Source organism: Streptomyces sp. MRC013, from assembly GCF_023614235.1.
Lineage (GTDB): Bacteria > Actinomycetota > Actinomycetes > Streptomycetales > Streptomycetaceae > Streptomyces.
Genome location: NZ_CP094264.1, coordinates 399,282 through 511,644 on the forward strand (window position 1 = coordinate 399,282; position 112,363 = coordinate 511,644).

Here is a 112,363-nt window from a genome sequence, read left to right on the forward strand (position 1 = left end):
AGTACGGCAGCCACGACAAGACCTTCGAGATCGCGGCGCCGGGCACGGTCCGCGTGGTGGACCGGGCCGGCCGGGCCGTCCTGGAGCAGCCGGTGAACCGCGGCGACATCTTCCGGATGTGCCAGACGAAGGACGCTCCGATCAGGAACTGGGTGAAGCTGGCCGTCACCCGCGCCCGCGCCACCGGCGCCCCGGCCGTCTTCTGGCTGGACGAGGGCCGCGCCCACGACGCGCGGCTCGTCGAGAAGGTCAGGACGTACCTGTCGGAGCACGACACCGAGGGCCTCCGCATCGAGATCATGCCGCCGGTGGAGGCGACCAGGTTCTCCCTGGAGCGCATCCGCCGCGGTGAGGACACCATCTCCGTCACCGGCAACGTGCTGCGCGACTACCTGACCGACCTGTTCCCGATCCTGGAGCTCGGCACGAGCGCCAAGATGCTGTCGGTCGTCCCGCTGATGAACGGCGGCGGCCTGTTCGAGACGGGTGCCGGCGGCTCCGCCCCGAAGCACGTCCAGCAGCTGGTCAAGGAGAACTACCTGCGCTGGGACAGCCTGGGCGAGTTCCTCGCGCTGGCCGTCAGCTTCGAGCACCTCTCGCAGGTCACGGGCAACGCCCGCGCCAAGGTCCTGGCCGACACCCTGGACCGCGCCACCGCGACCTTCCTCGACGAGGACAAGTCCCCGACCCGCCGCGTCGGCGGCATCGACAACCGCGGCAGCCACTTCTACCTCGCCCTGTACTGGGCGCAGGAGCTGGCGCGGCAGACCGAGGACACCGTGCTCGCGGAGGCGTTCGCACCGCTCGCGAAGACCCTCACCGAGCAGGAGGGCGCGATCGTCGAGGAGCTGATCGCGGTGCAGGGCCGGCCGGCCGACATCGGCGGCTACTACCGGCCGGACCCGGAGAAGGCGTCGGCGGTCATGCGCCCGTCGCAGACCTTCAACCGGGCCCTGGCGTCCCTGGGCTGACCCCGTACGCCCGCGAAGGCCGTGCCGGACGGTGTCCGGCACGGCCTTCGCCGTACCCGGGCGCGCTTCGGCACGGCTCTTGGGGAACGATCGTTCTTGACCGATCGTTCCTCTACTGTTTACGCTCCTCCCATGGGCCGACCGAGAACATTCGACGAGGCCGAGGTGGTCGGAGCGGCGGCGGACCTGTTCGCCCGCCGGGCCTACGACGGCGTATCCGTCGACGACCTGGTGGCCCACCTCGGCGTGCACCGCAACAGCCTGTACAAGGTGTTCGGCAGCAAACGCGGGCTGTACCTGGCCGCGTTCCGGTGGTACCTGGAGCACCGGGTGCGGCCGCTGCTGGGCCGGGTGCGAGAGGCCGCCGACCCGGCCGGGGCGCTGAGGGACCTGGCCGGGTCGCCCGACCGGGGGCGGACCTGGATCTGCTGCTGCTGGCCATGGCCGAGCGCGCCCCGGCGGACCCCGAGGTGGCCGTCGAGGTCGCCCGGGCCCTGGGTGACCTCGACGCGGCCGTCGCCCCCGGTCCGTGCGCCGCGGCGTCCCCCGGCGGGGCCGCACCGGCCGCCGTGCACGTGCCGACCGACGCGACCGCGGCGGCCCTCGGCCTGCGCCTGCGGCTGCGGGCCGCGGCCGGGCCCGCGGCCGCAGGCGCCGACCCCATCCACCCGCCCCGAGGCTGAGGAGCTCCCGTGGCACGCATCCGCATCGCCGGCGACACCCTGGTCGTGGAGATCGAGGGAACGGACAGGCTCTGGGCGCTGAAGAGCCGCCTGGAGATCCCCCTGGAGAACGTACGCGGCGCCACCGCCGACCCCGGCGCGGCCAGGGAGCCCAAGGGGTTCCGGGCGCCCGGCACGCACCTGCCCGGCGTGATCACCGCCGGAACGTTCCACCTCGACGGCGAGCGCGTCTTCTGGGACGTGCGCGACGGCTCCAAGGCCGTCGTCGTCGAGCTTCGCGACGAGCGCTACGCCCGGCTCGTCGTCGAGGTCGAGGACCCGCGGGCCACCGTGGCCCTCGTGGAGGGGGCCCTCGCCCCCTCGGCCGGTTAGGCGCCCGTGCGTGGGGCCCGGGCCGGTCCGGCGGTGGCGGCGGGACGCCGGGCCGTGGCGGTCCGGCGCCCCGCGCCCGTGACGGCCGGGCCGATCGCGGTGGGCCCGGGTCCGGGGCCCCGCCCTGCGGACCTCAGTGGCCGCGTTCGATCCAGGCCGGGAGGTCGGGCTTCTCGGTGCCGATGGTCGTGTCCCCGCCGTGGCCCGTGAGGACCTTCGTCCCGGGCGGCAGGACCAGCAGGCGCTCCCGGATCGAGCGGATGATGGTCGGGAAGTCGGAGTAGGACCGGCCGGTCGCGCCGGGGCCTCCCGCGAAGAGGGTGTCGCCGGTGAACACGGTGTCCAGCTCCGGGGCGTACAGGCAGACGGCCCCGGGGGTGTGGCCGGGCGTGTGCAGCACCCGCAGCTCCAGACCGGCGACGGTGATGCGCTGGCCGTCCGCGAGGTCTCCGGAGGGGGCGCTTCCGGGGTGGGTCTGCTCCCACAGCGGCCGGTCGTCGGGGTGGACGAGTACGGGCGCGCCGGTCGCCCGGGCCAGGGCGGGGGCCGCGTTGACGTGGTCGTTGTGGCCGTGGGTGCAGACGACGGCCTTCACCGTGCGGTCGCCGACCGCGGCGGCGACCGCGTCGGCGTCGTGGGCGGCGTCGATGACGACGACCTCACGGGCGTCCCCGACGATCCAGACGTTGTTGTCGACCTCCCAGGTGCCTCCGTCGAGGCTGAAGGTACCGGAGGTGACGACGCGTTCGATGCGTACGCCGGCGTTCACAGGACCACCACCGAACGCAGGACGTCGCCCTTCTGCATGCGGACGAAGGCGTCCTCGACCTCGTCGAGGGCGACGGTCTCGGAGACGAAGGCGTCCAGGTCCAGGCGGCCCTGGAGGTGGAGGTCGACGAGCATGGGGAAGTCCCGGGACGGCAGGCAGTCGCCGTACCAGGAGGACTTCAGCGCCCCGCCCCGGCCGAAGACGTCCAGGAGGGGGAGTTCGATCTTCATCTCGGGCGTCGGCACGCCGACCAGGACGACCGTGCCGGCCAGGTCCCGGGCGTAGAACGCCTGCCGGTAGGTCTCCGGGCGGCCGACCGCCTCGATGACGACGTCGGCGCCGAAGCCGCCGGTCAGGTCGCGGACCGCCTCGACCGGGTCGGTCCGCCGGGCGTCGACGGTGTGGGTGGCGCCCAGGCGGCGGGCGGTCTCCAGCTTCCGGGGGTCGAGGTCGACGGCGATGATCCTCGCCGCCCCGGCGAGCCGGGAGCCGAGCACGGCCGCGCCGCCCACGCCGCCGCACCCGATGACGGCGACCGTGTCGCCGCGGCCGACGCCGCCGGTGTTGATCGCCGCGCCGATGCCGGCCATCACCCCGCAGCCCAGCAGTCCGGCCGCGGCGGGCGAGACGGCCGGATCGACCTTGGTGCACTGCCCGGCCGCGACCAGGGTCTTCTCGGCGAAGGCCCCGATCCCGAGGGCGGGCGACAGCTCGGTGCCGTCGAGGAGGGTCATCCTCTGGCGGGCGTTGTGCGTGTCGAAGCAGTACTGCGGGCGTCCGCGGCGGCAGGCGCGGCACCGGCCGCACACGGCACGCCAGTTGAGGACGACGAAGTCACCGGGCGCGACGTCCGTCACGCCGGGGCCGACCGACTCGACGACGCCGGCCGCCTCGTGCCCGAGGAGGAAGGGGAAGTCGTCGTTGATGCCGCCCTCGCGGTAGTGCAGGTCGGTGTGGCACACGCCGCACGTCTGCACCGCGACCACCGCCTCCCCCGGCCCGGGGTCGGGTACGGCGATCGTCTCGACGCGCACCGGCTCGCCCTTCGCATGGGCGACGACGCCACGTACGTGTTGGGGCATGGGGAGGAACCTTTCCGTTGGCCGTGAGAAGGAGCTGGACGGTGTGTCTCCGGGCGCCGCACCCTCCTTCGCGGCGCCGAGCGGCGGCGGCCGGTCCGCCGCTGCGCCCCGGCTCGGCCCCGGGTCCGGTGTGCCGCGCCCGCCCCGCGGAACCGGCGCGCGGCCTCCGGGCGGCGGCCCGCTGGAGCGGCACCCTCCGGTTCCGGCACGGCCGCCCGGGGCGATCCGGTGCCCGTGCGCGTCCCGTCGATCACCGTACAGAGGGTACTGCCGCCCCGGCCCCTCCTGCGGGACCGGGGCGGCGGGCGCGACCGGCGTCCGGCCGGGCGTCAGGTGCCGGCGCCGTGCCAGGGCGCGTCGGGGCGGGTGGGGCGGGCGCGGGCGGCGGTCCGGAGCGCGTACACCGGCCCGTCGCCGGGGACGGGGCCCAGGTAGTGGTGGCCGGTCATGTGGCACCAGGCCGGCAGGTCGAGCGGGGCGGCGGGATCGGTGGCGATCACGTGGACGACGGTGCCCGGGGCGGCGCCCTCGATGGCCGCGCGGAGGCGGAGCAGGAGGGTGACGCAGAGGAGGCCGGTCCCGTCGACGGTGATACCGGGGACGGGGATTCCGGAAGCAGAGGTTCCGGAAGCGGGGACGTCGGGGACGGGAGCGTCGGATGCGGGGTCCACGGGGCTCCTCATCGGCGGCGGGCGGTGGCGGCGGCGACGGGCAGCAGGAGGAGGGAGAGGACTCCGCAGGCGAGGGCGAGGACGGGGTAGCCGGTGGCGGCGACCACGACGCCGGAGGCCATGCCCCCGGTGGCGCCGGCGATGGCGACGGCCACGTCGACCGTGCCCTGGGTCCTGGCGCGGGTCGCGATCGGGACGGTGTCGGTGATGATCGCGGTACCGGTCACGAGGCCGAAGTTCCAGCCGAGGCCGAGCAGGGCCAGGGCGAGGGCGAGGAGGGCGACGGAGTCGCCGGGCGCGGTGGCGGCGAGGACGCCGGCGGCCAGGAGGGTGACGCCGGAGGCGGCGGCGATCCTCGTGCGGCCGTAGTGGTCGACGAGCCAGCCGGTGAGGGGCGAGGGCAGGTACATGGCGCCGATGTGGATGGCGATGACGAGACCGGAGGCCGCGGTGCCGTGACCGTGGTCGTGCATGTGGACCGGGGTCATCGTCATGATCGCGACCATGACGAGCTGGGTGAGGACCATGACGAGCGCGCCGAGGGCGACGCCGCGGCCCTCCTGCGCGGACGTGGCGGGCTCTCCCCCGGCGGGGCCCGCCTCCCGCCCGGTGTCGGCGACGGCGCGGGCCAGGAGGAGGGGGTCGGGCCGCAGCCAGAGGGCGAGGACGAGCGCGGCGAGGACGTAGGCCGCGCCGGAGAGGAGGAAGGGGCCGGCGAGGTGGGGGACGGCGAGGGTCTCGGCGAACGCGCCGGCGGGAGCGGTGAGGTTGGGACCGGCGACGCCTCCGAGGGTGGTGGCGACCAGGACGGTGGAGACGGCGCGGGCGCGGTGGCCGGGGGCGGCGAGATCGGCGCCGGCGTAGCGGGCCTGAAGGTTGGTGGCGGTGCCCGCGCCGTAGACGAACAGGGCGGTGAAGAGCAGGGCGGGACTGTCCAGGACGGCGGCGGCGATGACGCCGGCGCTGCCGATCGCGCCCGTGAGGTATCCGGCGGTGAGGCCGGGACGGCGCCCGCGGGTCTGGGAGACACGGCCCACGATGACGGCGGCGAGGGCGGACCCGGCGGTGAGCAGGGCGCTGGGCAGGCCGGCGAGGCCGGTGGAGCCGAGCATGTCCTGGGCGAGGAGGGCGCCCACCGTGACCCCGGCGGCGAGTCCGGCGCCGCTGAGGATCTGGGAGGCCACCAGGACGCGCAGGACGCGGCGCTGTGCCGGGGCGGTGTCGGGTGTGGCGGCGGGAGGGACCTGGGTGGCGCTCGTCATGTCTCTTTCCGGGGCGTGCGGTGGGGCGGGAAGGCGGGCGGTGGTGCAGGGCGGGCCGGGTGGCCCCGGCGTCCGCGGCCTCCCCGCACCGGAGCGGTGGGCCGCGCTGCGGTGGCCGCCGCCCGGTGCGGGGAGGTCGCCGAGCTCCGGGACGGGCCGGACGGTTCGCGGCGCGGTGGGAGGCGCGGGCGCCGCGGTGCCGGGCCGGGCGGTGGTGTCCCCGGTCCGGACGTACGGCGGGGGGGCCGGGGACCGGGTGAGCCGCCGCGCACCGGCGTCCGCCGCCCCGCCCCTCCGGCCGCGGCGGGCACGGCCGGAGGGGCCGCGGCGAGGCCGCCCGGGCGGAGCGGTCCGCGGTCCGGAGGGTGCGGGGACGGCCCGGAGGGGGACCGGGACGGTTCTTCGCGGCCGGAAGCCGGTCAGGGCGGCGGCCCGGACGCGGGCGACCCCGGGGGGACGGCCCCGGACACCGGCGGCCCCGCAGGCGGGGCCTCGGGCACCGGCGCGGGGCGGCCGCCCCGCGGGGCGCCGAGGAAGCCGGACGGCGCCGGGGCCGCCGCCGTGCGCCGCGGGTACGCGGGCGTGGTGGTGCCCCGGGCGGGCCCGAGCCGGTCGCCGGCCGGCCCCGGCTGCGGCGGGAGTCCGTCCCTCGGGCCGTTCACGGCCGTCCCGCGGCGTCGACGGGCAGCTCCGACAGGCGCCACTCCAGCATGCCGTCGCTGAGGCGGATCGCCCGCCGCCCCCGGTCGGCGAGCAGCCGTACGGCGTCATGGGCGAGTCCGCAGTACTCGCCGCGGCAGTAGACGACGATCTCGGTGCCCCCGGGCAGCTCGTCGATCCGGTCGGCCAACTCGCCGACCGGGATCGAGACGGCACCCGGGATGTGCCCGGCCCGGTACTCCTCCACCGGCCGCACGTCGAGCACCACGACGTCGCCGGCGCCGATCCGGTCCAGCAGCTCGTCGCGGGTGACCTCGGCGGCTCCGTCCCTGCCGAGGTAGGCGTCCCGGGCCGCGGGGACGGCCGTCTGGTGGCGGTCGGCGACCTTGCGCAGGAGGGCGAAGAGCCGGGCCACGTCGTCCCCGGCGAGCCGGTAGTGGATGCGTACGCCCTCGCGGCGGGTCGCGACGAACCCGGCCTGCTTGAGCGTCTGCAGGTGCGCCGAGGCCGTCGTCAGGTTCAGCCCGGCCGCCCTGGCCAGCGCCTCCACGGTGCGCTCGCCCTGGGCCAGCAGGTCCAGCAGCTCCAGGCGTTTTCCGCTGGCCAGCGCCTTGCCGCTGGCTGCGAACGCGTCGTAGAGCTGTGCCTTGGCCCCGGGGGCGGGGGGCTCCGCCATGAATTCCTCCATGAATCCATGGAGGATTGTAGAGGAGATCCGCCGCCGTGGTCACACCCCCTTCCCGGAAGGGCGGGCCGCCGCCCCGGCGGGCGCCCCGCCCTTCCGGGAACCGCCGTCGGAGGTCCCCGCCGCGGGACCGGGCGGGCACCGCCCCGCGTGTCGCACCCCCGTACCGGGGCACTCGGCCCGCATGGGTACGCACCGTCCGCCCCTCCCCGCCCTCGCCCCCGCCGACGTGCGCGGACCGGCGCGGGAGGCCCCGCCCCACGGTGGGCCGGCCCTCCCGGAGGGCGGTCCGGCCCGGAGCGTCCCGGGCCCGTCCACCCGCCCGGGGGCGCGTCCGCCCGCGGGCACCGTCCCCTCGGGTGCGCCGCCGTTTGCCTCCGCCCGCGAGGGGCACCGGTCGGGGGCATCCCCAGAGCCACGGCCCCTACGAAGGAGGCACCCGGTGAAGTACGTCAAGTCCGCCCTCGCGGTGGCGGTCATCGGCATGGGGGCCGTCGCGGCCCGCCGGACCCGGTCGCGGACGGCTGCCGGCGACGCCGCCTCCCGGTGGCTGACCGTCACGATCAACCGCGCGCCGACGGACGTCATGCCCGGCGGCGCCCTGCCCGAGCCCCTGGACCGGATGGCCGAACGGCTGGAGGCCCGTGTGCGGCCCGCCCCCGGGGACCGGGGCACGGAGCTCGCGGTACGCCTGAGGGACGCCCCTTCCGACGCGGAGACGTCCCTTCCCGGACGCCTGGCGGGCCGGGACCCCCGCCAGGAGGTGCGGACCGCCCTGCGGGAGGCCAAGGCGCTCCTGGAGGCGGAGGAGGTCATGCTGCCGGACGCTCCCCCCACCACGAGGGACACCCCGGTCGGCAAGGTCATCGACATGGTCGCCCGCCGGTCGGGCGGGGAAGGAGTGCTGTGAAGGCACTGTGCTGGCAAGGCGTGAACAGGCTGTCGGTCGAGCAGGTGCCGGACCCGGAGCTGCGCAACGACCAGGACGTCATCGTCCGGCTCGTCGCCGGCACGACGTGCGGGTCCGACCTGCACCTGATCGGCGGCTACATCCCCGCGATGCGGGCCGGTGACGTCATCGGCCACGAGTTCCTCGGCGAGGTCGTGGAGACCGGGCGCGCGGTACGGCGCCACAAGGTCGGCGACCGGGTCGTGGTCGCCTCCTTCGTCGGCTGCGGACGCTGCTGGTACTGCGTCAACGACCTGTGGTCCCTGTGCGACAATACCAACACCAACCCCGGCATCGGCCAAGCCCTGTTCGGTTACGAGTCCGGCGGCATCTTCGGCTACTCGCACGCCATGGGCGGCCTGCGCGGCAGCCACGCCGAGTACGTCCGCGTCCCCTTCGCCGACTACGGGGCCTTCCCGGTCCCCGACGGGGTCGACGACGTCAGCGCCCTGTTCGCCTCGGACTCCGTGCCTACCGGCTGGATGGGCGCCGACCTCGGCGGCGTCAAGCCGGGCGACGTCGTCGCGGTGTGGGGCTGCGGAGCCGTCGGCCAGATGGCGGCACGGGCCGCGGTCCTGCTGGGCGCCGAACGGGTGATCTGCATCGACCGCCTCCCGGAGCGGCTGGCCATGACCGAGCGCCACGTCGGCTGCGAGACGCTGGACTACACCACCGACGACGTGGCCGCGGAGCTGCGCGAGCGGACCGGCGGCCGCGGACCGGACGTGTGCATCGAAGCGGTCGGGATGGAGGCCCACAGCCACGGGCCGATGCACCTGTACGACCAGGTCAAGCAGCAGATGCGCCTTCAGACCGACCGGCCGACCGCCGTCCGCGAGGCCGTCCACGCCTGCCGCAAGGGCGGCAGCGTGTTCGTCCTCGGCGTGTTCGCGGGGGTAGTGGACAAGTTCCCCCTGGGCGCGGTCGTCAACAAGGGCCTCACCCTGCGCGCCGCACAGCAGCACGGGCAGCGGTACATCCCGATGCTCCTCGACCGCATGGCCGGGGAGAGATCACCACCGCGCACCTGGCCACCCACGTCATGCCCCTCGACCGGGCCGTGGAGGGCTACGACATGTTCAAGGAGAAGACCGACGGCTGCGTCCGCGCCGTCTTCACCGGTCCGGGCCACACCGGCTGACCGGCTGACCGGCTGACCGGCTGACCGCGGAGCCGTGCCCCCGGACCCCCGGGCCGCGGGGCACCTGCCGTCCCGGCTTCCGGGGCCCTGGGCGGAGGCGGATGGGCTGCTGACGGACGGCCGGAAGCCGTCGCCGCCGGCCCTCCCGGTGGCGGGTGGGGGCCGTTTCGGAGCACGAGCCCCTTCCACCCGGTCACCGATCGGGTGACGGTGCCGTGAGACGCCGCAGGTCAGCGGCCTGAAACTGTCCCACGAGCAGCCAAGTTGGAAAGACTCGCTCCGAAGCGGCCCCCGCCCGCTTCCGGTTCGCCCGTGCCCTGCGGACGGCGGCCCGGACGTCCGCCCGCCCGGAAGCGCGTCCGGGCCGCCGGCAGCGGTACCTGCCGCCCGCCCGGAAGCGGTGGCGGCGTTCCGCGCCTCGCGGCGCGCCACCCCGCGGCCCGGGCGACGTCCCTGCGCCGAACCACCGGATCACCGGATCACCGACCCGGCGGACCACCGAACCGGTAAACCGGCGAACCGCGCATTCGCGATGCGGCACGCCGGTTCGCCGGAATCCCCGGCCCTTACCGCGGCGCGGCGTTTCACCGGCGGTTCTCCGCGTTCACCCTTCACCCGGCATTCACCCGACACGGGCCGTGGCCCATTCGGGCCACGGAGCTTGCGGGGGGTGGACCACGGTGTGAGAGTGGCGCTCGGATTCATCCGGGCAGTGCGGTTCCCGCAGAGCGCGACGCGAACATCCCTGCCGTTCGAGCAGAAGCACGGGAGAGTGATCAGGATGGCCCAGGAGGAACGCGACCTCAACATCGAAGCCGACCTCGACGCTGCCACCATGTCGCAGCTCCAGGACGTCAAGAACATGGTCCTGCGCGAAATCGCCCTCCGCGTCAAGGGCAAGGAGAACGACGACATGGACCCCCGCTACGACTCCCACAGCAGTTACCACGCGAAGAACGGGGCACCCCAGCAGTAGCCGCCGGCCTCCTCCCCCCCCGCCGCGCCCCCGCGAAGAAACCGCTCGCCATCCGAAAGGCCCGGGAAAAGAATGGCCGCAACCGGGGTAACCGGCCCCTGCGTGAATCTCGTCGTGTTCAAAGTGGTGCAGCGCTGCAACCTGGACTGTTCGTACTGCTACGTCTACAACCGCGGCGACGACTCCTGGCGCACCCGCCCCACCTATGTGAGCGAGAAGGTGGTGAGGGCTCTCGGCCGGCGGATCGCCGAGCACTGCGGGAGGCACGCCCTCAAGGGCTTCACGGTCGAACTGCACGGCGGCGAACCGCTGCTGCTGGGCAAGGACCGGATGCGGCGCGTGCTCGACACCCTGAGGTCCGAGTGCGCGTCCGTCAGCCTGCACTTCGCCATGCAGACCAACGGCCTGCTCCTGGACGAGGAGTGGCTGGACCTGTTCGGCGACTACGGGGTCTCGTTCGGGATCAGCCTCGACGGACCGCCCGAGATCGCCGACCGGTACCGGACCAAGCGGGGCGGCGGCGGCTCGACGCGGGAGCTGCTCCGAACGATCGCCGGGCTGCGGAAGACGCGGGGGGCCGTGTTCGACGAACTCTTCGGCGGCTGCCTGGCCGTGATCGACCCGTCCTGCGACGGGGCCGGTCTCGTGGACTGGTTCGTCGAGAACGGATTCGGCACGTTCGACTTCCTCCTCCCCGACGGGAACCGGGCCAATCCGCCGCACGGCTGGACGGGAAGCAGCGCCCCCTACCGTCGGTTCCTGATCGAGGCGTTCGACCGGTGGTACACCCTGGGTGACCGGGCGCCGCGGATCCGCACGTTCGAGCAGATGATGATGGGGCGCATGGGGCGGAAGGTGCGCCTCGACGCCCTGGGGGAGATCTGCGGTACCTGTGCGTCGTCGAGTCGGACGGCTCGATCGGCGTGAACGACGTGGCCCGGATCTGCGGCGGGGAGTACTCGCAGGACATCCTCAACATCTTCGACCACCCCCTCGACCGGCACGTCGTGCAGTACCGGATCGAAGAGGTCCAGCGCCCTGCGGGCGACTGCCTGGCCTGCCCGCAGTTCCCGAGCTGCGGCGGCGGTCACCTGCCCCACCGGTTCGACGGGGAAGGCTTCGACAATCCGTCGCTGTACTGCGAAGCCCTCTTCGGCCTCTCGGAGCGGATCCACCGGGTCCTGCTCGAGGACCTTCCGCCCGAGGTCTGGCGCAAGCGCTCGACCGTCCCGGCCGCCACCCGCACCATGGAGACACAGGATGCCGTCAGACAGTGACTGGGCGAAGCACTTCAGCCTGCCCCGGGACGGTTTCGACAGCAGCTGGCTGGACGCCGTCGTCGTCACCCAGGGACAGGCCATGGCGTCCATGCTCGTCCGGGACCACGGAGTGGACCTGGCCGCCGCCAGCAAGGGGCTGGTCGACTTCATCGAGCTCTGGACCACGGCCCCCGAAACGTTCGAGAACCTCTGGGGTCCCTGCCTCGGCCAGTTGCAGAGCGTTCGGGAACTGGGACGGCCGAGCCCCGTCGAGGCCGCCGTCCAGTTGGCCACGCGGCTCACCGAGGTGGGACGGCCGGGCTCCTGGGCCGCGGACCTGCCCTCCGCACCCCTCCGGCTGGGCCCCTGGCTCATGGAGGCGGTGCGCGTGGAGGTGTCCGGGGACGAACGCCGGGTGCTCGTGCGGACCCCGGACGGGGCGGTGGGGTCCGCGTGGTGGGACCCGGCGTCCGGCGGATGGGACGCTCGGGGGGCGCAGCGGCTCACCGCGGTCGGGATCGGCCGCGACGTCCTGCTGCTTCCCGAGCACGGGATCCCGTACGGGGACGGCGGGGACGTCTTCGGCGGTGTGCGGCCTCTGGCGTCCGTCGGCCCTCCGGTCGTCGAGTCGATCGACGAGGCGTTCGGGATCCTGGCGGCTTCCTCCCCGGAATACCTGGAATGGGTGGAACGGGTTCTGCGGCACCTCGTCGTCTGCGCGCCCAAGCCGGGGTTCCGCGTCGTCAGCGGAAGCAACCTGCACGCACCGGGCACGGTCCACCTGTGCCACCCGCTGACGCCGACGGAGATCGCCGAGGTACTGGTGCACGAGTGCGCCCACCAGTACTTCTACATCCTCGCGCGGGTGGGGCCCGTCGACGACGGAAGTGACGGGAGGCTGTACTGGTCGCCGCCCGTCCGGAAGGAACGGCCGCTGTCCCGCGTGCTCATGGCCTACCACGCCCTGGCGAACGTCCGCCTGTTCTACGAAGCGGTCCGGGTGGGCGGCGGCCCCGGGGAGGCGTACGTCGAGGAGAACCGGCCCGCCCTGACGGAGGCGATCCGCCTGCTGGACGAGCCCCTGCGCGGCAACCGGGCGCTCACGCCCCTGGGGAGGGCCCTGTACGAACCGCTGGCGGAGCGGCTGGCCCTGCTCGGCGGCTGAGTCCCCCGCCCCGGGCGCGGACGGCGGGGGTCCGCCGCGCGGGCCTCCCGGCCCGTGCCTGTTCCGGGCGGAAGGGGTTCAGTGCTCGCAGAGGGAGAATTCCCGTTCGTAGAGCTGCTCGTTGTGCTCGTCGACGGAGAATGTGCGTTCCTGCATCAGCTGTTCGCGGTATTCCCCGGCCTGCTCAAGCGTCATGGTCGAGGTGTCGGACCACGGCTGCTGCGGTGGCACGTCGGACGTCGAGACGATCCTCTCCACCGGGTCGACCAGGAAGAACGCGAGGATCTTGCGGTGCCCCGGTCGGGTGGGGTCCACGAGGCGGAACGAGCCGACGCGGTGCTGCAGGATGTTCGGGAACGCCGGGCAGCGGCCCGCCGGGGTCGCCGTCGACCCCAGCACCTGGTTCAGCGCGTCCTCGTTCTCCAGACCGTGGACTTCGCGCAGGCCGGTGTCGTCGTTCTGTTCGTAGTACGGGTCGCCGAGCGCCGCCCGGAAACCCGGCCGGCTTTCGGTGATGTCCTCGCTGTCCCGGTAGTGGACGCCGGTCGAGACGATGCGCTCGTCCAGCATCCCCTCGACGTGCCAGGAACCGCCGGGGTACTCGGGCTTGTCCGGGGTGAGGTGGACGGCGGTGAGTTTGACGATCACCTGGAGACGGCGGCCTCGAAGGTCGACCCGGGCTGATTCGCCGGGCAACTCGGGCGGGGTGGATTCCGGGGCGTCCGGGACGGTCGGGCGGCGGTTCTCCCACCAGTCGTCCCGGGCCTCCTCCCAGGCCCGGAGGGCCTTCGAGTAGGCCGCGGCATCACCGTAGGAGGACTTGTCCGGGTACTCCGGCTCCGAGTCGTACCACTCGAAGGGATCGGCCTCGATCCGCAGGGGCCGCGGGTGGCGCAGATCGGTGAGCACGTTCTCCAGCAGCGGGAGCATGCGCGCGAACAGGTCCGGCAGGATGGAGGCCAGTTCGCGATGGGTCTCGGGGTGGACGTTGTTGACGTACGAGCGGAAGGCGACACCGCCGTCGTCACTGACGTCGACGTCCGTGGGCAGCCACTGGAACCTCTCCGAGAACTCGTACGTCGAGTAGTGGTTCGTCGGGTTCCGCCAGGCCCGCTCGGGCTCGCCGCTCACCCCTCTCACCAGGCAGAACAGTGAGGGATGAACCAGATCCAGTACCTGGCCGCCGGATCCGGGGCGCCAGTCCCGCTCCGCTTCGGGGACCTGTTCCAGGACCCGGACCGCCTCGCGCAGCCGGGACCCGAGCTCGTCGTCGACCAGCGTGTCCGACTGCCCCACCCCGTCGACGGCGGACACCTCGATGCCGGTCCGCCCGTCCCGCAGGGCCGCGTGGTGCGCGAGTTCGGCGAGCACGTGACGGACCTGCGCTTCGGTGAGGCCCTGGGCGACCGCTTCCTGCGCCCACCCGGCGGCGATGTCGGCGTCGTTCGTCTCGTCGAACCACCCCGGCTTCGCCCGGATGTGCGCGCTGCACCGCATCATCTGAAGTTCCCGCAGCGTTCGGGGCGTTGCGAAGGGCAGGGAACGGGAAGCGTGGAAAAGCAGCGGGAAAGCGGACAGGCCGGTCGATTCCCGTGGTCCCTACGGTCGGTGTGCGGTGGCGGGAAGAACAGCCCGGCGGACCGACATCGCAGCCGTGGCCCCTGCCCGCCGGTACGGCGTCGCGGGGGCCGGCGGGCGGGAGCGCTCCCACGCGGTGCGGTGGTCCCACTCCCCCGTGACGGCGGACCTGTCCGTCCGCGCCCGTGTCCGGCGGGGCCGTTCCCTCCCGGACGGCGGGGTGCGGCGGGAAGCCCCGGACGCCGTCGCGCCCGGGGAGCCTTCGGGGGCCGGCCGTTCTCCGCGAAGGACCGGAGCTCGATCCCGTCGGCGGGCGGCCACCCGGCGAACCGGGCGTGCCGGACCGCGACGGCGCCCCCGAGGGGCTGTTCGACGAGCGGAGGGCCGGAGCCCTCCGGCTCCGCGAGCCGCCGGTGTCCGCGGCCGTCTCACCCCGGACACACGGAAGACCGCCCTCCCGTGAAGGGGAGAACGGCCTCCGACCTGCGTTTCCGCACAGTCGGGACGACAGGATTTGAACCTGCGACCCCTTGACCCCCAGTCAAGTGCGCTACCAAGCTGCGCCACGTCCCGTTGCCCGTCTGACCTGGGATTTCCCCCGGCCCGTCGTGCACGAGAACAATACCGCACTCCAGGTGGTGATCACTAACCGCTTCGACGGGTCGTACGTCGGGGCTCCGGTCGGGGGCTCCATGGGGGCGTGCGTCGCGAAGCCGCGTACGCCGCTTGCGCCGCAGGTGCATCCGGGCGCCGCCCCGACGCTCGGGCACCGGTCGCCCGAGCGGTCGCCGCCGGCACCGAACGACGCGTTCCAGCCCACCTCCGGCCGGTCTCGCCGGCCGGGGAACCGGCCCGGCGGCCGCGCGGTGCTCCGGTCGGGCGGGGGCCGACCTGTGCCGTCGGCATACGGCGGAGGGGAGGCGCGAGGAGGACGCCACCCCCGGGCCGCCCGCACGGCCCGGTGCGCTGCACAGTTCCCGCCGCCCGTCAACGCACCTTGTTTCGGACAAAGTCCACAACCGTGTTGAACCACCTCCCGGAGATCAACACGATGAGGTGTCTGCCTGCTCGGGACGGGTCCACCGCCGACGCACCCCATGGTCGAACACCCACGCGAGCAGGCGTTTCGCAGAGGAGGGCTCGCATGGACGACTGCTTCGCCGGTCGGCCGCACCATCAACTCAGGCAGCAGGTGAGGGACTTCGCGGAGACCGAGGTGAGACCGCGGATTCCCGCCATGGAGACGGCCCGCTCCGTGCACCACGAACTGTCCCGGCTCATCGCCCGCCAGGGCTGGCTGGGCGCGACGATCGGCACGGACCTGGGCGGCATGGGCGTCGGTCACCTCGGCAAGACCATCATCATCGAGGAGCTGTCCCGCGTCAGCGCGGCGATGGGCGCCATAGTGCAGGCGTCCCAGCTGGGCGTCGCGAAGATCCTGCACTTCGGGAGCGACGAGCAGAAGAAGACCTGGCTGCCGCCGATAGCCGCCGGTACCTGCCTCCCCACGATCGCGGTGACCGAGCCGGAGTCCGGCGGGCACGTGCTCGGCATGGCGGCCACCGCCGTGCGCGACGGAGACGACTACGTCCTCAACGGCCGCAAGGTGTTCGTCGGCAACAGCCACGTCGGCGACCTGCACGGCGTCGTCGTCCGCACCGGTCCCGGCCCCGGGGGCTCACGGCGTTCCTGGTGGAGGCCGACCGGCCCGGTTTCCGGGTCGGCGACGAGAGGCCGACGATGGGCCTGCACGGCTTCGGCTTCGGCGAGCTGTTCTTCGACGACTGCCGCGTCCCCGCCGCCAACCGGCTGGGCGGGGAGGGCGACGGCCTGGCCGTCGCGTACTCCTCCAGCGTGCTGTACGGGCGGGCGAACCTGGCCGCGGTCTCCCTCGGCCTGCACCAGGCGATCCTGGAGGAGACGACCCGCTTCTGCGAGGAGCGCCACCGGTACGGCGAGCCGCTGCACGCGCTGCCGTCGGTGAGGCTGAAGCTGGGCCGGCTGCAGTCGCGGCTGATGACGGCCCGGCTCGCCGCGTACCACGCCGTGCACCTGCTGGACCGGGGCATGCCCTGCGACCCGGAGCTGATGAACGCGAAGCTGGTCAACGTCGAGTGGGTCCTGGACTCGGCGCGCAGCGCGATGGAGATCCACGCGGCGGCCGGGCTGTTCACCGACCGGCCGATCGAGCGCTACCTGCGGGACGCCCACCACCTGTTCGCCCCGGCCGGGACCTCGGACGTCCAGTTGCTGCGGCTCGCCGAGGTGGCGCTCGGCACGGCGCGGGGCCAGTGGTCGGAGCGGCTCGCGGACGCCGTGCGGATGGAGCCGGTCCCCTGACCGCCCCGGCCCGGTCCGGGGCGGTCGGGGCCGCCCCGGACCGGGCCGGGGCGCGGTGTCCCCGGGGGCCGTACGCGCCCCCGGGGTACCGCGCGGGGCGTGTCAGAGACCGCCGTCCTCGCGGCGGTGGATCTGCTCCACCAGCTCCGCCGCGAGGGACTTGATGGTCTCCAGGCCGGCCCTCCCCCACGGCCGGGGTTCGGTGTCCACGACGCAGACCGTGCCCAGGGTCGTGCCCGTGCGGTCGATGAGCGGCGCGCCGAGGTACGAGCGGATGCCGATCTCGTCGACGACCGGGTTCCCGGCGAACCTCGGGTAGTCGCAGACGTCCTCCAGCACCAGGGCCTTGCGGCGGACCACCACGTGCGGGCAGTAGCCGTGGTCGCGGGCCATGTAGCGGCCGACCGCCCCGGAGGCGGCGAGGTCCGCGCCGGGGCGGGTGCCGGAGTGGGTGCCCGTCGGGGTGTGCAGTCCGGCGAAGAACTGCCGGTTCTCGTCGATGAAGTTGACCATCGAGTAGGGCGCTCCGGTCACCTCGGCGAGGCGGTCGGCGAACGCGTCGAACGCGGGCTCCGGGTGCTCCCCCAGACCCAGTTGGCGGAGCCGCAGCACACGGGCGGGTGCCTCCTGGTCGACGGGGGTGAGCAGGAGGTGGCCGGTCGGGTCGTAGGTCATGCGGGCGCTCCGTAGCTCGGCGCCGGTGCCGGCGCCGGATCTGTGGCCAGCAGGTGCTGGACCAGGGTGACAAGGGTCTGCATCCCGGAGTCGGTGATCCGGGCGTCGCACAGCACGACCGGCACCTCCGGCCTGAGCCCGACGGCGGCGCGCACCTCTTCGGGGTCGTAGCGGTGGGCGCCGTCGAACTCGTTGACCGCGACGACGAAGCGGATGCCGCGCCGCTCGAAGAAGTCCACGGCCGAGAACGACTCCTGCAGGCGGCGCGTGTCGGCGAGGACCACCGCGCCGAGGGTCCCCTCGGACAGCTCGTCCCACAGGAACCAGAAGCGCTCCTGGCCGGGGGTGCCGAACAGGTACAGGACGTGCCGGGAGTCGAGGGTGATGCGGCCGAAGTCCATCGCGACGGTCGTGGTGGTCTTGCGTTCGACGCCGTCCAGGTGGTCGGTGGCGGCGCTCACCTGGGTGAGCACCTCCTCCGTGCTCAGCGGTTCGATCTCGCTCACCGCGCCGACGAACGTCGTCTTGCCCACGCCGAAGCCGCCCGCGACGAGGACCTTCAAGGCGGTCGGGAAGACGGGCTCGGCCGCGGTCCGGCGTTCAGAGCCTTCGTCGTAGGCCATCGAGCACTGCCTCCAGCAGGGAGCGGTCGGTGGTGTCGCCGCGCGGGCGGGGCTGGCGCGTGGTCAGCGCCCCGCAGTCCACGAGGTCCGAGAGGAGCACCTTGGTGACGGCCGCGGGCAGGCGCAGGTGCGCGGCGACCTCCGCGACCGACGTCGGCCCGTCGCACAGGCCGAGGGCCGTGGTGTGCTCGGGCCCCAGCGGCGCCGGCGGCGCGGCCCCGGTGGCCATGACGAGCGACAGCAGGTCGAGTGCGGCCGTGGGCCGGGTGCGGCCGCCGCTCACCGTGTACGGGCGGATGAGGCGGCCGGCCGCGTCGTCGAGCCACGGCCCGTCCTGTCGGAACGGCACGGCTCAGAGCCCCGGGGCGCCGGGGGTGGCGGCCGCGTGCCGGGCCGGTGTGACCAGGTAGGGCCGGACGCTCTTGACCAGCATCACCATCTCGTACCCGAGGACCGCGGCGTCCGCCTCCCGGCCCGCCACCACGGCGAGGCAGGTGCCGGATCCGGCGGTGGACACGAACAGCAGGGTGCTGTCGAGCTCGACGACGACCTGGCGGACCTCGTCGCCGCCGCCGAAACGGGCTCCGGCGCTGCGGCCGAGCGAGTGGAGGCCGGAGGCCAGGGCCGCCATGTGGTCGGCACTGTCCGGGTCGAGGCCGTGCACCGACTTCACCAGGCCGTCCGAGGAGAGCAGAACCGCGCTGCGGGTGTGGGGCACCCGCTGGACCAGGCCGCAGAGCAGCCAGTCGAGATCGGGGACGTGGCCGTTCGGCGCATCGCTCGCCATGGTGCATCTACTCCTTGTGGGCTTCGTCGTGTCGCTGCGGTTCGGCGGGGCCGACGGGCGGGACGGGGGAGGCGGCGGCGCGGCCTCGGCGAGGCCGATGCCGCGCTGGAACGCCGCCATCAGCCCCGGGTCGTGCAGGGGGCGGTCGTCGTGGCGGCGCCCGGAGGGCTCGTCGCGCAGCTGCGGGGCGAGGTGCTCCTGGGCGCGCCGCTTGGGCAGCCGGGGGCGTACGTCCCGGTCGGGTCCCGGGTCCTCGGCGGGGGGCCGGGGCGCGGGGGGCGCGGGGACGCGCGGGGGGCGGGGGGCGGGGCCGACCGGTTCCGGCGGCGGGCGGTCGGTGGGGGCCGACCGGGTCGGCGCCGGTCCGGGGTGGGGTGAGGCCACGGGGTACGACAGGTCGGCGCCGCTCCGCGGGTACGGCCGGTCGGGGTGTTCGCCGTGTGCCGGGGGGGCGTGTGCCCCTGCCCGCCCCGGGGCGGGGGGCCGCGTGCCGCGGTCGGCGCGGCGGGGGGACACGGGCGTCGGCCGCGGCGGGGGGCCGGTCGTGGGCCGGGTACGGTGCCGGGGCGGCCGGCACGGCACCGGTCGGTACGGCACCGGCCGCGCCGCCGGACGCGTCGGGCCGCGGCCGGCCGGGCTGGTGCGCGGCGGCCGGGTCGGTGCCGAGGAGCTCCTGCGGGATGACCAGGACGGCCTGCACACCGCCGTAGATGTTGGACTGGAGGCGTACGGCGATGCCGTGCCGGCGGGCCAGGGCGGAAACGACGTACAGGCCGATCCGGCCGTCCTGGAGCAGGTGCGCCACGTTGACCTGGTCGGGGTCGCAGAGCAGCGCGTTCATCTTCTCCTGCTCGGCGGGCGGCATGCCCAGGCCCCGGTCCTCGACCTCGACGGCGAGCCCGGCCGTGACGTACTGGGCGCGGAGCAGGACGGTGGTGTGCGGGGCGGAGAACAGCGTGGCGTTCTCGACGAGTTCGGCGAGGAGGTGGATGACGTCGGCGACGGCGTGGCCGCGCAGGGTGCCGTCGATGGGCGGGATCAGCTTGACGCGGGGGTACTGCTCGACCTCGGCGATGGAGGAGCGCAGGACCTCGGTCATGGTGACCGGGTTGGACCACTGGCGCCGCGAGACGGCGCCGCCGAGGACGGCGAGGTTCTCGGCGTGGCGGCGGACGCGGGTCGCGAGGTGGTCGACGTGGAAGAGGCCCTTGAGCAGTTCGGGATCCTCGACCGCGTTCTCCAGCTCGTCAAGGAGCTGGATCTCGCGGTGGACCAGGGACTGCAGACGCCGGGCGAGGTTGACGAACACCTCGACCTTCTGTTCGTGGCCGACGCTGCTGGAGAGTCGGGACGCCTGGACGGCGGTCGCGACGGCGGCGTCGTGGGCGCGGCCGAGCTCGTGGGCGAGCAGGTCGAAGTCGTCGCCCCCCGGGACGGGCGGAGGGGGCTGCGGGACCGGCGGCCGCTCGCCGCGGCGCAACCGCTCGACGACGCCGTGCAGTTCGTCCTGGCGGCGCGCGGTGGCGCGGCGCAGGGCGTTGCAGCGGTCCAGTACGGACCGGGCGGCGCGGTCGGCGCCGAGCACCGCCGCGGTCACGGCCGCCGCGGCGAGGGCGGCGGCGCAGCCCAGAACCGTCCAGAGCGCGGCGGTCGGCCGGGCCCCGGTGGAGTGCAGGGTGAACAGGACCGCGACGGTGCCGCCGAGTACGGCCGCGGCGGCGGGCGGCACGCAGGCGCGCAGGAGCCGCGGACGTATGCGGGCTTCCGGGGGAAGCGGCGTGGGGTGCGGACCGCCCTGGTGCGGCAGGGGGCGGGCGCCCGGTCGGCCGTGCCGTCCGCCGCCGTCACGGCGGCCGGGCCGCGCGAGGGGTGCGCGAAGTGGAGACATCAGTGTCCTTGGTACGTGGGTCCCAGGGAATCGGCGTATTCCGGCACCAAACGGGTGGGTGACATCGGTTGGAGGGGGGTGGGCCGCTCGCCCGATCAGCTCACCGTTGATGGCCGGGCACACACAGTAGTCGCCAACCGTTCACGTACGGTGGGCTGTTGTCAAACTTGCCCGGAGAGCATCCCGCTCTGGTATGAGGGGTCGCACGGGCGCCCGATACCGAGGGGCCCGTTCCGGACGCCCCACCGCCGGCTCCCGACGGCGGTCGCTCCGAGGGCCCCGCACCCCCGGAGCGGAGCCGCGGCGCGGGCCGCGCGCCACCCGGGAGGCGAGCCGGACGGGTGGCCGCCCCGGGGCTTCGCCGCCGGTCACGGCGGTTCCGGGAGGGGGCCGGCCCCCTCCCCCTCGGGCGGGCGGTACGCCGGCGGGGGCCGCGCGGGGACGGGGTGGCGGGCACCGTCCGGGATACTGTCGCGCGCAGGGAGCGGAGGACGGGCGGGTGACACGATGAGGGTGCGGCTGGGCGCGGCCGAGCGGCGCGAGGAGCTGCTGCGGGCGACCGTCGCCCAGATCGAGGCGAGGGGCATGGCGGCGGTGCGGGTCGCGGACGTGGCGGCGGCGCTGGGGGTGAGCGGGGCGCTGGTCCTGTACCACTTCTCCACGAAGGAGCGGCTGGTCGCGGCGGCGTTCGCCTACGCGGCGGAGGGGGACCTGGCGGAGTTGAACCGCATCCTGGGCCGGCGGGCCCCGGCCGCGCGGCGGCTGCGGGCGGCCGTGCGCTGGTACCTGCCGAGCGGGCAGATGCAGGGGTGGCGGCTGTGGACCGAGTGCTGGGCGGCCGCTCCCCGGGAGCGCCCGCTGCGGGAGGTGGCGACGCGGCTCGACCGGCAGTGGAGGACCGCGCTGGCGGAGGTGTTCGCGCAGGGCGCCGCGGCGGGCGAGTTCCCGTGCCCGGACCCGCAGGGCGCGGCGGGGCGGTTGGCCGCGCTCCTGGACGGGCTGGGCGTGCGGAGGATGGTGTACCCGGGGGCGATGAGCCGCAGGACGATGCTGCGCTGGGCGGACGAAGCCCTGGAGCGGGAGCTGGACGGGGGCGGGTAGGGCGGGTCCGCGCGCGTCCGGGGCGCTGCACGGGCGGTCCGGTCCCGGCCGTGCCGGGGGAACCGCTGCAGCCGCGGCGGGTCGGGGCGCCGGGCGGAGAGCCGGTCGGACGGCCCGATCACGGCGCCCCCTCCGCAGCCGCGTCGCCCGTCCCGGCGGCGCGTCGTCCACCGCGCGCCGCCGCCCGCGCGACCGTGGGGAGGGTCCGCCGGGGCGTGGTCTCCGCGACCGCGCCGCCGCCCGGCACCCCGGGGTGCCGGGCGGCGTACGTGTGCGTGCGTCAGATGCTGACGCCGTGGCCGCGGAGGTAGGCCAGCGGGTCGACGTCCGAGCCGTAGGAGGGGCTGGTGCGGATCTCGAAGTGCAGGTGCGGGCCGGTCGAGTTGCCGGTGGAGCCGGACAGGCCGATCTGCTGGCCGCCGCCGACGGTCTGGCCGGCGGAGACGGAGAGGGAGGACAGGTGGGCGTACTGCGAGTAGTTGCCGTCCTCGTGCTTGATGACGACCTCGTTGCCGTACGCGCCGCTCCAGCCGGCGGAGACGACGGTGCCCGGGCCGACGGCCTTGACGGTGCTGCCCGAGGAGGCGGCGAAGTCGACACCGGTGTGGTAGCCGGAGGACCACATGGCGCCGGAGGCGCGGTAGGGGGTGGTGACGCCGGCGGAGACCGGGGCGGTGAAACCGGACCCGTTCTGCGCGGGGGCCTCGGGCTGGGCCGGGGCCTGCGGCTCGGGCTTCGCCTCGGGCTTCGTCTCGGCGGGCGTCCGGGTCTGGCCGGCGGACCGGGAGGCGCGCTCGCCGCGGGCCTCGTCGGCCTTCACGGCGCCCTTGGCGCCCTTGGCGCCGAGGGTGAGCCTCATGCCCGGGTGGATGAGCGCCGGGTCGTCGCCGATGACCTCGCGGTTGTCGGCGTACAGCTTCTTCCAGCCGCCCCTGACGTTCTTGTCGTGGGCGATCTTCGCCAGGTAGTCGCCGGCGACGACGGTGTGGACGCGCGGCGCGGGCTTGGCGGTCTCGGCGACGGCCGCCTGCGCGGGGGCGGCCGGCGCCGCGGCGGGAGCGGCGGCGTGCGCGCCGGTCGCGCCGAGGAGCGGGAGGGCGATGGCGGCGCCACCCGTTCCGGCGGCGACGAAACCGCGCGTGAGCGGGCTGGTCTTGGTGCGGCGGTGCTTGCCCTTGGCGGACATGGCGAATTCCTCTCCGGCGCCTGCGAGGTGAGCTGTCGGGTTCGGGCTGGAGATGCCCGGTCGCGCGGGTGGCGCGACTTCACCCCGAGCCGTCCGGGAATTCCCGTTCGGCGGACTACCTGGTTCCCCCGCTCCTGCCACACGTGGATGGGTGCGAATTCCGGGGCGGCGGCAGGATTCGGCGATCCGCCCGGCTGGAACGGGACCGTAAACGAGTGGGGACGACGGGAACAAGGGGATGGTTGCCCCCTTGCATTCACGCCGGGGAATTCCCCGGAGAATTCCGGTCACCCTCCGTGGATTGCGGATCATGGGTTCCCGTGTGGTGCAGGGCTTTTGAGCGGCGGCGACGGACACGATCCGTCACTTTTATGACGCTCCTCACGCGACGATCCCCATCTCCCCTTCTTTCGGGATGTGTTATGGCACATCACGCCAATACGGACAGAAGCCCTGTTAAGCCTCTTCAGGTGGCCAGTCGCCCGGCGGGGCGGGCGAGGAGGGGCGCCGCATCGAACCCACCCCCACAGCCCCTGCCGGAAGAGGGTGATCCGGGCAGATGCCGACGAATGGCTCCGGCCTTCGCGCGCATCGACGCACCGGCGCCGAGCGCCCGCGACGCGTCGGGACGCCTCGCCCGGGGAGGCCGTGTCGTATCGTCGGACCGCCACCTCGTCGGCGGCCGTCGCCGACCCCGGACACGGAGGAGCTCCCGTGACGCAGCAGTTGCCGCCCTTCCCGTCGACCGCCGAGCCGGAGCTGACGGGGGTCCGCAACTTCCGTGACGTGGGTGGGCTCCCGACCGTGGACGGGCTCCGCGTGCGGCCCGGGAAGCTGTTCCGCAGCGGGCACCTCGCCCACGCCACCGGAGAGGACGCGGCGTTCCTGGCCTCGCTCGGCCTGCACACCGTCTTCGACTTCCGCAACGCCGCCGACCAGGCGCTGGAAGGCCCGGACGTGGAGCTCCCCGGTGTGCGGAACGTCAACATCCCGCTGAGCGACCCGGCCGACGGCGCCGAGTTCTGGACGATGGTCCGCAACGGCGACCTGGACCAGCTGCGGGACCTCCTCGGCGACGGCAGGGCGGCGGCGCGGATGCGGGCCGCGTACCGCTCCATCGTCACCGGGCGCACCGCCGAGCACAGCCGGGTGCTGCACGCCCTCGCCGAGGACAACATGCCCGCGCTGATGCACTGCGCGGCGGGCAAGGACCGCGCGGGGCTGTCCGTGGCGGTGGTGCTGATGGCGGTCGGCGTGGAACGCGGGGCCATCGAGGCGGACTACCTGAAGTCGAACGACCCGCACCGCCGGTACCGGGTCCGCCGCGCCGACCCGTCGCCCGACGGGACGTCCCCGCAGGTGATGGAGTTGCTCGCCCCGCTGTTCGACGCGCGCGCCGAGTACCTGCACACGGCGTACGCGGCGATCGAGGAGACCTGGGGCTCCACCGAGCGGTACCTCTCCGACGGGCTCGGCTTGAGCGGCCCGACCCGCGACCGGCTGCGCGAGCGCCTGCTCGACGGCTGAGCCCGCGGGACGGACCGGGCGGGGCTACCGGTTCTGGCCGCCCAGCATGAACAGCAGGTAGAGGAAGGCCGCGAAGAGGTGGCCCGCGACCAGGTAGGCGAACAGCCGTATCACGAGGTTGCGGTTGATCCACCGCTCCTGGGTGCTGGGGATGGGGTTCGGGTTCTCCGGCTCGGGCATGGTGTACCTCTCGGTCGTCTCAGTGTCGCTGGGCGGTGACGTCGCCGAGGCAGAGGTCGGCGGCGGGGCTCTGCACGAGGGTGTGGACGAACAGCAGCTCGGCCCCGCCGCGGGTGGCCGCGGCGATCCGGTGCGGGGTGAGCGAGTCGAAGTGGGCGCTGTCACCGGGGTCGAGGACGTGCACGGCGTCGCCGAGCGCCAGCCGCACGCGCCCGGCGAGCACGTACAGCCACTCCTCGCCCGGGTGGACCCGGACCACGTCGCGCAGCCCGGTGTACGGGACCTCGACGCGCAGCGCCTGCATGGCCCGGTTGGCCGCGCCCGCCTGGTAGTACGTCCAGCCGCCGGCCTCCACGGGTTCGGCCCGGCCGGCGCGGACGACCGGGTCCGCGGCGGGGGCCGCCTCGCCGAGCAGCTCGGACACCGTCGTACCGTAGGTGCGGGCGAGCCCGAGCAGCATCGGCAGCGAGGGCTGGCGCCGACCGGTCTCCAGACGGGACAGGTGTGCCGGGGAGAGCCCGGCGCGCCGGGCGGCCGCCTCCAGGGTCAGGCCCCTGCGGCGGCGCAGGGCGCGCAACCGGGGCGCGACGTCCGGCACGCCTTCGGCCGGCTCCCCTTCGAGGGTCGTCATGGGACCATTGCGCCAGCGATTTTCCTCTGAGGCAAATCTCTTGCCCCGGAGGCAAGAATCAGCGGTTGAGGACGGCCTGCCTGACCAGGGTGCGGCCGAAGTCCCAGACCAGTCCACCGCCGCTGTGCGCCTCGTCCATCACGGCGGTGAACGCGGTGACGAACCGGTCGACGTCCTCCTCTCCGATGATCAGCGGCGGGATCAGTTTGATCACTTCGAGGCGGTCGCCGGAGACCTGGGTGAGGATCCGGTGCCGCTGCAGCAGCGGCACGACGACCATCTGTGCGAAGAGCCCCTTGCGGGCCGACTGGAGCATCGTCCAGCGGCCCCGCAGGGCCAGCGACGAAGGCCGGCCGAACTCGATCCCGATCATCAGGCCGCGCCCGCGCACCTCCCGGAGCATCTCGTACCGGTCGACGAGCTCCGCGAGCCGGGACTTCAGCAGGGCGCCGGTGCGCCGGGCGTTCCCGACGAGGTCCTCGTCGTCCAGGACGGCGAGGACGGCCAGGCCCGCGGCCATGGCCTGGGCGTTGGACCCGAAGCTCGCCGAGTGGACGACGACGCGGTCCATCGACGAGTAGACCTTCCGGAAGATCCAGTCCCTGCCGAGGGTGGCGCTGACCGGCACGTACCCGCCGGACAGGGCCTTGGCGACGCAGACCAGGTCGGGCTCGACGCCCTCCTCGTGCTGATAGGCGTAGAAGTCGCCGGTGCGGCCGAGGCCGGTCTGCACCTCGTCGGCGATGAGCAGGGCGCCCCGCCGGTGCAGCAGGTCCTGGGCCGCGCGCAGGAAGCCGGGCGGGGCCGCGTGGACGCCCTTGCCCTGGACGGGCTCCACGATCAGCGCGGCCACGTCGCCGCGCCCCAGCTCCCGCTCCAGGGCGTCGAGGTCGCCCAGCCCGACCGCGGTGTCGGGGAGCAGCGGGGCGAAGCCGTCGCGGAAGCAGTCCTCGCCGTTGACGGAGAGCGCCCCGGTGGTGAGCCCGTGGAAGGCGTGGGCGCAGTACAGGACGCGCGGGCGGCCGGTGGCGCGGCGGGCGAACTTCAGGGCGGTCTCCACCGCCTCGGCGCCGCTGTTGCCGAAGTGGACCCGGTCCAGGTGGGGCGAGTGGGCCAGCAGCCGCTCGGCGAGGAGGCCGGGCAGCGGGGCGCAGTCGAACCGGGTGAGGTCGGGCAGGGAGAGGTCGAGGACGTCGTGGAGGGCACGGCGCACCACGGGGTGGTGGCGGCCCAGGCCCATGACGCCGAAGCCGGCCAGCATGTCGAGGTAGTCGTTGCCCTCGGCGTCCCAGAAGTGGGCGCCCTCGGCACGTTCGTACATCTTGTCGAAGCCGATGGTGTGCAACATGCGGGGCAGCTGGTGGTTGAGGTGCCGGGCGTGCAGCCCGTACCGCTCGGACGCGCGGTCCGCGAGCAGCGCGCCGAGGTCGAAACCGGTGCTCATGTGCGGCTCCTCAGGCCTGTCGGGCGGAGAGGGCCTCCCGGGCGGCGCGCAGGGATTCGCGCAGGGAGCCCATGGTGGCGAGGACGGCGGTCGGCTCGTACCCGCAGTGCGCCATGCAGTTGGCGCAGCGCGGGTCCCTGCCGCGGCCGTACGCGTCCCAGTCGGTCTCTTCGACGAGCTCGCGGTAGGTCGGGACGTACCCGTCGCCCATCAGGTAGCAGGGGCGCTGCCAGCCGAAGAGGGAGTAGTTGGGGATGGCCCAGGCGGTGCAGGGGAAGTCGACCCTGCCCTCCAGGAAGTCGAGGAACAGCGGCGAGTGGTTGAGGCGCCAGCGGCGCCGGTTGCCGCCGGCGAAGGCCTTCCTGAAGAGTTCCCGGGTCTGCTCGACGCCGAGGAAGTGCTCCTGGTCGGGCGCCTTCTCGTAGGCGTACGCGGGCGAGATCATCATCTGGTCGACGCGGAGGTCGTCGTTGAGGAAGTCGAGGACCTCGACGACGGTCTGCGGGGTGTCGGTGTTGAAGAAGGTGGAGTTGGTGGTGACGCGGAACCCGCGGCGCTTCGCCTCCCTGACCGCGGCGACGGCCTCGTCGAACACGCCCTCCTTGGCGACGGACTCGTCGTGGCGCTCCCGCAGCCCGTCGATGTGGACGGCGAAGGCGAAGTAGCGCGACGGGGCGAAGTCGTCCATCCTGCGCCGGAGCAGCAGCGCGTTGGTGCAGAGGAAGACGTACTTGCGGCGGGCGACGAGCTGGCGCACGATGTCGCCGATCTGCGGGTGCATCAGCGGTTCCCCACCGGCGATGGAGACCATGGGCGCCCCGGACTCCAGGACCGCTCCGACCGCCTGGGCGACGGGCATGCGCTGCTTCAGGACTCCGGCGGGGTGCTGGATCTTCCCGCAGCCCTCGCACTTCAGGTTGCAGGCGTAGAGCGGTTCGAGTTCGACGATGAGGGGGAACTTCTCGCGCTTGCGGAGCCTCTGTCCGAGCAGATATGTCCCGACCCGGACGGTCTGGCGGAGCGGCATGGCCATCTGGCTCACCTCCTGGGGGGCGGCAGGGAACGGTGCCATTCCTGGAACGCGGGGAGGACGGCACGGAGAACACGGAAGGCTGATATTCCACCGTGTACCGTCCCGATCCGGACCAGTTCGTGCTCCGGGGCGTCCACGACCACCCGGACGGCGGCAACCGGCCGGGGCCCGGCCGCCAGCGCGGTGTGCAGAGTGGCGGCGGACTCCATGTCCACCGCCAGTGCGCCCGTGGCGCGCAGGGCCGTCCGCTCCCGGCCGCGTACGACGTGGTCGGATCCGGCCAGCGGCCCCGTGTGGACCGTCCGTCCCGGCAGCGCCCGTGCCAGGGCGGCCACGAGCGCCTCGGGGGCCGTGCAGGGGGTGGCGCCGTGCGGGCCGCGCGTCTCGTCGGCGACGACCAGGTCGCCGGGGCGCATCCCGGGGGCGAGCCCGGCGCAGAAGCCGGAGGCGACGACGGCGGCGGTGCGCAGCGGCCCTTCCCGCAGGGCGCCGGCCACCGCGCGGCGGGCGCGCCCGGGCCCCATGCCGGTGCGCAGCAGGACCGCCCGGCCCCGCGCGCCGCCCGCCGCGCGGCCGCCGCGCAGGGCGAGGTGCTCGATGCCGAGCGCGCAGGCGACCAGCAGCGGCGGCGGTGGAAGGGGTGCTCCCGCCGCGGGGGGCCGGGGGGCCGGAGCGCCCGGCCGGGGCCGGGGGCCACTCAGCGCCCCTCGCCGACGGCGGGTCCCCCGCGGACGTACCGGCCGAGCGCGGTGAGCGGGAAGACCTGCCGGTACAGGTGGTAGTTGATGGAGAAGTCCCAGGGGAAGCCGGTGCCGGTGAAGTACGGCTCGTCCCAGGAGCCGTCCTCCCGCTGCGTACGGGCCAGCCAGGCCACGCCGCGCCCCACGGCGGCGGAGTCCCGCTCCCCCGCCGCGAGCAGCGCCAGCAGCGCCCAGGCGGTCTGGGAGGCCGTGGATGCGCCGCGGCCGATCCACCCCTCGTCCCGGTACGAGCGGAGGTCCTCGCCCCAGCCCCCGTCGTCGTTCTGCACCGACTCCAGCCAGGCGACGGCCCGCCGGATCGCCGGGTGCGCGGCGGGCAGCCCCGCGGCGGTGAGGGCGGGCACGACGGAGCCCGTGCCGTAGACGTGGTTGACGCCCCAGCGGCCGAACCAGGAGCCCCGGGGGTCCTGTTCGGCGAGGAGCCAGGCGACGCCCCGGCGGGTGCGCGGGTCGTGGGCGCGGCCCTCGTGGGCGAGCATCTCCACCACGTGGGCGGTGACGTCGGCGGAGGGCGGGTCGATGACTTCGCCGAAGTCACAGAACGGCAGCCGGTTGGGCAGGCGGCTGGTGTTGTCCGCGTCGAACGCGGCCCAGGCGCCGTCGCGGCACTGCATGCCGAGGGTCCAGCGGACGCCGCGCTCGACCGCCGCGTCGACCCGGGCCGGGTCCGGGTGACGCACCCGGCGCAGGGCGAGGACGACCTCGGCGGTGTCGTCGATGTCGGGGTAGGTGTCGTTGTGGAACTCGAACGCCCAGCCGCCTGGCGGCAGGCCGGGCCGGCGCACGGCCCAGTCGCCGGGCCGCACCACCTGCTCGGCGAGGAGCCAGTCGGCGGCCCTGACGAGGGCGGGGTGGTCGGGCGGGAGCCCGGCGTCGGCGAGGGCGACGGTGGCGAGGCAGGTGTCCCAGACGGGTGACTGGCACGCCTCGACCATGCGGGCGCCGTCGTCGCGCCGGACCGTGAACCGGTCCAGCGAGTCGAGTCCGGCGCGCATCACGGGATGCCCGAGGTCGTAGCCGAGGAGGTGGAGGGCGATCAGCGAGTAGACGGCCGGGGGCTGGATGCCGCCCCAGCAGCCGTCGTTCTCCTGCCGCTCGACGATCCACCGGCCGGCGGCGTTCATCGCGGCCCGGCGCAGGGCGCGCGGCGCGATCCGGCGGTAGCGGCGCAGCGCCCCGTCGAGCCGCTGGAACAGCCCGTCCCAGGTGTTGGCCGGGGCGAGGGGCCGCGGCGGGCTGGGGCGGCGCGGGTCGGTGTGCAGTTCGTCCAGCGCGAAGGGTGCGGGGCGGACGGGGCGCTTGGCGGAGACGACGGTGAGCGGCACGATCGTCTGCCGGGCCCACTGCCCGAAGGCGTAGACGTTCAGCGGGAACCAGGGCGGCAGGTAGATCATCTCGGGCGGGAGCTCCGGCAGGTCCTCCCACCTCCACCAGCCGAACAGCGCCAGCCAGATCCGGGTGAAGACGCGGCTCGCCGCGATGCCGCCGTGTCCGCGGACCCAGGCGGCGGCGCGGGCCATGTGCGGGGCGTCGGGCGCGTCCCCGGCGAGGCGCAGGGCGACGTACGCCTCGATGGTGGCCGAGAGGTCGCCGGGACCGCCGTGGAAGGTGGCCCAGGTGCCGTCCTCGCGCTGTTCGCCCCGGACGAAGAGGGCGGCGGCCTCGGTGGTGGCCTCGTCGCGGATGCCGAGGAACTGGCGCAGGAGCAGGTCCTCGGCGTCCATGGTGACGTTGGTCTCCAGGTCCCCCTTCCACCAGCCCTCGGCGTCCTGCCGGCCGAGGAGGTGGTCGACGGAGCGGCGCATCGCGGTCTCCGCGGCGGTGCCCAGGTCCGTCCCGGCGGCGGTGGTGGCGGCCGTGCGGTGGACCCCGGCGGTCGTGGCCGTCGCGGGGCCCGCGCCCCCGTCGGTCGTCGCTGTCATGGCTTCCCCTTCGTGCAGTGGACGTGCTGCTGCGGGTCTGCCGTCGGCCGGTGCCGTGCGCCACGCGCACGGCACCGGCCGCCGACCGCGACGTCATATGTGCCGGATCGGCCTCCTCGGCCCGGGGAGGGGGCGGCCCCGGGCGCGCTGCCGGCCGCGGTCATCGCTTCCGTACGACGACGAAGTGGGCGAGCGCGGTGAACCGGTCCCGGACCCGGCCCGGCATGTCGACGCCGTCCAGCGCCCCGAGGGCGACGGCGTACTGCCGGCGGGCCTCCTCGGCGGTCCACTCGCGGCCGCCGGCCTTCTCGATGAGGGCGGCGCGGGCGGCGAACTCCTTCTCGGAGAACGCGTCGAGGTCCTGGGACTTGGCGTCGGCGGCGAGCAGTTCGCCGAGGCGCTCGGAGGCCGGCCCGCCGGCGGCGAGCGCGGCGACGACCGGGAGCGACTTCTTGCGCTGGCGCAGGTCGCTCCAGGTCCGCTTGCCGGTCGACTCCGGGTCGCCCCAGATGCCGAGCAGGTCGTCGACGGCCTGGAAGGCGAGGCCGAGGTGGTGGCCGTACGCCTCCAGGGCGTCGGCGGTGCGGTCGTCGGCGCCGCCGAGGACGGCGCCGATGGAGGCCGAGCAGGCCAGCAGGGCGCCGGTCTTGTTGCCCTCCATCTCCAGGCACTCCTCGACGGTGACCCGCTCGCGGTGCTCGTAGGAGATGTCCTGCGCCTGGCCGTCGATCAGCTTGCGGGTGGCGGCGGTCAGCCGGCGGGTGGCGCGGCCGGCCTCGACGGTGCCGAGCTCCAGCAGCACCTCGCCCGCGAGGGCGAACAGCGCGTCGCCGACGAGGATCGCCTGGGCGGGCCCGTGCACCTTCCACACCGTGTCGCGGTGGCGGCGCTGCTCGTCCCCGTCCATCAGGTCGTCGTGCAGCAGCGAGAAGTTGTGGACGAGCTCCACGGCGACGGCGCCGGGGACGCCGGTCTCCGGCGGGGCGCCGGCCGCCTCGGCGGACAGCAGCGCGAGGGCCGGCCGGACGGCCTTGCCTCCGTCCCCCTCGGCGGGCCGCCCCAGGGCGTCGATCCAGCCGAAGTGGTAGGCGGCGACGGTGTCCATGGGCTTCGCGAGCCGGTCCACGGCCGCGCGCAGCACGGGGGTGGCCAGGGTCCGTCCGCGGTCCAGCAGCGCGGCGACCTCCGCTGCGTCGACGGCGGGGCTCGCCGGGGGCACTGTCGGCACGGTCTCTCCTCTTTTTCCTGTACTCGGTCTCATGCCGCCTCCCCGAGCGGGTGCACGTGGGGACGGCCGAGGACCGAGAGAGCGGCGGCCGCGGCGGTGAGGCCGCTGCGTACCGCTCCTTCCATGGTGGCGGGCCAGCCGGTGGCGGTCCACGAGCCCGCAAGATACAGGCCCGGCAGGCGAGTTCGGGCGCCGGGGCGGAGCCGGCCGACGCCCGGCGCGGGGGCGAACGTCGCCGTCCGCTCGCGGGTCACGAAGAAGTCCTCGACACGGGCGTGCCGGGCGGGCGGCAGCAGCCGCTCCAGCTCCGGCAGGTAGCGGGCGCGCAGGTCGGCCACCGGGGTGTCGATCTCGTCCTCGGCGGCCGACTGGGAGACGGCCAGGTACTGGCCGCCGCCGCGGAGGCCGGAGGCCTCCGTCCGGTCGAAGACCCACTGGACGGGTGACCCGATCGCGGCGAAGAACGGGCGCCGCAGGACCGGGCGGTCGTACAGCACGTGGACGTTGAGGATCGGCGCGGTGCCGATCCTCAGGAGGTCGCCGGGGGCGTCGAGGGCGCCGGGCGGGAGGAGGCCGTGGGCCTCGCGCTGCGGTACGGCGAGGACGACGAGGTCCGCCTCCAGGGAGTCCCCGGGCACGTCGACGGTCCAGCCGCCGCCGGCGGGGGCGACGGCGGCGGCCTTGGTGCGGACGGCGATCCGCACGCCGCGGGCTTCGAGGGCCCGGCGGGCGAGGGTGTCGTGGAGGTGGCCGAGGGGGACGCGGGCCCAGCCGATGTCGGCGGCGCCCGGGGCGGAGAGGAGGCCGGTCCTGAACACCGTCGCGGCGAGGGCGAGGGAGGAGCGCGCGGCGGGGGCGTTGAGGGTGGCGACGCCGACGAGGTCCCACAGGGCCTCCACGGCGCGGCGCGACTGGCCGTGGCGGGCGAGCCAGCCGGCGAAGTCGGTCGCGTCGAGGGCGGGGTCGGCGGGGTCGAGGGACTTCAGGGCGAGGGCGGCCCGGCCGGCGGCCAGCCGTTCGGCGGGCGACAGGTGGGGGTAGGCGGCGAGGCTCGCCGCCAGGTGCAGGGGCACGGGCAGGGCGGCGCGGCGCAGCCGGCCCAGGCGGGCGCCGCGCGGGCCGCCGGCGTCCAGGACGGGCACGTCGAGGCGGTCCTGGACGGGTGCGAGGTGCGATCCGCCGACGCGGTCGAGGAACCAGCGGTACGCGGTGCAGCAGCGCAGGTACACGTGCTGGCCGTTGTCGACGGCGAGGTCGCCGCGGCGGAACGAGAACGCCAGTCCGCCGAGGCGGGGGCGGCCCTCCAGGAGGGTGACCCGCAGCCCCGCGTCGGCGAGGCGCAGGGCGGCGGTGGTCCCGGCGACGCCCCCGCCCACGACGACGGCGTGGCGGCCGCTCATCCGCGGCCCCCCGGGTGTCCTCGGTGCGTCGGGCGCGGGTTCACGGGCGGGTCCTCCCGGTGCGGCGGGCGGCCGTGCGGGCGTCGAGGCCGGACAGGCCGCGCACGGCGACGTACGCCTTCTCCCGGCCCGGCAGCGAGACCCGGCCGCGCAGTACGGCCCCGGGGTCCCGCTCGATGCGGTCGAGGAGGCGGCGGTAGATCCCGGCCATGGCGGCGACGCAGGCGCCGCTGCGCCGGTCCAGCATGGGCAGCAGCCGGTACCCCTCCGCGAACAGGGCGCGGGCGCGCCGCACCTCGTGGCGGACGAGGCCGGGGAAGTCGGCGCCGGGGGGCGGTGTGGCGGTGTGGAAGCCTCCGGAGCAGCCGAACTTCGCGAGGTCCTCCGCGGGGAGGTAGCTGCGGCCGTTGGCGGCGTCCTCGCGCAGGTCCCTCAGGATGTTGGTGAGCTGGAGGGCCAACCCCAGCGTGTCCGCGTACTCCGGGGCGCGCGCGGCGTCGCGTGCGCCCGGTGTCGTGCCGAACACGCCGAGGGAGAGGCGCCCGATGGCGCCGGCGACGCAGCGGCAGTAGACCCGCAGGTCGTCCCAGGTCTCGTAGGTCCGGCCGCGCACGTCCATCAGGACGCCGTCGATCAGCTCGTCGAGGCCCTCCAGGGGAAGGGGGAAGCGGCGGGCCGCGTCGGCGAGGGCGACGGCCACCGGGTCGGTGTCGTCCTCCGCGACGGCGCCCCGCCTGACCCGGTCCAGGACGTCGCGGGCGGCTTCGAGGCGGCGGCGCTTGGCCCCGGGGTCGAGGGAGCCGTCGCCGATGTCGTCGACGCGCCGCGAGAAGGCGTACAGGGCCGACATGGCCCGCCGCTTCCCGGTCGGCAGCAGGCGGATGCCGTACGCGAAGTTCCGGGCCTGGCCCGCGGTGACGGTCTCGCAGTAGCCGTAGGCGGCCCGGACGGGCGGGGGTGCCTCCGTCGTCGTGTCCACGGTCCCGGTCACCCCTCTCCGCGCGCTGCTCGCCACACCGCTCCCGCACGGCGGAGCAGGCGGTGCCGGGGGGCTCTGGGCGGCCCGGGGAGCACGTCGTACCGGACGGCCCTGATCGCGTCGAGCGCGGCGTGGCCCCCGGCGACGAAACCGGCGAGGAGGAGGCGGAGCCGGCCGCGGACGCTTCCGACGAGCGGGGCTCCCTCCTCCAGCAGGGCGCGGGCGCGCTCCGCCTCGTACGCGACGAGGGCCCGCACCGAGGCGTTGGCCGTGGGGCCGGCCAGGTCGGCCTCGGTGACGTGGAAGCGGGCCATGTCGTCGGCGGGCAGGTAGACGCGGTCGCGGCGGAGGTCCTCGGCCACGTCCTGGAGGTGCTCGACGATCTGCAGGGCGGTGCAGACCGCGTCGGAGCGGCGGATCCGCTCGGGGGTGGCGGTGCCGCTGATCCCCAGGACGAGGCGGCCGACGGGGTTGGCGGACAGCTCGCAGTAGGCGAGGAGGTCGTCGTACGACGGGTAGCGGCGGACGCGCTGGTCCCTGCGGTTGGCCTCGACCAGCGCCAGGAACGGCCCGGGGTCGAGCGCGTGGCGGCGCACGGTGGTCCGCAGGGGGGCGAGCAGCGGGTGGCGGGGGCCGCCGGCCGCGTCGTCGAAGACGCGCAGCAGGTCGGCCTCCAGGGCGTCGAGCAGGGCCTCCGGCCCGTCGTCGGGGCGGGCGCCGAGGAGGCGGGCGTCGGCGCCGCCGGGGGCGAGGTCGCCGTCGCCGGCGTCGTCGACGAGGCGGGCGAAGCCGTAGACGGCCATCAGGTCGGCGCGGCAGGCGCGCGGCAGGAAGAACGGGGCCACGGGGAAGTTCTCGTCCGCGGCCTTGTCGAGGGTCGTGCGTGCGGGGGCACCGGGGCTCATCCGTCGGGCACCCGTCACCGGCGGCGGCCCGGCACGGGGACGGCGGGCCCCTCGGCCGGCCGGGGATTCTCCGTCATTGCCGTCACGTCTCCCGTTCTACACTGCGAACCCGATACATCCCATTCCGGACACGCCGCCGGTCTTCGGACCGTTACCGCACATGGCGTGAAACGAACCGGTACAGCTTACGCCGTTCGACGCGGGTGATCGATTCGGCTCGCGGTGCGCACCCACGACGCGGGCCCGGTCCGGACGATCCGGCCGGGCCCCGGCGGCGTGACGTGCGTTTTCCGGTCGAGTCCGGCTAGCGGCCGGTCTCCTTCTCGTAGGCCCGGAGGACCTCGTCGGTCGGCCCGTCCATCAGGAGTTCGCCCTTTTCCAGCCATAGGACGCGGTCGCAGGTGTCGCGGATCGACTTGTTGCTGTGGCTGACGAGGAAGACCGTCCCGGCCTCCTTGCGCAGTTCGCGGATGCGTTCCTCGGAGCGGATCTGGAACTTGCGGTCGCCGGTGGCCAGCGCCTCGTCGATCATGAGGACGTCGTGGTTCTTGGCGGCGGCGATGGCGAAGCGGAGCCGGGCGCCCATGCCGGAGGAGTAGGTCCGCATGGGCAGGGTGATGAAGTCGCCCTTCTCGTTGATGCCGGAGAAGTCGACGATGTCCTGGTAGCGCTCCTTGATCTCCTCCCTGGACATGCCCATGGCGAGGCCGCCGAGGATGACGTTGCGCTCGCCGGTCAGGTCGCCCATGAGCGCGGCGTTGACGCCCAGGAGCGAGGGCTGGCCGTCGGTGTAGACCTTGCCCCTCTCGGTGGGCAGCAGGCCTGCGATGGCGCGGAGCAGGGTGGACTTGCCGGAGCCGTTGGTGCCGATCAGGCCGATGGCCTCGCCCCGGTACGCGACGAAGGAGACGCCGCGCACGGCGTGCACCTTGCGCACGCCGCGGCTCTCCCCCTGTCGCGGCGGAGGATCCGGCTGAGCGCCGCCGTGGCGCTGCCCCTGCCGGCGGCGCCGCCGCCGTTGACCCGGTACACGACGTGCACGTCGTCGGCGATGACGGTGGGGATGCGCGCCCCGGCGGGGTGGGCGCCTTCGATGTCGTCAGCCACGGCCGTACCGCTCCTCAGCCTTCCAGAAGAACACGAACCCGGAGACGCCGACGACGACCGCCCACAGCACCGCGGCCGCCCAGACGTGGTCGGGCAGGTTGTCGGAGGTGTAGCCCTCGATCAGCGCGAAGCGGACGAGGTCCATGTAGATCGCCGCGGGGTTGTACATCAGGATCTCGGCGATCCACGCCGGCTTGTCCCGGAGCATGATCGGGATGGAGAACATCACGCCCGACGCGTACATCCACGTCCGCATGACGAACGGCATCAGCTGCGCGAGGTCCGGGGTCTTGCTGCCGAGCCGCGCCATGACCAGCGCGAGGCCGGTGTTGAACGTGAACTGCAGCGCCAGCGCGGGCACGATCAGCAGCCAGGCGGGCGACGGGTAGCTGCCGAACAGCGCCGCGATGACGAACAGCACCAGCATCGAGTACAGCAGCTGCTGCAGCTGCTGCAGGGCCAGCGAGATGGGGAGCGAGGCGCGCGGGAAGTGCAGCGCCCGCACCAGGCCCAGGTTGCCGGAGATCGACTTCACGCCGGACATGACGGAGGTCTGCGTGAACATGAACACGAAGACGCCCGTCACCAGGAACGGGACGTAGACCTTCTTCTCCATGCCCTTGCCGGCCTCCAGGATCAGGCCGAAGATCGCGAAGTACACCGCGGCGTTCAGCAGCGGCGTGGCGACCTGCCACAGCTGGCCGAGCCTGGCCTGGCTGTACTGGGCCGTGAGCTTCGCCCGGGAGAAGGTCAGGATGAAGTGGCGCCGTCCCCACAGCTGCCGTACGTACTCCGCCAGGCCCGGGCGGGCGCCGCTCACCGACAGGCCGTACCTGGCGGCCAGCTCCGCCGGCGTCAGGCCGTCGTCGGGCGAGGGCGGGACACTCACGGCGACCGGCCGGTCGTGGGTTGTCTCACTCACAGGTCGAAACTTTCGTGTTCACGGTGCGGGGGCGGGAGGGGTGCGGCGGGTGGTGTCGGCGGAGGGCGGCGGCCCTTCCCGTGCACCGGTCGCGCCGGTTCCGAGCTTGTCAGATGACGGGCGGGCGGCCCAGCCGGGTGAGGCGCCACACCGTGCGCCACCTCATGGGCCGCCGGGGCCCGCAGGGCGTCGTCCAGCCCTCCCTGAAGCCTCCGAACCACGCCTTCAGCGCGGCCCCCGACGGGCGCCTCAGGAGGGTGAGCAGCAACCACACCCCGACGTACACGGGGACCAGCGGCGCGGGCAGGTTGCGGCGCGCCAGCCACACCCGGTTCCGCGCGACCATGCGGTGGTACACGGCGTGCCGGGACGGGGCCGTCGTGGGGTGGTGGAGCACCATGTCGGACCGGTACTCGATCGTCCAGCCGGCGTCCAGGGCGCGCCAGGCCAGGTCGGTCTCCTCGTGCGCGTAGAAGAACTCGCCGGGCAGCGGGCCGACCTGCTCGACGACCTTGGTGCGCACCGCGCTCGCGCCGCCGAGGAACGTCGTGACGCGGGAGGACCTCATCGGGTCGGAGGCGCGCAGCCGGGGCACGTGCCGCCGCTGCGTGACCCCGGTCTCCGGGTCGGCGATGCGGAAGCTGAGGATGCCCAGCCGCGGGTCGGCGGCGAACGCCCGCCGGACCAGCTCCGCGGTGTTCCTCTCGGGCAGCAGCCCGTCGTCGTCGAGGAAGAGCAGCACGTCGACGTCGGAGCCGTCGGGCCCGAACGCCTCGATGCCGACGTTGCGGCCGCCGGGGATGCCCAGGTTCTCGGGCACCTCGACGGTGCGGACCCAGCCGGGGACCCCGCGGACGGGGGCGCCGTTGCCGACGACGACGACCTCGACCGGCTCGCCCTCCTGGCGGGCGACGGACTCGATCAGGGCGTTCAGGTCGTCGGGGCGGTCGCCCATGGTGATGATGACGGCACCGAGCTTCACGCGGTCACCTCAGCCTGCTCGACGCGAGGACGGACACCAGGTGCAGCAGCGTCTGCAGCAGCGCGATGCCGGCGAGGACGGCGACGCCGAGGCGGCTGAGGAACAGGTCGCCCCTGACCGCGTCCCCGACCGCCAGGACCACGATGAGCAGCGACGCCTCGATGCCGAGGACGAGCCGGTGGAACCTGAGCGCCGCGGCGGCCCGGCGGGCCAGCGCCATCCCGGACGAGCGCGGCTCTGCCGCGGCGTCCTTCACCGGCGGCAGGCCGCCCTGGTGCCGGGCGACGCCGACGAGGTCGGTCTCCGCCTTGATCAGGATCGCGCCGAGGGCGGCCAGGGTGCCGAGGAAGGCCCACAGCCAGTCGATCCGGCCGCCGCCCCACGGGTCGGCGGCGCGCAGGCCGAAGCCGACCAGGACCGCCGCGTCGCACAGGTAGGCGCCGACCCGGTCGAGGTACACCCCGGAGAGCGAGAACTGCTTCTTCCAGCGGGCCACCTCGCCGTCGACGCAGTCGAGCAGCAGGTACAGCTGGACCATCAGCGCGCCCAGGAGCGCCCCGGGGACGCCCGGGACGAGGAGGGCCGGGGCTGCGAGGACGCCCGCGAGGGTCATCGCGTACGTCAGCTGGTTCGGGGTGACCCGGGTGGTGACCAGGTACCGGGTGACGCGCAGCGAGATCTCGCGCATGTAGAGGCGGCCGCCCCAGTGCTCTCCGCTGCGGCGGTCCTTGACCCCGGCCGGGTGGACGACCGGGCGGAGTTCAGCTACGGATGGTCTTGGCATAGTCGGCGTACGCGTCCCTGATCTGGTCGGTGGACAGGTCGAGGTGCTCCAGGATCGTGAAGCGCCCGGGGCGGGTCTGCGGCGCGTACGCCACGGTCGCGGCGAACTCGTCCGGGGTGAACCCGATCTCCTCGGGCAGCACCGGCAGCCCGTGCCGGCGCAGGACCTCGGCGAAGAGGCCGGCGTCGTCGCGGGCGCCGCGCAGGTGCATCGCGAAGGCGGCGCCGAGCCCGCACTGCTCGCCGTGGGAGGCGCGGCGGGTCGGGTGCAGCAGGTCGAAGGCGTGGCTGATCTCGTGGCAGGCGCCCGACGCGGGCCGGCTGTCCCCGCTGACCGACATGGCGACGCCGGTCAGGACCAGTGCCTCGGCCAGCACGATGAGGAACTCGTCGTCGCCGACGCCGCCGGGGTGGCGGAGCACGGACTCCCCGGCGGTGCGGGCCATGGCCGCGGCGAGGCCGTCGACGCTCTCGCCGGTGATCCGGTGGGAGAGCTGCCAGTCGGCGATGGCGGAGAGGTTGGAGATCGCCTCGCCGATGCCGGAGCGCACGTACCGCACCGGGGCGTCCCGGATCACGTCGAGGTCGACGACCATGGCGATGGGCGAGGGCACGCCGTAGGAGCCGCGGCCGTTGTCGTTGTCGAGGGTGGCGATCGGCGAGCAGATGCCGTCGTGGGAGAGGTTCGTCGCGACGGCGACCATGGGCAGGCCGACGCGGGCCGCGGCGTACTTCGTCACGTCGATGATCTTGCCGCCGCCGACGCCGACGACCGCGTCGTACCGCTTGCCGCGGATGGCGTCGGCGAGGCGGACGGCGGAGTCGATGGTGCCGTCCTCGACCGTGTACCAGCGGGCGTCGGGCAGCAGCGGCTCCAGCTTCCCCCGCAGGGCGCGGCCGGAGCCGTCGCTGACGGCCATCGCGAGCTTGCCGGAGGCGGAGACCCGCTGGTCGGCGAGGATGCCGGCCAGGTCGTCCATCGCCCCGCGGCTGATGTCGACGACGACCGGCGAGGGGATGAGCCGGGTCAGTACAGGCACGCGATCTCACGGCCCTTCGCCAGGTCGTCGTGGTTGTCGATCTCCACCCAGCGGACGTCTCCGACGGGGGCCACGTCGATCCGGAAGCCGCGGTGGACGAGCTCCTGGTAGCCGTCCTCGTAGTACAGGTCGGGGTCGCGCTCGAAGGTGGTCCTCAGGGCGTCGGCGAGGTCGCCGGCGGCCTCCGGCTCGATGAGGGTGACGCCGATGTACTCGCCGGTGGCGGCGGCCGGGTCCATGAGCTTGGTGATGCGGCGGACGCCGAGGCCGTCCTCGGCGACGACCTTCATCTCCTCGTCGGCGAGGGGCTTCACCGTGTCGAGGGCGAGGATGATCCGCCGGTCGCCGCCGCGGGCCGCCAGGAGGGTCTGCTCGACGGAGACGGGGTGGACGGTGTCGCCGTTGGCGAGGATCGCGCCCTCCCGCAGCGCGTCGCGGGCGCACCACAGGGAGTAGGCGTTGTTCCACTCCTCGGCCTTGTCGTTGTCGATCAGGGTGAGCTTCACCCCGTACGCGGCCTCCAGGGCGGCCCTGCGCTCGTACACGGCCTCCTTGCGGTAGCCGACGACGATCGCGGCCTCGGTGAGGCCGACCTCGGCGAAGTTGGCGAGGGTGAGGTCGAGGACGGTCTTGTCCCCGTCGACCGGCACGAGGGCCTTCGGAAGCGTGTCGGTGTGGGGACGCAGACGCCGTCCGGCACCGGCTGCGAGTACGAGGCCGATCATGCGGGTTCTCCTTCGTCGTGTACGGCGGGTGCTCCGGAGGACACCCAGAAGCGGATGGACTCCGCGAGCCCCACCAGCGCCACGGCGCCGGCGAGGGCGGCGAGCGCCAGGGCGAAGCCGTCTCCGCCGCCGGTCGCCAGGAGGGCGGCGAGGACGGCCACCAGCAGGGTGCGCCCCTCGTGGCCGCCGAGCGCCCGCACCAGCCGGGCGGGCGGCGCGCCGGCGTTGCCGCGGATGCGGTACACCGTGTCGTAGTGATGGTAGGCGACGGCCGCGACCAGCCCGAAAGCCGCCGGAAGGACGCCGGGGGCGCCGGCGCGGGCGGCGAGGACGAGGACGGTGGCGTACTCGGCGGCGCGCAGCACGGGCGGTACGAGCCAGTCGAGGGCCCCCTTCAGGGGGCGGGCCACCGCGGCGCCGGAGGCCACGGCGTACAGGACGGCCGCCAGGACGACGAGGGGGCCGCCGAGCGGGGCGGTGCAGGCGGCGGCCAGCAGCACGGCGGCGCCGGCGAGGGCGTAGGGGGTGCGGCCGCCGAGCGGACGGGCCGCGGGGCTCAGCGCCTTCGCGGCGGCCTCCGCGAGGGCTCCGCTGTCGGCGAGGTCCGCGAGGGCCCGGGCGGCGCGGTCGGTGCGGCTCGCCCTGCGGGTGAGGGAGCGCAGGACGCGTCCGGCGGTGGTGTAGCAGGCGGCGAAGGCGCAGCCGGCGAGCAGGGCGTAGAAGACGACGCGCGGGGTGGCGACGGCGGTGAGGACCGCGATCATGGCCCAGCGCTCGCCGATCGGGAGGACGATCATGCGCCGCGCCCAGACCGTCCAGCCGACGCCGTCGAGCCGGTCGGAGAGGGCGGCGGTGGGGCTGGTGTTGCCCACGGCGTCGTGGTTGGCCTCGTTGAAGGAGAAGTCCACGACGTGCCGGCAGGTCTGGAGGACCATCGCGCCGAGGGCGAGCGCCCACACGTCGTCGCCGCCGCGGGCGGCGCCGAGGGCGAGGCCCGCGTAGTACGCGTACTCCTTGGCCCGGTCGAAGGTGGCGTCGAGCCAGGCGCCGAGCGTCGAGTACTGCAGGGAGTAGCGGGCGAGCTGCCCGTCCGTGCAGTCCAGGACGAAGGAGACCAGCAGCAGCAGCCCGGCCGCGACGAAGCCGCCGCGGGTGCCGGTGGCCGCGCAGCCGGCCGCGGCCAGCGCGGTGACCAGCGAGGCGGTGGTGACCTGGTTCGGGGTGAGGCCCCGGTGGGCGCACCAGCGGGCGATGTGGCGCGAGTAGGGGCTGATGAAGAAGGTGGTGAAGAACCCGTCGCGGGACTTCACGGCGGAGCGCAGGCGCACCGCCTCCTCGTCCACGGCCGCGACGGCGTCGCGGGTCTCCTTGCGGGTCTGCGGGCCGACCGGTACGGCGGCGACCAGTGATCCGAAATCGGGCCGGTGGACGGCGACGCCGTCGGCCTCCAGCGCGGCGGCGAGCGCGTCGGGGAGCGTCGCGGGCCTGCCGTCGGGCCCGGGGGCGCCGGCGGGCAGGGCCGCGAGGGCGCGGGCCAGGGACGGGCGGGCCTCCGGCCGGGCGGTGAGCGCGCCCGGGGCCGCGCCCGCGGCGAAGCGGGGGTCGGTCAGGGCCAGCCGCAGGGCGTGCCGGTGGCCGACGAAGCGCGGGTCGACGACGGCGACGCGCTCACCGGCCGGTACGGCGGCGAGCAGCGCGGCGGTCTCCCGCGGGTCCGCGGCGGTGCGGACCTCGAAGCCCAGCGACCGCAGATCGCCCTCGAGCGGCGATCCGGGGACCGGAGGACCGGTGAGGATGGCGGTCGACAGACGAACTCACTCCTTGGAGCTGACAGCTGCTGGGGCGCGGCGGCTCGGCCCGGTCGCGGGCGGCGGCACGTCGGCAGAGGCTATCGGATGGACGGAAGGCGCAGCTCACCGAGGTTTCCCCGTGGGGCGGCGCCCGGCCCGACGGGCGGGGCCATCATCGTCGATCACCGGCTCGGCCCACAAACCCCGGGTCCGGGCCGCCCCGGGCGGTGGTGGGCCGGGAGGTTCCGCGCGGGGCGGCCCCAGGGCCGTCGCGGCTTCGGAGAAGTACAGGTCAGAGGGGATGACAACGGTCTTCAGCGTCGGCTTGCCCCTACCCCCCGCCCGTAGTTGACTGCCGCCCGGAAGGCAGTCACTGACCTGATCGGGAGGCGACCTCATGGGGGCTGGGCACCACCACGGGCACACGCACGGAGGGCCGCCGACCGGTACGGCCGGCGCCGCGCACCGGTGGCGACTGCGGGTCGCCCTCGCCATCACGGTCTGCGTGATGGTCGTGGAGATCGTCGGCGGCGTCCTCGCCGACTCGCTCGCCCTGATCGCGGACGCGACGCACATGGCGACCGACGCGGTCGGCCTGGGCATGGCGCTGCTCGCCATCCACATGGCGAACCGCCCGGCCACCGCGAACCGCACGTACGGCTACGCCCGCGCCGAGATCCTGGCGGCGCTGGCGAACTGCCTGCTGCTCCTGGGGGCCGGCGGGTACGTCCTGCTCGAGGCGGTCCAGCGGTTCGTCACACCGGCGGACACGAGGGGCGGGCTCACCGTCGTCTTCGCCCTGGTCGGCCTGGCCGCGAACGCGGTGTCCCTGTCGCTGCTGGTGCGCGGGCAGCAGGACAGCCTCAACGTGCGCGGCGCCTACCTGGAGGTCATGGCGGACGCGCTGGGGTCGGTGACGGTGCTGGTGGCCGCCGGGGTGATCATGACCACGGGGTGGCAGGCGGCGGACCCGATCGCGTCGCTGGTGATCGCCGTGATGATCGTCCCGCGGACGGTGAAGCTGCTCCGGGAGACGCTGGACGTGCTGCTGGAGTCGGCGCCGAAGGACGTGGACATGACACAGGTGCGGGCGCACCTGCTGGCGCTGCCGGGGGTGGAGGACGTCCACGACCTGCACGCCTGGACGATCACCTCGGGGATGCCGGTACTGTCCGCGCACGTGGTCGTGGAGGGGAGCGTGCTCGACGGCGGGGGCCAGGAGAAGATGCTGCACGACCTCCGGGAATGCCTGGTGGGCCACTTCGACGTGGAGCACTGCACCTTCCAGCTGGAGCCGAGCGGATACGCGGTGCACGAAGCGGGCCTGTGCCACTGATCCACCCGGCTGTTAGGCTGCGGCCGGGAGACACCCGCACCGGACGAGGAGAGGAGGCGGGGGCCATGACCGCGCTAGTGGGCGCCGCCTTCGGCGGCCGCCAGGCCCGTGTCCACTCCGCTTCCCGGGTGTCCGGCTGACACGACAGGCCGGGGCCCTCTCCTCCAAGGGGTTTCCACGTTGTCCCACGACTCCGCCCAGTCCCTCCCCCCTCCCCGGTCCGCTGGCCGACCCGTCCCGAGACGGACGCCGACCGCCCCCGCGTGTACGCGGTGAACGCCGCGGCCTTCGAGACCTCCGCCGAGGCCGACCTCGTCGACGCGCTGCGCACCGATCCCGGCGCCTGGCTGCCGGGCCTGTCGTACGTCGCCGAGGCGCCGGACGGCACGGTCGCGGCGTACGCGCTGATCACCCGCTGCCGTGTCGGGGACGCCCCGGCCGCGGCGCTGGCCCCGGTGGCGGTCGCCCCGCCGTACCAGCGGCGGGGCGCCGGCCAGGCCGTCGTAAGGGCGGTCCTGGACGCCGCACGGCTCGCCGGCGAGCCGCTGGTGCTGGTGCTCGGCCACCCCGGGTACTACCCCCGCTTCGGTTTCGTCCCGGCCTCGCGGTACGGGATCCGGGCGTCCTTCGACGTGCCGGACGAGGCGATGATGGCGCTCCGGCTGGACGCCGGGGGCGAGCCGCCCTCGGGCACGATCGCCTACCCGCCCGCCTTCGGCGTCTGAGCAGCCGCCCCCGCGTCCGGCCGGCCGGACGCGGGGGCGCTACACCGGCGGACGGTTTTCGTACGGCAGACTGGAGATCGCCCACAGGGCCGAAAACCGATGCGAAGGATGGCTATGCCGACCACACCCGCCACCGCGGCGAACAGTTCGCCGAGCGGAGCCGCTCCGCCGATCATGCTGGAGCTGGTCGACGAGGACGGCGGCACCATCGGCACCGCCGAGAAGCTCTCGGCGCACCAGGCACCCGGCCGGCTGCACCGGGCCTTCTCGGTGTTCCTCTTCGACGGGGAGGGGCGGCTGCTGCTGCAGCGCCGGGCGCTCGGCAAGTACCACTCGCCGGGTGTCTGGTCGAACACCTGCTGCGGGCATCCGTACCCCGGGGAGGCGCCGTTCGCGGCGGCCGCGCGGCGGGTGTCCGAGGAGCTGGGCGTGTCGCCCTCGCTGATGGCCGAGGCGGGGACCGTCCGCTACAACCACCCGGACCCGGCGTCGGGCCTGGTGGAGCAGGAGTACAACCACCTCTTCGTGGGGAGGGTGCGGGACGCGCCGCGGCCGGACCCCCGGGAGGTGGAGGAGACCGCGTTCGTGACGGCGGCGGAGTTGGCCGAGCGGCACGCGTCGGCGCCGTTCTCCGCCTGGTTCACGACCGTCCTCGACGCGGCCCGTCCGGCCGTCAAGGAGCTGACGGGGGCGACGGGCGGCTGGTGAACGCCCGGCGGCGCGCTCCCGGCCGTACGGGGCCGGGGGCGTCCGTGCCCGGAGGGGCCGCCGGGCGCGCGTCACCGGGGCAGCACCGCCCAGGCGACCTTGCCGCCGCTCGCGGTGCGCTCGACGTCGCAGGCGCCCCCGGCCTCGCGGGTGATCTCCTCGACCAGGAACAGGCCCCGTCCGCCGGTCCCGCCGGGGTCGGCGCGCAGTGCCTTCGGCCGGTACGGGTGGTCGTCCTCGACGGCGATGCGCACCCACTCGGCGCCGACCGCGACCTCCACCGCCATCCGCGGGGGAGAGCGGCGCCGCGTGCCGTACGGCGTTGGTCGCCAGCTCCGAGACGATCAGCAGCAGGTCCTGGGCGACGTCGCCGGCGACCGGGAGCCCCTGGCGCTCCAGCAGGTCCCGGACGGCCTGCCTGGCCTGCGGTACGGAGGCGTCCACCGCCGGTGCGGTGAAGCGCCGGACCCTCTCCCACGACGGCGGCCGGGCCGGGACTCCTCCGCCGCTCCGCCTGGTCCGGCTCCCGCTCTCGTGCTCGATCGTCGCCACGGGTCGAGTGTCGGCCCCTTGGGACGGGACCCGGATGACCGATCGAAATTGACTGTCCGTCAGCTTCTTCCGTTCGCTTCGGGAAACGGCGCTTGCGGATTCGGCCGTCCTCGGGCGTTTTCCGAACCGTCCGGTCCTGCGTCCCCGGAGACCGCGTCCGCCGGGCACCGGGCCGGTGACGCGGCGGCGCCCGGCCGGTGTGCGGCCGCCGCGCCTCCAGCGCCGTACGACCGGGAGGGACGCGGCGGCGTCCGCGGATAGCATCCGGCGCATGGAGCCGCAGCTGGAGCACCGCGTCACGGACGGGGTCGCGACCGTCGTCATCAGCAACCCGGCCAAGCGCAACGCCATGACCGCCGCCATGTGGCGGGCCCTGCCGGAGCTGCTGGAGGAGCTGGCCGCCGACCGGGAGGTGCGGGCGCTGGTCCTGACGGGCGCGGGGGACACGTTCTGCGCCGGGGCCGACATCTCGACGCTGCACGAACCGGACGACCGCCAGCCGTCGCTGGCCGTGTGCGCCGAGGAGGCCCTGGCCGCCTTCCCCCGGCCGACGCTCGCCGCCGTGCGCGGCTACTGCGTGGGGGGCGGCTGTCAGCTCGCCGCCGCCTGCGACCTGCGGTTCGCTGAGGCGGGGGCCCGGTTCGGGGTGACCCCCGCGAAGCTGGGCGTCGTCTACCCCTCCTCCTCCACCCGGCGGCTGGTCTCCCTGGTGGGGCCGGCCACCGCGAAGTACCTGCTGTTCTCCGCCGAGCTGATCGACGACGAGCGGGCGCTGCGCACCGGCCTCGTCGACGAGGTGCTGCCGACCGGGGAACTGGACGCACGGGTCGAGGCGTTCGCGCGCGTGCTGCTGTCGCGGTCGCCGCTGACGCAGGCCGCCGCGAAGGAGTTCGCCGCCGGTCTGACCGGACGGGACGCGCACTGGGCGCGGGAGGCGGCCGGGAGCGGCGACCGGGCCGAGGGCGTCGCCGCGTTCCTGGAGCGGCGGCGGCCGCACTTCACCTACCGGGGCTGACCGCCCCCCCTCCGGAACGGCCTGCCGTTAACGTGTGCGGCATGACGAAGACGACTCCGCCGTCCCGGGCCGTGCGCCGCTGCCACCGCCCGGTCAACCTCTTCCACGCCGCCGTCTACTTCTCCCCCGAGTTCGGCGAGGAGCTGGGCGGCCTCGGCGTCACCGACCCGTACGCCGCCTACTTCGCGGGGCGGGCCGCCGCGATGGGCGCGGTGGGCCCCGGGGTGGTGGCCGGCACCTTCTACAACTTCAACCACGCCCTCATAGCCCGCCACCTGCCCGCCGTGTGGGACACCGCCTCCCCTGCGGACGTGCTCGCGGCGCGGTTGCGCGCGGCCGACCGGTTCGTGCGGCGGGTGCTCGGCGACGCCGCCGGCTCGGCCGGGATGGCGGAGGCCGCCGAGCTGGCCCTGCACGCCGCGGAGGCGTGCGCCCGGCACGCCCGGCCGCTGTACGCCGCCCACGCCGACCTGCCCGTGCCGGACGCCCCGCACCTCGCGTACTGGCACGCGGCGATGCTGCTGCGCGAGCACCGCGGCGACGTCCACATGACCGCCCTGCTGAGCGCCGGCCTCGACCCGCTGGAGTCCCTCGTCAGCCACACCGCGACCGGAGAGGGGGCTCACCGGACTGGCTGCTGCTCTCCCGGGGCTGGGAGCGGTCCGACTGGGACGCCGCGGTGGAGCGCCTGCGCGAGCGCGGGCTGGTGGACGGGGAGGGCGCGCTCACCGGGGCGGGGGGCCGCGCTGCGCGAGGAGGTGGAGGAGCACACCGACCGGCTGGACGCGGCGCCGTACGCCCGCCTCGGCGCGGCCCGGGTCGAGCGGCTCACCGAGCTGGCCGAGGGCTTCCTCGCGGCGGTGGCCGCGGCCGGCGCCTTCCCGTCCCGCGTCACCGGCCGGAGGTGACCGCCCGCGCACGCGCCCGGCCGGTGCCGGGCGCGTGCGCGCGGGGCGGCGTGCCCGGGGGATGCGGCGGATCCCGGCCCGGGCGGGCAGAATGCGAGCGCAACCTGAAAGCACGGGAAGGCGGGTCGGGACACACCGTGACGACGTCCATCGAAGGCAGGATCGCCGAGGAGCTCGGTGTACGGGAGCGGCAGGTCAGGGCGGCCGTGGAGCTGCTGGACGGCGGTTCGACCGTGCCGTTCGTCGCGCGCTACCGCAAAGAGGCGACCGGGATGCTCGACGACGCGCAGCTGCGCACCCTGGAGGAGCGGCTGCGCTACCTCCGGGAGCTGGAGGACCGGCGCGCCGCGATCCTCGACTCCGTGCGCGAGCAGGGGAAGCTGACCGAGGAGCTGGAGGCCCGCATCCGGGAGGCCGACACCAAGGCCCGCCTGGAGGACGTCTACCTGCCGTTCAAGCCGAAGCGGCGCACCAGGGCCCAGACCGCCCGGGAGGCCGGGCTCGGTCCGCTGGCCGAGGGGCTGCTCTCGGACCCGGGCGTCGAACCGCTCGCGGCCGCCGCCGCGTTCGTCGACCCGGACCGGGGCGTCGCCGACCCGGCCGCCGCGCTGGAGGGCGCGCGGGCGATCCTCACCGAGCGGTTCTCGGAGGACGCCGACCTGATCGGCGAGTTGCGCGAGCGGATGTGGACGCGCGGCCGGCTGGTGGCGAAGGTCCGCGAGGGGCGGGAGGAGGCGGGCGCCAAGTTCGCCGACTACTTCGACTTCGCGGAGCCGTTCACCCGGCTGCCCTCGCACCGGGTGCTGGCGATGCTGCGCGGCGAGAAGGAGGACGTGCTGGAGCTGGCCCTGGAGCCGGAGGAACCGGCCGAGGGCCCGTCCGCCTACGAGGGGATGGTCGCCCGGCGGTTCGGGATCGCCGACCGGGGCCGGCCGGCCGACCGGTGGCTGGCGGAGACGGTCCGCTGGGCGTGGCGCACCCGCATTCTGGTGCACCTCGGCATCGACCTGCGGCTGCGGCTGCGCACGGCCGCCGAGGACGAGGCCGTCCGGGTGTTCGCCGCGAACCTGCGGGACCTGCTGCTGGCCGCGCCCGCCGGGACGCGGGCGACCCTGGGCCTGGACCCCGGCTACCGCACGGGCGTCAAGGTCGCCGTGGTCGACGCGACCGGCAAGGTCGTGGCGACGGACACGATCCACCCGCACGTGCCGCACAACAAGTGGGACGCGTCCCTGGCGGTGCTGGCTCGGCTGGCGAAGGAGCACGCCGTGGAGCTCGTCGCCGTGGGCAACGGCACCGCGTCGCGCGAGACGGACAGGCTCGCCGCCGACCTGATCGCCCGCCACCCCGAGCTGGGCCTGACCAGGGTGATGGTGTCGGAGGCGGGCGCCTCGGTGTACTCGGCGTCGGCGTTCGCCTCGCAGGAGCTTCCCGGGCTCGACGTGTCGCTGCGCGGCGCCGTGTCGATCGCGCGGCGGCTGCAGGACCCGCTCGCCGAACTGGTGAAGATCGACCCGAAGTCGATCGGGGTCGGCCAGTACCAGCACGACCTGTCCGAGGTGAAGCTCTCCCGGTCCCTGGACGCGGTCGTCGAGGACTGCGTGAACGGCGTCGGCGTCGACGTCAACACGGCCTCCGCGCCGCTGCTGTCGCGGGTGTCGGGCATCGGCGCCGGACTGGCCGAGAACATCGTGGCGTACCGGGACGCCAACGGGCCGTTCCGCTCGCGCAGGGCCCTGAAGGACGTGCCGCGCCTCGGCCCGAAGGCGTACGAGCAGTGCGCGGGCTTCCTGCGGATCCGCGGCGGCGACGACCCGCTCGACGCGTCGGCGGTGCACCCGGAGGCGTACCCGGTGGTGCGGCGGATGGCGAAGGCGACCGGCGGCGAGGTCGCGGCGCTGATCGGCGACACGGGCGTGCTGCGGTCGCTGCGCCCGGAGGACTTCGTCGACGGGAGGTTCGGCCTGCCGACCGTCGTGGACATCCTGCGGGAGCTGGAGAAGCCGGGCCGCGACCCGCGCCCGGCCTTCCGCACCGCCGCCTTCCGGGAGGGCGTCGAGAAGATCGGCGACCTGGAGGCCGGGATGGTGCTGGAGGGCGTGGTCACCAACGTGGCGGCGTTCGGCGCGTTCGTGGACGTCGGCGTCCACCAGGACGGCCTGGTGCACGTGTCCGCCTTGTCGCGGGAGTTCGTGAAGGACCCGCGCGAGGTGGTGAAGCCGGGCGACGTGGTGAAGGTGAAGGTGCTCGACGTCGACGTGGCGCGCAAGCGGATCTCGCTGACGCTGCGCCTGGACGACGAGGCGGAGGCCGGCCCGGCCTCCGGCGGGCGGCAGCGCCGCGAGCGGGGGGCCCGTCCGCCGCGGCAGCGCCAGGACCGGCGCGGCGGCGACCGGCAGGCGCCGCCGTCCGCCGACGGCGCGATGGCGGACGCCCTGCGCAGGGCGGGACTGCTGGGCGGCGGCTCCGGCGGGGGCCGCTGAGCGCGGCCGGTCCGGACCGGGGCGGGCGGGGGTCCCCGGCCCGCCCCGGCGCGTGCCGGCGCCGAGGTGCGGGTGCGGCCGGTCCGTGTGAGTCTGGCCGGGTCGCCGGGCCGTCCGGTGACGGGGACGGAGACGGAGAGGGCCGTGAACCAGATCGGCGACAAGCCCGAAGAGGTCCGCAGGCACCACGAGGAGGCGCGGCGCGAGGCCGGCGGCGAGGACCCCGGCGACCGGCCCGAGCACGCCGAGCGCGCCGGGGACGCCCCGGAGGGGGACCATGCCCACGGCGCCGCGCCCGACGACGCGGACGACGCGTTCGACGCGTACGAGGAGCCGGAGGACCGCCCGTAGTCCCGGCGGCGGCCGCCCGCGGCGGTCCCCCGCTCAGACCTCGGCGACCTGGCCGTCCGCGACCTCGAAACGGCGGGTCACGCGGACGGTGTCGAGCATGCGCCGGTCGTGGGTGACGAGGAGCAGCGTCCCGGTGTACGCGTCGAGGGCCGACTCCAACTGCTCGATCGCCGGCAGGTCGAGGTGGTTGGTCGGCTCGTCCAGGACGAGCAGGTTCACGCCGCGGCCCTGGAGGAGGGCGAGGGCGGCGCGGGTCCGCTCCCCCGGCGAGAGCGTCGTCGCCGGACGCAGCACGTGGGCGGCCTTGAGCCCGAACTTGGCCAGGAGCGTCCGCACCTCCGCCGGCTCGGTGTCGGGGGCGGCCGCGCAGAAGGCGTCCAGCAGGGTCTGCTCGCCGTGGAACAGCCGCCGTGCCTGGTCGACCTCGCCGACGACGACGCCGGAGCCGAGCGCCGCGTGGCCGGCGTCCAGCGGGAGCCTGCCGAGGAGCACGGCGAGGAGGGTGGACTTGCCCGCGCCGTTGGCGCCGGTGACGGCGATCCGGTCGGCCCAGTCGACCTGGAGGGTCACCGGGCCGAACGCGAAGCCGCCGCGCCGGACCTCGGCGTCGCGCAGCGCCGCCACGACGGCGCCCGAGCGGGGCGCGGCGGCGATCTCCATGCGCAGCTCCCACTCCTTGCGGGGCTCCTCCACGGTCTCCAGCCGCTCGATCATCCGCTGGGTCTGCCGCGCCTTGGCGGCCTGCTTCTCGCTGGCCTCGCTGCGGAACCTGCGGCCGATCTTGTCGTTGTCGCCCGCCTTGCGGCGGGCGTTCCTGACGCCCTTGTCCATCCAGGAGCGCTGCGTCCGGGCGCGCCCCTCCAGGGCGGCCTTCCTGTCGGCGTACTCCTCGTAGTCCTCGCGGGCGTGGCGGCGGGCCGTCTCCCGCTCCTCCAGGTAGGAGTCGTAGCCGCCGCCGTAGAGGGCCGTCCGCTGCTGGGCGAGGTCGAGTTCGAGGACCGCGGTGACGGTGCGGGCGAGGAACTCGCGGTCGTGGCTGATGACGACCGTGCCCGCGCGCAGGCCCCGGACGAAGGCCTCCAGCCGCTCCAGCCCGTCCAGGTCGAGGTCGTTGGTCGGCTCGTCGAGGAGGAAGACGTCGTAGCGGGAGAGGAGCAGCGAGGCGAGCCCGGCGCGGGCCGCCTGGCCGCCGGAGAGGGCGGTCATGGGCCGGTCGAGGCCCACGGTGAGGCCGAGCGCCGCGGTGGTCTCCCCGGCCCGGTCGTCCAGGTCGGCGCCGCCGAGGGCGAGCCAGCGCTCCAGGGCGGCGGCGTACGTGTCGTCGGCCCCGGGCGCCCCGTCGACGAGGCCCCGGGTCGCCGCGTCCATCGCCGCCTGCGCCCCGGCGACGCCCGTGCGGCGGGCGAGGAAGCCCCCGAGGGTCTCCCCCGGCCGCCGCTCGGGCTCCTGCGGGAGGTGGCCGACGGCGGCGGTGCGCGGCGACAGGCGGACCTCGCCGTCCTCGGGGGTGTCCAGTCCGGCGAGGAGCCGCAGCAGCGTCGACTTGCCGGCGCCGTTGACGCCGACGAGGCCGATGACGTCCCCGGGGGCGACGACGAGGTCGAGACCGGAGAAGAGGGAGCGCTCGGCGTGTCCGGCGGCGAGGTTCTTGGCGACGAGGGTGGCAGTCATCAGGAGGCCGATCCTAGGACAGCCCGGCCGCCGTCCGCCCCGCCGGGCGCTTCGGCGCCCCGCGCCGCTCAGCAGCGGCGCACCGGCCGCCCCGGTGCGGGGTGGTGCGCGGCGCGGGCGTCGAGGAGGACGGCCGGGGCCGCCGCGGCACCGGGGCGGAGGCTCACCGGGCGGCTCCCGGGAGCAACGGGAGGGTGCGCGGCGGACGGGGGGCGTCCGGTCCGGTGAGGAGGGGGGCGGGGGTGGCGGCGGTCTCGCCGTCCCGGGCACGCGGGAGGGTGGCCAGGGTGTACGCGAGGGGGCCGCCGACGAACGGGACGCGGGCGTGGGTGCGGGCCAGGTCGAGGGTGAGCGTCGGGGTGGAGGACGGTCCCTCGACGAGGCCCTCGTCGGTGCCCGCGAGGATCAGGGCGAGCCGGTGGCCGGCCGGGACGACGTGGTCCGCGGCGTGCAGGTCGAGGGTGATGGTGTGCGGTTCGCCCGGGGTGAGGGGGCGGCCCCGGCGGGGGTCGGCCCAGGTGCCGAGGTCGGCCCAGCCGCGGCTGACGACGGTGAAGCCGACGTCCTTGGTGCGGGCCGCGGTCTCCTTGTAGCAGGCGCTGTCGCCGGAGGTGCTCGCGCCCCAGCAGGTGCGCTCGGGGAGGGTGGTGATGCCCTCGCCGGGTGCCGCGTAGTCGCGGATGACGGCGGGTCCCAGGTCGACGAGGACGGCCGTCAGATGGGCGCTGGAGGTGGTCGGGACGGCGGTGACGGTCACGGTGGCGGAGCCGGACAGCCGCAGGTCGCGGGTGAGCGGGCGGGTGGTGAACCCGGCCTTGTCCGGGGTGGGGGCGTCGATCCGCGCGGCCCAGTCGAGTTCGCCGAGCGAGGGGTCGTCGGTGAACGTCTCGGTGGTGCCCGCCGGGGCGGGCCGCAGGCCGAGGCCGCCGACGCCGGGCGCCGCGCCGGGGACGGGGCGCAGGGTCGCGGCCGCGGTGCCCGCCGGGGGCCAGGTGCGGTCGGTGGTCCACTGGTCGGGGGCACGTTCGACGACGGCCATGGGCTCCCGTTCGACGCCGTTGTCGTAGCCGAGGAGGTAGTGGTCGAACCAGCGGTGCAAGGTGCGGACCCACTCGGCGCGGCGGAAGTCGAACGGGTCGACGTGCCCCACCTGGGAGAGCCAGATCCTCCGCTCGACGCCCTGCTCGGCGAGCGCCTGCCACCAGCGGCCGAGGTGGCCGGTGCGGACGTTGAGGTCCTGCAGCCCGTGGACGGCCAGGACGCTGGCCCGTACGCGGGAGGCGTCGGGCACGTAGTCGCGCGCGTCCCACAGCGGGGTCAGGTCCCCGGAGCGCGGGGCGCCCTCCACCAGCGTCCGCTTGACGGCCTGGCACCGGGCGCGGGCTTCCGGGCTCTCGACGTAGTGGGCCAGCCGGTCGGGGCCGGAGTCGTAGAGGGGGGCGCCCTGGCTGAAGTAGTAGTCGTACCAGGAGGAGATCGCGCCGATCGGCACGATCGTCTTCAGGCCCTCTACCCCGGTCGCGGCGACGCCGTTGGCCACCGTGCCGTCCCAGCTCTTGCCGATCATGCCGGTGGCACCGGTCGACCAGTGCGCACGGGCGCGGGTGGTGCCGGTGCGGGTGGTGTAGGCGCGGGCGCGGCCGTTCAGCCAGTCGACGACGGCCTTGGCGGACAGGACGTCAGAGCGGCCGCCGACGTCGACGCAGCCGTCGGAGCGGCTGGTTCCGGCCAGGTCGACGGCGACGAAGGCGTAGCCGCGCGGCACGAAGTAGTTGTCGTAGAAGAGGGGCATCCCGAGGGGGGCGCCGTCCTCGTCGTAGGTCTTCTTCTGGCTCTCGTTGCCGCGCCCGCAGCAGGAGTAGTAGGGGCTGGCGTCCATGATGACCGGCACCCTGAAGCCGTTCCGCCCGCTCTCGCGGGGCCGGACGACGTCGGCGGCCACCCGGTCGGTCCTGCCGTCGCCGTCGCCGTCGAGCCCGGTGTCCACCCAGACGGACTCGCGGACCGCGTTCTCGTAGGAGTGGACGGGCCTGGACACGTCGGGGCGCGGCGGGCCGGGGCGGGGGGCCGGGGCGCCGTGGGCGCCGGCCGCCGGGACCAGGAGGGACACCAGGGCGGCCGCGACCGCCGCCACCAGGGCCCGGCCCGGCAGGGGGCCGCTGCCCGGGCGGGGGTGTGGGAGGGGGTTGTGCGCGTGCGTATGTGCATGGGCGGACGCTACTGCCGCCGGCCCCGGCGCAGAAGAGGACGATTTGGGGGCGAGCACGGCAGAGGGGGACGGGGCGGCCGGGGGGAAATCATGTCGGCCGGATGGCGATCGTGTGATGGTGCAAGGCGTGGACATGACCAGGAGGGGTCGAGGTGAATAGCGTTCAGACGATTCGGCCCTCCTACGACTTGGAGAGACACACGTGCACCGCAGACTGTTCGTCCCGGGCGCGATCGCGGCCTCCCTGGTGCTGGCGATCCCGGCGTCGGCCGCCGACTTCGCGCCCGGGGCCCCGAGCATCGGCGACCCCTACTACCCGGCCAGCGGCAACGGCGGATACGACGTCACCCACTACGACCTGCGGCTGAAGTACCAGCCGTCGACGGACCTGCTGGAGGGGACGGCGACGATCCTCGCCACCCCCACGCAGAACCTGTCCCGCTTCAACCTGGACCTCGGCCTGAAGGCGCTGGAGGTGCGGGTGAACGGCCGGAAGGCCGCGTTCAAGGCGTCGGGCGCACAGGAACTGGAGATCACTCCGGCCGTGCCGCTGCCGAAGAACCGACCGGTTTCGGTCGTCGTGCGGTACGCGGGCAAGCCGTCCGAGGTGAAGATCGACGGGTGGACGGCGTGGCACCGCACCCCGGACGGCGGCGTCGCCGCGAACCAGCCCGAGTCGGCCGCCTGGTGGTTCCCGTCCAACGACCACCCGCTCGACAAGGCGACCTTCGACGTGTCCGTCTCCGTCCCGGACGGCACGCAGGCCATCAGCAACGGCGTGCTGCTCTCGCAGAGTTCGCGGCTGGGCTGGACCCGCTACACCTGGCGGTCCGACAAGCCGCAGGCGACGTACCTGGCGACGCTGGCGGTCGGGAGGTTCGACCTCACCACCGACACGACCGCGAACGGCCTGCCCGTCGTCAACGCCTACAGCAAGGACCTCGGGGCCAACGCCGGTTCGGCGCGCGCGAGCGTCGAGCGGACCGTCGAGGTCGCGGAGTGGCTGGAGGAGGTCTTCGGGCCGTACCCCTTCAACGCGCTCGGCGGGTACGTGCCGAACGTGCGCAGCGGGTACGCGTTGGAGACGCAGACGCGGCCGTTCTACAGCCCGCGCCAGTTCGCGAGCGGCTCCAACGTGTCGGTGGTCGTCCACGAGCTGGCCCACCAGTGGTACGGCGACAGCGTGTCCGTGGACAACTGGAAGGACATCTGGATCAGCGAGGGCTTCGCCCGGTACAGCCAGTGGCTGTGGTCCGAGCGCGAGGGCGAGGGCACGGCGCAGGAGCTGGCCGACTGGGTGTACGCCTCCCACGCGGAGGACGACCCGTTCTGGACGGTCAGGCCGGGTGACCCGGGGGCGGAGAACCAGTTCCACCTCGCCGTCTACGACCGGGGCGCCATGACGCTCCAGATGCTGCGCAACGAGGTGGGCGACGACGCCTTCTTCCGCATCCTTAAGGGCTGGCCGACGGAGCGGGCCTACGGCAACGCGAAGGTCGCGGACTTCGTCGCGTACGCGGAGCGGATCTCCGGCAGGCAGCTGGACGGCCTGTTCGACACCTGGCTGTACCAGCCGTCGAAGCCCGCCGCCGCCCCGGCGCCGTCCGCCTCCGCCTCGGCCCGCACCGCTCCGGCGGCCCCGGTGAGCCCGCCGAAGTCGTGGGCCAAGATCGCCGCGACCAACACCATCCACGACCACGGTCACGGCGGCTGCTGCAGCGGGTGCTGCTCGCACGGTACCGGGCGGGGCTGACCCTCCGCCCCGGGGCGCCGCGCCCGGGCGGGCGCGGCGGCCCGGACGGCCCCCGGCCGGGCGTCAGCGGGCGGGGCGGGCCGCCCGGCCGGAGCGGTGGGCGCGCCGCGCGTCCCGGGCGAGCGGGAGGTAGCGCAGCCGCTCGGGGAGGGCGGGGACGACGGCCCGCACCCCCCGGGCCGGGAGGCGCAGCCTCCGCTCCTGCGCGTCCGACCAGTCGAGGCCGACCGCCTCGCGCGCCTCGGGCGGCAGGAAGCCCGCGGCGACGAAGGCGCGGAAGCGGACGAACGGCGGCCACAACAGGGGCCACAGGGCGCGCAGCAGGAGCCGGAGCGGCAGGGGGCCGCGGTCGGGGGGCGGGAGCGGGACGTCGGTGGCCGGCAGCTCGCGGACGACGGCGGTCGCCTCGACCTCGTCGGCGAGGACCTTGCGGTAGTAGGGCCAGAACTCCTCGATCGTCTGCGGCATGTCGCGGTCGCGGATGCCCAGGATCCGGCCGACCCGGAGCCACTCGGCGTAGAACGCCCGCTCCTGCTCCTCGGTCATGGGGCGGACGAGGTAGCGGCTCGCGTAGCGGTGGACGGGGAAGCCGGTGGCGTGGACCCAGGCGTAGTGGGCCGGGGTGAGGGCGTGGTACGGGCGGCCGTGGGCGTCGGTGCCCCGGACCGCGCGGTGCAGGCGGCGCAGGCGCCGGCCCTCCTCGGCGGCGGCCTCCCCGCCGTACACCCACAGCTGGAGCGAGCGCAGGGAACGCCCGGCACGGCCCCAGGGGTCGGTGCGGAAGACCGAGTGCTCGTCGACCCCGGCGCCGACGGCCGGGTGGGCGACCTGGAGGACGAACGCCGAGGGGAGCATGAGCAGGGCCCGCACGTCGCCCGTGAGGCTCCACAGGACCCCCGCCGGGGGGCGGCGGTGCGGGACGGTCGGGGACCACGGTCACGGGGCTGCTCCGGACGTTCTGCGGGGTGGCGGGCCGGCGGGGCGGTCCGGCCCGCCGGGACGGCGGTGGTGCGGGCCGGTGCCCGCGCGGTGGGCTTCCCCACACGAACGGCGCCGGCGGAGGGCGCGGGGGGCTCCCGCCGGACCCGGACGGCGGTTCTTCGCCGGACCGCCCGGTCCCGGCAAGGTCCCCTCCACCCGGTTTCTACCCGAGAGTAGCCCCGGCTGCTTCGATGTGCGACGTCCAGCCCCGCCTCCACAGGGAGTCGCCGTGCCTCTGCCCCCGCCGCGTACCGTGCCCCGCCGGGCGCCGCGCGCCCTGCTGTCCGTCGCGGTGTCCGCGGTGCTCGCCGCGGTGCCGCCGGCCGCCGCCGCGCCGCCGGCGTCGGCCGCCCCCGCGGCGACCCCGGCGCTGAAGGTCCTCACGTACAACGTGTTCCTCTTCAGTCGGGCCCTGTACCCGAACTGGGGGCAGGACCACCGTGCCGGGGCCATCCCGGCGGCGCCCTTCTTCCCGGGCAACGACGTGGTGGTGGTCCAGGAGGCGTTCGACAACACGGCGTCGGACGCGCTGATGAGGAACGCCGCCGCCCGGTACCCGCACCGGACGCCCGTGATGGGCCGCGGCACCTCCGGCTGGGACGCCACGGCCGGGTCGTACTCCCCGGTCGCGTTCGAGGACGGCGGTGTGGCGGTGCTGAGCCGGTGGCCGATCCTGCGCAGGGAGCAGTACGTGTACGAAGACGCGTGCGGCGCGGACCGGCACTCCAACAAGGGCTTCGTGTACGCCGTGCTGGACGTGGGCGGCCGGCGCGTCCACGTGGTCGGCACCCACGCCCAGTCGACCGATCCCGGCTGCTCGGCGGGCGAGGCCGAGCAGATCCGGTCGCGGCAGTTCAAGGCGGTGGACGCCTTCCTGGACGGCAAGGCCGTCCCCGCGTCGGAGCAGGTGATCGTGGCGGGCGACCTCAACGTCGACTCGCGCTCCCCGGAGTACGCGGCGATGCTCGCCGACGCGGGCCTGGCCGACGCGGACGCCCGCACCGGCCACTCCCACTCCTTCGACACGGCCGAGAACTCCATCGCCGCCGAGCGGTACCCGGATCACCCGCGCGAGGACCTCGACCACGTGCTGCACCGCGCCGGGCACGTGCGCCCGGTCGGCTGGACCAACCTGGTGGTCAAGGAGCGCAGCGCCCCCTGGACCGTGAGGAGCTGGGGCACCTCCCACACGTACACCGACCTGTCGGACCACTACCCGGTGGTGGCGTCCGGGCGGTAGTCGTACGGAGTGGTGGTGGAGAGCACCGCGAAGCCGAGGCGCTCCAGGACGGGGCGGCTGTCGCCGGACGCGTCGACCTGGAGCCGGGGGAAGCCGCGTTCGGCGGCGATCCGGGCCCGGTGGGCGACGAGGGCCCGGTAGACACCCCTGCCCCGCCACTCCGGCACGGTGCCCCCGCCCCACAACCCGGCGAAGCCGGTGCCGGGCACGAGCTCCACGCGCGCCGAGCCGACCGGCCGTCCGTCCGCCACGGCGACGACGGCGGCGAGTGTGCCGGGCCGCTCGGCGAGCTGCCGGAGCAGCCGCCGCCGCAGGCGGGAGCCGTCCGTGCCGAACGCCCGGTCGTGGACCTCCGCCATGAGGCCCACCCCGGCGGCGTCCGTCACCGGTACCAGTTCCACGCCGGCGGGCGGGGCGGCGGCGACGGCGGCGATCCGGGAGGTCGCGGCGACCACGAGGGCCTCGCGCGGACCGGCCGCGAACCCGGCGGCACGGAGCCGGTCGCCGAGGTCGTCCGGCCGGTCGTGCTCGTACAGCTTCCACTCGAACTCCCGCCCGAGGGCGGTGTAGTGGCGGATCTGCTCCCGGATCGCACGGTCCGCCGTGGCGGCCGTCAGCCCGCTCCACAGCACGCCGTTCCACGCCTCCGCCGGGCCGGTCTGCCGGACCACGCCCCCGGTCCGCTCCACCCGGCACCCGGGGCCGTCCGGCGGGGCCTCCCGCCGCATCCGGCGGTCGAACAGGGCCAGTACCTCCGCGTCGTCCATGGGGGTACCCGACCGCCTCGGGGCCGTGCGGGACAACCGGATTTCCCGGGGCACGCCCGCAAGGTAGATTGAACGCGTTCAATTCCGATGGGGAGGGCGGGGACACCATGGGCGCGACGGCGGACGCACGGCCGCGGGTGCACGGGATCAAGCGGGCGGCGGCCGTACTGGCCGCACTCGCCGCCCTGCCCCCGCTCCTCCTGGGCATCGGTACCGACCTGGCCGGGCCGGCCCTCCTGACGGCCCTCCCCGTGCCGCTGCCGCTCCTGCTGGGGCGCCGGCCCCGCGCCTTCACCTGGGCGTGCCTGCTCATCGGATCGGCCCTCTGCGTGTGGGCCTACGTCGGCGCCCTGGCCGGGATGTTCCTCTTCCTGCCCGCCGCCTTCCTCCTCCTGATCGCCCCGGCGGTCGGCCCCCTCTGAGGAGGCGGCCCGGACCGCGCGGCCCCCGCGGCGTCCGGGGCGCGGGAGTCCCCGGCCTCACCCGCCCCGGGCGCCGACCGCCCGGACGTCCCCGGCGCTTCCCCGGCGGTGGCGGGACGGCAGTACTGTTGCAGCAGTGCGACACCGGGAGGGGAGACGAGGACACCGTGGCGACCGAGGCGCAGGTTCAGGTGTTCACCGTGGACGAACTCGCCGCCCGCGCGGGGGTCACCGTCCGCACCATCCGCTTCTACGGCACCCGCGGCCTGCTGCCGCCGCCCGCCATCGGCCCCCGCCGCGTCGGCCGGTACGGACCCGAGCACCTGGCGCGGCTGGCGCTCATCGAGGAACTCCAGCACCGGGGCATGACCCTCGCCGCCATCGAGCGGTACCTGGAGCAGCTCCCTCCCGACGTGGACGCCCACGACCTGGCCATCCACCGGGCCCTCGTGGCCACTTGGGCGCCGGACGCGGCGGAGCGCCTGACGCGCGCCGAACTGGAGCGGCGGGCCGCACGCAAACTGACCGACGCGGACATGGACCTGCTCGCCGCGATGGAGGTCCTCACCGGCCCCGACGAGGAGGGCCTCCTCCGCGTCGACCCCGGACTGCTCCGGCTCGGCCTGCAACTGCTCGACGCGCCGATCCCGCACGCCACGATCGTGGCCGCCCGCGGGGTGCTCGTCGAGCACACCCGCGCGGCGGCCCGGGAGCTGACCCGGCTGTTCCGGGACGAGGTGTGGAACCCGTACCGGGAGCGGGAGGCGGACCCGGAGGACCCGCAGCACGTCAAGGCGATGAAGTCGCTGTCGGCGCACATGCAGCCCCTGGTGGTGCAGGCCCTGGTCACCGCCTTCCAGCGGTCCCTGACCGACGAGCTGCGGACCGCGTTCCGGGCGCCCGACCGACCGTGACGACGTCCGCGGTGACGCCGCCTGCGGCTCCGGCCCGCCGGTCCGCCGACGCCTCGACCGCCCCGTCCGCGGCGTGCCGGCCCACCGGGCGCCGCCGCGCACGCGGCCGGACGGTGCCGAGGTCCCCGGCCGGGCTCCGGCGAAGGTCACGCCTTCCCTCCGGCGGACGGTGCCGGCGCGGCCCGTCGGGGACCCGGGTCGGCCGGCCGGCGGGTTCGGCCCCGCCGGGGGCGCTCACGCGCGTCCTCACCGCCGGTCGGTGAAGGTCCCGCCCGCCTCCGCCTTCTCCACCAGCGTCGCCGGCGGGTCGAAGCGCTCGCCGTAGCGTTCGGCCAGTTCGCGGGCCCGGGCGACGAAGCCGGGCAGCCCGCCCTCGTAGCCATTGGCGTACTGCAGCACGCCGCCCGTCCAGGCGGGGAAGCCGATGCCCAGCAGCGAGCCGATGTTGGCGTCGGCGACCGAGGTGAGGACGCCCTCCTCCAGGCAGCGCACCGAGTCGAGCGCCTGGGAAAAGAGCATGCGCTCCTTCATGTCCTCGAACGGGACGGCCGCGTCCGGCCGGGTGAAGTGCTCCCGCAGCCCCGGCCACAGTCGGGTGCGGCGGCCCTCCCCGTCGTACTCGTAGAAGCCGGCCCCGCCGCTGCGGCCCGGGCGTCCGAACTCGCCGACCATGCGGTCGAGGACGGCCTCCGCCGGGTGCGTCCGCCAGGTGCCGCCCGCCTCCTCCACCGCGCGCCGCGCCTCTTCGCGGATCCTGCGGGGCAGGGTCAGGGTCAGCTCGTCCACCAGGGACAGCACCTTCGCCGGGTACCCGGCCTGGCCCGCCGCCTGCTCGATCGACGCGGGTTCCACGCCCTCCCCGACCATGGCGAGGCCCTCGTCGACGAACCGGCCGATGACCCGCGAGGTGAAGAAGCCGCGCGAGTCGTTGACGACGATCGGCGTCTTGCGGATCTGCCGGACCAGGTCGAACGCCCGCGCGAGCGCCTCGTCGCCGGTCCGCCCGCCCCTGACGATCTCCACCAGCGGCATCCTGTCGACCGGCGAGAAGAGGTGCAGGCCGACGAAGTCCGCCTGCCGCTCCACGCCCTCCGCCAGGAGGGTGATCGGCAGCGTCGAGGTGTTGGAGCACAGCAGCGCGTCCGGCGCCACGACGCCCTGGACCTCCTGGAACACCTTGTGCTTGAGCGCGGTGTCCTCGAAGACGGCTTCGATCACGACGTCGCAGCCGGCGAGGTCCGCCGCGTCGGCGGTCGGCCGGATGCGGGCGAGCAGCGCGCCGGCCTCCTCCCGGGTGGTGCGGCCCTGCTCGACGGCCCTGGCGCAGAGCTTCTCGGAGTACGCCCGCCCCCCGGCGGCGGCCTCCTCGGTGACGTCCTTGAGGACGACCTCGACGCCCGCCTCGGCGCAGGCGTACGCGATGCCGGCGCCCATCGTCCCGGCGCCGAGGACGGCGGCCCTGCGGACCGTGCGCGGCGCCACCCCCGGGGGCGGCTGCGGCCGGCGTCGACGGCCTGGAGGTCGAAGAAGAACGCCTGGATCATGTTCTTGGCGGTCTGCCCGGTGACCAGCTCGGTGAAGTAGCGGGCCTCGATGACGCACGCCGTCTCGAAGTCGACCTGGGAGCCCTCGACGGCCGCCGCGAGGATGCGGCGGGGCGCCGGGAACGGGGCGCCGTTCAGCTGCTTCCTGAGGTTGGCGGGGAAGGCGGGCAGGTCCGCCGCGAACTTCGGGTGCGCGGGCGTCCCTCCGGGGATCCGGTAGCCGGGTTCGTCCCAGGGCTGGCGGGACTCGGGGTGCGCGTCGATGAACGCGCGGGCCCCGGCGAGCATCTCCTCGGGCGTGCCGGCGACCTCGTGCACCAGACCGTTGTCCAGGGCCTGCCGCGGCGGGTACCGCGTGCCCCGGAGGAGGACCTTCAGCAGGGCGTCGGCGACGCCCATGAGCCGTACGGTGCGGGCGACGCCGCCGCCCCCGGGGAGGAGGCCCAGCGTGACCTCGGGCAGGCCGATCCTCGCACCGGGCGCGTCGAGGGCGATCCGGTGGTGGGAGGCGAGGGCGATCTCGTAGCCGCCGCCGAGCGCGGCGCCGTTGATCGCGGCGACGACGGGCTTGCCGAGGGTCTCGATGCGGCGCAGGGAGCGCTTGATGTCGCAGGCCGCGTCGAAGACCCGCCGGGCGTCGGCCGGGCCGGCCCCCATCATGTCCTTGAGGTCGCCGCCCGCGAAGAAGGTCTTCTTGGCGGAGGTGTAGACGATGCCGCGGATGGAGTCCCTCTCGGCCTCCGCCCGGTCGGCGACGGCGGCGATCGACGTGCGGAACGCCTCGTTCATGGTGTTGGCGGACTGCTCGGGGTCGTCGAGGACGAGGGTGACGACGCCGGTCTCGTCCTGCTCCCAGCGGATGGTGGAACGCGTCGGCATGGCGGTCATGGGTGCTTCTTCCGTTGCGGGGTCCGGACGGGCGGTCAGAGGCGCTCGACGACGGTGGCGATGCCCATGCCGCCGCCGACGCAGAGGGTGGCGAGGCCGTACCGCTTGTCCTGGCGCTCCAGTTCGTCCACGAGGGTGCCGAGGATCATCGCGCCGGTGGCGCCGAGCGGGTGGCCGAGCGCGATGGCGCCGCCGTTGACGTTGATCCTGTCGAGGGGCAGGCCCATGTCTCGGGCGTAGCGCAGGACGACCGCGGCGAACGCCTCGTTGATCTCCACGAGGTCGATGTCGTCGATGGTGAGCCCGGCCTTGGCGAGGGCCTTGCGGCTGGCCGGGGCCGGTCCGGTGAGCATGATGGTGGGGTCGGAGCCGGAGACGGCGGCGGAGACGACGCGGGCGCGGGGCGCCAGCCCGTGGCGCTCGCCGGCCTCGCGGGAGCCGACGGCGACGAGTGCGGCGCCGTCGACGAGGCCGGAGGAGTTGCCGGCGTGGTGGACGTGGTCGATCCTCTCGACCCAGTGGTACTTCTGCAGGGCGACGGCGTCGAAGCCGCCCGCCTCCCCGATGCCGGCGAAGGACGGCCTGAGCGCGGCGAGGGAGTCGGCGGTGGTGCCGGGGCGCATGTGCTCGTCCCGGTCGAGGACGACGAGCCCGCTGCGGTCCCTGACGGGGACGACGGACCGGTCGAAGCGGCCCTCCTTCCAGGCGGCGGCGGCACGCTCCTGGGAGAGCGCCGCGTACTCGTCGACGTCGCGCCGGGAGAAGCCCTCCACGGTGGCGATGAGGTCGGCGCCGACGCCCTGCGGGACGAACCCGGTCGCGAGGTTGGTCATCGGGTCGGCCATCCAGGCGCCGCCGTCGGAGCCCATCGGGACGCGGGACATCGACTCGACGCCGCCGGCGAGCACGAGGTCCTCCCAGCCCGAGCGGATCTTCGCGGCGGCCATGTTGACCGCTTCGAGCCCGGAGGCGCAGAAGCGGTTCTCCTGGACGCCGGCGACCGTGTCGGGCAGCCCGGCGGCGATGGCCGCGATCCTGGCGATGTCGGAGCCCTGGTCGCCGACGGGCGAGACGACGCCGAGGACGATGTCGTCGACGGCCGCCGGGTCGAGACCGGGGTGCCGGGCGAGCAGCTCCCGGATCAGGCCGACGACGAGGTCGACGGGCTTGGTGCCGTACAGGGAGCCGCCGGCCTTGCCGCGCCCGCGGGGGGTGCGGATCGCTTCGTACACGTACGCTTCGGTGGTCACGGGTCGGGCCTTTCGCGTCGCGGGGATCGCCTCACCGTCGATGATGGGTCAGGCGGACGGCGGACGGCGGGCGGCCACGCGGACCGCGTCGGACCCGGCACCGGCGTCCGGCGCCTCACCCCGGCCCCCCCGCCGGCGGGGCGGACGCCCGGCACGCCCCAGTCGCGGGCGACCTCGTCGGCGTCTGCGCCCGGCCGGGCGGGCGGGCGGCGTACGGAGCCGGGGGTCGCGGAGAAGCGGGGCGCGGGCGCGGGCTGGGTGAGCCCGCCGTGCCGGGTGAACGTGGAGCGGGCGGCGAGGTGCGGGTGGCCGGGGGCCTCGCGCAGTGACAGGACCGGGGCGACGCAGGCGTCGGTGCCCTCGAACAGGGCGGTCCACTCGGCGCGGGTGCGGGTGCGGAACCGGGCGGCGACGGCGGTGCGCAGCTCTTCCCAGCGGGCCGGCTCCCGGCGGGCGGCGGCGGTGTGCTCGTCGAGGCCGAGGAGGCGGGCGAACCCGTCGTAGAACCGCTGCTCCAGCGCGCCGACGGCCATGTGGCCGCCGTCGGAGGTCTCGTAGGTGCCGTAGAAGGGGCAGCCGCCGTCGAGGAGGTTGGCGCCGCGCCGGTCCTGCCAGGCGCCGGCGGCGAGCATGCCGTGGATCATCGTGGTGAGGTGGGCCGTGCCGTCGGTGATCGCGGCGTCGACGACCTGCCCGGTGCCGCCCTCGGCGCGCGCGTGGTGCAGGGCCGCGAGGACCCCGACGACGAGGTAGAGGGAGCCGCCGGCGTAGTCGCCCAGCAGGTTGGCGGGGACGGCGGGGGGTCCGCCGGGCGCGCCGACCGTGGAGAGGGCGCCGGTGACGGCGGTGTACGTGATGTCGTGGCCGGCGCGGTCGGCGAGCGGGCCCTCCTGGCCCCAGCCGGTGATCCGCCCGTAGACGAGCCGCGGGTTGCGGGCGAGGCACGCGCGGGGGCCGACGCCGAGCCGTTCGGCGACGCCGGGGCGGTAGCCCTCGACGAGGACGTCGGCGCGTTCGGCGAGGTCGAGGACGGCCGCGGGTCCGCCGCGGGTCTTGAGGTCGATGAGGACGGAGCGCTTGTTGCGGTTGGTGAGGTCGTACGCGGGGTCGATGCCGAGGCCGGGGCCGCCGGGCCGGTCGACGCGCACGACGTCGGCCCCGAGGTCGGCGAGGAGCATCGCCGCGTGCGGGCCGGGTCCGATGCCCGCCAACTCGACCACGCGCACCCCGCGGAGCGGGCCGTCCTCCGTCGCCGCCATCCGGCCCCTCTCGCCACACCACTGTGACACTTCCACTGTGACAGTGACGATGTTAGGAACGTGTCCTCCTGTGCACAACCCCTCCCCGCGGGACCGCGGACGGCTTCCCCGGCGGGGCGGAGGGGGCGGGGGCGCTAGCCTCTGCCTCCTCGGACCAGCCCACCGGAGCGAACGGCGGAGGACCCCATGGACACGCGGGACGGCACGGCACGGGCGTTCGACGTGGTCCTCTTCGGGGCGACCGGGTTCGTCGGGGAGCTCACCGCCCGGTACCTCGCCGCGCACGCCCCGGCCGGCTGCCGCTGGGCGCTCGCCGGACGGGACCGGGGCAGACTGGAGCGGCTGCGCGAGGCGCTCGCCGCCGAGCACCCGGAGTGCGCCCGCCTGCCGCTGCTGGCCGCGGACGCCGGCGACGCGGACGCGCTGCGGGACCTCGCGGAGTCGGCGCGGGTGGTCGCCACGACGGTCGGCCCGTACGTCTGGTACGGCGAACCGCTCGTCGCCGCCTGCGCCGAGGCGGGGACGGACTACGTGGACCTGACGGGCGAGCCGGAGTTCGTCGACCTGACGTACGTGCGCCACGACGCGCGGGCGCGGGAGACGGGGGCGCGGCTGGTGCACGCCTGCGGCTTCGACTCGGTCCCGCACGACCTGGGCGTGTACTTCACCGTGCGGCACCTGCCCCGGGACGTGCCGCTGCGGGTCGACGGGTTCGTCCGGACGAACGCCGGCTTCTCGGGCGGCACCCTCGCCTCCGCGCTCACCGCCCTGGGGCGGGTCGGGCAGACGGCGCGGGCGGCCCGGGAGCGGCGGCTGCACGAGCCGCGGCGGGTGGGGCGGCGGATCGGGACACCGCTGGGCGGGCCGCGGTTCAGCCGGGAGACGGGGGCGTGGGCGCTGCCGCTGCCGACGCTGGACCCGCGGGTCGTGGCCCGGTCGGCGGCGGCGCTGCCGGTGTACGGGCCGGACTTCCGGTACCGGCACTACGCGGCGGTGCGCACCCTGCCGGCGGCGCTGGGCGGCGCGGCGGCCGTGGGCGCGGGCTTCGCGCTGGCCCAACTCCCACCGGCCCGGCGGTGGCTGATGGAACGCCACGGGCCGGGCGCCGGGCCGGACGCGGAGCGCAGGCGGCGCAGCTGGTTCCGGGTGCGGTTCGTCGGCGAGGGCGGCGGGCGGCGGGTGTGCACGGAGGTGTCGGGCGGCGACCCGGGCTACGACGAGACGGCGAAGATGCTCGCCGAGTCGGCGCTGTGCCTCGCCTTCGACGAGGGCCTGCCGCCGACGGCCGGGCAGGTGACGACGGCCGTCGCGATGGGCGACGCGCTGCTGGGCCGGCTGCGGGCGGCGGGCGTCCGGTTCCGGGTGGCCGACGCCCGCTGAAGCGGTCGGGGCGCGCCGGTCACTCCCGCACGAGGCAGAACGGGTGGCCGGCCGGGTCGGCGCACACGGTCCAGCTCCGCTCCGGGCCGCCCTCGTCCAGCACCGTCGCGCCCAGCGCCAGGACCCGGGCGCGGGCGCTCGCCAGGTCGTCCACGCCGACGTCGAGGTGGAACTGCTGGGGGTGCTCCGGGTCGGGCCAGCGGGGCGGCCGGTGGCCGGCGGCCCGCTGGAAGGCCAGGACGCGCCCGTCGTCGAGGTGGAGCGTGGCCCAGTCGTCGTCGAGGGACCAGCGGGGGTCGGGCCGGTTCACGGCGCCGCCCAGCACGCCCTCGTAGAAACGGGCGAGGCGCAGCGGGTCGGGGCAGTCGAGGACCACGCACTGGAGGCGGCCGATCACACGCCGCTCCCCTGCCGCACCGCGGCCTCCCGCAGTGCCCGGCGGCACAGGGCGTCCGCCTGCCGGGTGGTCTCCGGCAGGCGGTAGCGGGGGGTCAGCGCCAGCGTGTGGGCGCAGGCGCCGTCCAGGGCGACGCGGTGCCCGGCCGAGACGAAGACCGGTTTGACGCCGTCCCTGGTGCGCAGGGCGCGCCCCACCTCCTCCGTCCCGGCCAGGAGCGGGGAGGCGGAGCCGCGGCGGGGGCCCGGCTGCTCGCAGGTGAAGGCGAACGGGTTCTTGGCGACGCCGAACACCGGCAGGCCGGTGAGCACGCCGAGGTGGCTGGCGAGGCCGAAGCGGCGCGGGTGGGCCCGCCCGTAGCCGTCGCAGACGACGAGGCCCGGACCGGCCGTCAGGGCCTCCAGCGCGGCGAGGACCGCGGGCAGTTCGCGGAAGGCGAGGAGCCCCGGCACGTACGGGAAGGCGACCCGGCCGACCGCGGTGGCCTCGTCGACCACGTCGAGGGTGCGGGCGTCCAGCACGACGGCGGCCGCGGCGACGAGGTCGCGCTCGTCGTCGTACGCCACGTCGACCCCGGTCACCAGGCCCGTGCCGACCGGGGGCCCCGGCTCGTCCAGCACCACGCGGGCGCGCAGTTCGTCCTGGACGGCCAGGGCCCCGGCCTCGTCGGCGGGCCAGCCGGCGGGTGTCTCGAGAATCGTCATGGTGCCCGTCAGCCTAAGGCGCCCCGTCGCGGCCGGCAGCCCTGCCCGCGGCGAGCCGCGCCACGCGCCCCCGCTCCCCGGAGGCCCAGCAGCCGGAGTCGGGGGCGCAGTCGACGGTGTCGTACGAACCGGTGTCGACGGTCCGCCAGGTGCGGCCGCCGTCCCTGGTGAGGTCCGTGCCGGTCGGGCCCACCGCGAGCGCCGCCGTGCGGCCGTGCGGAAGCCACGCGACGCCGGAGCGGTAGGCGGGCGGCGGCGCCGCGGCCGGCCGCCAGGCGCGGCCGCCGTCCCGGGTGACGGCGGCGGCGTGCGGGGACGGCCGGTCGGCCCGGTAGTCACCGCCGACCGCGACGCCGTGCGCGCGGCCCCGGAAGGCGAGCCCGAACACCCCGCGCGCGGGGTCGCCCGCCGGTATCGCCGCGTCGGCGACGGTCCAGGTCAGACCCCGGTCCGCGGAGTGCAGCACGCGGCCGGCAGCGCCGCCGCCGGTCGCCAGCCACACGTCGCGGGGGCCGGAGGTCACCAGGCACTGGCCGCTCGCCGCGAACCCGGCCTCGCCCGGCAGCGCCCGCGGCATGCCGGCGTCGGGCAGGACCCGCCAGGTGCGCCCGCCGTCCGCCGTGGACAGGATGCGGAACCGTCCGTCGACGGGGTCGCTCACGGCGAGGCCGCGGCGCCGGTCGAAGAAGGCGAGGCAGTCGTAGAACGCCCGCGGGTCGGGGTTGCGGAACCCTTCCGTCCAGGTGGTCCCGCCGTCCTCGGTGCGCAGGATCCGGGACGCCTCGCCCTCTCCGACGGCCAGCACCACCGCGCGGCGCCCGTCGAACGCCTCGACGTCCCGGAACTCCAGCTCCCCCGCGCCCGGCGGGGACACGTCCCGCCAGGTGCGGCCCCCGTCGGCGGTGCGCAGGACCGTACCGCCCGAGCCGGCGACCCACGCCGCGTCGCGGTCCACGGCGGCCAGACCGCGGAACCTGGCCGTGCTCCCCGTGCCGACCGGCCGCCAGCCGACCTCTCCCCCGGCCGCGTCCGGCGCCCCGGCCCGCACCCGCTGCCCGGCCTGTGCCGTCGGTCCGGCCAGCAGGGCCGCCGCGGCCACGACCGCCCCGCACAGCGCCAGTGACACCGGCCGTCTCGTCTTCCCCATGGCTGTCATGGCGCCGGAACGTACTGCCCGCCCCCCGTCCCGTCCAGGGGCCCGGGACGGCGCGGGCCGCACCGGCGGCCGTACGCGGCGCGGCGGGACGCTCCGTCCTCCTCCGCGAAAGGGGTCCCACCGGGGCCGGGGCGTGTCCGCCGTCGTCGGGCGGCCCCGCCCCACCGCGGCGGGCCGGGGCCGGTAAACCGTTTGCCGCCGCACCGGCTCCCGCCTAGGGTTCCTCTCGGCCCTGTAGTCGTCGATCGGAGCAGGACGTTGCTCGTCTGAGGTCCTGAGACACCGTGCCGCCGCACAGCCGCGCCTTCGCGCCGTGCGTGCCGCCCGTGTGCGACCTCGGCGTACGAGCCCGTCCCCGCCTTCCCGCACCGCCTCCCCGGCGGTCGCCCGTGCGGTGTGCCGCCGCCCCGCCCGGTCGCCTCCCCGGTGTCTCACCCGTTGCCCTCGGCCCTTCCCACGCAACCGGGAGACGCTCATGTCATCTCCGCCCGCCCACCCCGCCCTCTCCTGCGCCGGTCTGGCCTTCGCCTGGCCCGACGGCACCCCCGTCCTCGACGGGCTGAACCTCGCGGTCGGCCCCGGCCGCACCGGTCTCGTCGGCCGGAACGGGTCGGGCAAGTCGACCCTGCTGAAACTGCTGGCCGGCGAGTTGGCGCCGACCGCCGGGACCGTCCGCGCCGCCGGTGGCGTCGGCCACCTCCCGCAGGACGCCGCGTTGGACACCCGGCTGCGGGTCGACGAGGCCCTGGGCGTCGCCGGCACGCGGGCCGCCCTGCACGCCATCGAGTCGGGTGACGTGCGCGAGGAGCACTTCGCGGCCGTCGGCGACGACTGGGACGTCGAGGAGCGGGCACGCGCCACGCTCGACCGGCTCGGACTCGACCGGATCGGCCTGGACCGCACCACCGGGGAGGTGTCGGGCGGTGAGTGCGTGCTGCTGCGGCTCGCCGCCCTGCTCCTGGCGCGGCCCGCCGTCCTGCTGCTCGACGAACCGACCAACAACCTCGACCGGCACGCCCGGCGCCGCCTGTACGCGGCGGTCGACGCCTGGCCGGGCGTCCTCGTCGTGGCCAGCCACGACCGGGAGCTGCTGGAGCGCGTCGACCGCGTCGCGGAGCTGCGCGGCGGCGAGTTGACCTGGTACGGGGGGCCCTACTCCGCGTACGAGGAGGCCGTCGCCGCCGAGCAGGAGGCGGCCGAGCGGACGGTCCGCGCCGCCGGGTCGGACGTGCGCCGGCAGCGGCGCGAACTGGCCGAGGCGCAGGCCAGGCTGGCGAAGCGCAGGAGGTACGGGGAGAAGCAGGCCGCGAACAAGGTCGTGCCGCCGATCGTGGCGGGCGGTCTCAAGCGCGCCGCGCAGGTCTCGGCCGGCAGACACCGGGCCGTCCACGCCGAGCGGCTCGACCGTGCGCGGGAGCGGCTGGAGGAGGCGGTGGAGGCCGTACGGGACGACGACGCGATCCGGGTCGAGCTGCCGCACACGGCCGTGCCGCCGGGCCGGGACGTGCTGCTGCTGCGCGACCTGGAGCTGCGCCACGGCGCCCGGATCGACGGGGAGTTCGAGGTGCGCGGACCAGAGCGGATCGCCCTGGTGGGGCGGAACGGGTCCGGCAAGTCGACGCTGCTGCGGACGATCGCCGGGGAGGTGGAGCCACGGGCCGGCGAGGCGGCCGCACGGGTCCCGTTGCGCTTCCTGCCGCAGCGGCTGGACGTCCTGGACGACGGGCTGACCGTCGTCGAGAACGTGGCGCGGTTCGCGCCCGGCGCCACGCCCAACCGCGTCCGGGCGCGCCTCGCGCGGTTCCTGTTCCGGGGCGCGGAGGCCGACCGGCCGGCCGGGACGCTGTCGGGCGGCGAGCGTTTCCGGGCGACGCTGGCGGCGCTGCTCCTGGCCGAGCCGGCGCCGCAGTTGCTGATGCTGGACGAGCCGACGAACAACCTGGACGCGGCGAGCGTGCGGAGCCTCGTCCAGGCACTGGAGGGGTACGAGGGCGCGCTGCTCGTGGCCGGCCACGACGTGCCGTTCCTGGAGGCGATCGGCATCACACGCACACTGGACATGGACGCGCTCACCTCACCCCGTGGCGCAACGTAACCGGTCAATTCCGCAGGCGGGCTTGGCGGGGGCCTTACGGGCTACTTAACCTACGGTCTCGTAACCTACGAACCCGTAGGTAGTGATCGTTCTTCCAGGAGTACCCGTGACCCTTGCCTCTCCCCACCTCGGCAGTTCGGCGGAATGGACCGATGCCCGGCTGCTGCACGCGTTGGAAGAGGTGGTCGAGAAGGAACTGAACCGCCATCTCAAGGCCGCCAAGGACTGGATGCCGCATGAGTACGTCCCCTGGTCGGACGGCCGGAACTTCCCCGGCCTCTTCGAGGACGGGGAGCCTTGGGACCCCCGGCAGTCGAAGGTGTCCGACGTGGGCCGGATCGCCCTGGTGGTGAACCTCCTCACGGAGGACAACCTGCCGAGCTACCACCACGAGATCGCCACCCTCTTCGGCCGGGACGGCGCCTGGGGCACGTGGGTCCACCGCTGGACCGCCGAGGAGGGCCGCCACGGCATCGTGATGCGGGACTACCTGCTCGCCTCGCGGGCGGTGGACCCGGACATGCTGGAGCGGTTCCGCATGACCCACATGAGCGAGGGCTTCGAGTCGGACAACCGGCACTCGGCGCTGCACTCGGTGGCGTACGTGGCGTTCCAGGAGCTGGCGACGCGGATCTCGCACCGCAACACCGGGCACCGGTCGGGCGACCCGGTGTGCGACCGCATGCTGGCGCGCATCGCGACGGACGAGAACCTGCACATGGTCTTCTACCGGAACCTGCTGGGAGCGGCCTTCGAGCTCGCCCCCGACCTCACCATGCGGGCGGTCAGGGACGTGGTGGTCGACTTCCGGATGCCCGGGCACGGCATGCCCGGCTTCGAGCGGGCGGCGGCCCAGATGGCCATCGGCGAGATCTACAACCTGCGCATCCACCACGACGACGTGCTCCAGCCGGTGCTGCGGTTCCTCAGGGTCCTGGAGATCGACGGGCTCGGCCCGGAGGGTCTCCGGGCCCAGGAGGAGCTGGGTCTGTACATGAACGGGCTGGACGCGGAGGCGGCGAAGTTCGACGAGAGGCTCGCCGCGCGCAAGGCCCGGATGGCGGCCCGCGCCGAACGCTGAGGGCCGGGGCCGGCCGGGACCCGGCGGCCCCGCGGACGGGGGCGCTCAGCGGCGGCCGGCCCGCCGCCTGAGCGCGTACCGCTCCTGCTCCGAGAGCCCGCCCCACACGCCGAAGCGCTCGTCGTGCGTGAGCGCGTACTCCAGGCACGCCTCGCGGATCTCGCACATCCCGCAGAGGAACTTCGCCTCCCGGGTCGACGATCCCGGTTCCGGGAAGAACAGCTCCGGCCCCGTCTGGGCGCACAGGGCGGTCTCCTGCCAGGAGGGGGCGTCGGCCTGGACGGGGCGGAGGGGGGAGCGGGGGGCGGTGCGGTCTTCGATGCTGTACGTCGGCATGCGGAACACGCTGCCCAAGGCCGATAAACGGCTCCTCAACATCCGGTCAACGCGCGTTGATCAGTCGCTCCGCGCCGGGCCGGCCGCTCCCCGCCAGGATGGTCCCGCGCCCGGCGGTCCGGCAAGGGGCCGCACGCGCGGGCGTGTCACGCTCCGCGGCCGCCGCACAGCACCGCGAAACGGGCGCCGTACGGGTCGGTGAGCTTGGCGCGGCGACCGAGGTCCGCCAGGTCGGAGGGGCCCCGGCGGACCTTGCCGCCGCTCCGTTCGGCCTCGGCGACGACCGCGTCGAGGTCGTCGACCCGGAAGTACGGCGTCCACGAGGGGCCGCCGGCCGCCTCGGAGGGGTCGCCGGCAAGCGGGACGACGGCTCCGAACGCGTCGCCGGGCGGTTCCTGGCCGGTGCCGGACGGCCGGAGCAGCGTGTACGCGCCGCCCGCCGGCCCGGCGGCGGTGTGGGCCTCCATGCCGAAGACCATGTCGTAGAAGGACAGGTCGGCCACCGGGTCGGGGGTGTACAGCTCCGTCCAGCACAGCGTGCCGGACTCGCCGACCACGTCGAGGCCCCGGTTGGCGCCGGGCTGCCAGACGCCGAAGTCCGCGCCGGTGGGGTCGCGGAACAGGGCCATGCGGCCGAGGTCGAGGACGTCCACCGGATCGACGGTGACACTGCCGCCGCCCGCGCGCACGGCGGTCGCGGCGGCCTCGGCGTCCGGGCTGCGGAAGTACAGCGTCCAGGCCGATCCGCCCTGCTCCGGCGGAATGGTCATGCCGCCCGCGACGGTCCCGCCCCGCCGGGTGAACATCCCGTAGCCGCCGGCCCCGGGACCCGCCGGGGCGAACTCCCAGCCGAACAGCGCCCGGTAGAACTCCCTCGCCCCGTCGAGGTCGGGCGTGCCGAGGTCGACCCAGATCGGGGACCCGGTGACGAAGCGGGTGGTGAGCATCGGCGTGTCACTCCTTCTCGGCACGGCTCGGCCGCGCCCCTCGGGTTCTCCGGGCGGCTCGGGGCGGTCCGGCGGTCGCCGGACCGCGGCCCCGTTCCCGGTCGCGGAGGCCTCCGGTCCCGCGGGTCCGCGCTCCGGGGAGCACGCCGCCGGAACGGGACGGGCGCACGGGCCGCCCTCCGGCCCCGGTTCGCCGCTTCTCCCACGGGGCCACGCTAGGCGGGGCGCTCGCGGCGCGCACATCGGACGGGGCCGGGCGGGGCACCGCGTCCCCGGCCCGCCGCCCGCGGCGTCGGAGCAGGTGGGAGAGCGGCGCGGCGGCCGTTCCGCCGACGGTGATCGGACCGCCGCCGCCCGGCCGGGGCGCCGCGGCCCGCGGCCGTCCCGCCCGGCGGTGTCCGCCCGGCCGGCGGGGCGGGGCCCGCGGCCGGGCGGCGGCGCGGCGGCGGGCGGGACCCGCCCGCCGCGCCGCCCGGGGGTCACTCCCCCGGCGCTCGCCCTCGGGGCCGCGGCCGCGCTCGGTGCGGGGGCCGCGGGAGCGCCACTCGGGCGACCTCTGCAGCACCGCGTCGGCCTCGTCGTTCGCCTCCCGGTCGGACACACCCCGGTCCTCGGCCTCCTTGCGGAGCCGGGCGCGGTGGATGTCGTACTTCTTGCTGCCGGGCTCGAGCGTGCGATCACCTCCGGCCCGCCCGGGTGCCCCCGTGCGGAAGGGAAACACCGAAACGGTTGCAGGACGGATACAGACCCGTGTGAGAACCGGTGCCCGCGAGCCGTCACCATGGGTGGGTACACCCGCACCCGGCGCCTGCCGCGAGCAGGACTGCAGTAAAGGACCCTTCGTGACCGTGTCGCGCCTCATCCCCGTCCCGATCCCCGACCACGTCGCCGCCCTGATCGGGTCGTGCATGCCGACGGGCGTCCTGCAGGCGGAGATCGACGCCGAGTGCGCGGCCCGCGAGGTGCGCCGCTTCCGCAGCCCGATGTGCCAGGAGGACCAGGCCGACCGGGAGCACGCGCTGGCGGCGCTGGCCCGGGCGAACAAGGTGCTCGCCGCCTACAACCCGGGGCTGGTGCTCCGCCCCGGCGGCGGCATCCGCTGACGGGTCAGTCGAAGGCGCCGTCCACGTACAGCCACCGGCCGTCCGTCTTCTCGAAGCGGCTGCGCTCGCGCAGGGCGCCCGGCTCTCCGCGGTGGGCGTAGCGGGCGGCGAAGACGACCGTGCCGGTGGTGTGGAACAGGGTGCCGTCGGTGGTGTCCAGGATCTCCAGGCCGGTCCAGCGCAGGTCCGGATCGAAGTCGACGGTGCGCGGTCGCGTGGCGGGTGACCAGGTGCGCAGCAGGTACGGCTCGTCACGCGTCACGAAGGCGCTGTAGCGGGACCGCATCAGCCGCTCCGCGGTCGGGGCCGTCGCGCCGCCCGCGTGGAAGCGCCCGCAGCACTCCGCGTACGGGGCGGGCAGCCCGCAGGGGCACGGCTCCTCCGGCCGGACCGCGGGGGCGGGGGGCTCGGGGCGGGGTCTGCGTCGCGGCATGGGGCCATTGTGCCGGGCGCCGCCCAGGCGGGCGGCGCCGGTTCCCGCCGGCCCGGCCGGTGTTCCCGGTGCCGGGCGCGGACGGTGCGCGGCCCGGCGGGCCGGGGCGCCGCTGCCGGGGCGCGCGGTGGGGCGGCCGTGCGGCGGGTCAGGGCGGGCCGGCCGGTGCGGCGGCCGTTTCGAGCCGGACCAGGAGCAGCGCGATGTCGTCGGTGCGCCGGTCGGCCGGACCCGCGTGGCCGAGCAGCAGTTCGAGCAACCGGTCCGGTTCCTCGGCGCCCCACACGGCGAGGTGCTCGGCCAGGCGGTCGACGGCCCGCTCGATGTCCCCGCCGGCCGTCTCGACGAGCCCGTCGGTGTAGAGGACCAGCACGGCGCCGGGGGCCAGGTCGAGCTCGGTCACCGGGTACGCGGCGTCCGGGACGACCCCGAGCACCGGCCCCGGGGGCACGTCCAGGCGCCGGGCGCGGCCGTCGGGGCAGCGCAGCAGCGGCGGCGGGTGGCCTGCGTTGACCATCCGCACACGTCTCCGCTCCAGGTCGATCCGGGCGTACAGGCAGGTGGTGAAGAGGCCCGGATCCAGGTCCAGCAGCAGCCGGTTGGTGCGCGCCAGGACCTCCTCGGGCGCCACGCCCGCCGTGGCGTGGGTGTGGACGGCGGTGCGGACCTGCCCCATCAGGGCGGCGGCGGCCACGTTGTGGCCCTGGACGTCGCCGATGACCGCGGCGACCGTCGTGGCGTCGATGCGCAGCAGGTCGTAGAAGTCGCCGCCGATGTCCATGCCGAGCGTGGCCGGCAGGTAGCGGGCCGCGACGCCCAGCCCGGGAGCGGTCGGCAGCATGTGCGGCAGCAGTGCCTCCTGCAGGCCGTGCGCGAGCTGGTGCTTGGCGTCGTACAGCCGCGCCCGGTCCAGGGCCTGCGCGATGAGGCCCGCCAGCGAGGTGAGCACGGCCCGCTCCTCGGCGGAGAAGGCGTGCGGGCGGTCGTAGGTGAGCACGCAGACGCCGACCGGCCGGCCCGAGGCGACCATGGGCAGGAACGCCCACGCCTGCTTGCCGCTCACCCAGGACGCCTCCGGGTAGATCCGCGCCATCTCGTCGGGGTGGCCGAAGAAGGACGGCACCCCGGTGGAGAGCGCCTGCCCGGCGGGGGTGAAGCCGGTGTCCACCGGCAGGCCGTCGAGTTGTTCGACGGCCTGCCGCGGGTAGCCGCGCGAGCCGGTGATCCGCAGCCGCCCGGACTCGACGCTGGACAGCACCAGCCCCTGGGCGCCGAAGGCGGGCATGATCTGGTCGGCGACCAGGTCCACCACGTCCTGCACCCCCACCGTCTCGGTGAGGGCGGCCGCCAGGTGCAGGAGCTGGTACAGCCGCCCCACCCGCGCCGGTGCGGCGGTGGGCGCCTGCCGGTCCGGCTCCGGGTCCGCCACCGGGACGCCGTGGGCGTCGTGCCGCCGTCCGGCGGGCGTGATCCGGACGCTGACGCCGCTGGCGTCGGGGTAGAGCCGGAAGTCCAGCCAGTGGTCGGGCGGGCGGCAGGCGGTGTAGGACACGGGCCGGCGGCTGATGACGGCGGCACGGTACCGGTCCTCGTACACCGGGTCGTCCAGCCACGGCAGGGCCTGCCACGGGAGCGTGCCCAGCAGGGCCTGCGGGTCGCCGCCGAGCAGGGCGGCGCCCCTGGCGCTGATGTAGGCGATGCGGCCCTGCAGGTCCAGGGCGCAGCACCCCTCGGGCAGCCGCTCGACGAAGTCCGCGGCCGCCATGGCCGGCGGCGGCCCGGTGGGGCGCCGGACCTCCTCGCGGCCCAGGACGCGCGGCACGTCGGGGGCGGTCACCGGCCGGCCGGCGTCCGCCGCCTCGTCCAGCAGGCGCGCCAGCCGCCGGCCGCTGGAGGCGATGTGGGAGCGTTCGCGCCGGGTCGTACGGGACGGGCGGCCGCCGGGCCACATCAGCAGCAGGGCCCCCCGGCGCCGCTCCCCGTTCACCGGGACGGCCGCCAGCGACAGCGGGTACGGCAGGGCCACGGCCGAGCGCGGGTAGCTGCGCGCCATCTGCGTCTGGTCGCCGACCCAGACCATCCGGTCCTCCCGCACGGCGTCGGAGATCGGCGCCGGGGAGGCGAGGGGGACCCGCGTCCACGGTGCCGCCAGCTCGGCGGGGACCCCGCCGACCACCACGAGCTGCAGCAGGTCCTCCTCGGGGACCAGCAGGTAGAAGGCTCCGAGGGAGGCTCCGGTGCGGCGCATCGTCTCGGCGAGCGCCGCGTCGAGGCCACCGGAGCGCGGCGGCACGCCGGCGCCGCTCACCGCCGGCCCCCCGCTCCCCGCGGGACCGGCCCGTCCGGCGGCCGTCGGCGGGGTCCCGCGGCCCCCACCGCCCCCGCCCGGACTCCGCGCCGCACCGGCGGCGGGCGCACGCCGACGGCCCGCCGGGGCTCACACCAGGTCGTCGAAGATCGCCAGCAGTGCATGTCCGTCCGCCTCCGGGGACCGCCGGTCCGTGTGCGGTACCTGCTCGGCCCACACCGTCTTGCCCTGCGGCATGAACCGGGCGCCCCACCGCCTGGCGAACCGGGCGACGAGGAACAGGCCGCGCCCGCCCTCCTCCGTCGCGGCCGCGCGCCGGATGCGCGGCGAGGAGTTGCTGTGGTCGGACACCTCGCAGATCAGCGTCTCATCGCGGAGGAGGCGCAGCGACACAGGGCCTCCGCCCCCGTACCGCACGGCGTTGGTCACCAGTTCGCTGACCACCAGGCCGGTGGCGAACTCCATGTGCGCCAGGCCCCACTCGGTGAGCTTCCGTCGCGCCAGCGCCCGGGCGTCGGCGACGACGGACGGGTCGGCGGGCAGCTCCCAGGCCGCCACCCGGTCGGCGGGCAGGGCGCGTACCCGGGCCACGAGCAGCGCCACGTCGTCGCGCGGGCCACCGGGCAGGACCGTCTCCGTGACCCGGTCGCAGACCTGCTCCGGGTCGCGCGCCGTGGCGGGGCCGTCCAGCGCGGACAGCAGCCGGCCGGTCGACGCCTCGGTGTCGCCGTAGCCGAGGCCCTCCTTGAGCAGCCCGTCGGTGTACAGCGCCAGCAGGCTGCCGGGGGCGAGGTCGACGGTGGTGGACTCGTACGGTTGCAACCCGCCCAGGCCCAGCGGCGGCCCGGCCGGCAGGTCGAGCAGCCGCGCCCCGCCTCCGGGCGGTGCCACGGCCGGCGGCGGGTGGCCGGCCCGGGCGGCGGTGCAGCGGCGGGCGACCGGGTCGTACACCGCGTACAGGCAGGTGGTGGCGGTGGCCGGGTCGGGCTCCTCGGCCGGGTCGCCCGAGGGGCGTCCGACCAGCTCGTCCAGGTGGGCCAGCACCTCCTCGGGCGGCAGGTCGAGTGCGGCGAGGGTGCGCACCGCCGTACGCAGCCGGCCCATGGTGGCGGCCGCCTGCAGCCCGTGGCCGGCGACGTCGCCGACGACCAGGGCGACGCGCGTCCCGGGCAGCAAGATGGCGTCGAACCAGTCGCCGCCCACCTCCGCGCTCGCTCCGGTGCACCCGTCGGCCGGCAGGTAGCGGGAGGCGAGGTCGGCCGCGGTGATCCGGGGCAGGGTGTGCGGCAGCAGGCTGCGCTGGAGCGTGAGGGACGCGTCGTGCTCCCGGCTGAAGCGGCGGGCGTTGTCCACGCCGATCGCGGCGCGGGCCGCGAGTTCGCCGGCGAGCGTCAGGTCGTCCTCCTCGTACGGGCGGTCCTCGCCGCGGCGGTAGAAGCCGGCCAGTCCGAGGACGCGGCCCCCGGCGCACAGCGGGGCGGCGACGTAGGCGTGGACGCCCTCCCCCAGCAGGGCGACCGGGTGGGCGGCGGCGACGGCGGGCGCGGTGGCGGCCGCCGCCGGCACGGAGTCGGCCACCGGCCGCCCCGTGTGCAGGCACCGGGCCTGCGGGGTGCCGGCCGGGTACCGGACCGGGCCGGGGTCGGGCAGGGCGCCGGTCCCGTCGACCGGGGTGCCGGCGCGGAGGGCGGCGCGGCGCAGGGTCGTGTCGGCGCCGGGCGGGCCGGGCGGCGGTTCCCCGCCCGACACGACGTTCTCGACCAGTTCCACCACGGCGAGGTCGGCGAAGCGCGGTACGGCGATCTCGGCCAGTTCCGCGGCGGTGTGCCGCATGTCCAGGGTGGTGCCGACGCGGACGCCCGCCTCGTTCAGGAGCGAGAGCCGGCCCCGCGCCTCGGCGGCCAGGCGGCCGACGCCCTGCTCGCCGACGAGCAGCAGCCACGCGTCGGTCCCGTCCCCGCCGCGTCCGGTGGAAGGGCTGCCGGTCTCCCCGCGTCCGGGCGGCGCCTCCCGCTCGGCGGGGGCCGCCGCGGTGCCTCCGGCGGCGGGGGGCGCCGGGCGGGGCCGCCGGTCCCGGTGCCGTCCCGCCCGGTACGACGAGCCCGCCGCGCGCCGTGGGGCGGGGTTCGCGGAAGGTGACCTCGACGGCGGCGCCCTCCGCGTCACCGTGGCGGAGCAGCCTGCGGCGCAGCTCGGCGACGCGGCCGTCCGCCAGGACGATCTCGGCGGACGACTGCTCGTTCGAGCCGATCAGGTCGACGGCGGCGTCCAGCAGCGCGGATCGCCCCCGCCGGTCCAGCAAGGGAGCGGTCCCGCCGCACCCGGCCGGTTCACCCGCGCCGACGTGGAGGAGGCCGGTGCTGTGCTCGCCGCGGCCCCCGGCCTCCCGGAGGGAGGCCACCAGTGCCCGTTCCCGGGCCGTGCTCAGCTCCAGCAGCCGTTCCCCGACGAGGTCGGTGGCCTTCTGGAGCGTCAGGGCCATTCTCGGCTTCGCCAGTCCCTCGGGGACGGAGATGTTGACCACCCCCTGCACGGTGCCGCCGACGGGATCGCGCACGGGCACCGCCATGCAGGTCAGCGCCTTGAGGTTGTGCAGGAAGTGCTCGTGCCCGACGACCACGAAGGGGGCTCGGGTGCTGAGGACCATGCTGACGCTGCTGGTCCCCATGAACCGCTCGTCGACGTTGGCGCCCCGCACCAGCGACGCCGCGTCCATCAGGTCGAGCCCGACCGGGTCGCCACGCCGGTCGACGATGTTGGCGCGGGAGTCCGCCAGCGTCACGGTGACTGGCAGTCCGGAGAACCGCGCGCACAGCCGCTCCAGTACCGGCGTGGCGGCCCTGATCAGCCGCGAGTCGGGATCCAGGTCGTTCTCGACCGGCAGCGCCACACCCTCGACGTCGATGCCGAGCGAGTGCGACCGCTCCCAGGAGGCCCGTATCTCCGCGCGCACCCCGTCCCGGGGCCGTCCCCTGCCGGGACCGGCCCTCGCGGACGTCGGGGAGGAATCCACCCCGCCAGGATAATCGGGCGAACAGGACATCCGCCCGTTCGGGAGCCGCCCCGGACGCCATCGCCGCCGGGAGCGCGGTACCCCGCGGGAGACAGGTGGGCGCGCCCCGTGCCGGCCGCCGGTGCGCGGGAGGGGCCGGCGGGGAGGGGTGGCGCCCCGGTCCCCGCCGTCACCGCGGTCCGTCCGGTGCCGTGCGCGGGCGGGCCGTCACGGCTTGCGGGCGACTCCGGCGTACACGGGGATGGGGTCGTCGCCGGCGGCCGGGGCGGGATCGCCCGGCTCCGGGTGCCAGTCGGCGGCCGGCGTCACTCCCGGCTCGACCGGTTCCAGGCCGTCGAAGAAGCGGGTGAGCTCCTCGCGGGTGCGCGGCCTCAGCGTGAGCCCGCTCCCCCGGTACACGGCGCGCGCCTTCGCCGCGCTCTCCGGGTCGAAATCGCTGGTGATGTGCGACAGGACGAGGTAGCTCCCCGGCGCCAGCCGTTCGACGAGCCGGGACACCAGCTCGTACGCGCCGTCCTCGTCGTCGACGAAGTGGAGCAGCGCGAGCAGGGACAGCGCGACGGGCCGGGTGAAGTCGAGCACCTCCCCGGCGCGCTCCAGGATGGCCTGCGGGTCGCGGGCGTCCGCCTGGATGTACGCGGTGGCGCCCTCCGGGACGGAGCGCAGCAGCGCCTCGGCGTGGGCGAGGACGATCGGGTCGTTGTCGCAGTAGACGATCCGCGACTCGGGGGCGACCCGCTGGGCCACCTGGTGGAGGTTGGGCTCGGTGGGGATGCCGGTGCCGATGTCCAGGTACTGGCGGACACCGGCCTCGCCGAGCCGGCGGATCGCGCGGTGCATGAACGCGCGGTTGACGCGGGCTATGTCGCGGCCGCGCGCGTAGACGGTGAGGAGCTGGTGGGCCATCTCCTCGTCGACCGGGTAGTTGTCCTTGCCGCCGAGGAACCAGTCGTACACCCGCGCGGGGTGCGGCCTGCTGGTGTCGATGTACACGCCCGCGGTGATCGCGTCCTCGGCGGCGGTGCCGTTCCCGGTCATCGGATGCTCCAGGGGTGGGGGCCGGGGCGTGCCCGGCGGTCGGGGGGTGCGGCGCGGGGGCGCCGGCCGTCCGGCCGACGCCCCCGCAGGCGACACTTTATGACGCCGGGTCAGGTGAGCAGGAAGTCGGCCTGCCCGGACTTGGCACCCCGGATGAACGCGGCGATCTCACCGGGGGTGTAGATGAGGGCGGGGCCGTCGGGGTCGGCGGACTGGCGCACCGCGACCCTGCCGTCGGCCAGCTTCATGGCCTCGACGCAGTTGCCGCCGTTGCCGCCGCTCCACGGCTTGTGCCACCCCTCGGCGCCGAGGTCGGCGGCGGGCATGCCGTTGTATATGCGAACCATTCACAGCTCCTTGCGGAAAGCCCGGAGGATTTCCCTCGTGCGATGTACGGGGGCGGCCTGCGCCGCCATGCGGTCCATGACCTCGAGGTGGGAGGCCACCTCGGGGCGCGCGTCGAGGTAGACCGCGCCGGTCAGGTACTCGCTGTAGACCATGTCCGGGAGTTCCGGCACGGCGAACCGGAAGAGGACGAAGGGGCCGTACGCGCCGGGGTGGTGGCCCGTCGCGAACTCCGCCACCTGCAGGGTGACGTGGGACAGCTCCGTCGCCTCGATCAACCGGTCGAGCTGGGCGCGCATCAGGCCGGGCGCGCTGCCGGGCGGACGGCGGCGCAGCACCGTCTCGTCCATGATCACCCAGAACGTCGGCGGGTCGGGTCTGGTCAGCAGGGTCTGCCGCTCCATCCGCAGCGCGACGCGACGTTCGATCTCCTCGGCGCCGACCCGGCCGACGGCGCCGGCGCGCAGGACGGTCCGGGCGTAGTCCTCGGTCTGGAGCAGGCCGGGGACGAAGTGCGGTTCGTAGGCCCGGATGCGGCTGGCGGCGCCCTCCAGGCTGACGTACATGCTGAACCAGCCGGGCAGCACGTCGTGGAACCGCTGCCACCAGCCGGGTCTGTTGGCCTCCTCGGCGAGCCGTACGAAGCCCTCCGCCTCGTTCCGGTCGACGCCGTACGCCTGCAGGAGGAGCTGGACGTAGGGGATCTTCAGCGCGACCTCAGCCGTCTCCATGCGGCGGACCGTGGCCGGGGCCACGTGCAGGACCCTGGCCGCGTCCTCCCGCCTCAGGCCCGCTTTCTCCCGCAACTCCTGGAGACGCTTGCCCAGAACGACCTGCCCCACGGTGGGGGCGGACCGCGGCTCGCTCACTTCTGACCTCCCCACGCGCTTTTTCGTTGAGTGTGCCATGCGCCCGGCAGAGCGAATACAACACTCTGAAATTTTCAGAGTGCCGCTTGCCAAGTGTCCGTGACGGGAGGAAAGTATTCCGGTGAACCAGTCGGTGAACCAGTTCACGCGGCTGCCGCGCGCTCTGCCCCGGGGAGATGTGGCGTACGGCGTCGCTCCCATGTGAGGAATCGGTCGTGTCACCTGGCAACGCGCTCGCCCACCAGCTTATGGCCGCTCGACCGGTGGCCCCCGCCTCGCACTCCCACGGCCTGCCCCGCGTCCCGGGCCCGTGCGCGCACACGGCCCCACCGCGCATGCCCGACGTCCGCCGCTTCTCCTTCGAACTGCCCGCGCGCGCCGAGTCGGTGGCCAGGGCGCGCCGGCTCGTCGTGGAGCGGCTGGCCCGGTGGGAGATCGTCGGAGAGGTGTGCGACACGGCCGAGCTGGTCGTCTCCGAGTTGTTCACCAACGCCGTGGTGCACACCGCGGGCGGACGCGTCGTCTGCGAGCTGCGGGACCGGGGCGAGCACGTGCGGATCGCCGTCCACGACGAGGGGTGGCGGGTGACCGGCCCGCGGCCGCGCCCGGCCGAACGGGAGGAGTGCGGCCGGGGACTGCTCCTCGTCGACGCGATGTGCAGCGCGTGGGGCACCCACGACGCCCGGCACGGGGCGGGGCGCGTCGTCTGGGCGGAGCTGGTCCACGGTGCGGCGGCGCCGTGCTGAGATCGATGGTCACCCCGTTGTCCCTGCGCGGTCCGCACGGTCGCCGGGGAGGCGGCGCGCCGCGGGGGGAGCCGCTCGGCGAGGTACGGCTGGTCCCGCCGCCGCACCTGTCGGCCACCCTGGGCTGCGACGCGGTGGGCGTGCCCGCGCGGCACGGGCTGCGGCTGCTGAGCCGGCTGCCGGGGGACGGCTGCGTGTTCGCCGACTCCGACTGGTGGTGGTGGCTCGTCCCGGCCGGCTCCGACGCGGACCTGCGCTGGCCGCTGCCCGCCTGCTACGCGCCCGGCGGCTACGTCCCCGACCGGCACCCGCGCCTGGTGCGGCGGCCGGGCAGCGCCTCCCCGTACACCCCGCCGATCCCGCTGTACCTAATGGTCTGCCAGCTCACCGGAACGGCGCCGGCCTGGACGCTGCCGGGCGTCGGCTCCCGGATCTGACCGGAGTCCGCCGGCCCGGGACGGGCGCCCCCGGCACCGGGCGGTACGCGGCCACCGGGCGTCCCGCCGGCCCGGGGCGCGGCGCGGGCCCGGCGGGACGGGAGGCACGGGCTCCGCTACGTTCGCCCCATGACGACCGCCGCTCCCCCGCTCGCCGACGTCCTCGCCTCGCCCACCGCCGCCGTCGTCCTCGACGGGGGGCTCTCCAACCAGCTGGAGTCCGCCGGGTACGACCTCGGCGACGACCTGTGGTCGGCACGGCTGCTCGCCGAGGAGCCCGAGGCGCTCGTCGCGGCGCACCTCGCGTACTACGAAGCGGGCGCCGACGTGGTGACGACCGCCGGCTACCAGGCCACCTTCGAGGGGTTCGCGCGCCGGGGCATCGGCCGCGACCGCGCCGCCGAACTGCTCGCACTCGGCGTGGACCTGGTCCGCGAGGCGGCCGGACGGGCCCGTGCGGCCGGCGTCACCCGACCGCTCTGGGCGGCCGCGTCCGTCGGCCCGTACGGGGCGATGCTCGCCGACGGGTCGGAGTACCGGGGCCGGTACGGGGTGGAGGCCGCCGCGCTGGAGGCGTTCCACCGCCCCCGCCTGGAGGCCCTGGCCGCGGCCGGGCCCAACGTCCTGGCGCTGGAGACCGTGCCGGACGCCGAGGAGGCCCGCGCCCTGTTGCGCGCGGTGCGCGGGCTGGGCGTCCCGGCCTGGCTGTCGTACACCGTCGACGGGGAGCGGACGCGGGCGGGCGGGTCGCTGGAGGAGGCGTTCGGGCTCGCGGCCGACGCGGACGAGGTCGTCGCGGTCGGGGTGAACTGCTGCGCGCCCGAGGACGCGCGACGGGCGGTGGAGGTCGCGGCGCGGGTGAGCGGCAAGCCGGTGGTGGTGTACCCGAACAGCGGGGAGCGGTGGGACGCGGCGGCGCGCGGCTGGCGCGGCCGGCCCACCTTCTCCGCCGACCGGGCGGAGGAGTGGCGGCGGGCCGGGGCCCGGCTGATCGGCGGCTGCTGCCGGGTGGGCCCGGACGCCGTCACCGCCGTGGCGCAGCGGCTGCGGCGGTAGCGGCCGGGGCGCCGGGCCGGCCGGGGCCGTACGCCGGGGACACCGGGGACACCGGGCGGACCGAACGGACCGGCAGCGTTGAGGCCGTCGCACGAGCCGAGGCGGTCACCCGCACGCGCCGGGGGGACCGCACGGACCGGGGCGGCCCGCCGGCGGAGCCGGCGGCCCGTCGGGGCGCGGCACCACCGCCCGGGGCCCGCTCCGCACCGGTCCGGTCAGCGGTAGGCGGCGGAGACGCTGTAGGCGTAGACGCCGACGAGGGCCAGCACGCCGAGGAGAACCGCCCAGGACGTAGGACCCGTGTGACGGGAACGCCCTCCGCCCGCGCGGGACCCGCGGGTGCGGGCCGCGGCCGCCCCGCCGCTGCGCCGCCCGGCCCGGCCGCCCGTCCGCCGGGGTGCGGCCCGCGCCGCCTTCGGCGGCTCCGCGTCGGCGCTGGCCTCGGCGAGCAGGCGGCGGCAGACGGCGGCCAGCTCGTTCCGGCCGGCGGAGAGGCTCACGACCGCCTCGGAGCGGGCGGGGGCGGTGGTCCCGCCGTCGAGGATGCGGCCCGCCCGCAGGAGCACGTCGTCGCGGGTGCCTCGGGGCGAGAGGCTGATCCACCGCCGTACGTGCTCGCCCCGGATGACGACGCCGCCCGAACGCTCCCGGTACAGCGTGTGCTCCCGCCACAGGAGCACCGCTAACTCCCCGGCGACGTCCCCGAGTCGTGTGTGCATGACCCTCCCTACGCTCCGCCATGCGGATCTCGAACACGCATGCGCACGGGCACTGTAGCGGGGGTCTCTGACAGGAGCTCGGGGAGGAGCGTCAAATCCGCGGCGCCCAGTGGTGCTTACCGCCGCCGACCCAGCGGACGACGGCCGGGTCGTCGAGGTCGACGTGGGACATCCCCGCCCCGTGGAGGATCCCGATCACGTCGACGACGTCGTGGGCGGTTCCGGCGACCTCGCCCCCGATCTCCACCACCCGGTACGGGGGATCGGCCGGCACGACGCCGAGGACGACGATCGGCGCGGGGCGCGGGGCGTCTTCGGGAAGGTCGTCGTTCATCGCTTCGTGTCTCCTTCGCTGCCGGAACGGCTCGGGGGCGGGGCCGGACACATGCGGTCTACCACCTGCGGGGGCCGATCGCCGCGCCGCCGCCCCGGCCGCTCCGTGTACCGCGGCGCCCCGCCCACGCCGGCCGTCCCGTACGGACGGCCGCCACCGGGGCCGGTCGGCCGGTTGGGGCCGGAGGAGCCGGTTCCCGTGCGCCCGGAGCCGCCGCGGCGCGCCGCCCGCCGGCCGGGACGCGCGACGCCGCGGCGGGTACGGTACGCGCATGGACGGTGACGACGCGGCGGAGGCCCGGTACGGGCCCGTCCCGCCGGCTGTGCGCGCGGTGTACGGACCGGACGACCTCAGCTCCGTACCCGTGTTCCGGGGCGGTTTCATCAACTTCGGCCTCTGGGACGGGATCCCCCTGGACGGCCCCCTCGCGGTGGAGGACCGCGAGCGCAGCGAGCGCCAGCTGTACCGGCGGGTGCTGGACGCGCTGGGCGGCGGCGAGGGGCGGCGGGCGCTGGAGGTCGGGTGCGGCCTGGGCGTCGGCTGCGCGCTCGCCCTGGAGGAGTACGCGTACGCGTCGGTCACCGGGATGGACATCCACCCCGACCAGCTGGACCGCGCCCGCCGGGCCAACGCCGCCCTGCTGGCCGCGGCTCCCGAGCGGCTGCGCCTGGTGCGCGGCGCCGCCGAGCTGATGCCGCCCGGGGACGGCGAGTTCGACCACGTGTACTCGGTGGAGGCCGCCCAGCACTTCCGGGACCTGGACGCGTTCGCGCGCGAGTGCGCCCGCGTCCTGCGCCCCGGGGGCCGCATGGCGGTGGCGTCGTTCTTCGTACCGGGCGACGAGGACCGGCCGGACGCGGCACGGGCGCTCGCGGAGCGCCTGGACAGCTTCGCGTCCGGTCTGGACGTGGCCCGCCCGCTGGGTGCGCTGACCGGCGCGCTGACGGCGGCGGGGCTGGCGGAGGTACGGGCGGAGTCGATCGGCGCGTCCGTCTGGCCGGGCCTCGACCGCTATCTGGAGGGCCTGGACCTCCAGGTGTCCTGGCCCCGCAACTTCCTCCGCTCGTACCGGGACGGGATCCTCGACTACTACCTGGTGACGGCGGCACGCCGGACGGACGGCCCTTAGCCGCCCCCGTCCGGTACCACGGCCGGTCGGCCGGCCCGTCGGGGGAACGCCGTCGTGGTGGCCGCGCCGGGCCGCCGCCCCGTCGCGATCCGGAGGTCCGGGACCGGTTCGGCGACGGGCTGCGGCCGTCCTGCTCGCGGATCCCACCGCCGAGTACCGTCACCGCCGGTCCGGCGTAACCGCGACCGGCCGGCTCACCGCGGTTCCCCCGGCGCGGGGGAGCACGCCGCCGGGGTCCCCGCCCCGGGCACTTCCCGGGCCGGCGGGCGCACGAGCCCTGCGCTTCCGGGGGAGGCGGGGGCCCGGCCGGGGCGGCGCCCTTGGCCCCACCGCGTACCGCCCGGGGCGGTCCCGTCGGCATCGCGGTGCGTCCGCGCGGCCCGTGAGCGGCCCGTCCCCGCCGGGCGGGCGGTTCGCACGGGGCCGGCCGGTCGCCCGTCACGGGGGCGGACCGGCATCGTCGTACACGAGGAGGCCGTCGTCGCGGAGGCGCACGCCCGGCGTCGGACTGTGTGCCGTGAGGCGCCCGTCATGCATCAGGTGGTGGGCGGGGACACCGCGGGCGAGGACGGCGACGTCGGCGATCAGGCGCCGGTGGCACCGCCACCACACCGCCTCGCTGCACATCACCGCGGTGCGTTCCCGGCCCGCCTGCCGCACGAGGGCGTCCATGGCGGCGACGAAGTCCGGGCTGCGGGTGTGAGCGGCGTAGCCGCGGAAGGAGGTGTTGCGCCAGACCGTGTCGGGCGAGTCGGGCGGTGGTCTGCGGAAGCCGCCCAAGCGCGGTTCCCACCGGTAGGCGACGCCCGCTTCGGGCATCCACCGGGCCAGCCGCTGCCGTGACAGGTCCGGGTCACGGCGGCTTCCGGGGGCCGTCCTGACGTCCACGACGGAGGTGACGCCGGCTTCCCGGAGGAGCCGTGCCAGCGTTCCCCGGTCCGCGGTGCTGTGGCCGAAGGTGATCAGTTCGAGTCGGGGCATCGGGATCCCCCGGGGTCGGTTCGGTCGGGTCCGTACACCGGGGGCGGCGGCTTTCGGTCGGCGCGGCGCCGGACGGCCCCCTTCCCGTCCGGCCGCGGGTCGACGGGGCGGTCCGGCCGAGGCGGGGCCTTCGCCGGCCCAGCGGCCCGCCGAAGGCCGAAGCCCCTCGGGCACGCTTCACGCCTACCCCGCGACCGGCGCGGTGACCCCCGGCCCCGGCAGAGCCCGTCGGCGTCAGCCCCGAGCCGGTGCCGGCGCGGTCGTCTCCTCCGCGATCACTTCTCCGTCGGCCGGCGGCTCGTCGGTCTCCCGGCGGGTGGCCCGACCCGTGCGGTCGGGCCGGCCCAGCAACCGGTTGAGCGCGTTGGCCACCAGGTGCCTGCGGGCGGCCAGGGACTCGGGGAAGCGGCCCGGGGGGCCGCGACCCCGGGCCGTCGGGGATCCCCTGCCCGGCCAGCCGCTCCGGCACGATCCCCGCCCTGTACTCCGCGGGCCGCTCGGAGGGGGTCAGCTTGTTGGCCCGGCCCCTCACGAAGGCGAGGTCGGCCAGGCTGTTCCACTCCTCCCCGGGGAACGCCGACCGGACGCGCGCCCGGGGGAAGACGTGGTGGAACCCGGTCCCGGCGCGGGAGCTGACGGGCCGGTCGTTTGCGTGTCGCAGCCGTGCCGGCCACCTCCGGCGGTCGGTGAACCGGGCTTCCCGCCCTCGTACCCGTCCGCGGGCCGTACCGGGATCCGCGGGGCCCCCGATGCCGGGGCCGGCTTCCGGGCGGAGGAGCCCACCGGGACCACGGCGGCGTTCCGCAAGCGGCCCGGGGAGCCTCGCGAACGCGCGATCCGCGAGGTCCGTGGCACCGGTCGTCCCCGCACGCATGCCGTGGGTCCCGGGCATCCGCGAGGAGGCTCCCGCGGCACCGGGCCGGGTCAGCGCGGGCCGGCGGCGTCGTGGGGATGCCCCGGCGTGCCGGCCGCCCTCCCCTCCGCGAGGGCGCGCACCCCGTCGAGGGGGTGCCCCGTCGTGGCGTCGACGTGCTCGGGGAGCTCGTCGTGGCGGTCGCCGACCGTCGGCGTGCCCGAGGGCTCGAACATGAGGATCGCCGCGCCGGCGGGGGCGTACGGGCGGTGCTCCGTGCCCCGGGGGACGGTGAACACCGAACCCCGCGGCAGCCGCACCGCCCGCTCCCCGCCCGGTTCGCGCAGGGAGATGCACAGCTCGCCGTCGAGGACCAGGAAGAACTCGTCGGTGTCCTCGTGGACGTGCCAGACGTGTTCGCCCGCCACCTTCGCGACGCGCACGTCGTAGTCGTTGACACGCGCCGCGATGCGGGGGCTCCACAGGGCGTCGAAGGAGGCCAGGGCCTCGTCGAGGGCGATGGGTTCGTTGCTCATGGGGGCGATCCTCGCCCCTGCGCCGCACCCGGTGCGAGTGCTAGGAATCGCGTATGGCGCAAGATTCCTCTCACAGGGCCGCCGCGGGTCGGCCGCACCGGGTCGTCGTGATCGTGGACGAGAACTCCAATCCGTTCGAACTGGGCTGCGCGACCGAGGTCTTCGGCCTGCGCAGGCCGGAGTTGGGACGCGACCTGTACGATTTCCGCCTGTGCTCCCCGGAGCCGGACACGTCGATGCGGGACGGCTTCTTCACCCTCACGGGCGTCGCCGGCCTGGAGGCCGCCGAGTCGGCGGACACCCTGATCGTCCCCAACCGGCCCGATGTCGGGGTGCCCCGCCGTCCGGCCGTGCTGGACGCGGTCCGGCGGGCGCACGCGCGCGGCGCACGGCTCGTCGGGTTCTGCAGCGGCGCCTTCACGCTCGCCGAGGCGGGGGTCCTCGACGGGCGCCGGGCCACCGCCCACTGGCAGTGGGCGGACTCCTTCCGGGCCCTCTTCCCCGCCGTCCGGCTGGAGGAGGACGTGCTGTTCGTCGACGACGGGGACGTCCTCACCGCCGCGGGCAGCGCGGCCGCCCTCGACCTCGGACTGCACCTCGTCCGCCGGGACCACGGCGCGGAGGCCGCCAACTCGGTCAGTCGGCGCCTCGTCTTCGCGGCGCACCGGGACGGCGGGCAGCGGCAGTTCATCGAGCGCCCCCTCCCCGACGCCCCCGGTGAGACGCTGGCGCCCGTCCTCGCCTGGGCGCAGGGCCGGCTGGACGCACCGCTGGCGGTGACCGACCTCGCGGCGCGCGCCTCGGTCAGCCCGGCCACGCTGCACCGCCGGTTCCGGGCGCAGTTGGGGACGACTCCGCTCGCGTGGCTCAGGCGGGAGCGCGTCGCCCTCGCGTGCCGGCTGATCGAGCGGGGCGAGTCGCGCTTCGAGGTGGTCGCCCGGCGGAGCGGACTGGGCACCGCCGCCAACCTGCGCGCCGTGATGCGCCGCGAGACGGGGCTCCCTCCGTCGGCGTACCGGCGCCGGTTCGGCCCGGGGTCCTCCCCGGCACCCGTACCGGTCGCGCCCGGGGAGGGCGGGGCGGCGCTCCGGCCGGCCGGTCCGGGCCCGGCATGACGGAAGCGCCGACCGGTGAACCGGTCGGCGCTTCCGTCGCCTGTGTCCGAGGGGGGACTTGAACTCTCCTCTCGGGCACCAGCCCACAACCGCTCTGGCCTGGGGAAACGCCCGTCGACAGGCTTGATTTCGGCGGGCGTTTCTCCTGTTCTTTCCTGCTGTTTCAGGCCTTCTCGGGCCCCTGTTGGTCATGCGTTGGTCACGTGACCAGCCCTCCTCCGAGGCGTCCGTCCCTGGCCGGGCTTCCCGGACCGCGCCACGGGGCTACGCCCAGTCTGCACGGGCGCGTACGTGACCGCGTACCAGGGGTGGCCGGGGCGGTCGGGGACCTGTTTATTGATCCGAAACGCTTTGGGTTCGGGTTCGTTGGTTGTGTGTGAGTGATCTGGTCGGGGATGCGCGGACGTGGTCGCCGGACGCGCAGGAGGCCGTGCGGCTGCTGGCGGTGTCCGCGCTGGTGGAGGGCCGGGACAGGGCGGAGGTCGCGGCCCTGTTCAAGGTGTCAGTCAGGGCCGTGGACAACTGGTGGGCGAGGTGGCAGACGGGGGGCCGGGACGCGCTGCTGTCCCGGCCGCGAGGCCGCCGCACAGGCGAGCACCAGGTGCTGTCCGAGGCCGAGCAGGCTGCCGTGCGGCAGGCGGTCCTCGATCACATCCCCTGCGACCTGGGGCTTTCCGGTCAGCTGTGGACGCGGGGGCTGATAGGTGAACTGATCTTCAAGCTGTACCGGGTCCGGTTCACCGAGCCCGGCGTGGGCAAGTACCTCAAACGCTGGGGACTGACGTTCCAGCGGCCGGACAAGCGGGCTGTCGAACGGGACCCGAAGGCCGTCCGCGTCTGGTGCGAGGAGACCTGGCCGGCGATCCGGGCCAGGGCGAAGGCCGGCAACGCCGAAATCCTCTTCGGCGACCAGGTCGGGATCCGCTCGGACCAGGTCACCGGCCGAACCTGGGGCGCCAAAGGCGCGACGCCGGTGGTCCGTCGCACCGGCAACCGGTTCTCCGTGAACGCGATGTCCGCAATCAGCACCCGCGGCCGGATGCACTTCATGGTCTTCACCGGGACCTTCGACGCGAAGGTCATGTGCCGCTTCCTCGCCCGGCTCGTCGGCCACTTCGACCGCAAGGTCCACCTGATCGTCGACCGGCACCCGGCCCACCGCTCGAAGGCGGTACGGGCGTGGCTCGCCGACCACAAGGACCAGGTCGAGCTGCACTTCCTGCCGTCGTACTCACCCGAGCTGAACCCCGACGAGCTGGTCAACGCCGACCCCAAACGCAGCCTGCCCCACACCCACCGGGCCAGGAACCAGGCCGAACTCGCCGCCGAAACCCGCAGGTTCTTCCACCGTCGACAACGCCAGCCCCACATCGTTACCGGCTACTTCAAAGCCCCGCACGTCCGCTACATCCTCAACGAGTGAACCCAAAGCGTTTCGGATCAATAGCAGCCCTGGCGGAGATGCTGCAAGCCGTAGCCCGTGGCTGGTACCCCGACCTTGCGCCCCGACTCGTGGCCCGCGCGGAGGCGCTCACCGGAGTGCGCCCGCCCGTCCCGGTGCACTCGGAGGTGAGCGCCTGACTGCGCCCCTGTCTCAGGCGCTCTCTCCGATGTGCCGGTACGAGGTGGCTCACGAGATCCCGAGGGCCTTGGCAATGACTGTGACGCGCTCTCCCTTTGGGATGAGTCCGCCATCGAACTGGCCTGGGTCGTGGTCGAGGAGGGCAACGCCTACCGGCTGCGCAAGCTCACCAAGGATGGAGACGACAACGCGATCATCTACGTAGATCAAGGCCTGCTGAACGTCCTCAAGTGGCAGAAGGAACGCCAGGACGCGGAGCGCGAACGCCTCGGGGATCTCCGGGTGGACCATGACCTCGTGTTCGCCCGTGACGGCTTCAAGCTGCACCGGGGTGAGGCGGGCGGACCGCAGGACCCCGAGAAGGTGTCGGCCCGCTGGCGGACGGCACGCAACCGTCTGCACCCGCCGGAGAACTTCCGGCTGCACGACTGGCGGGCGTCGAAGATCACGAACGATCTGGACGCCCACGAGAACCCGGTAGAGGTCTCGGCCAAGGCCCGGCACCACTCGCCGGGCTACACGATGGCGCGGTACGGCAGGCGTCGCGCTGAGGGAGCGAAGAAGCCGGCCGCTTCGAGTGCCAGCCGACTCGGCCTGTCATCCCTGGTCTGATCAGGAAGTTCGCTCGGCTGTTGGGCACGTGGTTGGTCACGCCACAGCCGGAGAAACAGAAAAACCCCAGGTGAACTGGGGTCTCTGCTGGTGTCCGAGGGGGGACTTGAACCCCCACGCCCGATAAAGGGCACTAGCACCTCAAGCTAGCGCGTCTGCCATTCCGCCACCCGGACCGGGTTTCGCGTCGCTCCGGGTGCTCCCCGCGGCGACACGGATAACTCTACCAGGGGTTCGAGGCGCCCTTCACCCTCATATCCCGTGGTCAGGCGGGGTGTCCGGCGGTTTCGGCGGGGTGACGCAGCGTGAGGGGCCGGACTCACGGGGTGTGGACCACCTGGCCCGCGTACGACAGGTTGCCGCCGAAGCCGAAGAGGAGGGCCGGGGAGCCGGGAGGGACGTCGCCGCAGGCTACCAGCTTGGACAGCGCCATGGGGATGGACGCGGCCGAGGTGTTGCCGGACTCCGTGACGTCCCGGGCGACGACCGCGTTGACCGCGCCTATGCGCAGGGCCAGGGGCTCGATGATGCGGAGGTTCGCCTGGTGGAGGACGATCGCCCCCAGCTCCTCCACGGCGATGCCGGAGCGCTCGCAGACCTGCCGAGCGAGGGGCGGGAGCCGGGTGGTGGCCCAGCGGTAGACGGCCTGACCCTCCTGGGCGAAGCGGGGCGGGGTGCCCTCGATGCGGACCGCGTGGCCCATCTCGGGGACGGAACCCCACAGGACCGGGCCGATGCCGGGGGCGCCCGCGGGGGCGGCCTCCACGACGGCCGCGCCGGCGCCGTCGCCGAGCAGGACGCAGGTCGTGCGGTCGGTCCAGTCGGCGATCTCCGTCATCTTGTCCGCGCCGACGACCAGGGCGCGGTGCGCCGAGCCGGCCCGTACGGCGTGGTCGGCGACGGCGAGGGCGTGGGTGAAGCCCGCGCAGACGACGTTCAGGTCCATGGTGGCCGGGGAGGCCATGCCGAGCCGGGCGGCGACGCGGGCGGCCATGTTCGGGGAGCGGTCGATCGCGGTGGAGGTGGCGACGACGACCAGGTCGACGTCCGCGGGCGCCAGTCCGGCCGAGGCGAGGGCCTTCGCGGCCGCCTCGGCCGCCAGCTTGTCGACCGGCTCCTCCGGCCCGGCCATGTGACGGGTGCGGATGCCGACGCGGCTGCGGATCCACTCGTCGCTGGTGTCGACCAGCGCGGCCAGGTCGTCGTTGGTGAGCACCTTGGCGGGCTGGTAGTGCCCAAGCGCGGCGATACGAGTGCCCGTCATGCCCGGGGACCCCCTCGACTGATCGGTACGTGATGGACAAGAATCCCAAGTCTGGTCAGCGACCCGCGGGTAACCCGTCGCGTGATCCCACAGCATTCGCGTCCACCGCTTGGAGGGTCCACCACATCCCCGCCACCCGGCCCGCCGACGCGCACTGTGGAGGACAATGTCCCCGGAAAGCAGTACGGCCACGGCAAAAGGACGGGAGATATGGGGCGGGTCACGGAAAGGCGGCGCATAATCCGGGTCCGGGACGGCGCCGTGTCCGCCCGGCCCGACACGCTCGTCGTCGAGGAGCCGCTGGAGATCCGGCTGAACGGCAGGCCCCTCGCCGTCACCATGCGCACGCCGGGCGACGACTTCGCGCTCGCCGTCGGGTTCCTGGTCAGCGAGGGCGTCCTCGGCTCGGCGGAGGAGGTGCGGAACGTCGCGTACTGCGCGGGCGCCCGCGACGGCGGCGGCAACACGTACAACGTGGTCGACGTGCGGCTCGCGCCGGACGTGCCCGTGCCCGACATCACGCTGGAGCGGAACGTCTACACGACCTCCTCGTGCGGGCTGTGCGGCAAGGCCAGCCTGGACGCGGTGCGCACCACCGCCCGGTTCGCCCTAGCCGACGGCCCGCCGGTGCGGGTCGGGGTGGACGTGCTGACCGCGCTGCCCGACCGGCTCCGGGCCGCCCAGGAGGTGTTCGAGCGGACGGGCGGGCTGCACGCGGCGGCGCTGTTCTCGGCCTCGGGCGGGCTGCTCGACGTACGGGAGGACGTGGGGCGGCACAACGCCGTCGACAAGGTGGTCGGGCGCGCTCTGCGGGAGGGGCGGCTGCCGCTGGGAGGGACGGTGCTGATGGTGTCGGGGCGGGCCTCCTTCGAGCTGGCGCAGAAGGCCGTGATGGCGGGCGTCCCGGTGCTGGCGGCGGTCTCGGCGCCGTCGTCGCTCGCCGTGGACCTGGCCGCCGAGACCGGACTGACGCTGGTCGGGTTCCTGCGGGGCGGGTCGATGAACGTGTACGCCGGGGAGCACCGCCTCCTGGACGCGGACGGGGTCCCCCTGTCGGCCGGGTGAGCGCGCCGCCCGCGTCCGTCCCCGCACGGTCGGCGCCGCCGCGGGCCGCGGGGCCGTTCCGGGGTGCGGCACCGCCCCGCCCCCGGGAACCGTTCCCGGCCGGGACCGTCCCGGGCTGCGGGAGCGTTCCGGACCGCGGCGTCTCCCGGCTGGGAGACGCCGCGGACTGAAACCGCCCGGTCCGGGGCGTCACCCCGGGCCGCGGGCTCGGGGCGGCCCCGAGCCGAGGGAGCGCACCGGATCGGGGGGCCGTCCCGGACCGGGGGGGCCGCCCCGGGCTGCGGGGGCGTCCCGCGCGGCGGGCGCCGGGGCGCCCGGGGGTCAGCGGGTGCGGCGGCGGGTCTCCGACGGCGGGTCGATCATCTGCAGCGCGAGCGCCGCGGGCGGCTCGGCCGCGCCCGGACCCCCGCCTCGGCCCAGGCGACGAGGTCGTCCAGGCAGTCGTCGTCCAGCACCCAGCCGATCCACGCGGCACGGGCGCCGCGGCGCCGGGCCTCGGTGGAGGGCTGGACGACCACGACGTTGGCCTGACCGCACGGCCCCAGGCAGTCGCTCGTGCGGACCGCCAGCCTCCCGCCGGAGGCCTCCGCGGCCTGCCGCAGCCGCTCCAGCTGGCCCGCGTGGTCGGTTCCGGGGTTCTTGCGCGCGTCGCCGCAGCAGCAGCCCCGGCAGACGACGAGCGAGCAGGGCCGGGCGGCTCCGGGGCGTATCCGGCCGCGGGTCACCGCGCGCCGCCCGGGCGGCGCGCGAGGAGGACGGCGGGGCGGGGGGCGCGGGTCGCGGATGCGGGCATGGCCCTCACCGTAACGGGCGTGATCACGGTCCTCCGGGGCGGGTGCAGCCGGGGTGGCGTCGGGTGGCGTGAAGCGGTGTCCCGCCGGCCGGGGCGGCGGGCCGGGGGCCCGGATCCGCGTGGTCGTCCCGTGTGGATTCGGTGGAGGTTCTCGTCACTCTTGCTGACCTGCGGGTCAGTAATAAGCGCCCCTGCCCCGCCGTGACCACGCCATCACTCTCTGACCAGTGACGACGTCGCTTGTCCGGACTTCGGGAAGAGCCTCCCGCCCCCACTGTCCGTCCGGTACCGTCACCCTCCGCTGTGCTGAGCGTCACAAGGAGCAGGCCATTGCGTGAGTTGACAGTCCCGCCCGTGGCGACGGCTCCGCTGGTCGGCGGGCTGGCCGATGTCGTGTTCGACCACGCGGCGAGCGACCCGGACCGGGTGGCCCTGGGGCGGAGGGACTCCTCCGGAGCGTGGCGGGACGTCACGTCCGCGCAGTTCCGCGACGAGGTGATGGCTCTCGCCAAGGGGCTCCTCGCGCAGGGCATCCGGTTCGGGGACCGGGTCGCGATCATGTCCCGTACGCGCTACGAGTGGACGCTGTTCGACTTCGCGCTGTGGTGCGTGGGCGCGCAGCCGGTGCCCATGTACCCGACCTCCTCCGCCGACCAGGTCCACTGGATGCTGCACGACGCGGAGGTGCGCGCCTGCGTCGTCGAGCACGAGGACCACGCCATGACGATCGGTTCCGTCGTCAACCACCTGCCGCACCTGGAGCGGCTGTGGCAGCTCGACAAGGGCGCGCTGGCGGAACTGGTCGGGGCCGGGGAGCAGATCGACGACGAGGTGGTGCACCGGCACCGGCGGGCCCTCACCCCGGACTCGATCGCCACCGTCATCTACACGTCCGGCACGACCGGACGTCCCAAGGGCTGTGTGCTGACGCACGGGAACTTCATGTCCCAGGCCGACACGATGCTGCGGCGCTGGGAGCAGGTGTACAGCTCCCGGCCGGACGAGGCCGCGTCGACGCTGCTGTTCCTGCCGCTCGCCCACGCGTTCGGCCGGCAGGTGCAGGTCTCGGCGCTGCGGGGGCGGGTGAAGCTGGGTCACCAGCCGGAGCTGTCGCCGCGTGCGCTCCTGCCCGCCCTGGCCTCGTTCCAGCCCACGTTCGTGCTGGCCGTGCCGTCCGTCTTCGAGAAGGTCTTCGAGGCGGCGCGGCGGCGCGCGGAGGCCGACGGGAAGGGCGGCGTCTTCGAGCGGGCCGTCGAGGTGGCCGTCCGGTACGCGGAGGCGCAGGAGGAGCGGGCCCTGGGGGCCGGTCCGGGGCCCTCGGCGGCGCTGCGGGTGCGGCACCGGTTGTTCGACCGGCTCGTGTACGACAAGGTGCGCGCGGTGTTCGGGGGGCGGGTGCGGCACGCCATGTCGGGCGGCTCCGCGATGGGCCGGAGACTGGGGCTGTTCTTCGCGGGCGCGGGCGTGACCGTGTACGAGGGGTACGGGCTGACCGAGGCGTGCTCCGCGTCGACCCTCAACCCGCCGGAGCGGACCAAGTTCGGAACCGTGGGGCCGCCCCTGCCCGGGACCTCGGTGCGGATCGCCGACGACGGGGAGGTGTGGCTGCGCGGGCCGCACCTCTTCTCCGGGTACCTCAACGACCCGTCGGCCGGGGAGGCGGTGCTGCGGGACGGCTGGCTGGCGACCGGGGACCTCGGGGCGCTCGACGAGGACGGCTACCTGACGATCACCGGGCGGAAGAAGGAGATCCTGGTGACGACCAGCGGCAAGAGCGTCGCGCCCCAGATGCTGGAGAACTGCGTGCGCTCGCACCCGCTGGTCGCCCAGTGCGTCGTGGTCGGCAACGACCGGCCGTACGTCGCGGCGCTGATCACCCTGGACCAGGAGGCGATCGAGCACTGGCTCGCACTGCAGCGGCGGGCGCCGCTGCAGGCGACCGAGCTGGTCCGGGACCCGGCGCTGGAGAAGGAGATCCGCCGCGCGGTCGTCGCCGCCAACACGCTGGTGTCGCACGCCGAGGCGATCCGCACCTTCCGCATCCTGGCCCATCCGTTCAGCGAGGAGCACGGCCTGCTGACGCCGTCGCTGAAGCTGAAGCGGCGCGCCATCGAGACGCTGTACGCGGCGGAGGTCGAGGCCCTGTACCGCTGACGCGCCGTGGCCCGGGTGCCGTCAGGAGGCGCGGCGGGCGGTGTGCACCGTGCGGGCCGTGAGGAGGTGCACGTCGGGGCGGCGGTGGAGGCTCGCGGGGTCCTCCGGGTCGAGCAGCCGGTCGAGGGCGGTGAGGTCCTCGTCGGAGAGCCGGTCGCCGACGACGTCGCGGGTCCGGGTGAAGACCGTGACGACGTGCTCGCGCACGGCGGCGGGGACGGGCGCCGGGACGTCCAGCAGGAAGGTGCGGGTCCCGGTCGGGACGAGCCCCGCGGCGGCGAGCAGCGCCGGCCAGTCCTCGACCTCCGCGCGGGCGCCGGGCAGCGCGGCCCGCATCTGGCTGAACCAGTCGGCGGTCAGCGCCTCGACGCGGGCCTCCAGACCGGGCCGTCCGACGCCGGCGTCGCGGGGCAGGTGACGCGCCGCCAGGCCGCCCTCCGCCAGGGCGAGCAGCCCGCCGGGGCGCAGGCGGCGGGCGAGGCCCGCCAGGGCGCCGCGCTGGTCGCCGACGTGGTGGACGGACTCCCCCGCCCAGACCAGGTCCGCCTCGCCGAGCCGGTCCGTGGCGCCGGGCAGTTCGGCGAGCAGCGTGGTGAACCGGTCGCCGAGCCCGGAGTTGCGCTCCCGGGCGCGCTCCAGCAGTTCGGGCGTCGCGTCGACGGCGACGACCTCCGCGTACGGGAACGCCTCGGCGAGGAGGCGGGACAGCACGCCGGGGCCGCTGCCGACGTCGAGGACGCGCCGGGCGGCGCCCACCGGCAGCAGGTCGGCGAGCCAGGCCGTCGCCCGCCGGTACAGCGGGGTGCGCAGTTCGGCGCCGCGCTCCAGCAGCGGCAGCATCGCGGTCCAGTCCATGTGGGTGTGGTCGTGGGTCATGGGGACAGCGTGCGGGCCGGGGCCGCCGGAGGCGAGCGGCCGTGCCGATCCGGCAACCCCCGTGCCCACCGGCCGGCGCCCCCGCGGTCCGCGCCCGGACCGCTCCGGCCCCGCCCGGGCGCGGGGGGCCGCCGCCGCGTCCGGGCGGCGGGCGGGTCCGTGCGGCCGGGGCGGGGGCGCCGGCGGGGCGCTTCCGGGGGGCGCAGTGGGGCGCCGGGCGAGCGCCGGCGGCCGGCGGGGCGTCAGGAGGCGCCGTGGGCGGCGGCGACGGCGTCGACCCGTGAGGCCAGGCGGAAGTCCCGCTCCGTGACGGCGCCGCCCGCCTCGTGGGTGTGCACGGACACGGTAACCGTGTCGTAGCCCAGGGTCAGGTCGGAGTGGTGGTCGAGTTCGTCCTGCACGCGCGCGACGTGGACGACCATCGCGGCCGCCGCGAAGTGGGTGGCGAGACGGTAGGTGCGGGAGATCCGGTCGTCGGCGAAGGACCAGCCGGGCAGTTCGCGCAGCCGGTCCTCGACCTCCCTCTGCGGCAGCGGTTCGGTGGGCATGTGCCGTCTCCTCGCGGTCGGGTGCCGTGGTGCTCCCGACCCTACGGTCCCGGTGCCCGCCGCCCCCGGCCGACACCGCCGGCCGGGTCACCGTCCGCGGTGTGGCGACCGTCGCGACGGCCACGGGTCCGGGACACGGCGGATCGCCCTCCGTCGGGGTCCGCACACGGGGTGGTACGGGCCCGCTCCGGCCGGGGTCCCGGCCCGGGCCCCGTGCGGACCACCCCGCCGGTCGCGCCACCGCCCGGTCGACCGCCCCGGGCTGGTCGACCGGGCGGTGGCGGTCGTCCGCGGGCGCGGGCGGGGCCGCGGCTGCCCCGGGCACGCCGCCCGAGTCACCCGGCGGTGAGCCAGGCGCCCGCGCACAGCGCCGCCGCGATGAGGAGCGAGGCGACGCTCAGGCACAGGAGGCGCTGCCGCAGTTGCACGTAGCGCGCGGTGTACTCGCCGCGCAGTTCGACGCAGCGGTCGGCGATCGCCCGCAGGACCTTCTTCGACAGTTCGATGCGGTCCTCCGCGTAGAGGCGCGCCACCTCCTCGTGCTGGGCGGTGGTCAGCCACGGCATGCGGCGGGCGAACGCCTCGCCCTCTTCGCGGGCCCTGAGCAGCTCCGCCTGGGCGAGGAGGTAGCCCTCGACGCGGTTGATGCCCGCGGCCGTCTCGCGGCCCGCCGCCGAGGTGGCTCTCATCCCAGCTCCCCCTTGCCTCCCGGCCGGGCAGCCGTCCCCTTCTCGGGCTCGATGACGTCCCGGCGGCCGCCCGTCTCCTGCGCCCTGAGGGCGGTGACCTCGGGGTGGTGCAGGTCGAAGGCGGGCGATTCGGAGCGGACCCGGGGCAGGGTGAGGAAGTTGTGGCGCGGCGGCGGGCAGGAGGTGGCCCATTCGAGGGAACGTCCGTAGCCCCACGGGTCGTCGACGTCGACCCGCTTGCCGATCTTGGCGGTCTTCCACACGTTGTACAGGAACGGCAGGGTGGAGAGGCCCAGCAGGAACGCGCCGATCGAGGAGAGCATGTTGAGGCCGGTGAACCCGTCGGCCGCCAGGTAGTCCGCGTACCGGCGGGGCATGCCCTGGGCGCCGAGCCAGTGCTGCACCAGGAACGTCAGGTGGAAGCCGACGAACAGGGTCCAGAAGTGGATCTTGCCGAGGCGCTCGTCGAGCATCGTGCCGGTCATCTTCGGCCACCAGAAGTGGAAGCCGGCGAACATCGCGAACACCACGGTGCCGAAGACGACGTAGTGGAAGTGCGCCACCACGAAGTACGTGTCGGTGACGTGCCAGTCCAGCGGCGGCGAGCCGAGGATGACGCCGGTCAGCCCGCCGAAGAGGAAGGTGACGAGGAAGCCGACGGCCCACAGCATCGGCGTCTCGAAACTGATCGTGCCCTTCCACATCGTGCCGATCCAGTTGAAGAACTTCACCCCGGTGGGCACGGCGATGAGGAAGGTCATGAACGAGAAGAACGGCAGCAGCACCGCGCCGGTGGCGAACATGTGGTGCGCCCACACCGTCGCCGACAGGCCGGTGATGGCGATCGTCGCGGCCACCAGGCCGATGTACCCGAACAGCGGCTTGCGGCAGAAGACCGGGATGACCTCGCTGACCACCCCGAAGAAGGGCAGCGCCAGGATGTACACCTCCGGATGGCCGAAGAACCAGAACAGGTGCTGCCACAGGAGCGCCCCGCCGGTTTCCGGGTCGAACACCTGGGCCCCGAAGCGCCGGTCCGCCTCCAGGGCGAACAGCGCGGCCGCCAGGACCGGGAACGCGAGCAGGACCAGCACGGAGGTCAGCAGCACGTTCCAGGTGAAGATCGGCATCCGGAACATCGTCATGCCGGGCGCCCGCATGCAGATGATGGTGGTGATGAAGTTGACCGCGCCCAGAATGGTGCCGAAGCCGGTCAGCGCCAGCCCCATGATCCACATGTCGCCGCCGGCGTAGGGGGTGCGTTCCCCGCCGCTGAGGGGGGTGTAGGCGGTCCAGCCGAAGTCCGCGGTGCCCTGGGTCGTCAGCAGGCCGCCCAGGACGATGAGGCTGCCGAAGAGGAACAGCCAGTACGAGAACATGTTCAGCCGCGGGAACGCCACGTCGGGGGCCCCGATCTGCAACGGCATGATCGCGTTGGCGAACCCGGTGAACGTCGGGGTGGCGAACAGCAGCAGCATGACCGTGCCGTGCAGGGTGAAGGTCTGGTTGTACTGCTCGTTCGAGATCAGTTGGATGCCGGGGCGCGCCAGCTCCGCACGGAGCATCAGCGCCAGCAGACCGCCGAACAGGAAGAAGACGAAGGACGTGATCAGGTAGAGGTGTCCGATCTTCTTGTGGTCCGTCGTGGTGAGCCAGTCGACGGCGATACGGCCCCACCCCCGCCTTCTCACTGGCACGAGGGTGGTCTGCTCGTTGGTCGTGGCCATGCGAAACCCCATCCGGGCGGTCGAGGGCGATCGGAGAACGGGCGGTTGGGTACCCCATCGCACCATGGCAAACGCACCGGATCGGCGCGCGTCACGACCTCGCCGATTGAGCCGTTCGGGCAACAACACGTCTGATGGGATGGTGTGAGTGTCCGTCAGTCGGGGCGGACGGCCCCGGTGGCGGGAGCGCGCGGGCGTCCGCCGGCCGGGGTGGGGAGCCCCGGCGGCGCCGGGCCGGTGGGGGCCGGCCGGCGGCCTCTCCGCGCGGTCCCCGGCCGGGGCGGTCCGCGGCCGGGGCGGTCCGCCCCCTGCCCGGCGTTCCGCCGGCGTGACGCCGGCCGGTGGCGGAGGGGGCGGCCGTCCGCCCTACCGGCGCGCCGGGCGCCCGGCGCCGCGGGTCAGCAGCACGCCCAGGGCGATCATGCCCGCCCCGAGGAAGAAGTGCAGCCAGTTGTCGGCGGTGTTGACGGGCACGAAGTTGGCGGCGCTGTCGTGGTCGATGATCAGGCCGTAGAGCCACAGGAGCAGGTAGACGACGCCGCCCCCGATGAGGAAACTGCGGGCGGTGGAGGCCGCGCGGGCCATGGTGAGGCCCGCGATCCCGAACAGCAGGTGCACGATGTTGTGCAGGATCGACACCTGGAACAGACCCAGCAGCTTGGCCTCGGAGTGGTGCTCGGCGAACTTCATCGTGTCGTAGTCCGTCGTGATCCCGGGGATGAAGCCGAGGATCCCCACCAGCAGGAACACCGCGCCCACCAGGAGGGCGGCCTTCTGCACGGGGGTCCGCGCGGTCGTCGTGCGGGGGTGAGTGGTCATGGGGCGACCTCTTTCTCGCGGGGCGGCGGGTGCCGCCGTCCGGCTCTCACGACGCCGACTACCCCCCACCCGCCCCCTTAGCCCCGTCGCGGCGGGACCGGTGCTCACCCGGTCGGCGGGCGCGTGAAGCCAGGCTGTGGGACCGCTTAAGAAAACCTCGATGGACGTGGCCCTCCCGGATCGGCAGATTGGTCGCGTTCACCTCTCCTCCCGCCTGGAGTCATCGCGATGAAGGCCCTTGTCAAGCAGAAGGCCGAACCCGGCCTGTGGCTGATGGACGTCCCCGAGCCCGAGACGGGCCCCGGCGACGTGCTGATCAGGGTGCTGCGCACCGGTATCTGCGGGACCGACCTACACATCCGCGCGTGGGACGGCTGGGCGCGGCAGGCCGTGTCGACGCCTCTGGTCCTCGGCCACGAGTTCGTCGGCGAGGTCGCCGCGGTCGGCTCCGACGTGCAAGACGTCGCGGTGGGCGACCTGGTCAGCGGCGAGGGCCACCTCGTCTGCGGCAAGTGCCGCAACTGCCTGGCGGGCCGCCGCCACCTGTGCCGGGCGACGGTCGGGCTCGGCGTCGGGCGGAACGGGGCGTTCGCCGAGTACGTGGCGCTGCCCGCGTCCAACGTGTGGGTGCACCGCACGAAGGTGGACCTCGACATCGCGGCGATCTTCGACCCGTTCGGCAACGCGGTGCACACGGCGCTGTCGTTCCCGCTGGTCGGCGAGGACGTGCTGATCACGGGCGCCGGCCCGATCGGCATCATGGCGGCGGCCGTGGCCCGGCACGCCGGCGCGCGCAACGTGGTGATCACCGACGTGAGCGAGCCCCGCCTGGAGATCGCCCGCGAGGTCGGCGCGACCCTCGCGGTGAACGTCGCGGAGACGAGCGTGGCGGACGCGCAGAGGCGGCTGGGGCTGCGGGAGGGCTTCGACGTCGGCCTGGAGATGTCCGGCCGTCCCGAGGCGATGCGCGAGATGGTCGCCAACATGACCCACGGCGGGCGCATCGCGATGCTGGGCCTGCCGGCGGAGGAGTTCCCGGTCGACTGGTCGAGGATCGTGACGTCGATGATCACGGTCAAGGGCATCTACGGCCGGGAGATGTACGAGACGTGGTACGCCATGACGGTGCTGCTGGAGGGCGGCCTCGACCTGAGTCCCGTGGTCACCGGCACCTATCCGTACAAGGACTTCGACGCCGCGTTCGACGAGGCGTCGACGGCCCGCAGCGGCAAGATCATCCTGAACTGGGACGCGTGACGCGGGCCGGTACGCGCCCCTCCGCATCCCTGGCCACCGCGACCCCTAGGAGCACCCCTGATGTTCGTGTCCGTCCGTGACGAGCTGCGCGCCGCCCTCGACGAGATCCGCGACGCCGGGCTGTACAAGCCCGAGCGGGTCATCGGCACCCCGCAGTCCGCTTCCGTCGCCGTCACCGCGGGCGGCGCGCCCGGCGACGTGCTGAACTTCTGCGCCAACAACTACCTGGGCCTCGCCGACCACCCCGAGGTGGTGGCGGCGGCCAAGGAGGCCCTGGACCGCTGGGGCTACGGCATGGCGTCCGTGCGGTTCATCTGCGGCACGCAGGAGATCCACAAGGAGCTGGAGCGGAGGCTGTCGGCGTTCCTCGGGCAGGAGGACACGATCCTCTACTCCTCCTGCTTCGACGCGAACGGCGGTGTCTTCGAGACCCTCCTCGGCCCCGAGGACGCGGTGATCTCCGACGCCCTGAACCACGCGTCGATCATCGACGGCATCCGCCTGTCGAAGGCCTCCCGGTACCGGTACGCCAACCGCGACATGGCCGAGCTGGAGGCCCGGCTGAAGGAGGCGGCGGGCGCCCGGCGCCGCCTGGTCGTCACCGACGGCGTGTTCTCGATGGACGGCTACGTGGCGCCGCTGCGGGAGATCTGCGACCTCGCCGACCGGTACGACGCGATGGTCATGGTCGACGACTCGCACGCCGTCGGCTTCGTCGGCGCGGGCGGCCGGGGCACGCCGGAGCTGCACGACGTGATGGACCGCGTGGACATCGTCACCGGCACCCTCGGCAAGGCGCTGGGCGGCGCGTCCGGCGGCTACGTGGCGGCCCGCGCGGAGATCGTGGAGCTGCTGCGCCAGCGGTCCCGCCCGTACCTGTTCTCCAACTCGCTCGCCCCGGTGATCGCCGCCGCGTCGCTGAAGGTCCTCGACCTGCTGGAGTCGGCGGGCGACCTGCGCGAGCGGCTCGACGCGAACACGAAGCTGTTCCGCACCCGGATGGCGGAGGAGGGCTTCGAGATCCTGCCGGGCGACCACGCGATCGCCCCCGTGATGATCGGGGACGCGGCGCGGGCGGCGCGCATGGCGGAGCTGCTGCTGGAGCGCGGGGTGTACGTGATCGGCTTCTCCTACCCGGTGGTGCCGATGGGGCAGGCCCGGATCCGGGTGCAGCTCTCGGCGGCGCACTCCGCGGCGGACGTGGAGCGCGCGGTGGCGGCGTTCGTGGACGCCCGGGCCGTGATGGACGCGTGAGGCCGGCCCGGCGGCCGGGGCGGCGGACGTGTGACGCCGCCCCGGCCGCCGGGTGACAATGGCGGGGTGATCGACCCCCGCCGGCTGCGCATACTGCGGGCCGCGGCGGACCACCGCACGGTGACCGCCGCCGCGGCAGCGCTGTACCTCACCCCGTCCGCCGTCTCCCAGCAGCTCACCGCGCTGGAGCAGGAGACCGGGCACACCCTGCTGACCCGCAGCGGCCGGGGGGTGCGGCTCACCCCGGCCGGGGAGATCCTGCTGGAACACGCCAACGAGGTGCTGGCGCAGTTGGAGCGCGCCGAGGCGGAGCTCGCGGCGTACGCGGACGGGACGGCGGGCGAGGTGTCGGTCGCGGCGTTCGCCACGGGCATCGCGGAGGTGCTGGCCCCGGCGATCGAGCGGCTCGCGGAGCGCCACCCGGGGATCCGGCTGCGGGTGCGGGACGTGGAGGGCGACGAGTCGCTGCCGCTCGTCCTCAACGGCGTGGCCGACCTGGCGCTGTCCGTGGAGTACCGGGGCGCGCCGCGCGAGGGCGACCGGCGGCTGGCGCGGGTGCCGCTGTACGCGGAGCCGTTCGACGCGGTGCTCCACGCGGCCCACCCTCTGGCGCAGGAGCCGGAGGTGGCGCTGGCCGCGCTCGCGGACAGCGACTGGATCGGCCAGTCGCCGGGCAACCCGTGCCACGACGTGGTGCTGCTCGCCTGCGAGCTGGCGGGTTTCGAGCCGCGGCTGGTGCACGTGTCGGACGACTTCCGCGCGGTCGTGGCGCTCGCGGGCGCGGGCGCGGGGGTGGCCCTCGTGCCGCGCTCGGCGCTGCGCGGCATCGAGCTGAAGGGCGTGGTGGTCCGGCCGGTGGCGGGCCCGGCGGCGTTCCGCCGGGTGTTCGCGGCGGTGCGGCGGGGCGCCGAGGAGCACCCGCTGATCCGGCCGGTGCTGGACGCGCTGGTGCGGTCGGCGGCGGGGCTGCCGCCGGCCGGCCCCGTCTGAGCCCCGCCTGAGCCCACAGGGCGGGCCGGACCGCCGAAAACCGCTTGCGGCACCCGCGTAGGGTGCGGACATGCCCACTTCACCCCACCTGCGGGAGATCACCCCCGACAACTTCGAGACGGCGATCGGACTGAGGGTCCGCCCCGACCAGGAGCACCTGGTGGCCCCGGTGGTGAAGTCCCTCGCCGAGGCGTACGTCCACCCCGGCGTCGCGTGGCCCCGGCTCGTCTGCGACGGCGACGAGGCCGTCGGGTTCCTCATGGCCTTCTTCGACGTCGACTGGACCGGCGGGGGCACGGACCTCCGCTCCGGACTCTGGCGCCTCAACGTCGCCGACGGCAGGCAGGGACGGGGCTACGGGCGGTTCGCGGTGGAGTCCGTGGCGGCCGAGATCCGGCGCCGGGGCGGCACGCGCCTGACGGTCACCTGGCACCCCGGGCCGGGCGGTCCGGAGGGCTTCTACCGGACGCTCGGGTTCCGGCCGACCGGGGAGGTCAGCGGGGGCGAGACGGTGGGGGTGCTGGATCTGTCCTGAGCCCCGGCCCCGCCGCGCCGGCCGCACGGGCGCCGGGGCCCGTACCGGGGTGTCCGGCGGGCTCGGTGCGGGCGGGTGGTCAGGCGGCGGGCTCCCCGCGGTCCCTGCGGGCCGCCATCCACGCGTACACCGGGACGCCCGCGAAGAGGAACAGCACGCCCTGGTAGACGGCGGCGTACCCGGAGCCCGCGACCAGCCACAGGGAGAAGCCGAACGCGAGCGCGGCGAGGACGCCGTCGCGGGCCAGCCGGGCGCCCCGCACCCGGTCGCGCCGCCCGGAGAGCAGGAAGTAGAGCTGCGCGGCGGTGGACAGCAGGTAGGGGACGGTCGCGGTGAATGTGGTGACGAGGACCAGCGTCTCGAAGACGCCGTCGGAGCCGGCCGTGTAGTTGTGGACGGTCAGCAGCGAGGCGAGGACGACCGTGACCAGGACGCCGACGGTGGGGACGCCCCGCCTCCGGTGGGCGAAGGCCCGCGGGAACAGCCCGTCGCGCGCGGCGGCGTACGGGGTCTGGGCGCTCAGCAGCGTCCAGCCGTTGAGGGCGCCGGCCATCGACACCAGGGCCATGCAGGCGACGGCCGTACCGCCCCAGGTGCCGCCGAACATGGCGTCGACGGCGTCGGAGAACGGCGCCGAGGAGCCGACGAGCCGGTCGTGGGCGACGGTGCCGAAGACGGCGACCGTGCCGAGGAGGTACAGGACGGCGGCTCCGAGGGTGCCCAGGACGGTGGCGCGGCCGACGTTGCGGCGCGGGTCGCGGACCTCGCCGGCGCTGACGGCGGCCGACTCGACGCCGAGGTAGCTGAACAGCAGGATCGCGGCGGACGCGGACACCGCGCCGAGCGTCCCGGAGTCGCCGCCCCGGAACGGGCCCAGGTTGCCGGAGTCGAAGAAGAACAGCCCGCCCACGGCGACGAGCAGCAGCGGGACGAACTTCAGGACCGTGGAGACCAGCTGGACGGCGCCGACGTACCGGGTGCCGGCCAGGTTGGCGAGGGCGGGCAGCCACTGCAGGAGGAGCGCGGCGGCGATCGTCGCGGCGACGGAGCCGTGCAGCGGGAGCAGGACGTCCAGGTAGCCGACGGCGGCGACGGCGAGGGCGGCGTTGGAGACCCAGGTGGTGATCCAGTAGGACCAGGCCGACAGGAACCCGGCGAAGTCGCCGAACGCCTCGCGGGCGTACACGTACGGGCCGCCGGTGCGCGGGTGGCGCTCCGCGAGGCGCCCGAAGACCAGGGCGAGGGCGAGGGCGCCGGCGGTGAGGGCGGCGAACGCGACGAGGCTGACCGTGCCGTACGGCGCCACGGAGGCGGGCAGCAGGAAGATGCCGCCGCCGATGACGTTGCCCATGACCAGGGCCGTGGCGACGGGGAGGCCGAAGCGCCGCGCGTGCCTGCCGCCGCCGGCGGCGCCGTCCCCGTGCGTGCCGGGGGGCGGGGTCCGCCGGGCGTCCCGCCCGGTCTGCGGGGTGGTGGCCGTGGTCATGAGGGGGTGCGCCTTTCTCCGTACAAACGTTCACCATGCTCGCGTACGGCGACACGGGCACCAAATCACCCCTTTTTGTCCGGCGCACGGCCGTCTGCCGCAGGAAATGCTTCGGCCGCCCGCCGGTCGGACGGTGGTTCCTGCACGGATGCGGCCGGCGTCCCGGAGCATCCCCCGGGACCGCGCGACTCCTCCAGCCAGCGGCGCAGCACCCGGTGCACGGCTTCGGCGCCCACCAGGGCCTCCCCCGCCGCGACGGGCGCCGGCAGCTCGCGCGGCCACAGCAGGAACGCCTCGCCCTGGCCGCCGCCGAGCCCGCCGTGCGAACCGATCTGGTCCTCGAAGGCGTGCACCCGGTCGGCCGACGGGTCGTACGCGGAGTTGACCATGACGTCCGCGACGTGCGGGAAGCCGTCGGTGCGGCGGATCGCGCCGGCCGCGCCCGGCCCGAACGCGGCGAGCGGCCCCGTCCCGTCGGCCAGCCCGGCGACCGGCGCCTCGAACCCGTCCGCCGCGAGCACCACCGAGCCGCGCCGCTCGCAGCGCACCAGGACGAAGCCGACGCCCGGGTGCCCGGCGAGGGCCGGCAGCAGCCCCGGGTGGCGGCGGTCGATCTCCTGGCGCGACATCCGGTGCGGCACGTCGGGGAAGTACACGAGCCCCAGGTTCCCCGACGCCAGCACCAGGGGGTCCGCACCGCGCGCCGGGCGCTCCCCGCGCCGCTCGCCCTCGACCGGCCGGTGCAGGGCGCTGCGCAGCGCGCCCCGGGCCTCCGCGCCGCCGGCGCCGCGCCGGGCCCGCCGGGAGACCGGCAGGCCGCAGCCGGCCCGTACGAGGTCGCGGAGCGTCAGCCCGTACGCGCTCTGGAAGGTCTCGCCGAAGCTCTGCCCGTGGTCGGAGAGGACCACGATCCGGTACGGGCGCGGGGCGTGCCCGGCGGCCTTCCCGATCAGCCCGACGCACCGGTCGAGGCGCGCGAGGACCTTCGCCGCGTCCCGGCCGCACGGCCCGGAGTGGTGGGCGACCTCGTCGTACGCCACGAGGTCGGCGTAGACGGCCGTCCGCCCGGCCAGCACGTCGCCCATCACGGCCGCGAGCACCACGTCCCGCTCCACGACCGTCGCGAAGGCCCGGACGAACGGGTACGGGCCGCCGCGCGGCACGCGCGGCCGCTCGCCCCGCAGCCGGGCGGCGAGCGCCTGCCCGACCTCCCGGAACACCTCCGCGGCGAACGACACCGCGGTCCGGGTGGCGTTGGCGGGGTCCCGGAAGTAGGCGAAGTACCCGGCGCGGGAGCGGGTCCCGGGGCCGCGGCGGCCGGAGACCGACAGCACCAGGGCGAGCTGGTCCGCGCCGCCGCCGAAGAGGTTGCCCCGGCTGGCCCCGTCGTCGGCGAGGAGCCCGGGGTCGCCGGTGCGGGCGGCGGCGCGGCGCTGGAGTTCGGCGGCGCTCGCGGGCCGGTTGCACACCATGAGGCGGCCGGTGTCCTTCTCGTACCAGCGGAACGCGGGCACGTCGTGGTCGCTGCCGTGCAGCAGGGCGAGCTGGCTGGCACCGGTCTGGCTGGACCAGCCGGTGCGCCACGGGGTGAGCCGGTGGGTGGTCCCCTCCCAGGCGGCGAGCGTCGGCATCAGCCCGGCGTCCAGGGCGTGGCGCAGCACGCGGTGGCCGACGCCGTCGAGCTGCAGGAAGACCGTGCCCGGCGCGGCGCCGGGGGCGGGGGCGGCGCGGCGGCGGCCGGCGAGCCGGTACAGACGCCGGCCGTAGGCGTCGTCGTCGCGGACGGCGAGGGCGGTGGAGGTCGCGGACGCCACGGCGGACATGACGGCGGCGACGACGACGGCGTTCTCCGGGTCGGCCTCCCCGCGCCCGTCGGGGACGAGCCAGAGCGCGACCAGCAGCAGCGACCCGTTGAGGAAGAACACGAGCACCCCGAGGACGAGCGCCGGGACGAGCAGCAGCGCCCGGACGACCAAGGGCCACACGAGCGCGCCGAGCAGGCCGAAGGCGCCCGCGCCCCAGGCGGCGGTGACGGCCGTCCTGGTGGCGCTGTCGCCGTTCCCGGACTGGAGCCGGAGGTCGGGGAGCACCCCGGCGAGGGCGAGCAGGGTGAGCGTCGACGCGGCCCACACCACGACGACCCGCAGGGCCGCGCGGCCCGCCGACCTCCACCGTCCGACGCCCACGTGATCCGCCTTCCGCCCGTTCCCGCCCGGGAGGTCCAGCGTGGCACACCGCGCCGCGCGCGCCCGGGGGCGCCGGCCCGTTGGTCGGGTCTTGCGTGCCCTCCCAGATCCGCGCCGCGCCCGCCCGGGGGCGCCGGGGTCAGCGGCCGTCGTAGCCGGCGGTGGGCATGGACAGCCGCCGGTGCACGCGGGCCTTGGTCTCCGCGTCGTACGAGGGCTCGTCGAGGCCGGCGGTCTCCAGCCGCACGCCGCGCCGCGCGCACTCGGCGGAGAAGTCCCGCGCCGACGTCAGCGCGCGCTCCAGGACGCGCTCGTTGGGCGCGACGAACAGGTCGACGGCGCCCTCCTCGACGTCCGCCCACAGCGTGCGGTGGTCGGGGGGCAGGCCGTAGCACAGGAGCTGGCGGCTGACGACATAGCCCCTGCCGGCCGCCCACCGCTCGCACATGGCGTGCTGACTGCGCGTGTCGACCAGGAACGGGTCGCTGTCGAGTTCCTCGAGCGGCGTCAGGCTGGCGATCGCCGCCACGCGTACGTCGTCCATGGGCCGACCCTACTCCCGACGGCGCCCGCCGCAGGAGGCCGGCGCTCTACGCTCGTGGCATGGAGGTCACCTGGTGGGGCCACGCCACCTGCACGATCGAGGACTCCGGGGTGCGGGTGCTGACGGACCCGCTGTTCGTCCGGCGGCTCGCGCACCTGCGCAGGCGCCGGGGCGCGCCGCCGCCGCCCGAGGCGGCGGTGGCCGACCTGGTGCTCGTGTCGCACCTGCACGCCGACCACCTGCACCTGCCCTCGCTGGCCCGGCTCGCGCCCGGCACGCGGCTGGTGGTGCCGCGCGGCGCGACCCGCGCGGTGCCGGGGCTGCGGCGGCTGGCGGGACTGCGGATCACCGAGGTCGGCGCCGGCGACGAGGTGGCGGCGGGGCCGGTGGCGGTGCGGGCGGTGCCGGCCGCGCACGACGGACGGCGGCTGCCGGTGGGACCGCACCGCTCCCCCGCGCTCGGGTACGTGGTGCGGGGCGCGGCGCGCACGTACTTCGCCGGGGACACCGGCCTGTTCGACGGGATGGCCGAGGCGGTCGGCGAGGTGGACGTGGCCCTGCTGCCGGTGGGCGGGTGGGGCCCGTTCCTGGGCCACGGCCACCTGGACGCGGGGCGTGCCGCCCGGGCCCTGGCGGCGCTGGCGCCCCGGGCGGCGGTACCGGTGCACTACGGCACGTACTGGCCGATCGGGATGGACGCGGTGCGGCCGCACGAGTTCCACGCGCCGGGCGACGAGTTCGCCCGGCTGGCGGCGCGGCTGGCGCCCCGCGTCGCGGTGCACCGGCTCGGGCACGGGGAGAGCGTGCGGCCGGGGGCGGCGCGGTGATCGCGGAGCTGCTGGGCCAGCTGCCCCCGCAGGAGGCGCAGCGGGCGGTCGGCTACCCGTCGCTGTTCCTGCTGGTGGCCCTGGGCGCGCTGGTGCCGGTGGTGCCGACGGGGGCGGTGGTCAGCTCGGCGGCGGTCGTGGCGTTTCACCAGGCGACGCCGTTCGCGCTGCCGGCGGTCTTCCTGGTGGCCGCGGCGGCGGCCCTCGCGGGGGACGCCGCGCTGTACTGGCTGGGGTGGCGCGGGGCCGCCTCGCGGGGCGGACCGCGGTGGCCGGCGGTGCCGGAGTCCCGGGCAGCGCCGGACCGGCTGGAGCGGGCCCGGGCGGGGCTGCGGCGGCACCGGGTGGCGGTGCTGGTGCTGTCCCGGCTGGTGCCGGCGGGGCGGATCCCGGTGATGCTGGCGTGCCTGACGGCGCGGGTGCCGCCGGCCCGCTTCGTCCGGAGCGACGTGCCCGCGGTGCTGGCGTGGACGGCGGCGTACCAGCTGATCGGGGTGGCGGGCGGGGCGCTGTTCCCGCGGCCGTGGCAGGGGGTGGCGGCGGCGGTGGCGCTGGCGCTGCTGGTCGCCGCCGCGCCGAGGGTGTGGCGCCGGGCGCGGCGGGGGCGGCGGACCGGCCCGGGCGGTGGGTGAGGGCGCGGTCACTCCAGGACCCGGGACTCGCCGACCGCCAGGTCCCAGAGGCGGTCGCGGGGCAGTCCTGCGGCCCCCCAGGCCGTGTGGAGGCGGGTCAGGGGCTCCAGCACCGGCTCGGAGGACAGGACGAAGGTCGCCCAGTGCATCGGGGCCATGATCCGGGCCCCGAGGTCCCGGAAGGCGCGGACGGCCTCCTCCGGATCGGTGTGGACGTCGCCGAGCCACCAGCGGGGCGCGTACGCGCCGATGGG

Annotated in this window: 97 protein-coding genes, 2 tRNA genes, 9 pseudogenes and 1 riboswitch (2 of these 109 only partly in view); of the genes and pseudogenes, 43 read left to right on the forward strand and 65 right to left on the reverse strand. The window is 75.2% G+C overall.

What is annotated here, in order from left to right; translation table 11 throughout:
- The 3 genes and pseudogenes from LUW75_RS01825 to LUW75_RS01835 all read left to right on the forward strand — a co-directional run.
- Positions 1–971, forward strand: partial view of an NADP-dependent isocitrate dehydrogenase gene (locus tag LUW75_RS01825; protein ID WP_250334055.1) — the 3' portion only. The gene continues 1,249 nt to the left of window position 1, outside the view; the window shows 971 of its 2,220 coding nt (coding positions 1,250–2,220); the start codon falls outside the window, past its left edge; the stop codon is at positions 969–971.
- A 132-nt stretch (positions 972–1,103) separates the two neighbouring features.
- Positions 1,104–1,654, forward strand: a pseudogene (locus LUW75_RS24855) (TetR/AcrR family transcriptional regulator).
- Between the two features lie 9 nt (positions 1,655–1,663).
- A complete protein-coding gene (locus LUW75_RS01835; protein WP_250334056.1) occupies positions 1,664–2,026 on the forward strand; it encodes a hypothetical protein in 363 nt (120 codons plus the stop codon).
- A 133-nt stretch (positions 2,027–2,159) separates the two neighbouring features.
- Here LUW75_RS01835 and LUW75_RS01840 read toward each other — a convergent pair whose 3' ends face one another.
- The 5 genes from LUW75_RS01840 to LUW75_RS01860 form a co-directional block, all read right to left on the reverse strand.
- Positions 2,160–2,795 carry an MBL fold metallo-hydrolase gene (locus LUW75_RS01840; RefSeq protein WP_250334057.1) on the reverse strand — a complete coding sequence of 212 codons (636 nt, stop codon included), beginning with the start codon at positions 2,793–2,795 and terminating at the stop codon, positions 2,160–2,162.
- Positions 2,792–3,877 (reverse strand): S-(hydroxymethyl)mycothiol dehydrogenase, encoded by a 1,086-nt coding sequence (locus LUW75_RS01845; RefSeq protein WP_250334058.1) that lies wholly within the window; start codon positions 3,875–3,877, stop codon positions 2,792–2,794. The genes LUW75_RS01840 and LUW75_RS01845 overlap by 4 nt, the downstream gene beginning before the upstream one ends.
- Before the next feature lie 329 nt (positions 3,878–4,206).
- Positions 4,207–4,485 carry a sulfurtransferase TusA family protein gene (locus LUW75_RS01850; RefSeq protein ID WP_250337511.1) on the reverse strand — a complete coding sequence of 93 codons (279 nt, stop codon included), beginning with the start codon at positions 4,483–4,485 and terminating at the stop codon, positions 4,207–4,209.
- Between the two features lie 71 nt (positions 4,486–4,556).
- Positions 4,557–5,810, reverse strand: coding sequence for an MFS transporter (locus LUW75_RS01855; RefSeq protein ID WP_250334059.1), 1,254 nt, complete (start codon positions 5,808–5,810; stop codon positions 4,557–4,559).
- A 658-nt stretch (positions 5,811–6,468) separates the two neighbouring features.
- Positions 6,469–7,158, reverse strand: a complete 690-nt coding sequence (locus tag LUW75_RS01860; RefSeq protein ID WP_250334060.1) for an ArsR/SmtB family transcription factor — start codon at positions 7,156–7,158, stop codon at positions 6,469–6,471.
- A gap of 439 nt (positions 7,159–7,597) precedes the next feature.
- Here LUW75_RS01860 and LUW75_RS01865 point away from each other — a divergent pair, with 439 nt between their 5' ends.
- The 6 genes from LUW75_RS01865 (at position 7,598) to LUW75_RS01890 (ending at position 12,645) form a co-directional block, all read left to right on the forward strand.
- Positions 7,598–8,065 carry a hypothetical protein gene (locus tag LUW75_RS01865; RefSeq protein WP_250334061.1) on the forward strand — a complete coding sequence of 156 codons (468 nt, stop codon included), beginning with the start codon at positions 7,598–7,600 and terminating at the stop codon, positions 8,063–8,065.
- Positions 8,062–9,261, forward strand: coding sequence for a zinc-dependent alcohol dehydrogenase (locus tag LUW75_RS01870; RefSeq protein WP_250334062.1), 1,200 nt, complete (start codon positions 8,062–8,064; stop codon positions 9,259–9,261). Before LUW75_RS01865 ends, LUW75_RS01870 begins: the two co-directional genes overlap by 4 nt.
- Before the next feature lie 672 nt (positions 9,262–9,933).
- On the forward strand, positions 9,934–10,221 hold the full coding sequence (locus tag LUW75_RS01875) for a hypothetical protein (protein WP_250334063.1): 288 nt from the start codon (positions 9,934–9,936) through the stop codon (positions 10,219–10,221).
- Positions 10,222–10,293: 72 nt separating this feature from the next.
- Positions 10,294–11,148 (forward strand): radical SAM protein, encoded by an 855-nt coding sequence (locus tag LUW75_RS01880; protein ID WP_462933680.1) that lies wholly within the window; start codon positions 10,294–10,296, stop codon positions 11,146–11,148.
- Positions 11,145–11,498 carry a hypothetical protein gene (locus LUW75_RS01885; protein WP_250334065.1) on the forward strand — a complete coding sequence of 118 codons (354 nt, stop codon included), beginning with the start codon at positions 11,145–11,147 and terminating at the stop codon, positions 11,496–11,498. Before LUW75_RS01880 ends, LUW75_RS01885 begins: the two co-directional genes overlap by 4 nt.
- A complete protein-coding gene (locus LUW75_RS01890; protein ID WP_250334066.1) occupies positions 11,482–12,645 on the forward strand; it encodes an aKG-HExxH-type peptide beta-hydroxylase in 1,164 nt (387 codons plus the stop codon). The genes LUW75_RS01885 and LUW75_RS01890 overlap by 17 nt, the downstream gene beginning before the upstream one ends.
- A 78-nt stretch (positions 12,646–12,723) precedes the next feature.
- Here LUW75_RS01890 and LUW75_RS01895 read toward each other — a convergent pair whose 3' ends face one another.
- Positions 12,724–14,223: a DUF4246 domain-containing protein gene (locus LUW75_RS01895; protein ID WP_349816456.1), complete on the reverse strand. Its 1,500-nt coding sequence runs from the start codon at positions 14,221–14,223 to the stop codon at positions 12,724–12,726.
- Between the two features lie 499 nt (positions 14,224–14,722).
- Positions 14,723–14,796: transfer RNA gene (locus LUW75_RS01900), tRNA-Pro, on the reverse strand.
- A 571-nt stretch (positions 14,797–15,367) separates the two neighbouring features.
- Here LUW75_RS01900 and LUW75_RS01905 point away from each other — a divergent pair.
- Positions 15,368–16,563: pseudogene (locus LUW75_RS01905) on the forward strand (acyl-CoA dehydrogenase family protein).
- 102 nt (positions 16,564–16,665) lie between these two features.
- Here LUW75_RS01905 and LUW75_RS01910 read toward each other — a convergent pair.
- From LUW75_RS01910 to LUW75_RS01930, 5 genes are read right to left on the reverse strand one after another with little or no spacing between them, the layout of a single operon-like run.
- A complete protein-coding gene (locus LUW75_RS01910; protein ID WP_250334068.1) occupies positions 16,666–17,238 on the reverse strand; it encodes a GAF domain-containing protein in 573 nt (190 codons plus the stop codon).
- The gene (locus tag LUW75_RS01915) at positions 17,235–17,861 is read right to left on the reverse strand and encodes a GTP-binding protein (RefSeq protein ID WP_250334069.1); all 627 of its coding nucleotides are present in this window, start codon (positions 17,859–17,861) and stop codon (positions 17,235–17,237) included. Before LUW75_RS01915 ends, LUW75_RS01910 begins: the two co-directional genes overlap by 4 nt.
- Positions 17,839–18,210 carry a DUF742 domain-containing protein gene (locus tag LUW75_RS01920; RefSeq protein WP_250334070.1) on the reverse strand — a complete coding sequence of 124 codons (372 nt, stop codon included), beginning with the start codon at positions 18,208–18,210 and terminating at the stop codon, positions 17,839–17,841. The genes LUW75_RS01915 and LUW75_RS01920 overlap by 23 nt, the downstream gene beginning before the upstream one ends.
- A 3-nt stretch (positions 18,211–18,213) precedes the next feature.
- Positions 18,214–18,648, reverse strand: a complete 435-nt coding sequence (locus LUW75_RS01925; RefSeq protein WP_250334071.1) for a roadblock/LC7 domain-containing protein — start codon at positions 18,646–18,648, stop codon at positions 18,214–18,216.
- A gap of 7 nt (positions 18,649–18,655) precedes the next feature.
- Entirely contained in the window at positions 18,656–20,536 is a 1,881-nt protein-coding gene (locus LUW75_RS01930) for a sensor histidine kinase (protein ID WP_250334072.1), read from the reverse strand.
- A gap of 507 nt (positions 20,537–21,043) precedes the next feature.
- On the opposite strand from LUW75_RS01930, the gene LUW75_RS01935 reads away from it, so the two are divergent.
- Positions 21,044–21,637 carry a TetR/AcrR family transcriptional regulator gene (locus LUW75_RS01935; protein WP_250334073.1) on the forward strand — a complete coding sequence of 198 codons (594 nt, stop codon included), beginning with the start codon at positions 21,044–21,046 and terminating at the stop codon, positions 21,635–21,637.
- Positions 21,638–21,917: 280 nt separating this feature from the next.
- Here LUW75_RS01935 and LUW75_RS01940 read toward each other — a convergent pair whose 3' ends face one another.
- Complete coding sequence (locus LUW75_RS01940; protein ID WP_250334074.1) at positions 21,918–22,823, reverse strand: M23 family metallopeptidase; 906 nt, start codon at positions 22,821–22,823, stop codon at positions 21,918–21,920.
- A gap of 4 nt (positions 22,824–22,827) precedes the next feature.
- Positions 22,828–22,987: riboswitch (cyclic di-AMP (ydaO/yuaA leader) on the reverse strand.
- A gap of 550 nt (positions 22,988–23,537) precedes the next feature.
- Between LUW75_RS01940 and LUW75_RS01945 the strand changes: the two genes are divergently transcribed.
- Complete coding sequence (locus LUW75_RS01945; protein WP_250334075.1) at positions 23,538–24,350, forward strand: tyrosine-protein phosphatase; 813 nt, start codon at positions 23,538–23,540, stop codon at positions 24,348–24,350.
- A 24-nt stretch (positions 24,351–24,374) separates the two neighbouring features.
- On the opposite strand, the gene LUW75_RS01950 is transcribed toward LUW75_RS01945, so the two are convergent.
- The 17 genes and pseudogenes from LUW75_RS01950 to LUW75_RS02030 all read right to left on the reverse strand — a co-directional run bounded on the left by LUW75_RS01950 (position 24,375) and on the right by LUW75_RS02030 (position 42,200).
- On the reverse strand, positions 24,375–24,530 hold the full coding sequence (locus LUW75_RS01950) for a DUF6126 family protein (RefSeq protein ID WP_250334076.1): 156 nt from the start codon (positions 24,528–24,530) through the stop codon (positions 24,375–24,377).
- A 19-nt stretch (positions 24,531–24,549) separates the two neighbouring features.
- Positions 24,550–25,161, reverse strand: a complete 612-nt coding sequence (locus tag LUW75_RS01955) for an XRE family transcriptional regulator (protein WP_250334077.1) — start codon at positions 25,159–25,161, stop codon at positions 24,550–24,552.
- A 58-nt stretch (positions 25,162–25,219) separates the two neighbouring features.
- Positions 25,220–26,605, reverse strand: coding sequence for an aspartate aminotransferase family protein (locus LUW75_RS01960; RefSeq protein WP_250334078.1), 1,386 nt, complete (start codon positions 26,603–26,605; stop codon positions 25,220–25,222).
- Between the two features lie 10 nt (positions 26,606–26,615).
- On the reverse strand, positions 26,616–27,638 hold the full coding sequence (hpnH, locus tag LUW75_RS01965) for an adenosyl-hopene transferase HpnH (RefSeq protein ID WP_250334079.1): 1,023 nt from the start codon (positions 27,636–27,638) through the stop codon (positions 26,616–26,618).
- A gap of 5 nt (positions 27,639–27,643) precedes the next feature.
- A complete protein-coding gene (locus LUW75_RS01970) occupies positions 27,644–28,339 on the reverse strand; it encodes a phosphorylase family protein (RefSeq protein ID WP_462933780.1) in 696 nt (231 codons plus the stop codon).
- Positions 28,336–30,321: a squalene--hopene cyclase gene (gene shc, locus LUW75_RS01975; protein ID WP_250334080.1), complete on the reverse strand. Its 1,986-nt coding sequence runs from the start codon at positions 30,319–30,321 to the stop codon at positions 28,336–28,338. The genes LUW75_RS01970 and shc overlap by 4 nt, the downstream gene beginning before the upstream one ends.
- A gap of 160 nt (positions 30,322–30,481) precedes the next feature.
- On the reverse strand, positions 30,482–31,582 hold the full coding sequence (locus tag LUW75_RS01980; protein ID WP_250334081.1) for a polyprenyl synthetase family protein: 1,101 nt from the start codon (positions 31,580–31,582) through the stop codon (positions 30,482–30,484).
- Entirely contained in the window at positions 31,579–32,949 is a 1,371-nt protein-coding gene (gene hpnE, locus LUW75_RS01985; protein WP_250334082.1) for a hydroxysqualene dehydroxylase HpnE, read from the reverse strand. Before hpnE ends, LUW75_RS01980 begins: the two co-directional genes overlap by 4 nt.
- Before the next feature lie 40 nt (positions 32,950–32,989).
- Entirely contained in the window at positions 32,990–33,928 is a 939-nt protein-coding gene (gene hpnD / locus LUW75_RS01990; protein WP_462933681.1) for a presqualene diphosphate synthase HpnD, read from the reverse strand.
- An 8-nt stretch (positions 33,929–33,936) separates the two neighbouring features.
- Complete coding sequence (hpnC, locus tag LUW75_RS01995) at positions 33,937–34,833, reverse strand: squalene synthase HpnC (protein ID WP_250334084.1); 897 nt, start codon at positions 34,831–34,833, stop codon at positions 33,937–33,939.
- 304 nt (positions 34,834–35,137) lie between these two features.
- A pseudogene (locus LUW75_RS02000) lies at positions 35,138–35,940 on the reverse strand (ABC transporter ATP-binding protein).
- Entirely contained in the window at positions 35,933–36,862 is a 930-nt protein-coding gene (locus LUW75_RS02005; RefSeq protein ID WP_250334085.1) for an ABC transporter permease, read from the reverse strand. Before LUW75_RS02005 ends, LUW75_RS02000 begins: the two are co-directional and overlap by 8 nt.
- A 109-nt stretch (positions 36,863–36,971) precedes the next feature.
- The gene (locus tag LUW75_RS02010) at positions 36,972–37,844 is read right to left on the reverse strand and encodes a glycosyltransferase family 2 protein (protein WP_250334086.1); all 873 of its coding nucleotides are present in this window, start codon (positions 37,842–37,844) and stop codon (positions 36,972–36,974) included.
- Between the two features lie 4 nt (positions 37,845–37,848).
- Positions 37,849–38,628 (reverse strand): CDP-alcohol phosphatidyltransferase family protein, encoded by a 780-nt coding sequence (locus tag LUW75_RS02015; RefSeq protein ID WP_250334087.1) that lies wholly within the window; start codon positions 38,626–38,628, stop codon positions 37,849–37,851.
- Positions 38,606–39,667, reverse strand: a complete 1,062-nt coding sequence (locus LUW75_RS02020; protein ID WP_250334088.1) for an iron-containing alcohol dehydrogenase family protein — start codon at positions 39,665–39,667, stop codon at positions 38,606–38,608. The genes LUW75_RS02015 and LUW75_RS02020 overlap by 23 nt, the downstream gene beginning before the upstream one ends.
- Positions 39,655–40,392, reverse strand: coding sequence for a phosphocholine cytidylyltransferase family protein (locus LUW75_RS02025; protein ID WP_250334089.1), 738 nt, complete (start codon positions 40,390–40,392; stop codon positions 39,655–39,657). Before LUW75_RS02025 ends, LUW75_RS02020 begins: the two co-directional genes overlap by 13 nt.
- Positions 40,389–42,200 (reverse strand): DUF5941 domain-containing protein, encoded by a 1,812-nt coding sequence (locus LUW75_RS02030; RefSeq protein ID WP_250337513.1) that lies wholly within the window; start codon positions 42,198–42,200, stop codon positions 40,389–40,391. The genes LUW75_RS02025 and LUW75_RS02030 overlap by 4 nt, the downstream gene beginning before the upstream one ends.
- Positions 42,201–42,579: 379 nt before the next feature.
- Between LUW75_RS02030 and LUW75_RS02035 the strand changes: the two genes are divergently transcribed.
- The 3 genes and pseudogenes from LUW75_RS02035 (at position 42,580) to idi (ending at position 44,951) form a co-directional block, all read left to right on the forward strand.
- Positions 42,580–43,518 carry a cation diffusion facilitator family transporter gene (locus LUW75_RS02035; RefSeq protein WP_250334090.1) on the forward strand — a complete coding sequence of 313 codons (939 nt, stop codon included), beginning with the start codon at positions 42,580–42,582 and terminating at the stop codon, positions 43,516–43,518.
- Positions 43,519–43,709: 191 nt separating this feature from the next.
- Positions 43,710–44,243 (forward strand): annotated as a pseudogene (locus tag LUW75_RS02040) (GNAT family N-acetyltransferase); the annotation flags it as partial.
- Positions 44,244–44,357: 114 nt separating this feature from the next.
- Complete coding sequence (idi, locus tag LUW75_RS02045; protein ID WP_250334092.1) at positions 44,358–44,951, forward strand: isopentenyl-diphosphate Delta-isomerase; 594 nt, start codon at positions 44,358–44,360, stop codon at positions 44,949–44,951.
- A gap of 71 nt (positions 44,952–45,022) precedes the next feature.
- Here idi and LUW75_RS02050 read toward each other — a convergent pair.
- Positions 45,023–45,503: pseudogene (locus LUW75_RS02050) on the reverse strand (ATP-binding protein).
- A 271-nt stretch (positions 45,504–45,774) separates the two neighbouring features.
- Between LUW75_RS02050 and LUW75_RS02055 the strand changes: the two are divergent.
- The 4 genes from LUW75_RS02055 to LUW75_RS02070 all read left to right on the forward strand — a co-directional run bounded on the left by LUW75_RS02055 (position 45,775) and on the right by LUW75_RS02070 (position 50,260).
- Positions 45,775–46,518: an enoyl-CoA hydratase/isomerase family protein gene (locus LUW75_RS02055; RefSeq protein WP_250334093.1), complete on the forward strand. Its 744-nt coding sequence runs from the start codon at positions 45,775–45,777 to the stop codon at positions 46,516–46,518.
- A gap of 41 nt (positions 46,519–46,559) precedes the next feature.
- A complete protein-coding gene (locus tag LUW75_RS02060) occupies positions 46,560–47,426 on the forward strand; it encodes an SCO6745 family protein (RefSeq protein WP_462933682.1) in 867 nt (288 codons plus the stop codon).
- Positions 47,427–47,563: 137 nt separating this feature from the next.
- Complete coding sequence (locus LUW75_RS02065; protein WP_250334094.1) at positions 47,564–49,909, forward strand: Tex family protein; 2,346 nt, start codon at positions 47,564–47,566, stop codon at positions 49,907–49,909.
- Between the two features lie 144 nt (positions 49,910–50,053).
- Positions 50,054–50,260, forward strand: coding sequence for a hypothetical protein (locus tag LUW75_RS02070; protein WP_250334095.1), 207 nt, complete (start codon positions 50,054–50,056; stop codon positions 50,258–50,260).
- Positions 50,261–50,293: 33 nt separating this feature from the next.
- Here the strand turns inward: LUW75_RS02070 and LUW75_RS02075 are convergent, their stop codons facing one another.
- Both LUW75_RS02075 and LUW75_RS02080 read right to left on the reverse strand, forming a co-directional pair.
- Complete coding sequence (locus tag LUW75_RS02075) at positions 50,294–51,931, reverse strand: ABC-F family ATP-binding cassette domain-containing protein (RefSeq protein ID WP_250334096.1); 1,638 nt, start codon at positions 51,929–51,931, stop codon at positions 50,294–50,296.
- Between the two features lie 163 nt (positions 51,932–52,094).
- Entirely contained in the window at positions 52,095–54,065 is a 1,971-nt protein-coding gene (locus LUW75_RS02080; RefSeq protein WP_250334097.1) for a Xaa-Pro dipeptidyl-peptidase, read from the reverse strand.
- Positions 54,066–54,342: 277 nt separating this feature from the next.
- Here LUW75_RS02080 and LUW75_RS02085 point away from each other — a divergent pair, with 277 nt between their 5' ends.
- On the forward strand, positions 54,343–55,893 hold the full coding sequence (locus LUW75_RS02085) for a M1 family metallopeptidase (RefSeq protein ID WP_250334098.1): 1,551 nt from the start codon (positions 54,343–54,345) through the stop codon (positions 55,891–55,893).
- A 63-nt stretch (positions 55,894–55,956) separates the two neighbouring features.
- Here the strand turns inward: LUW75_RS02085 and LUW75_RS02090 are convergent.
- Positions 55,957–56,827 (reverse strand): annotated as a pseudogene (locus LUW75_RS02090) (oxygenase MpaB family protein).
- 300 nt (positions 56,828–57,127) lie between these two features.
- Here LUW75_RS02090 and sph point away from each other — a divergent pair.
- Positions 57,128–58,114, forward strand: coding sequence for a sphingomyelin phosphodiesterase (gene sph, locus LUW75_RS02095; protein ID WP_462933781.1), 987 nt, complete (start codon positions 57,128–57,130; stop codon positions 58,112–58,114).
- On the opposite strand, the gene LUW75_RS02100 is transcribed toward sph, so the two are convergent.
- Positions 58,087–58,881: a GNAT family N-acetyltransferase gene (locus LUW75_RS02100; RefSeq protein ID WP_250334101.1), complete on the reverse strand. Its 795-nt coding sequence runs from the start codon at positions 58,879–58,881 to the stop codon at positions 58,087–58,089. The two genes, sph and LUW75_RS02100, sit on opposite strands and share 28 nt — an antisense overlap.
- Positions 58,882–58,949: 68 nt before the next feature.
- Between LUW75_RS02100 and LUW75_RS02105 the strand changes: the two genes are divergently transcribed.
- Together LUW75_RS02105 and LUW75_RS02110 are read left to right on the forward strand one after the other, a co-directional pair.
- Positions 58,950–59,303 (forward strand): hypothetical protein, encoded by a 354-nt coding sequence (locus tag LUW75_RS02105; protein WP_250334102.1) that lies wholly within the window; start codon positions 58,950–58,952, stop codon positions 59,301–59,303.
- Between the two features lie 167 nt (positions 59,304–59,470).
- Positions 59,471–60,217, forward strand: coding sequence for a MerR family transcriptional regulator (locus LUW75_RS02110; protein ID WP_250334103.1), 747 nt, complete (start codon positions 59,471–59,473; stop codon positions 60,215–60,217).
- A 246-nt stretch (positions 60,218–60,463) separates the two neighbouring features.
- Here the strand turns inward: LUW75_RS02110 and LUW75_RS02115 are convergent.
- The 3 genes and pseudogenes from LUW75_RS02115 to LUW75_RS02125 all read right to left on the reverse strand — a co-directional run bounded on the left by LUW75_RS02115 (position 60,464) and on the right by LUW75_RS02125 (position 65,158).
- A pseudogene (locus tag LUW75_RS02115) lies at positions 60,464–62,640 on the reverse strand (3-hydroxyacyl-CoA dehydrogenase NAD-binding domain-containing protein).
- 44 nt (positions 62,641–62,684) lie between these two features.
- Positions 62,685–63,899 (reverse strand): acetyl-CoA C-acetyltransferase, encoded by a 1,215-nt coding sequence (locus LUW75_RS02120; RefSeq protein WP_250334104.1) that lies wholly within the window; start codon positions 63,897–63,899, stop codon positions 62,685–62,687.
- The gene (locus LUW75_RS02125) at positions 63,896–65,158 is read right to left on the reverse strand and encodes a CaiB/BaiF CoA transferase family protein (protein ID WP_250334105.1); all 1,263 of its coding nucleotides are present in this window, start codon (positions 65,156–65,158) and stop codon (positions 63,896–63,898) included. Before LUW75_RS02125 ends, LUW75_RS02120 begins: the two co-directional genes overlap by 4 nt.
- Before the next feature lie 186 nt (positions 65,159–65,344).
- Between LUW75_RS02125 and LUW75_RS02130 the strand changes: the two genes are divergently transcribed.
- Entirely contained in the window at positions 65,345–66,538 is a 1,194-nt protein-coding gene (locus LUW75_RS02130; protein WP_250334106.1) for a saccharopine dehydrogenase family protein, read from the forward strand.
- 19 nt (positions 66,539–66,557) lie between these two features.
- Here LUW75_RS02130 and LUW75_RS02135 read toward each other — a convergent pair whose 3' ends face one another.
- From LUW75_RS02135 to LUW75_RS02145, 3 genes are read right to left on the reverse strand one after another with little or no spacing between them, the layout of a single operon-like run.
- Positions 66,558–66,935, reverse strand: coding sequence for a VOC family protein (locus LUW75_RS02135; RefSeq protein WP_250334107.1), 378 nt, complete (start codon positions 66,933–66,935; stop codon positions 66,558–66,560).
- Entirely contained in the window at positions 66,932–67,639 is a 708-nt protein-coding gene (locus LUW75_RS02140) for an endonuclease V (protein WP_250334108.1), read from the reverse strand. Before LUW75_RS02140 ends, LUW75_RS02135 begins: the two co-directional genes overlap by 4 nt.
- Positions 67,640–67,652: 13 nt before the next feature.
- The gene (locus LUW75_RS02145; RefSeq protein ID WP_250334109.1) at positions 67,653–68,795 is read right to left on the reverse strand and encodes a beta propeller repeat protein; all 1,143 of its coding nucleotides are present in this window, start codon (positions 68,793–68,795) and stop codon (positions 67,653–67,655) included.
- A gap of 475 nt (positions 68,796–69,270) precedes the next feature.
- Here LUW75_RS02145 and LUW75_RS02150 point away from each other — a divergent pair, with 475 nt between their 5' ends.
- Positions 69,271–70,890, forward strand: a complete 1,620-nt coding sequence (locus LUW75_RS02150; protein ID WP_250334110.1) for an ABC-F family ATP-binding cassette domain-containing protein — start codon at positions 69,271–69,273, stop codon at positions 70,888–70,890.
- A 106-nt stretch (positions 70,891–70,996) separates the two neighbouring features.
- Entirely contained in the window at positions 70,997–71,971 is a 975-nt protein-coding gene (locus LUW75_RS02155; RefSeq protein ID WP_250334111.1) for an acyl-ACP desaturase, read from the forward strand.
- A 45-nt stretch (positions 71,972–72,016) separates the two neighbouring features.
- Here the strand turns inward: LUW75_RS02155 and LUW75_RS02160 are convergent, their stop codons facing one another.
- The gene (locus LUW75_RS02160; protein WP_250337514.1) at positions 72,017–72,316 is read right to left on the reverse strand and encodes a WhiB family transcriptional regulator; all 300 of its coding nucleotides are present in this window, start codon (positions 72,314–72,316) and stop codon (positions 72,017–72,019) included.
- 137 nt (positions 72,317–72,453) lie between these two features.
- Positions 72,454–73,254: a VOC family protein gene (locus LUW75_RS02165; RefSeq protein WP_250334112.1), complete on the reverse strand. Its 801-nt coding sequence runs from the start codon at positions 73,252–73,254 to the stop codon at positions 72,454–72,456.
- Positions 73,255–74,096: 842 nt separating this feature from the next.
- On the opposite strand from LUW75_RS02165, the gene LUW75_RS02170 reads away from it, so the two are divergent.
- Complete coding sequence (locus tag LUW75_RS02170) at positions 74,097–74,357, forward strand: hypothetical protein (RefSeq protein ID WP_250334113.1); 261 nt, start codon at positions 74,097–74,099, stop codon at positions 74,355–74,357.
- Between the two features lie 4 nt (positions 74,358–74,361).
- Here the strand turns inward: LUW75_RS02170 and LUW75_RS02175 are convergent, their stop codons facing one another.
- The 3 genes from LUW75_RS02175 to LUW75_RS02185 form a co-directional block, all read right to left on the reverse strand.
- Complete coding sequence (locus LUW75_RS02175) at positions 74,362–74,790, reverse strand: YchJ family protein (protein WP_250334114.1); 429 nt, start codon at positions 74,788–74,790, stop codon at positions 74,362–74,364.
- A 148-nt stretch (positions 74,791–74,938) separates the two neighbouring features.
- Complete coding sequence (locus tag LUW75_RS02180; protein WP_250337515.1) at positions 74,939–77,038, reverse strand: SpoIIE family protein phosphatase; 2,100 nt, start codon at positions 77,036–77,038, stop codon at positions 74,939–74,941.
- A gap of 189 nt (positions 77,039–77,227) precedes the next feature.
- On the reverse strand, positions 77,228–79,264 hold the full coding sequence (locus LUW75_RS02185; protein ID WP_250334115.1) for an ATP-binding SpoIIE family protein phosphatase: 2,037 nt from the start codon (positions 79,262–79,264) through the stop codon (positions 77,228–77,230).
- A gap of 467 nt (positions 79,265–79,731) precedes the next feature.
- On the opposite strand from LUW75_RS02185, the gene LUW75_RS02190 reads away from it, so the two are divergent.
- The gene (locus LUW75_RS02190; protein ID WP_250334116.1) at positions 79,732–80,124 is read left to right on the forward strand and encodes a hypothetical protein; all 393 of its coding nucleotides are present in this window, start codon (positions 79,732–79,734) and stop codon (positions 80,122–80,124) included.
- Between the two features lie 194 nt (positions 80,125–80,318).
- Here LUW75_RS02190 and LUW75_RS02195 read toward each other — a convergent pair whose 3' ends face one another.
- The 3 genes from LUW75_RS02195 to LUW75_RS02205 all read right to left on the reverse strand — a co-directional run bounded on the left by LUW75_RS02195 (position 80,319) and on the right by LUW75_RS02205 (position 82,363).
- Positions 80,319–81,149 (reverse strand): SAM-dependent methyltransferase, encoded by an 831-nt coding sequence (locus LUW75_RS02195; protein WP_250334117.1) that lies wholly within the window; start codon positions 81,147–81,149, stop codon positions 80,319–80,321.
- Between the two features lie 110 nt (positions 81,150–81,259).
- Positions 81,260–81,496 (reverse strand): DUF397 domain-containing protein, encoded by a 237-nt coding sequence (locus LUW75_RS02200; protein ID WP_168440524.1) that lies wholly within the window; start codon positions 81,494–81,496, stop codon positions 81,260–81,262.
- Positions 81,497–82,363, reverse strand: a complete 867-nt coding sequence (locus LUW75_RS02205) for a helix-turn-helix domain-containing protein (protein ID WP_250334118.1) — start codon at positions 82,361–82,363, stop codon at positions 81,497–81,499.
- A gap of 335 nt (positions 82,364–82,698) precedes the next feature.
- On the opposite strand from LUW75_RS02205, the gene LUW75_RS02210 reads away from it, so the two are divergent.
- From LUW75_RS02210 to mmuM, 3 genes are all read left to right on the forward strand, one after another.
- Positions 82,699–83,109: an ATP-binding protein gene (locus LUW75_RS02210; protein WP_462933782.1), complete on the forward strand. Its 411-nt coding sequence runs from the start codon at positions 82,699–82,701 to the stop codon at positions 83,107–83,109.
- A gap of 5 nt (positions 83,110–83,114) precedes the next feature.
- Positions 83,115–83,546 (forward strand): hypothetical protein, encoded by a 432-nt coding sequence (locus LUW75_RS02215; RefSeq protein WP_462933783.1) that lies wholly within the window; start codon positions 83,115–83,117, stop codon positions 83,544–83,546.
- A gap of 129 nt (positions 83,547–83,675) precedes the next feature.
- Positions 83,676–84,602, forward strand: coding sequence for a homocysteine S-methyltransferase (mmuM, locus tag LUW75_RS02220; protein ID WP_250334121.1), 927 nt, complete (start codon positions 83,676–83,678; stop codon positions 84,600–84,602).
- 215 nt (positions 84,603–84,817) lie between these two features.
- On the opposite strand, the gene LUW75_RS02225 is transcribed toward mmuM, so the two are convergent.
- Both LUW75_RS02225 and LUW75_RS02230 read right to left on the reverse strand, forming a co-directional pair.
- Entirely contained in the window at positions 84,818–85,321 is a 504-nt protein-coding gene (locus LUW75_RS02225) for a hypothetical protein (protein WP_250334122.1), read from the reverse strand.
- 91 nt (positions 85,322–85,412) lie between these two features.
- Positions 85,413–85,655, reverse strand: coding sequence for a hypothetical protein (locus LUW75_RS02230; protein WP_250334123.1), 243 nt, complete (start codon positions 85,653–85,655; stop codon positions 85,413–85,415).
- 271 nt (positions 85,656–85,926) lie between these two features.
- On the opposite strand from LUW75_RS02230, the gene LUW75_RS02235 reads away from it, so the two are divergent.
- Entirely contained in the window at positions 85,927–86,784 is an 858-nt protein-coding gene (locus tag LUW75_RS02235) for a class I SAM-dependent methyltransferase (RefSeq protein ID WP_250334124.1), read from the forward strand.
- A 438-nt stretch (positions 86,785–87,222) separates the two neighbouring features.
- On the opposite strand, the gene LUW75_RS02240 is transcribed toward LUW75_RS02235, so the two are convergent.
- Together LUW75_RS02240 and LUW75_RS02245 are read right to left on the reverse strand one after the other, a co-directional pair.
- Positions 87,223–87,765, reverse strand: coding sequence for a DUF488 domain-containing protein (locus tag LUW75_RS02240; protein WP_250334125.1), 543 nt, complete (start codon positions 87,763–87,765; stop codon positions 87,223–87,225).
- A 999-nt stretch (positions 87,766–88,764) separates the two neighbouring features.
- Positions 88,765–89,154, reverse strand: a pseudogene (locus LUW75_RS02245) (cupin domain-containing protein); the annotation flags it as partial.
- A 53-nt stretch (positions 89,155–89,207) separates the two neighbouring features.
- Between LUW75_RS02245 and LUW75_RS02250 the strand changes: the two are divergent.
- From LUW75_RS02250 to LUW75_RS02260, 3 genes are all read left to right on the forward strand, one after another.
- A complete protein-coding gene (locus LUW75_RS02250; protein ID WP_250334126.1) occupies positions 89,208–90,269 on the forward strand; it encodes a GlxA family transcriptional regulator in 1,062 nt (353 codons plus the stop codon).
- A gap of 376 nt (positions 90,270–90,645) precedes the next feature.
- A complete protein-coding gene (locus tag LUW75_RS02255) occupies positions 90,646–91,692 on the forward strand; it encodes an IS630 family transposase (RefSeq protein WP_462933683.1) in 1,047 nt (348 codons plus the stop codon).
- Positions 91,693–91,980: 288 nt separating this feature from the next.
- Positions 91,981–92,463, forward strand: coding sequence for a hypothetical protein (locus tag LUW75_RS02260; protein ID WP_250334127.1), 483 nt, complete (start codon positions 91,981–91,983; stop codon positions 92,461–92,463).
- Positions 92,464–92,551: 88 nt separating this feature from the next.
- Here LUW75_RS02260 and LUW75_RS02265 read toward each other — a convergent pair.
- Together LUW75_RS02265 and LUW75_RS02270 are read right to left on the reverse strand one after the other, a co-directional pair.
- A tRNA-Leu gene (locus LUW75_RS02265) sits at positions 92,552–92,639 on the reverse strand.
- Between the two features lie 143 nt (positions 92,640–92,782).
- Positions 92,783–93,727, reverse strand: a complete 945-nt coding sequence (locus tag LUW75_RS02270) for a beta-ketoacyl-ACP synthase 3 (protein WP_250334128.1) — start codon at positions 93,725–93,727, stop codon at positions 92,783–92,785.
- Positions 93,728–93,937: 210 nt separating this feature from the next.
- Here LUW75_RS02270 and fdhD point away from each other — a divergent pair, with 210 nt between their 5' ends.
- Positions 93,938–94,792, forward strand: coding sequence for a formate dehydrogenase accessory sulfurtransferase FdhD (gene fdhD / locus LUW75_RS02275; RefSeq protein WP_250334129.1), 855 nt, complete (start codon positions 93,938–93,940; stop codon positions 94,790–94,792).
- A gap of 321 nt (positions 94,793–95,113) precedes the next feature.
- Here fdhD and LUW75_RS02280 read toward each other — a convergent pair.
- Positions 95,114–95,517 (reverse strand): annotated as a pseudogene (locus LUW75_RS02280) ((2Fe-2S) ferredoxin domain-containing protein).
- 422 nt (positions 95,518–95,939) lie between these two features.
- On the opposite strand from LUW75_RS02280, the gene LUW75_RS02285 reads away from it, so the two are divergent.
- Positions 95,940–97,739, forward strand: a complete 1,800-nt coding sequence (locus LUW75_RS02285; protein ID WP_250337517.1) for an AMP-dependent synthetase/ligase — start codon at positions 95,940–95,942, stop codon at positions 97,737–97,739.
- 21 nt (positions 97,740–97,760) lie between these two features.
- Here the strand turns inward: LUW75_RS02285 and LUW75_RS02290 are convergent, their stop codons facing one another.
- From LUW75_RS02290 to LUW75_RS02310, 5 genes are all read right to left on the reverse strand, one after another.
- A complete protein-coding gene (locus tag LUW75_RS02290) occupies positions 97,761–98,615 on the reverse strand; it encodes a class I SAM-dependent methyltransferase (RefSeq protein WP_250334130.1) in 855 nt (284 codons plus the stop codon).
- A 242-nt stretch (positions 98,616–98,857) separates the two neighbouring features.
- Entirely contained in the window at positions 98,858–99,163 is a 306-nt protein-coding gene (locus tag LUW75_RS02295; RefSeq protein WP_250334131.1) for a 4a-hydroxytetrahydrobiopterin dehydratase, read from the reverse strand.
- A gap of 335 nt (positions 99,164–99,498) precedes the next feature.
- A complete protein-coding gene (locus LUW75_RS02300) occupies positions 99,499–99,852 on the reverse strand; it encodes a hypothetical protein (protein WP_250334132.1) in 354 nt (117 codons plus the stop codon).
- On the reverse strand, positions 99,849–101,579 hold the full coding sequence (gene ctaD, locus LUW75_RS02305; RefSeq protein ID WP_250334133.1) for an aa3-type cytochrome oxidase subunit I: 1,731 nt from the start codon (positions 101,577–101,579) through the stop codon (positions 99,849–99,851). The genes LUW75_RS02300 and ctaD overlap by 4 nt, the downstream gene beginning before the upstream one ends.
- Before the next feature lie 366 nt (positions 101,580–101,945).
- Positions 101,946–102,398, reverse strand: coding sequence for a DUF4383 domain-containing protein (locus LUW75_RS02310; RefSeq protein ID WP_250334134.1), 453 nt, complete (start codon positions 102,396–102,398; stop codon positions 101,946–101,948).
- A 228-nt stretch (positions 102,399–102,626) separates the two neighbouring features.
- Here LUW75_RS02310 and tdh point away from each other — a divergent pair, with 228 nt between their 5' ends.
- The 4 genes from tdh (at position 102,627) to LUW75_RS02330 (ending at position 106,434) form a co-directional block, all read left to right on the forward strand.
- Positions 102,627–103,655 carry an L-threonine 3-dehydrogenase gene (gene tdh, locus LUW75_RS02315; RefSeq protein WP_250334135.1) on the forward strand — a complete coding sequence of 343 codons (1,029 nt, stop codon included), beginning with the start codon at positions 102,627–102,629 and terminating at the stop codon, positions 103,653–103,655.
- A gap of 60 nt (positions 103,656–103,715) precedes the next feature.
- Positions 103,716–104,909 carry a glycine C-acetyltransferase gene (locus LUW75_RS02320; protein ID WP_250334136.1) on the forward strand — a complete coding sequence of 398 codons (1,194 nt, stop codon included), beginning with the start codon at positions 103,716–103,718 and terminating at the stop codon, positions 104,907–104,909.
- A gap of 66 nt (positions 104,910–104,975) precedes the next feature.
- Complete coding sequence (locus LUW75_RS02325) at positions 104,976–105,899, forward strand: LysR family transcriptional regulator (RefSeq protein WP_250334137.1); 924 nt, start codon at positions 104,976–104,978, stop codon at positions 105,897–105,899.
- 70 nt (positions 105,900–105,969) lie between these two features.
- Positions 105,970–106,434 carry a GNAT family N-acetyltransferase gene (locus LUW75_RS02330; protein WP_250334138.1) on the forward strand — a complete coding sequence of 155 codons (465 nt, stop codon included), beginning with the start codon at positions 105,970–105,972 and terminating at the stop codon, positions 106,432–106,434.
- A 79-nt stretch (positions 106,435–106,513) separates the two neighbouring features.
- Here the strand turns inward: LUW75_RS02330 and LUW75_RS02335 are convergent, their stop codons facing one another.
- From LUW75_RS02335 to LUW75_RS02345, 3 genes are all read right to left on the reverse strand, one after another.
- Complete coding sequence (locus LUW75_RS02335; RefSeq protein WP_250334139.1) at positions 106,514–107,920, reverse strand: amino acid permease; 1,407 nt, start codon at positions 107,918–107,920, stop codon at positions 106,514–106,516.
- A 65-nt stretch (positions 107,921–107,985) separates the two neighbouring features.
- Positions 107,986–110,106, reverse strand: a complete 2,121-nt coding sequence (locus tag LUW75_RS02340; protein ID WP_250334140.1) for a phage holin family protein — start codon at positions 110,104–110,106, stop codon at positions 107,986–107,988.
- A gap of 139 nt (positions 110,107–110,245) precedes the next feature.
- Positions 110,246–110,650, reverse strand: coding sequence for a hypothetical protein (locus tag LUW75_RS02345; protein ID WP_250334141.1), 405 nt, complete (start codon positions 110,648–110,650; stop codon positions 110,246–110,248).
- A gap of 59 nt (positions 110,651–110,709) precedes the next feature.
- Here LUW75_RS02345 and LUW75_RS02350 point away from each other — a divergent pair, with 59 nt between their 5' ends.
- Both LUW75_RS02350 and LUW75_RS02355 read left to right on the forward strand, forming a co-directional pair.
- The gene (locus LUW75_RS02350; protein ID WP_250334142.1) at positions 110,710–111,477 is read left to right on the forward strand and encodes an MBL fold metallo-hydrolase; all 768 of its coding nucleotides are present in this window, start codon (positions 110,710–110,712) and stop codon (positions 111,475–111,477) included.
- Complete coding sequence (locus LUW75_RS02355; protein WP_250334143.1) at positions 111,474–112,109, forward strand: DedA family protein; 636 nt, start codon at positions 111,474–111,476, stop codon at positions 112,107–112,109. The genes LUW75_RS02350 and LUW75_RS02355 overlap by 4 nt, the downstream gene beginning before the upstream one ends.
- A gap of 8 nt (positions 112,110–112,117) precedes the next feature.
- Here the strand turns inward: LUW75_RS02355 and LUW75_RS02360 are convergent, their stop codons facing one another.
- Positions 112,118–112,363 carry the end of an MBL fold metallo-hydrolase gene (locus tag LUW75_RS02360; protein ID WP_250334144.1) on the reverse strand. It continues 777 nt past the right edge of the window, so 246 of the gene's 1,023 nt are visible here — the last part of the coding sequence; its start codon lies off the right edge, out of view — the gene reads right to left on this strand; its stop codon occupies positions 112,118–112,120.

What these genes read in the sequence shown, in the direction of transcription:
- hpnC (WP_250334084.1), bottom strand. Translation starts at nt 34,833, where the DNA reads ATGAGCCCCGGTGCCCCCGCACGCACGACCCTCGACAAGGCCGCGGAC.
- LUW75_RS02215 (WP_462933783.1), top strand. Translation starts at nt 83,115, where the DNA reads ATGGTCACCCCGTTGTCCCTGCGCGGTCCGCACGGTCGCCGGGGAGGC.
- LUW75_RS02140 (WP_250334108.1), bottom strand. Translation starts at nt 67,639, where the DNA reads ATGACGATTCTCGAGACACCCGCCGGCTGGCCCGCCGACGAGGCCGGG.
- LUW75_RS02225 (WP_250334122.1), bottom strand. Translation starts at nt 85,321, where the DNA reads ATGCACACACGACTCGGGGACGTCGCCGGGGAGTTAGCGGTGCTCCTG.
- LUW75_RS02350 (WP_250334142.1), top strand. Translation starts at nt 110,710, where the DNA reads ATGGAGGTCACCTGGTGGGGCCACGCCACCTGCACGATCGAGGACTCC.
- LUW75_RS01910 (WP_250334068.1), bottom strand. Translation starts at nt 17,238, where the DNA reads ATGACCTACGACCCGACCGGCCACCTCCTGCTCACCCCCGTCGACCAG.
- LUW75_RS02330 (WP_250334138.1), top strand. Translation starts at nt 105,970, where the DNA reads ATGCCCACTTCACCCCACCTGCGGGAGATCACCCCCGACAACTTCGAG.
- LUW75_RS02025 (WP_250334089.1), bottom strand. Translation starts at nt 40,392, where the DNA reads ATGATCGGCCTCGTACTCGCAGCCGGTGCCGGACGGCGTCTGCGTCCC.
- LUW75_RS01940 (WP_250334074.1), bottom strand. Translation starts at nt 22,823, where the DNA reads ATGTCCGCCAAGGGCAAGCACCGCCGCACCAAGACCAGCCCGCTCACG.
- LUW75_RS02200 (WP_168440524.1), bottom strand. Translation starts at nt 81,496, where the DNA reads ATGGTTCGCATATACAACGGCATGCCCGCCGCCGACCTCGGCGCCGAG.
- mmuM (WP_250334121.1), top strand. Translation starts at nt 83,676, where the DNA reads ATGACGACCGCCGCTCCCCCGCTCGCCGACGTCCTCGCCTCGCCCACC.
- LUW75_RS01955 (WP_250334077.1), bottom strand. Translation starts at nt 25,161, where the DNA reads ATGACGACCCTCGAAGGGGAGCCGGCCGAAGGCGTGCCGGACGTCGCG.
- hpnE (WP_250334082.1), bottom strand. Translation starts at nt 32,949, where the DNA reads ATGAGCGGCCGCCACGCCGTCGTCGTGGGCGGGGGCGTCGCCGGGACC.
- LUW75_RS01845 (WP_250334058.1), bottom strand. Translation starts at nt 3,877, where the DNA reads ATGCCCCAACACGTACGTGGCGTCGTCGCCCATGCGAAGGGCGAGCCG.
- fdhD (WP_250334129.1), top strand. Translation starts at nt 93,938, where the DNA reads ATGGGGCGGGTCACGGAAAGGCGGCGCATAATCCGGGTCCGGGACGGC.
- LUW75_RS02210 (WP_462933782.1), top strand. Translation starts at nt 82,699, where the DNA reads ATGCCCGACGTCCGCCGCTTCTCCTTCGAACTGCCCGCGCGCGCCGAG.
- LUW75_RS02335 (WP_250334139.1), bottom strand. Translation starts at nt 107,920, where the DNA reads ATGACCACGGCCACCACCCCGCAGACCGGGCGGGACGCCCGGCGGACC.
- LUW75_RS02240 (WP_250334125.1), bottom strand. Translation starts at nt 87,765, where the DNA reads ATGCCCCGACTCGAACTGATCACCTTCGGCCACAGCACCGCGGACCGG.
- LUW75_RS02290 (WP_250334130.1), bottom strand. Translation starts at nt 98,615, where the DNA reads ATGACCCACGACCACACCCACATGGACTGGACCGCGATGCTGCCGCTG.
- LUW75_RS02130 (WP_250334106.1), top strand. Translation starts at nt 65,345, where the DNA reads ATGGACACGCGGGACGGCACGGCACGGGCGTTCGACGTGGTCCTCTTC.
- hpnH (WP_250334079.1), bottom strand. Translation starts at nt 27,638, where the DNA reads ATGGCCATGCCGCTCCGCCAGACCGTCCGGGTCGGGACATATCTGCTC.
- LUW75_RS01980 (WP_250334081.1), bottom strand. Translation starts at nt 31,582, where the DNA reads ATGAGACCGAGTACAGGAAAAAGAGGAGAGACCGTGCCGACAGTGCCC.
- LUW75_RS02075 (WP_250334096.1), bottom strand. Translation starts at nt 51,931, where the DNA reads ATGACTGCCACCCTCGTCGCCAAGAACCTCGCCGCCGGACACGCCGAG.
- LUW75_RS02320 (WP_250334136.1), top strand. Translation starts at nt 103,716, where the DNA reads ATGTTCGTGTCCGTCCGTGACGAGCTGCGCGCCGCCCTCGACGAGATC.
- LUW75_RS02100 (WP_250334101.1), bottom strand. Translation starts at nt 58,881, where the DNA reads ATGGACGACGCGGAGGTACTGGCCCTGTTCGACCGCCGGATGCGGCGG.
- LUW75_RS02055 (WP_250334093.1), top strand. Translation starts at nt 45,775, where the DNA reads ATGGAGCCGCAGCTGGAGCACCGCGTCACGGACGGGGTCGCGACCGTC.
- LUW75_RS02235 (WP_250334124.1), top strand. Translation starts at nt 85,927, where the DNA reads ATGGACGGTGACGACGCGGCGGAGGCCCGGTACGGGCCCGTCCCGCCG.
- tdh (WP_250334135.1), top strand. Translation starts at nt 102,627, where the DNA reads ATGAAGGCCCTTGTCAAGCAGAAGGCCGAACCCGGCCTGTGGCTGATG.
- LUW75_RS02145 (WP_250334109.1), bottom strand. Translation starts at nt 68,795, where the DNA reads ATGACAGCCATGGGGAAGACGAGACGGCCGGTGTCACTGGCGCTGTGC.
- LUW75_RS02180 (WP_250337515.1), bottom strand. Translation starts at nt 77,038, where the DNA reads ATGCGCCGCACCGGAGCCTCCCTCGGAGCCTTCTACCTGCTGGTCCCC.
- LUW75_RS02345 (WP_250334141.1), bottom strand. Translation starts at nt 110,650, where the DNA reads ATGGACGACGTACGCGTGGCGGCGATCGCCAGCCTGACGCCGCTCGAG.
- LUW75_RS02270 (WP_250334128.1), bottom strand. Translation starts at nt 93,727, where the DNA reads ATGACGGGCACTCGTATCGCCGCGCTTGGGCACTACCAGCCCGCCAAG.
- LUW75_RS02165 (WP_250334112.1), bottom strand. Translation starts at nt 73,254, where the DNA reads ATGCTCACCACCCGCTTCGTCACCGGGTCCCCGATCTGGGTCGACCTC.
- LUW75_RS01960 (WP_250334078.1), bottom strand. Translation starts at nt 26,605, where the DNA reads ATGAGCACCGGTTTCGACCTCGGCGCGCTGCTCGCGGACCGCGCGTCC.
- LUW75_RS01880 (WP_462933680.1), top strand. Translation starts at nt 10,294, where the DNA reads ATGGCCGCAACCGGGGTAACCGGCCCCTGCGTGAATCTCGTCGTGTTC.
- LUW75_RS02195 (WP_250334117.1), bottom strand. Translation starts at nt 81,149, where the DNA reads ATGACCGGGAACGGCACCGCCGCCGAGGACGCGATCACCGCGGGCGTG.
- LUW75_RS02230 (WP_250334123.1), bottom strand. Translation starts at nt 85,655, where the DNA reads ATGAACGACGACCTTCCCGAAGACGCCCCGCGCCCCGCGCCGATCGTC.
- LUW75_RS02250 (WP_250334126.1), top strand. Translation starts at nt 89,208, where the DNA reads ATGGCGCAAGATTCCTCTCACAGGGCCGCCGCGGGTCGGCCGCACCGG.
- LUW75_RS02015 (WP_250334087.1), bottom strand. Translation starts at nt 38,628, where the DNA reads ATGCCAAGACCATCCGTAGCTGAACTCCGCCCGGTCGTCCACCCGGCC.
- shc (WP_250334080.1), bottom strand. Translation starts at nt 30,321, where the DNA reads ATGACAGCGACGACCGACGGGGGCGCGGGCCCCGCGACGGCCACGACC.
- LUW75_RS02060 (WP_462933682.1), top strand. Translation starts at nt 46,560, where the DNA reads ATGACGAAGACGACTCCGCCGTCCCGGGCCGTGCGCCGCTGCCACCGC.
- ctaD (WP_250334133.1), bottom strand. Translation starts at nt 101,579, where the DNA reads ATGGCCACGACCAACGAGCAGACCACCCTCGTGCCAGTGAGAAGGCGG.
- LUW75_RS01930 (WP_250334072.1), bottom strand. Translation starts at nt 20,536, where the DNA reads ATGTCTCCACTTCGCGCACCCCTCGCGCGGCCCGGCCGCCGTGACGGC.
- LUW75_RS02035 (WP_250334090.1), top strand. Translation starts at nt 42,580, where the DNA reads ATGGGGGCTGGGCACCACCACGGGCACACGCACGGAGGGCCGCCGACC.
- LUW75_RS02300 (WP_250334132.1), bottom strand. Translation starts at nt 99,852, where the DNA reads ATGAGAGCCACCTCGGCGGCGGGCCGCGAGACGGCCGCGGGCATCAAC.
- LUW75_RS02310 (WP_250334134.1), bottom strand. Translation starts at nt 102,398, where the DNA reads ATGACCACTCACCCCCGCACGACGACCGCGCGGACCCCCGTGCAGAAG.
- LUW75_RS01950 (WP_250334076.1), bottom strand. Translation starts at nt 24,530, where the DNA reads ATGCCCGAGCCGGAGAACCCGAACCCCATCCCCAGCACCCAGGAGCGG.
- LUW75_RS01860 (WP_250334060.1), bottom strand. Translation starts at nt 7,158, where the DNA reads ATGGAGGAATTCATGGCGGAGCCCCCCGCCCCCGGGGCCAAGGCACAG.
- LUW75_RS01890 (WP_250334066.1), top strand. Translation starts at nt 11,482, where the DNA reads ATGCCGTCAGACAGTGACTGGGCGAAGCACTTCAGCCTGCCCCGGGAC.
- LUW75_RS01925 (WP_250334071.1), bottom strand. Translation starts at nt 18,648, where the DNA reads ATGGCGAGCGATGCGCCGAACGGCCACGTCCCCGATCTCGACTGGCTG.
- LUW75_RS02175 (WP_250334114.1), bottom strand. Translation starts at nt 74,790, where the DNA reads ATGCCGCGACGCAGACCCCGCCCCGAGCCCCCCGCCCCCGCGGTCCGG.
- LUW75_RS01915 (WP_250334069.1), bottom strand. Translation starts at nt 17,861, where the DNA reads ATGGCCTACGACGAAGGCTCTGAACGCCGGACCGCGGCCGAGCCCGTC.
- LUW75_RS02150 (WP_250334110.1), top strand. Translation starts at nt 69,271, where the DNA reads ATGTCATCTCCGCCCGCCCACCCCGCCCTCTCCTGCGCCGGTCTGGCC.
- LUW75_RS01935 (WP_250334073.1), top strand. Translation starts at nt 21,044, where the DNA reads ATGAGGGTGCGGCTGGGCGCGGCCGAGCGGCGCGAGGAGCTGCTGCGG.
- LUW75_RS02125 (WP_250334105.1), bottom strand. Translation starts at nt 65,158, where the DNA reads ATGGCGGCGACGGAGGACGGCCCGCTCCGCGGGGTGCGCGTGGTCGAG.
- idi (WP_250334092.1), top strand. Translation starts at nt 44,358, where the DNA reads ATGCCGACCACACCCGCCACCGCGGCGAACAGTTCGCCGAGCGGAGCC.
- LUW75_RS02295 (WP_250334131.1), bottom strand. Translation starts at nt 99,163, where the DNA reads ATGCCCACCGAACCGCTGCCGCAGAGGGAGGTCGAGGACCGGCTGCGC.
- LUW75_RS01855 (WP_250334059.1), bottom strand. Translation starts at nt 5,810, where the DNA reads ATGACGAGCGCCACCCAGGTCCCTCCCGCCGCCACACCCGACACCGCC.